The following is a 113,574-nucleotide window of genomic DNA, read 5'->3' on the forward strand; positions in this document are numbered from 1 at the left end:
ACCCAAAACCAGCCAATCTGGCCAAGCTCTGTCGGATTTCTTTAGAACGAAAGTCACCGTCGCCAGCAGCGCCGCCGCCCTCGTTCAGTGAGCGGTTTATAGATCCCACAACCCGACTAAGTCAACAGGCATTCCGAGGAAAATCGAGATTTTTATTATCCTTTTGATTTTATAAAAGAATTTCGATCACATCGACTGGTCGTCCTTTTGCGATGCACCATAGGGGTGGTGGGTGGATCGCGACAATTATTACGGATTGCAGAATGCCATCCGTTTGTCGAAAGCGAGATGATGCTGATGAGAGCCCGTGCTCCAAAACAGGCCGGCAAGGATCACGACGTGTGTTAAGAACGCCCGCAGGCACGCTGGGCCGTTGCTCCCGGAGCGAACGCCGCCCTCAGAAAATCACAATCGGATGGTCTTGCTGCACCTCGTCATGGGCAGTCCTACCGACTCGGTCCGGTCTTGATTTGACTCGCCGATGCCAAACATGCAGATATTTCAGGGCAATATACGAGTGAGACCTGAACAGTTGAAGAGACGGGCATAACGGCATGATGGCCGACAGGAACCTCGCAAAATCCCTGGGAAATGAGCCACCCATTCTTGCCGACGGTCGCCGTGCGCCCGATCGCCGCGAGATCTCGTTGCGTTGGCTGTCGGGGACCTTTCTGACCGGCATTACCTCGAGCATCCTGATGGGCGTTGCGCTGTTTGCAGCACTCGACGGTCGCCAGCAACTGGCCATTCCGGCCGAGGCCTTTGCCTCAGGCGACATCGATGGTCTCGACACCAGCCCGCAAGAGAACGCCAAGCGCGGCGGCCGGTTGATTGCCCCGGTGATCGCCGCCAAGCCGGCCGACCGGTCGATCATGGAAATCTCCACGGTGATCAAGGAAGGCGAGAAGGACGTCGTGCGCCGACAGCCCTTTGCGCATGTCCATATGATGCTGGCGGCCAATTATGCCACCCAGGATAGCTATCCCGCCTTCGACCCGCTAGCGATCTTCTCCGCCGACGAGAAGACCGGATCGGCCGCCGGCCGCACCGGCGCGATCTACGAATCCGACGTGGAATCGGAAGTGAGCCTGAAGACCGCTGCATTTCCGTCCGACAATGCCCCCTATCCCTATGCTGGCGTCATGACGCTCGACGAGATCGAGGAAAATGTCCGCTCGAACGGGTCGGTGTTGACCGACGGCAACAGCCAGGTCGCCTCGCTCTATTATATCGATCCGCAGCGTTTCTCCGCCGACGCGGACGGGCTGGACATCAACCCGGGCCTCTCGGCGCGGATCGTCGAGCAGAACATGACGGTCTCGACGCCCGAACCGTTCACCCCGGAGACCCCGGAATTCGCAGACGATATTATTCCGATCCACCAGCCGCAGTCGATCGTGGCGGCGCTGACGGGCGCCGGATATCCGAAGTCGAAGGCCGAGGACATGGCAAAATACCTGGCCCAGCATCTCGGTTCGACCGACATGGCGGCCGGCGATCTGCTGCGCATCGGCATCATCCAGCGCGGCGAAGAAGCCCGCATCGTTCGGTTCAGCGCCTATCGCGGCACGAGCCACGTCGTCACGCTGGCGGTTGACGACGACGATCGCCTGGTCGACGGGGAAGAGCCGCCGATGCTGGACGCCATCACCACGGCCTTCAATGACGATGCGACCGTACCCGTGCTGACCGGCCGGGACCTGCCGCGGGTGTATGACGGAATATACCGCGCCGCCCTCTCCTATGGCATGAGCAAGGAGATGACCGCATTGGTGATCAAGCTGCTCGCCAGCAATGTCGATTTCCAGGCCTCCCTCAAGCCGACGGATGCCCTGGAGGCATTTTTCTCGGTCGCCGACGAAAGCGGCCTGGCAACGGAAGCCTCGGAACTGCTTTATGTGCGGGCGCGGTTCGGCGAAAACATCACCAGCTTTTATCGCTATCAGGACCCGAGCGACAATTCGGTCGACTATTTCGACGAGAACGGCAAGAGCATACGGCAGTTCCTGCTGCGCAATCCGGTTCCAAACGGTACTTTCAAGTCGGGCTTTGGCATGCGCCGCCATCCGATCCTCGGTTTCTCGCGCATGCATACCGGCACCGACTGGGCAGCACCCCGCGGCACGCCGATCATCGCCGCCGGCAACGGCACGGTCGAGAAGGCCGGTTGGGATTCCGGCGGATATGGCAATCAGACCTTGATCCGTCATGCCAATGGCTATGTCACTTCCTACAATCACCAGAGCGGCATTGCCAAGGGCGTCAAGCCCGGCGCCACCATTCGCCAGGGGCAGGTGATCGGCTGGGTCGGCACGACAGGCCTGTCGACCGGACCGCATCTGCACTATGAACTGATCGTCAATGGCACGAAGGTCGATCCCCTGCGGGTCCGCCTGCCCGGCGGCAAATCGCTGGAGGGCGAGGCGCTTGCCCGGTTCGAAGCCGAGCGCCAGCGCATCGACACCCTGCTCGGCAATACCGACAAGGCCAAGCAAGTGGCCAGCCGCTGATCCCCTCGGCAGAACCTTGGACATGCAAATGGCGGCCGAAAGGCCGCCATTGTTTTAGTCGGGCTGGGTTGCGGAATCCAACAGTTCCGGATCAGGCCGCCTTGTCGATACCGGCTTCCGTTGCAAACAGCAGGCGGTCCGAGCCGGCGGAAACCGTAACGGCGGAACCGTCCGCAATGGTGCCGGCCAGGATCTGCTCGGCCAGCGGATCCTGAAGATACTTCTGGATCACCCGCTTCAACGGACGGGCGCCATAGACCGGATCATAGCCCTTGTCGGCAAGCCAGGCCCTGGCATCCTGCCCGAGATCGATGGTGATCTTGCGCTCGACCAGCAGTTCCATCAGACGCTTCAGCTGGATATCGACGATCGTGCCCATTTCCTCCCGCCGCAGACGATGGAAGAGGATGATCTCGTCGACACGATTGAGGAATTCCGGCCGGAACGACGCCTTGACCACATTCATCACCTGCTCGCGCACACTGTCGCTGTCCTCGTTTTCGCCGAGCGCCGTCAGATATTCGGCCCCCAGATTGGAGGTCATGATGATGATCGTGTTCTTGAAATCCACGGTCCGGCCCTGGCCGTCCGTCAGGCGGCCATCGTCAAGCACCTGCAGCAACACATTGAACACATCCGGATGGGCCTTCTCGATCTCGTCGAACAGCACCACCTGATACGGTTTGCGGCGAATGGACTCTGTCAGCGCGCCGCCTTCCTCGTAACCGACATAGCCCGGAGGCGCACCGATCAGACGGGCCACGGAATGCTTCTCCATGTATTCCGACATGTCCATGCGCTGGATCGCGGTTTCGTCGTCGAACAGGAAGCGGGCCAGCGACTTGGTCAGCTCCGTCTTGCCGACGCCCGTCGGCCCGAGGAAGATGAACGAGCCGATCGGCCGGTTCGGATCCTGCAGACCGGCCCGTGCCCGGCGAACCGCCCGGGACACCGCCTGCACCGCATCGCCCTGGCCGACAACTGTTTTGGCCAGTTCGTCTTCCATGCGCAGCAGTTTCTCGCGCTGGCCTTCCAGCATCTTGTCGACGGGAATACCCGTCCAGCGCGACACGATATGGGCGATGTTGTCCGGTGTGACCACTTCCTGAACCATGTTGTCGCGGCCGCTGCCATCCTGGGCTTCCGCCTCGGTCAGTTCCTTTTCGAGCTTCGGAATGACGCCATAGGCAAGCTCACCGGCGCGCTGGAATTCACCCTTGCGCTGGGCGATCGCCAATTCGTTGCGGGCTTCTTCGAGCTGCCCTTTCAGATCGGCGGCAAGGCCGAGCTTCTGCTTTTCGGCCTGCCAGCGCGCCGTCAGGGCATCGGCCTGTTCTTCAAGCGATGTGAGCTCCATCTCGAGACGCTTCAGCCGGTCAACCGACGACGCATCGGTTTCCTTTTTCAAGGCCTCGCGTTCGATCTTCAGCTGGATGATGCGGCGATCGAGTTCATCGAGCTCTTCCGGCTTGGAATCGACCTGCATCCGCAGCCGCGAAGCCGCTTCGTCCATCAGGTCAATGGCCTTGTCGGGCAGGAAGCGGTCGGTGATATAGCGGTTCGACAGGGTCGCCGCCGCCACGATCGCCGAATCCGAGATCCGCACCTTGTGGTGTTGCTCGTACTTTTCCTTGAGGCCGCGCAGAATGGAGATCGTATCCTCCACCGTCGGCTCGTTGACCATCACGGGCTGAAAGCGTCGGGCAAGCGCTGCATCCTTCTCGACATGCTTGCGATATTCATCAAGCGTGGTCGCGCCGACGCAATGCAACTCGCCGCGTGCAAGGGCCGGCTTCAGCAGATTGGAGGCATCCATCGCCCCATCCGCCTTTCCGGCTCCCACCAGCGTATGCATCTCGTCGATGAACAGGATGATGTCGCCATTCTCCGACTGAACTTCGCTCAGCACGGCCTTTAACCGTTCTTCGAATTCGCCGCGATATTTCGCGCCCGCGATCAGCGAGCCCATGTCGAGCGCCATCAGCTTCTTTTCCTTGAGGCTTTCCGGCACATCGCCATTGACGATCCTGAGCGCCAGACCTTCGGCGATCGCCGTCTTTCCGACGCCGGGTTCACCGATCAGCACCGGATTGTTCTTGGTGCGGCGCGACAGGACCTGGATGGTGCGGCGGATTTCATCGTCCCGGCCGATCACCGGATCAAGCTTGCCCTCGCGCGCTTCGGCGGTCAGGTCGCGTGCATATTTCTTCAGGGCGTCAAATCCCTGTTCGGCATTGGCGCTGTCAGCGGTGCGACCCTTGCGAATGTCATTGATGACCTGGTTGAGGCCATTGGCGGTCACGCCGGCCTTTTTCAGTGTCGCAGACGTCGAGGCAGAGGTTTCGATCGCCAGAGCCAGCAGAAGCCGCTCGACGGTGACGAAACTGTCACCGGCTTTCTTCGATGCGTCCTCCGCCGTCGAAAAGACCTTGGCCAGCGGTTGCGACAGATAGACCTGGCCATTGCCGCCCGACACTTTCGGCAGTTTCGCCAAGGCCGCGTCATTGGCGATCCGGGCGCTCTTCGGATCGCCCCCGGCACGCGAAATCAACGACGACGCCATGCCCTGGTCATCGTCCAGAAGCACTTTCAACACATGTTCAGGCGTGAACTGCTGATGGCCCTCGGACAGGGCATGGGTCTGAGCCGACTGCAGGAAGCCGCGCACCCGTTCGGAATATTTCTCGATGTTCATAAGCCACTCTCCACTGGCCGCACTGCCCGTCTCGGCGCAATACGGCGGTTAAGACAAGGGCCCCCTTAAAGGCGAGCCTCGGGAAGAACAGGCACATCGGCCGGGTCCTTCCCCTTGAACGAGATATGGTGAGGAATTTTTTGTGTTTAAAGAGGCGTTTGCCGGAAAATGCCGCGTCTTGCAAATCCGACCTGGCGCGCTTTGTCGCAGCTTCGATACCCAGGCATTTATGCCGGCTTTCGCGGCCCTCGATGGGCACAAGCACTGCCATCCGAGTGGCAATCGACGCGAAGGGCGGCCAAGAGGCCGGCCCTTCGTCATTTCGGAGAGACTTATTCGGAGGCCGTTACCAGCGCTGGCGGTTCGCCAGCCTCGGAGCCGGCTTCAGCAGACGGTGCTTCGCCGCCTTCAGCCTGCTCGTCCGATCCGGCGCCACGACGCGTACGCCGGGGACGATTGGATGCCGCACGGCGACGCGACGGTCCGCGTTCTGCGCCATCGGGCGCTTCTGCCGGAGTTTCTGTGGCGGCAACCACTTCGGCCGGCACTTCCGGGATCACCGGCTGCGGGCCGGTTCCGGCGATTTCGACAGGCTGCGGGTTGTAACCGCGATCATCCATCTCGAAATCGTCGCCATCGCGATCCATGTCGCGGTCCTGGGACTCGCCACGATCATCGCGCTGGACACGTTCCTGCATCTGAGCCTGGGCCGTTGCAATGATGCGATTGTAGTGCTCGGCGTGCTGAAGATAATTTTCAGCCATGACCCGGTCGCCGGAACTATGGGCGTCGCGTGCGAGCTGGGTATATTTCTCGGCGACGTTCTGGGCAGTGCCCCTGATCTTTACGTCCGGCCCGGAACTGTCATAGGTCCGCGTCAGCGGATTGGAGCCCTTGCGGTTGTAGTTGTTATTGTTGTTATTATTATTGTTATTGCTGCCACCACCACCACTGCTACGCCCGCGACTACGCTTGTTCTGCTGTCCTGGCCTCATCGAATACTCACCTGAATTTTCTGTTTTGCTGATATGAGGGCAACGCTGCTGGATCCGGTCACACCGGAACCGAGGCTCTGCGCGCCGAGAGCATACTGCGCCATTGCAGCATACTGCCGCTGGTGAAAGTTAAATTTACTGATCCACCCACCTGAATGCATTCGCCTCGGGAACTCCTCAAAGAAGAGTTGCTTTCGAGAGCGACCCAGACCCGAACGAATCTCAATTCATTCCCCGCTGCCCGGTGGTTGTGCGGGCAACCTATCCCGCTTCAATTGGAAAACCAAGCCTTTTCTTCGTTTTTGCAAATTAACCTGAGCATGTGCAGCAAACAATCGGCTGAACAAAACCTAGCGAAACAGCAGGACCCGATCATTGCCGCCATAGTCGCGCGCCGCTTCGAGCAACGAGAAACCGCAGGCCTGGAAGATCTTGGCGACATCGGTTTTCTGATCGAAGCCGATCTCCAAAGCAACCAGCCCGTCGTCGTCCAGATGATCCTTGGCACCAGCGGCAATCGCCCTGTAGGCGTCGAGCCCGTCTGGACCTCCGTCCAGTGCGGCAGGCGGATCGAAATCCCTCACATCTGGCGCCAGCGCCTTGATGACATCGGTTCTTATATAGGGTGGATTTGACACAATGATGTCGAAACGACCGTCAATCTCAACAAACCAATGGCTTTGAACAGTTGAAAACCGGTCGGAGAGACCATTTAGATGGGCATTCTGCTGCGCGGTGACAAGAGCCTCTGGCGCAATATCCGTGCCGGTCGCCACTGCTTCGGGACATTGCTTCAACAGGGAAAGCGCGATCGCACCCGTCCCCGTGCCAAGATCCAGGACCTGCGCATTGCCCTTGTTTGCGATGATTGTCTTCAGATAGGGCAGGATATGGTCGACCAGAATTTCCGTATCGGGCCTTGGCTCCAGCGTCGCCGGCGACAGCCGGAGGTCGAGATCGTGGAAGCTTCTGTGGCCGAGAATGCGGTGAACCGGCTCATGCCGAAGCCGCCGTTCGATCGCAGCCCGGACCCTTTGTGCGTCCCCTGCGGCCACCGCGGCATCGTGGCCTGCGACAATTTGCCCGTGGGACAGCCTGAGAAGACCGCCGACCAGCAGCCGGGCATCGGCAGCAGGATTGGCAAGACCTGCCTGCCCGAAGGATCGCCGGGCAAGCTCCACCAGACCCATCACGCTATCCGGCCGATCCGTCATGCCGGATCGCCAAGCATCGCCAGCTGCCCCGCCTGATAATCGGCCAGCAGGGCATCGACCACTTCGTCGATTTCGCCCATCATCATGCGGTCGATCTTGTAGAGCGTCAGATTGATGCGGTGATCGGTGACCCGCCCCTGCGGAAAATTATAGGTGCGGATGCGCTCGGAGCGATCGCCCGAGCCGACCTGGCTCTTGCGCGACGCAGAACGTTCGCTGTCGGCCCTCTGCCGTTCCATGTCGTAGAGCCTGGAGCGCAGCACCTGCATGGCCTTGGCGCGGTTCTGATGCTGCGACTTTTCCGAGGATGTCACGACGATGCCCGACGGCATATGGGTAATGCGCACCGCCGAGTCCGTGGTGTTGACGTGCTGGCCGCCGGCACCCGATGAACGCATGGTATCGATGCGGATGTCTTCGTTGCGGATTTCGATGTCGATGTCTTCGGCTTCCGGCAGAACGGCAACCGTGGCCGCCGAGGTATGGATCCGCCCCTGCGTTTCCGTATCCGGCACCCGCTGGACGCGGTGCACACCGGATTCGAATTTCAGCTTGGAAAACACCCCGCGGCCGGTCACCGTCGCGATGATTTCCTTGAACCCGCCGGCATCGCCTTCGCTGGCCGACAGCACTTCCACCTTCCAGCCCTTGTCGGCGGCATAGCGCTCGTACATGCGGAACAGATCGCCGGCAAAGAGCGCGGCTTCCGAACCGCCGGTGCCGGCCCGGATTTCCAGAATGGCGCTCTTCTCGTCGGCGGCATCCTTCGGCAGCAGCAGGATCTGGATATCCTTCTCCAGCCCTTCGATCCGTGTTTCAAGCTCCGGCAGTTCCATCTCGGCCAGATCCCGCATGTCGCGATCCGTGCTCTTGTCGCCGAGCATGGCCTTGAGGTCGTCGCGTTCTTTCTCAGCCTGCTGGAAATCGCGGATCTTGCGAACCACCGGCTCCAGCTCGGAATATTCCGAGGCCAGCTTGACATAGACATCCGACGCCGGACCGGCCGCCATGCGCGCCTCGATCTCGCCGAAGCGGCGCTCAAGCTCGCGCATTTTATCGACAGGAAGCTTCGCCACCCATTACTCCGAACATTGCATGTTAAAGGGGAATACCGTTTTCTTCGGCAAAGCGGACCAGGAAAGCCCGCACGCTTTCGGTCGAGCCGGAATCGTCGAGAATGGCGGTCATTCCAGCATTCAGCTTGTCGACATCGAGCGCCAACAGCATGGCCTTGACCGGGCCGATGGCCGTCGGCGACATCGAGATTGACCGATAGCCTAGACCCAGAAGCGCCATCGCCGACAAGGCCTTGCCCGCCATTTCGCCACACAGCGTCACCGGCGTCTGATGACGGTCCCCGGCCCGAACGATATCGCGCAGGATTTTCAGGAAGGGACGGCCGAGATTATCGAAGCGATCGGACACGCGCGCATTGCCGCGGTCGACGGCCATTGAGAACTGGAACAGGTCGTTGGAACCGACGGAGACGAAATCTACCTCCGCCATCAACTCATCGAGCTGCCACATCAGCGCCGGCACTTCCAGCATCGCGCCGAACTGCAGCTTCTTCGGCAATTGATGGCCGAATTTGGAGATGTGCTGCACCTCCTTCTGCATCAGCTCGCGCACCGCCAGGATCTCCGAAACCTCGGTGATCATCGGCAGCATCATCTTGAGCTCCGCGCCGGCCGCCGCTTTCAGCAGTGCCCGCAGCTGCGTGCGCAGCAGGCCGGGCCGATCGAGCGAAAGCCGGATCGCCCGCCAGCCGAGCGCCGGGTTTTCTTCCTCGTGGCCGCGGAAATAGGACACGACCTTGTCGCCGCCGATGTCCAGCGTGCGGAAGGTGACCGGCCGCGTTCCCGCCTGCTTCAGGACGCTGCGGTAGAAACTCTCCTGCTCCTCGCCCTTCGGCATGGTGGAGGCGATCATGAACTGCAGTTCCGTGCGGAACAGGCCTATGCCTTCGGCTCCCGATTCCGCAAGCTGCGGCAGATCGACCAGCAGGCCGGCATTCATCTGCAGCTTGATGCGTTTGCCATCCTTGGTCACCGGCTCGACGTCGCGCAGGGCGCGGAACTGCTCCTGACGCTTGGCCCTGAGCTTGACTTTTTCCTCATAGGCCTTCTGCAGATCCGTCACCGGCCGCAGATGTACCTTGCCGTCGTCGCCATCGATGATGGCCGCATCGCCGTTTTCCGCAAATGCCACCGCACCCGCGGCCTGGCCAACCACGGCAATACCCATGGCCCGTGCGACGATGACCACATGGCTGGTCACCGCCCCCTCTTCGAGCACCAGGCCACGAATGTTGGCGCGCGGATAATCCAGCAGCTCGGCAGCACCCATGGCGCGGGCGAAAATGACCGCATCGGCCGGAAAGCCATCGGCGCCAGAGCTCGCCGAAAATCCGGTCAACTGCCTGAGCAGCCGATTGGCCAGGTCGTCAAAATCGTGCATCCGCTCGCGCAGATAAGGGTCCGTCAGCCGGATCATCCGGGCCTTGGTATCGCTCTGGACCTTCTCGACCGCAGCCTCGGCCGTCAGGCCGTTGTGGATCGCCTCTTCCATGCGCCGCACCCAGCCCTGGTCATGGGCGAACATGCGATAGGTTTCGAGCACTTCGCGATGCTCGCCTTCCATCGAAATCTCGCGCCGCGACAGCATGTCGTCGATCGAGAGCCGCAGCGATCCGAGCGCTTCGCCCAGCCGCCTTATTTCCGCATCGGCATCCTCGTTGAGCAAATTGGTGACGACGATGCGCGGTTCGTGCAGCACCACGTAACCGAGACCGATGCCCTCGCTATAGCCGTCGCCGTCGATGGTCACGGCACGCGTCAGGTCAAGCTCAAGCCCCGGCCGGGTGATCTTTTTCAGCTCACCGGTCGCGATCATTTCCGCCAGCACCATGGCCGTGGTCTCGAGCGCTTCAAGTTCGTCTTCCCGGTAATTGCGTTGCGCCTTGTTCTGCACGACCAGCACGCCCAAACTGCGGCCGGCCCTCAAAATGGGAACACCAAGGAAGGAATGGTAGATTTCTTCGCCGGTCTCCGGCAGGTAGCGGAAGGCCGGATGAGCCTGGGCATCGGAGAGATTGAGAGACTGGGCACTGGCCGCGATCGTGCCGACCAGGCCCTGCCCCATCTTCAACTGGGCCAGATGCACCGCGTCCGGGTTCAAACCCTCGGTTGCGTAAAGTTCCAGAACACCATCGGATCGCAGCACGTAGACGGAGCACACCTCCGCGACCATATTGCTCGCGATCTGGCGAACGATGCGGTCAAGACGCTCCTGCGGCTCAAGCGGTTCCGCCATCAGTTCGCGTAACCGTTTGAGGAGGACGCGTGGACCCGCGGATAGGTCTCTCATCCCGTCTGTGCTCCCAAAAACCAAAACCCCGCCAGCGGAACAAGGTCCGCGGCACCGGTTGTCAAGGGTGGCGAATTACCACCCGAGTATCAACTCTTATCGAGGCCGTAACAGGAATGCAAAGTCCTGACCGCCAATTCGGCATAGGGACCATCAATCAGGATTGAAATCTTGATTTCGGACGTGGTGATCGCCTTGATATTGATCCCTTTTTCCGCAAGTGCGCGGAACGCCGTGGCAGCCACGCCAGCATGGCTGCGCATGCCGATACCAATGACCGAGACCTTGACCAGGCCTGATTCGCTCTGCACCACGTCGTAACCGATCTGGCCCTTGCTGTCGGACAGCACTTTGAGTGCCTTGTCGACGTCACCGGAGGGGACCGTAAACGTCATGTCGGTGCGCGTTCCGTCTTCGGAGATATTCTGCACGATCATGTCGACATTGATATGGGATTCAGCGAGCGGTCCGAAGATCGCCGCGGAAACGCCCGGCCGGTCCGCCAGCCGCCTCAGCGAGATCTGCGCTTCGTCCTTGGCATAGGCAATGCCGGTCACAACTTCCTGTTCCACGATCTCATCCTCATCGCAAATCAACGTACCGGGCGGGTTCAACAGATCGCCCATGCCCGGCGCATCGGGGTCTACAAAGCTCGATCGCACGAAGGTCCGCACCTTGTGCACCATCGCAAGCTCGACGGAACGCACCTGCAGCACCTTGGCGCCGAGCGACGCCATTTCCAGCATTTCCTCGAACGCGACTTTCTTCAGGCGGCGCGCTTTCGGTTCGATCCGCGGATCGGTCGTATAGACGCCGTCAACGTCGGTATAGATATCGCAGCGATCGGCCTTGACGGCCGCAGCGATCGCCACCGCCGACGTGTCCGAGCCGCCCCGTCCGAGCGTTGCCAGCCGGTTGTCGGGACCGATGCCCTGGAATCCGGCAACGACCGCCACCTGACCCTCGCCCATGCGGCGGATGATGTCGCTGCCGTCGATGTCCATGATGCGCGCCGCACCATGGGCACTGTCTGTTTTAATGGGGATCTGCCAGCCCTGCCAGGACCGGGCATTGATACCAAGCGACTGCAGCGCAATCGCCAACAGGCCCGATGTCACCTGCTCGCCGGACGCAACCACGGCATCGTATTCGCGGGCATCATAAAAAGGCGAAGCGGCACCCGCCACCTTTGGCATCGTCTGGACCCAGTCGACCAGCTCGTTGGTCTTGCCCGACATCGCCGAAACCACCACCGCAACTTCGTGGCCGGCATCGACCTCGCGTTTCACATGTCGGGCCACGTTATGAATGCGGTCAAGATTGGCGACGGACGTGCCGCCGAATTTCATCACAATGCGAGCCATGGCCTTACCGATGCAAACCGCTGTGGCGCCTTGCCGGCGCCGAAAGAAACACACTTCCGCAAAAACCGGAAGCAAGGTTGCGGTCTCTTATCGAAAACCCCGGACAAGTTCAATGGCCGCGCGTTGCTGAACGGCGTGAGGTCATTTGATTTTCAAGAAGCTGTCGCACGAAGACGATGGCACTGCCGGACAAAAAAAGGGGCCGCAAATGGCGGCCCCTGCTCAAGTGGATTTATGGACGCGGACGAACACATCGCTGGTCACCGGGCGGGCATGCGCGCCCGTTGTCCTGGTTATCGAGGCGTTCCTTATTTGTGTTTCGCACATTGCGTTCCGAACGGGCGGGACGATCATTGCTATCCGCTCTGGGCGGACGGCGGTTATCACTGTCAGCTCTGGGCGGACGGCGATTATCACTGTCAGCCCTCGGCGGACGACGATTGTCGTTGCTATCTGCCCTGGGCGGACGCTGATTCACGACCGGACGGTTATCCTCGCGGTCGGCCTGCGACGGACGAGGGCGTGGATCCGGCCTGTCATTGCGATTATCGACACGTGGCGGCCGACGGTTGTCATCTCTTTCAACGCGATCCGGCTGGACGTAAATTCGGCGATCCCGATCTCGTCCCGCCGGCTCGCGCCAGCGATCACGATCGCGATAGAAGTCACGGCTGCGATAGTGGCGATCCCAATAGCTATCGATGCTGAAGGTCACGGTCGGAATGCCCAAGGGCTCATAATATTGTGGTCCGACATAGATCCGCTGCTGCGAATAGGTGGTCTGAAGATAGCTGCCCGAGATCCAGCCGCGGTAGCTGCCATAGGCAACGTCGCACCAGTTCGCGGCAGACAGGCAGCCGTAGATTTCAATAGGGCTGCTGGCCGGCACAACCAGAATAGGCGGATATTCTGTGCTGGGTCCCGATCGCATGTTGACGTTCGCGGTGGCATAAGCGGTTGCGGCACTCGCAACCGCTGGCGCTGCAATCGCCGCCAGGGCAATTGCAGCCGATAGATATAGCTTCCTCATCAGTGTCTCTCCAAAAACGTCCCTGTCCGTGGGCTTTTTTGCCCTTATCGTTTTAACGTTTGAAAACCCACGTTGTTCCGCAATTGCGGCAGCGGCACGGCAACGGTCAATTTCCTGAAGCAGCCCTGCCGTGACAGTGTGTCGCTTCTCCGGCCAAGCCTTGACTTTGCAGGCCGATCGTCCGACTTGAAAGCGACATCCCTTTCCCGGAGGCCGGACCATGAGCGAACAAGTGCGCAGCACGATCGACCAGAGCGAAGTCGATCGCTTTTCCGCAATGGCGGCGGAATGGTGGGATCCGACCGGTAAATTCCGTCCGCTGCACAAGATCAATCCGGTTCGTCTGGCCTATATTCGCGACAAGGCGGCCGAGAATTTCGCACGCGATGCCAAAGTGCACAGGCCGCTTGAGGGCTTGCGCATTCTCGACATCGGCTGCGGCGGCGGGCTGCTGTCCGAACCCATCGCCAAAATGGGCGCGAACGTGCTCGGCGCCGATGCCTCCGAGCGCAATATCGGAATTGCCCGAACCCATGCTGAGCAGACCGGCGTGACGGTCGACTACCGCGCCGTCACCGCCGAGGCCCTGGCTGCCGCCGGTGAGACCTTTGACATTGTCCTCAACATGGAAGTCGTCGAACATGTCGCCGACGTGGAGTTCTTCATCTCGACCTGCGCGTCGATGGTCCGCCCTGGCGGCATGATGCTGATTTCCACCATCAACCGCACCTTCAAGGCGGCCGCCCTGGCCATCGTCGGTGCCGAATACCTGCTGCGCTGGCTGCCGCGCGGCACCCATCAATATGAAAAACTGGTGCGGCCGGAAGAGTTGGAAGCGCCGGTCACGAAAAGCGGCATGGAAGTGGTCGAGCGTATCGGCGTGTTCTTCAATCCGCTGCAGAACCAGTGGAACCTGTCGCCCGATACCGACGTCAATTACATGATGCTGACCCGCAGGCCAGCGGCAACAGGGCAAACGGCATGACCGCTCCTGCCGACATCATCGCGTTCTGGCTGCGGCACGGTCCGAAGAAATGGTTCGGCAAGGACGACGCTTTTGATACGGAGATCGCCGCTCTGTTTGCGGTCGATCACCTCGCAGCCTCCCGCGGCGATTACGCCGTCTGGGAGACGACGGCGCAAGGAAGTCTGGCGCTGCTTTTGCTGCTCGATCAGTTTCCGCGCAATCTTTACCGCGGCAGCGCTCATTCCTATGCAACGGACGGCCTGGCCCGGTTCATTGCCGCAAAATCTTTGGAAGCCGGATTCGACGGCGCCGTGGAGCCCGCCCTGCGTCCGTTTTTCTACCTGCCCTTCGAGCATTCGGAGACATTGGCCGACCAGGAACGCTGCATGGCGCTGTGCAAGGCCCATTGCGAAGCGACGGGTGACACCGAAAGCCTGCGCTGGGCTGAGGAACATCACGAGATCATCGCCCGTTTCGGCCGCTTCCCGCACCGTAACAAGGCGCTTGGCCGGCAGACCACGCCTGAGGAACAGGCTTTTCTCGATAATGGCGGTTTCAAAGGCTGACGACCAAGGTCTGGTCGGACGCCAAGCTTCAGGGTCAGTGAACGTCGTCCGGCAGAACCGGAATGGGTGCGATATCGATGCCTTCGTCGACAAGCGCCTTGACCTCGCTGGGTGACGCCTGGCCGATGATGCCGCGCGCATCAGCCTCGCCATAGTGGATCTTGCGCGCCTCTTCCGGAAACCGTTCGCCCACATCTTCGCTATTGGCCTTGATCGAAGCGATCGCTTGTTTCATTTTAGCGATGGCATTTTTCTGGGCCTGTTCGATGGCAAGCGCGTGAATCACATCCTTCTGGCGCCCGGTTGCCACAGAAGGCGCCATCAGCGATTTTCCGACATCAACAGAGCCACAGCTCGGACAGGTCAGAAAGCCCATCGCCTTCTGACTATCGAAATCGTCGCTCTTGGCAAACCAACCCTCGAAAGCATGCCCATTGTCGCAGGTCAGCGCATAACGGATCAAACTGTCACACCTCCCTTTGCAAGGACCGGCAGAACGTCCAGAGTGAAATCACGGGCGTTTTTGAGGTTCGGCACCTTGTCGCGCGCCGCCTTGACGGCCGCCAAATCAAGCTCTGCCAAAACGACGGCCTCGCCGGTCCCGCCGGCCGAAGCCAGTATCTTGCCCCAGGGGTCGATGATCATCGAATGGCCGAACGTCTCGCGCCCGTCCTCATGCTGGCCGGCCTGCGCTGCGGCAATCAGGAATGCGCCGTTCTCGATGGCACGCGCCCGCAACAGAATTTCCCAATGGGCCTCGCCGGTCTGGCGGGTAAACGCTGCCGGAACCGTCAGGATTTGCACGCCAGCCACGGCCTCGGCGCGAAACAGCGCCGGGAACCGGACGTCGTAGCAGATGGCAAACCCGAGTTTGGCAAACGGCAGATCAACCACCCTTGCCTCAGCGCCCGGCCGGTAGACCGAACTTTCGCGCCAGCTCTCGCCATTGTCGAGATCCACGTCGAACATGTGGATCTTGTCGTAACTGCAGATCTTCTCGCCGGAAGGGCCGAACAGAAAGCCGCGATTGGCAATCTTGCCGTCATCAAGCGCGATGGCGGTCGAGCCGACATGAAGATGGATCTTCAGCTCCCCAGCAAGCTCGCTCGCCGCCTTGACGATGACGTCATTCTGTTCGTCGCGCAGAATGGCCATCAGGCCTTTTCGATCCTTCTGGATCGCGCCGGTCATTTCCGGCGTCTGCACATAGATCGCACCCTGACCGGCAGCGTCGCGCACCAGGCGCGCCATGCTGGCCGCATTTTTGTCCGGGTCCACGCCCGAACACATCTGAACGGCTGCGACCTTGATTGCCATCCCGGTCCTCCTCACTCCGCTGCGAGCATTGCGTCCAGCTTGCCGGCGCGCTCCAGCGCGTGCAGATCGTCGCACCCGCCGACATGGGTTGCGCCAATGAAGATCTGCGGAAAGGTCGACTGGCCGCCCGCCTTGGCGATCATTTCCTGGCGCAGGTCCGCATTGCCGGTCGCATCGTGCTCGACATAGTCCACACCCTTGCCTTGCAGAAGCTGCTTGGCGCGGGCGCAATATCCGCAGAACTGCCGTGTATAGATGGTCACCGGCACCATGGTCATCTCCGTCGTGGTCTCATTTCGCAACCGCGAAACGCCTTGATATCTCTATCGTTATATAGGGCCGGCAATGGCCCTTGCAAAGGTCAAAACCGTGACATCGGCCGCCCCCGCCCGCTTCAGCGCCCTGGTCGCTGCCGTCACGGTGGCGCCGGTCGTGTAGACATCGTCGACCAGCACCAGCCGCCTGCCGAAGACATCGGACTGCCGCCGCTCGGCGACGCGGAAGGCGCCCCGCACATTGTCCTCGCGGGCGTTGGCACTGAGACCGACCTGCTGGGCGGTTCGCTTGACGCGCAGAAGCGTCGCCGGCAGAAACGGCTTGCCGGCTTGGCGTGCCAGATGGCGACCGAGTTCGGCCGACTGGTTGAACTTGCGCTGGATGAGACGCAACGGATGCAGCGGCACCGCAAGGATGGCATCGCATGCCGCAATGTCCGCCTGACCGGCCCGCAGCATCCAGCCTGCCATCATTGGCGCAAGGTCGGTTCGATCGCTGTATTTGAGGCTATGGACAAGGTCGCGCGCCACACCGTCATGCACCGCCACAGAGCGTAGCCGGTCAAACACCGGCGGATGGGCGATCGCCTCGGCGCAGAGCATTCCCGGCCCCGGATCGTAGGAGAACGGCAGGCCCAGCACCTCGCAGTAAGGCCGGTCGATGAAACGGACCGAGCACCAGCATGTCACACACAGACCACCTTGGCGCGCGGTCCTCATACCACATCCAGAGCATGCCGGCGGATAGACGATGTCGCGCAAAAGCCCGGCCAGCCGGATCATCCCCAGCAGCTTTGATGGGCCGTTGCCGGCCTTGCTTTCTGCGTCTTCAAGCGCCATGTGGTTGACATTAGCCCCATACCGGCGCCTTTGCGATCCAAACTTTCAGTCGGAGCCCTTCCATGGAACCCCTCTTCGATCAGGACCTGATTGCCCGCAATCGGCGCCGCGCCCTGGCAAGAGCCGATGCGCAGGCCGCCTTCCTGCTCGATATCGTCGGGCGCGAGATGGCCGACCGGCTTGCCGTCGTCGACCGTCGGTTCGAAACGGCCGTGGAACTGCATGGCGCAACGGGAAGTGCGGCTCGGCAGTGCCTGGCAACCGGCAAGATCGATGCCCTGACGCGCGTCGAGATGAGTACCGATTTTGCTGATGCTGCCTTTCCCTTCATCGAGGCACAGCTGGAAGTCCTGCCGCTTGCCGAACAATCGACAAACCTGATCCTGTCGCCTCTTGCGCTGCATGTCACCAATGACGCGACCGGCGCCCTCATCCAGATGCGCCGGGCCTTGAAACCGGACGGCCTTCTGTTTGCCGCCGTCCCAGGCGCCGGCACCCTGGGAGAACTGCGGGACGTTCTCCTCTCGACCGAGATCGAACTGACCGGGGGTGCAAGTCCGCGCGTCATCCCCTTCGCCGATGTCCGGGACATCGGCGGGCTGCTGCAGCGGGCAGGCTTTGCCCTGCCGGTGGTCGATGTCGAGGATTATTCGGTGCGATATGATTCGCTGTTTCCCCTGATGCGGGACCTCAGGGCCATGGGCATGGCCAATCCGTTGGTGGGACGCAGCCGCAAGCCGGTCAACCGCCGCTTCTTTCTGCGGGCAGCCGAACTCTATGCGCAACGCTACAGCGATCCGGATGGCCGGATCCGAGCGACATTCTCGATCATCTATGTTTCGGGATGGGCACCGCACGAAAGCCAGCAAAAGCCGCTCAAGCCGGGTTCGGCAAAAATGCGGCTCGCCGACGCGCTTCGCGACGCGGGCCAGCAACAGGGATGAGTAACGGTCGTCTGCCCCTCAGGGCTCGATCTCGTTGCTCACAGTGTCGAACACGTTCACAAGCGCGCCGGTGAAGGCACCATATCCTGAAATCAGGGCAACGGACATGATCGCCGCGATCAGTCCGTATTCGATTGCGGTCGCGCCCCTCAAATCGGCGACAAAGGATCTCAGCAGGCGCATACTTCATCTCCGGTGAGAATGGGCGGCTGAAGACCAGCCCAAAACAATAGAATTCAATCCTTAGCAGCCGCTCCCGACGCCGTAGCCATCCACGATACAGACAGAGCCCGGCATGTCCTGCAGCACGCTGCGGCGGATCGTGTAACGTTTGCCGCCCTCCGCGGGTGCGATTGAGCCGGTCGTCAACATGTCGAGTTGGTCAGGGCTAAACGCCAGCCGCTTCTTGTCCGGGTTGCCGGCCAGCATGGGCGTCAGAACAAGCGTCAGCGCGATGACCGCAGTGCCGAACAGCAGCGCGATATTCAGTACACCCGTTTTTCCGGATTTGTTGGAAGCGCTGTCCCGCAGCCGAACTGCCTTCCAGAAATCTTCGTCCGCCATCACAATCCTCATACCATGCCTACACGCATGAGCTTTGATGATCTTTGACTGATGGTGATTAACGTACTGTTAATATGACGGTATAAACAAATAGAGCTAAAGAAGATCCTGCAGAAATGGGATCAACGGCTCATCGGCCGGCGGCATCGGATATTGTCGCAGTGCCTGCGGCTTGACCCATTTCAGCGCCTGGCCCTCGCGACCGTGCGGAATGCCCTCAAAGCGACGGCAGACGAACAGCGGCATCAGCAGGTGAAAAGTCTCGTAGGTGTGGCTGGCAAAGGTCAGCGGCGCCAGGCACGGCACCTGGGTGACGATCCCCAACTCCTCTTCAAGTTCGCGCACCAGCGTCTCCTCCGGTGTTTCGCCCGGCTCGACCTTGCCACCAGGGAATTCCCAGAGCCCGGCCAAAGACTTGCCTTCCGGTCTCTGCGCCAGAAGAATGCGCCCGTCCGTGTCGATAAGCGCACAAGCTGCGACCAGCAGGATCGGGCGGACCTGTTCGCTCACGGCTTCGGCTCCTTGCGCCAGTAACAATAGCGATAGGCTTCCTGGAAGCCGAGCTTGTCGTAGAGCGCCAGGGCGGCCGTATTGTCGGCGACCACCTGCAGCCAGGCTGTGCGGGCGCCGCGCATGCGGGCCCATCGCAAGGCCGATGACAGGATTTCCAGGCCAATGCCCCGTCCTCGGCATTCCTCGGCAACCGCCAGCAGCATGATGCCGGCAAGATCGTTGTCCTGGACGCACAAGGTTGCCGCAACCGGCCCGTCATTCGGCTCCTCCATCAGGAAGAGACCGGTCGGCGGCTTGATCGCCGTCAGGATCTCGGCCAGGGCCGGCTTCATCACCGGATCGTCGCTCTCCAGCCGCAGGCAGGCATCGACGAACCGGCCGACATCGTGGCTCGGCAGATGGTCGAGCGTATCCGGCAGCTCAAGCTGTGAAAGGTCGAGCGTCTTGACGATGACCTCCTCGAAGCGTTCCCAGCCCTCCGCCGCAAGCATCTCGACCAGCGGCCGCGGCGCCAGCGGCGTCTCCCGAAAAATCACCGGACGGCCATAGGATTCGAATTTGCGGGCCGCTTTTTCCACGCGAATGGCAATGTCACGCGAATCCGAAGGATCGAGCGCGACCAGGCAATTGAGCCGTTTTGAAGGATGGCCACCCGTCAGCCGGATCTGCCAGCTGCCGTCATACTGCACCGACGCGGCCGGCCAGGCGCGAAATCCGACGGCCTCCAGCCGGCGGACAAGCGGCAGGTTCTGGGTTGGCAGAATGCTCTGCATTGCGAGGCTCAACTCCGATAATCGCCATTGATGGCGACATATTCCTTGGTCAGGTCGCAGGTCCAGACCGTAGCGGTCCCTTGCCCAAGTCCGATATCGACCTTCACGGCGATATCCTGTTCCTTCATAACGGCAGTGGTTGCCGCCTCGGAATAATCCGGATCGCGCTCGCCATTGACGGCGACTCGCACATCTCCGAACCAGATCGCCAGCAGGTCGCGATCGGCCATTTCGCCGGACTTTCCGACCGCCATGACGACACGGCCCCAATTGGCGTCTTCGCCGGCAACAGCCGTCTTGACCAGCGGCGAATTGGCGATCGACAGGGCGATCCGCTTGGCGGCAACGTCGCTTTCAGCGCCGGTCACGGTGACCGCCACCATCTTGCGCGCCCCCTCGCCGTCGCGCACCACCTGCAGCGCCAGATCCTTCAAAACGGCATTGAGCGCCGTCTTGAACCCGGCAAGCCTGGGATCGTCCGCATGCTCGACCTTGACCTGGCCATCGGCTGCAGCAGCGCCGGTGGCAAACAGCATCAGCGTGTCGGAGGTCGACGTATCGCTATCGACCGTCACCGAATTGAATGTCGGGCCGACGCCCTCCGACAGCAGGGCCTGCAGGGCCGGAGCCGCAATATCCGCATCGGTTGCAACGAAAGACAGCATCGTTGCCATGTCGGGCGCAATCATGCCGGCGCCCTTGGCAATGCCGTTGATCGTCACCTTGACGCCGTCGATATCGGCGCTGCGGGTTGCGACCTTCGGATAGGTGTCCGTGGTCATGATCGCCTTGGCGGCTTCCAGCCAGAAATCGCCGGTCGCATCCGTCGCCATGGTGCCGAGTACGCCGGCAAATTTGCTGGCATCCAGCGGCTCGCCAATCACGCCGGTCGAAGCGAGGTAGATTTCCTGCTCGCTGCAGCCAAGCGCCTCAGCCGCGGATTTCGCCGTCAGCTCGGTCGCCGCCCTGCCCTTGAGGCCGGTAAACGCATTGGCATTGCCCGAATTGACCACGACGCCGCGCGCCACGCCATGGCTGAGATTGCTGCGGCAGAAATCGACCGGAGCCGACGGGCATTTGGAACGGGTGAACACGCCGGCGACGCTGGCGGGCGTGTCGAAGGCCATCAACAGCACATCGGTGCGGTTCTTGTATTTGATGCCGGCCGCAGCCGTCGCCATCCGCAAACCGCGGATAACCGGCATTTCGGCATAGGATTTCGGAGCAAGCGGAGAAACGGTTGCGGACATGGTGACTGCCTGAAGTGGAAGGGCTCGCGACATGCGCGAGCCCGGGACCGATTAGGGTTGCTTGTTGATCTGCTCGTAGCCCTGCTTCAGGGTCGGATCGAGAATGTCGATCTTGGCCTTCGCCTTGGCTGCTTCGATCAGCTCCAGATACTTGTCGCGCATCACCAACTGGCGAACCTGCTGGCCGACTTCCTCGAAAGCCGGTGCCGGCGCGACGCGCTTATCCTCGACCTTGATGACGTGGAAGCCGAACTGCGTGGCAACCGGTACCTTGGAATAGGTGCCGACATCCATGGCAAGGGCGGCCGCTTCGAACTCGGGCACCATGCGGCCCTTGCTGAAATAGCCGAGGTCGCCGCCTTCCGACTTGTTCGGGTCGGTCGACTTTTCCTTGGCCAGTTCGATGAAGTCCTTGCCGGCGTCCAGTTCGGCAATGATCGCCTTGGCCTCTTCCTCGGTCTTCACCAGGATATGGCGGGCCCGCACTTCCTCTTCCTTGGGAAGGGATGCGATTTCCTTGTCGTAGCGTGCCTTGACATCGGCATCGCTGACCGCGTCGACGACATGCTTCTTGAAGAAGGCATTGTGAAGCTCGCGATCGGCAATGAACTGCATGCGCTGCTGATAGGCCGGATCGTCCTTCATGCCTTCGCTGATGGCGTTACCGGCCAAAAGCTTGACGTCGATGGCGCCGGACAGTGCGGCGACCTTCTTCTGCTCGTCCGGCATCTGGGCAAACTGCGGGTCGAGATTGCTCAGCGCAAGATCGAGTTCGGACTGGCGGATCTCGAGATCGCCGACCTTGGCAACCACGGCGTCTTCGGCAAATGCCGGCGTGCCGAGCGCGACGAGAGCCACACAGGCGGCCAGGACAAGTTTATGATAGCGCAACATGAAAGAACCTTTCGGATGGAATGCCGATGGAAACCCAAGAAATCGGGCGAAAATCTTCATAAGCACCGGATTGTGGCGCTTGTGCATCGACCTGTCCCGTTGACATAATTCGACCCCCCTCTTATCTGTCACGCAACCTCGCGTCCAGAGTAGTTTCCGGACGCGACACGCCATTTTGACGAAACGGATCGTCAAAACCGGCGTGGACTTTGTGTCATGGATTTCAGAAAGGACCATTGAAATGGTCAGTCTTGGTGGTATCGCCCGCAAGTTGTTCGGCTCGTCGAACGATCGCCGCATTCGGTCTCACCAACCGAAAGTCGCCGCGATCAAGGCGCTCGAAGACAGCATGCAGGCTCTGGACGACGCGGCGCTCGCCGCCAAGACCATTGAGTTCCGGCAACAGGTTGCCGACGGCAAGTCGCTGGATGACCTCCTGGTGCCGGCCTTTGCGGTCGCCCGCGAGGCAGCCCGCCGCACGCTGGGCCTCAGGCCCTTCGATGTGCAGCTCGTCGGCGCTATGATCCTGCATGAGAATGCCATCGCCGAAATGAAGACCGGCGAAGGCAAGACACTGGTCGCAACGCTGGCAGTGTACCTGAACGCCCTGTCGGGCAAGGGTGTGCACGTCGTCACCGTCAACGACTACCTCGCCAAGCGCGACTCCTCGACCATGGCCAAGCTCTACAACTTCCTCGGGCTGACGACCGGTGTCATCGTGCACGGCATGTCCGACGAGGAACGCCGCGCCGCCTATGCCTGCGACATCACCTATGCGACCAACAACGAGCTCGGCTTCGATTATCTGCGCGACAACATGAAGTATGAGCGCGGCCAGATGGTCCAGCGCGGCCACAACTACGCGATCGTCGACGAAGTGGACTCGATCCTGGTTGACGAGGCGCGTACGCCGCTGATCATTTCCGGTCCGCTGGATGACCGTTCCGACCTCTACACAACCATCGACGCCTACATTCCGCTGCTGACGGCGGATGACTACGAGATCGACGAGAAGCAGCGCTCCGCCAACTTTTCCGAAGTCGGCACGGAAAAGCTCGAAAACCTGCTGCGCGAGGCCAACCTGCTCAAGGGCGTCTCGCTTTACGACGTGGAAAACGTCGCCATCGTTCACCACATCAACAACGCCCTGAAGGCCCACAAGCTGTTTTCGCGCGACAAGGATTACATCGTCCGCAACGACGAGATCGTCATCATCGACGAATTCACCGGGCGCATGATGCCGGGCCGTCGTTACTCCGAAGGCCAGCATCAGGCGCTCGAAGCCAAGGAACAGGTAACGATCCAGCCGGAAAATCAGACGCTGGCCTCGATCACCTTCCAGAACTATTTCCGCATGTACGGCAAGCTTGCCGGCATGACCGGCACCGCCTCGACAGAAGCGGAAGAATTCTCCAACATTTACGGCCTCGATGTCATCGAAGTGCCGACCAACCTGCCGATCCAGCGTATCGACGAGGATGACGAGGTCTACCGGACCTTCGAGGAAAAGTTCAAGGCGATCATCGCCGAGATCAAGGATGCCCATTCCCGCAGCCAGCCCGTACTGGTGGGCACCACATCGATCGAAAAGTCCGAACTTCTTGCCACCATGCTCAAGCAATCCGGCTTCGGCGAGTTCCAGGTGCTGAACGCCCGCTACCACGAACAGGAAGCCTATATCGTCAGCCAGGCCGGCGTGCCGGGCTCCGTCACCATCGCCACCAACATGGCCGGTCGCGGTACCGACATCCAGTTGGGCGGCAACCTCGAGATGCGCATCGAGCGCGAGCTCGGCGAGTTGGAGGCCGGTCCAGAGCGCGACGCCAAGGAAGCGGCCATCAAGGTCGAGGTCCAGCGTCTGAAGCAGGTGGCGCTCGACGCCGGCGGACTCTATGTGATCGCCAGCGAACGCCATGAAAGCCGCCGCATCGACAACCAGCTGCGCGGCCGTTCCGGCCGTCAGGGCGACCCGGGCCGCTCGAAATTCTATCTGTCGCTGCAGGACGACCTGATGCGGATCTTCGGCTCCGACCGCATGGACGGGATGTTGAAGAAGCTCGGCCTCAAGGAGAACGAAGCGATCGTTCATCCCTGGATCAACAAGGCGCTGGAGCGGGCCCAGAAGAAGGTCGAGGCTAGAAACTTCGATATCCGCAAAAACCTGCTGAAATACGATGACGTTCTCAACGATCAGCGCAAGGTGATCTTCGAGCAGCGCATCGAACTGATGGATATGACCGATATTGGCGATACCGTCGCCGATATGCGCGACGAAGTCATCGACACGATGGTCCGTACCCATATTCCCGAACGCGCCTATGCCGAACAGTGGGACGTCAAGGGCCTGAAGATCGCTCTTGCCAACACGCTAAACCTCGATCTGCCGGTCGAGGAATGGGCCCTGGAAGAGGGCATCGCCGAAGGCGATTTCCTGGCGCGCATCAAGACCGCCGCCGACAATGTCGTCGCCGACAAGGCAGAGCGTTTCGGCCCCGAGATCATGACCTATGTCGAACGTTCGGTCGTGCTGCAGACCATCGACAACCTGTGGCGCGAACATATCGTCAATCTCGATCATCTGCGCTCCGTCGTTGGTTTCCGCGGCTATGCCCAGCGCGACCCGTTGCAGGAATACAAATCCGAGGCCTTCGAGCTGTTCCAGGCGCTTCTGGCCAACCTGCGCGAAGCCGTAACCGCCCAGATGATGCGCGTAGAACTGGTGCGCGAGGCCTCGCCACCACCAAGCCTGCCTGAGATGGAGGCCCATCACGTCGATGCGACCACCGGCGAGGACGAGTTCGCCGCGGACGCCGACCAGCCGACCGCCTATGTCCCGCCGGAAAACCGCGATCCCAACGACATATCGACCTGGGGCAAGGTCGGCCGCAACGAGGTCTGCCCCTGCGGATCCGGCAAGAGGTTCAAGCACTGCCACGGCGCCTATTGATGACGGGCGGGGCCACAACTCGGCCCCGCAACCCGCCCTCGCCGATCGACCGGCGCCGGGCCAGACATTAAACTGCACCTAGCCAGGGGAACCGTTTCTTAACCCTGATCTGACAAGACTGCGCCTTGTGTTCTTGCGTCATCAGTGAGCTGTGCGTGTCGATAATGGCGGTTGTCCAGACAGCGGAGAGAATCCTGCCACCCGGCCTGCATCCCGCAATTCGCAGGCTGGCCGAAACGCTGGCACGACAGGACGAGGTCTCCCGCGCCCAGCGCATGGCCCTGATTGCCTTTGCCATCCGCGTCATCAGCGCCGCCATCGCCTTCTTTTCCCAGATCATCCAGGCCCGCATTATGGGCGAGTTCGAATACGGGATCTTCGTCTTCGTCTGGGTTCTGGTCGTTCTGTTCGGCAATCTCTCTTGCCTCGGCTTTCATTCGACGGTCATTCGTTTCCTGCCGCAATATCACGCCCGCAACGAGCCGGACGAGATCCGCGGCCTGACCGCGACCGCGCGCATCTTCGCCATGACATCCGCGAGCCTGCTGGCGGGCATCGGTCTTTTGAGCCTGCATTTTTTCGGCGACCGGATCGAGGGCTACTATCTCATTCCCCTGTTTCTGGGCCTGGTCGCCCTGCCGATGATTGCGCTGGGCGACGTGCTGGACGGCACGGCGCGAGCCAATAGCTGGCCGATCGCGGCCTTGAGCCCCACCTATCTGGTGCGCCCGACGCTGATCCTCGGCTTCATGCTGATCGCCGTCGCCTTTGGCGCGCCGCATACGGCGACCACCGCCATGCAGGCCGCCCTGCTCGCCACCTATGTGACGACGCTGGCCCAATTCGCGACGGTCAGCTGGCGCATGAACGGGCGCTATGAGCCGGGCCCCCGCAAGATCGACTTCTTCGCCTGGTTCCGGGTGGCCATTCCGATCTTCCTGATCGAGGGGTTCGGCTTCCTGCTGACCAATTCGGATGTGGTGGTCGTCGGCTTCTATCTGGAGCCGGATCAGGTGGCGATCTACTTCGCCGCAGCCAAGACCATGGCACTGGTGCAATTCGTTTATTTCGCCGTCAAGGCCGCGGCCGCGCCGCGCTTTTCGGCCATGATGGACGAGAGAGACCTGCGGCCGCTGGCCGCCTTTGCCGGCCAGACCGCCCGCTGGAGCTTCTGGCCATCGCTTCTGGTCGGCCTGTCGGTCCTGGCGGCCGGCAACCTGCTGCTCTCGCTCTTCGGCCCGACATTTACCGCCGGCTACAGCATTATGGCGATCCTGTTTGCCGGCAGCCTTTCAAAAGCTCTGGTCGGCCCCGGCGAAGTGCTGCTGACCATGGCCGGGAAGCAGCAGCTCTGCGTCCTGCTTTATGTCGGGGCGCTGACCGCCAATATCGGTCTCAACATTACCCTGATTCCGCTTTACGGTCTTCAGGGCGCCGCTCTTGCCACAGCCGTGGCAATGATGGTGGAGGCACTGCTGCTGCATGTTGCAGTCCGTTGGTCGCTTGGCATCGTGCTGTTTGCCTTCGCCGATCCACTGTCCATCCTCGACAAGAAGAAGGCTGGCTGACAATGGCCCAACCGCCCATCTATAACGAAAGCATGAACAGCAATGCCAACCGGATGGTGGACGCCCTGGCGACCGCCCGCCATGGGCGGCCCGTTGCCGACGTGCAGATCGCCATCGGCCGGCCCGGGCGACATCTCAGCCTCTATCCTCGCGACGCCGGCTATGATCTGGAACAGGAACTCGATTTCCTCACCAATCGGGCGATGGAATCCAATGTCTTCTTCTCAAGCCGGTTTCTGACCCCCGCCATACCGCGCCTCGACGAGCGGCAGGTCCGCATAGCGCTGATCCGCGACGACCGCGGCGACAAGAGCCGCATCCGCCTGCTGATGCCGTTTTCGATCGAAAAACCCGGCTTCTCCGTCGGCCCGTCGATCATCAGGGTCTGGTCCAATCCCTTCGGACCGCTGGGCACGCCTCTGGTCGATGCGGAGGATGCCGCCGAGACGATCGACAACCTGCTAGAAGGCCTTTCGCTGCGCGATGCCAAGCTGCCCGGCGTGCTGGTTCTGCCGGACCTGCGGCTGAACGGCCCTTTCGCCCAGTTGCTCCGCGCCCTTGCCATCGGCCGCGATCTGCCGCTGACCGTCACCAACAGCTTTGCCCGGCCGATGCTGGAAAGCCATGAGGATGGCGAGACCTATCTTCGGGCCTCAGTCTCGAAATCCCATTTGCGCGAGATGCGCCGGCAATCGCGCAATCTCGGCGAAGTCGGGACACTGACCTATAACGTCGCCCGCCAGCCGGACGATATCCGCACCAGAACCGAAGAATTCCTGGCGCTGGAAGCAAGCGGCTGGAAGGGACGCAAGCGGACCGCCATGGTGATGGACCGCTATCGGGCCGCCTTCGCCCGCGAAGCCATCACCAATCTTGCCGAAGCCGATGCGGTACGCATCCACACGCTCGACCTCGACGGTCGCGCCATCGCATCGATGATCGTCTTTGTCATGGGGGGCGAGGCCTATACCTGGAAGACGGCCTATGATGAACGCTATTCCAAATTCTCGCCCGGCAAGCTGCTGACCGCCCGGCTGACCGAATGGCATCTCGACGACGCCAATATCGTCCGCACCGATTCCTGCGGCGTTCCGGATCATCCGATCATGAGCCGGCTGTGGCGGGAAAGGGAAGAAATGGGCACTCTGGTCATCGGACTGACGCGCAACTCGGACCGCGACGTTCGCCAGGCTGCAGCCCAGCTGCACATGTACCGCAACACCCGCAATATCGCCCGCATCCTGCGCGACAAGATCCTGTCAAAGCGGGTTCACGACGGCTGAAATCCCGGGGTTGGGCGAAGCCTGGCTCACGCAGCGGCTGCGGCCGCGATCTCCCGGTCTCTGAGAATGCGTCGGATCACCTTGCCGCTGGTCGTCAGCGGCATATCGTCGATGAAGGCGACCTCCCGCGGATATTCGTGCATGGAGAGCCGCTGCTTGACCCAGTCGCTGATCTCGGCCGCAAGGGCAGCACTTGCCGAAAATCCGTCCGCCAGCACGACATAGGCCTTGACGATTTCGGTGCGCAGGGGATCCGGCTTGCCGATCGCTGCCGCAAGCCGAACCGCGGGATGGCCGCTCAGGCAATCCTCGATTTCCGCCGGGCCGATGCGATAGCCCGACGACGTGATCACGTCGTCGTCGCGTCCGAAGAATTCGACATAACCCTCGCGATCCTGTCGGCCAAGATCGCCGGTCAGCATCCAGTCGCCGACGAACTTGGCAGCGGTGGCGATTGGGTCCTGCCAATATTCCAGGAACATCACCGGATCCGGCCGGGCGATCGCCACCTGGCCGATCGTTCCGGGCGGCAGGCACTCGCCCTTGTCGTTGATGATCGCCACCCGATGCCCGGGCACCGCCTTGCCGATCGCGCCTGCCTTTGTCACACCGAGCCTTGCGGCCGAGGACAGAACGAAATTGCACTCCGTCTGGCCGTAGAATTCGTTGGGCACGATGCCAAGCGCCGATTTCACCCATTCGTAGGTTTCGCGTCCAAGGGATTCCCCTGCCGAGCCTATGCTGCGCAGGACGAGGTCGTAAGCGTCGCGCGGCCGCTCCACGGCCTTCAGCAGCCTGAGCGCAGTTGGCGGAATGAAGGCATTGCGCACCTTCATTTCTGCCATGATGCGGAACGCCATCTGCGGATCGAATTTCTGCGCCGGCGACGAGACCACGGGCACGCCCAGCAGCAGCGCCGGCAACAGGGCATTCAGCAATCCGCCGGCCCAGGCCCAGTCCGACGGCGTCCAGATCTTGTCGCCGGCCTGCGGCAGGAAATCATGGGCGAGTTGAAAGCCCGGAATATGGCCGGCCAGCACCCGGTGTCCGTGCAAGGCGCCTTTCGGCGCGCCTGTTGTCCCGGAGGTGAAGATCATCAGCGCCGGATCGTCCGGGCCTGTATCGGCGCCGACAAAAGCAGCCGCATCGCCTTCAGCCAGATCATGGAAGGACAGGACGGCGCCTTCGGCCCTGTCGATCGAAATGATGTGGTGCAGAGACGGCAGCTTTTCCCGGATCTCCAGAATGCGCGACAGGCCGAAATCATTGGTGACGATGGCCGTGGCCTGGGCGACACCCAGCCTATACTGCAGCGCTTCCACCCCGAACAGCAGGGCCATCGGCAGAGCCACGGCGCCAAGCTTGTAGATCGCCAGATGAGCGATCACCGTCTCGAAACACTGGGGCAGCAGCAAGGCCACCCGATCGCCGCGCCCGATACCCAGACGCTGCAGGCTGGCCGCAAAGGCTGACGACCGCGTGGCCAGTTCGCCATAGGTCATCGTCTGATGCTGACCGTCAGGGCTGAAGTGCTCAAGGCAGACCCGCTCCGGCTCCCGCTGCGCCCAGGCGTCGCTGACGGCACGCCCGATATTGAAGCGTTCAGGGATAGACCAGGTAAAATCGCGATAAAGAGCCTCGTAAGGAGCCCGCGCTGGCAAGAACATTCCCGGATTTTCCATTGTGACCGGTGTTTTTGCTATCATTCATCTCGCAACTGCACAATGAGAAACAACATTGCTGTTAGCAGCACAGCGCCAATCCATAATCGGTCGGCCCTGCTGTTTTATGGAACATTCGCCCCAGCCGGCAGTTAGTTTTGTGAGGATGATGCGCTGGTCTTCAGCCCTGTCCGTGTGTGAAATGTGACAAAGGTCGAGGAGCCATGACAGAGAAGACGTTCCATTACGATGCCGCAGGCGCAATCCGCAAAGATGCCGAAGGCCAGTTCGTCCGCTCGAAGAAAGGCGCCGATAACGACGGCGTCATCAGCGCCAAGCCGACGGTCATCACCGGTTCGCAGGACGCCACCATCAACAAATGGCCGCCCGGCACGAAAAATCCGCCCAAGGATTGGGACCTGAACTACGACGGGCAAGACCACAGCAAGTAACGGCGCAATACGGCGACGGCGGTCGCCATGCCGCGGCGTGTTGCAACATACTCTTCTGATATCAAAGCCTGAAAACTATTGTGGTCTGGCAGAGAGGCGAAGCCTCGAACCGCGCCCGCGCGCAGGGTTGGTATGGCGGCGGCGCGCAAACAAAAGTGGTGCCCCTTGCCGGAATCGAACCAGCACTCCTCTCGGAACCTGATTTTGAGTCAGGCGCGTCTACCAATTCCGCCAAAGGGGCCAGAGGCTTTTTAAGAAAGCCTAGCTTTGGCCGAACTACACGAAGCGGCAGCCGGCGGTCAACCGGGATTTTTCATTTTCATCATTTTCACGAAAAGTTTGATGGTGCGCGCAAAGGTCCGACGCGCCGAGCATTTACATGACAGGCCGGTCCGCCTAAAAGCATGTGCGCCGCAGCAAACAAGAGAGACCCTGGCATGTTACGACGCCTGTACGATTGGACCATGTCGCTTGCCGCCCGCAAATCCGCCGAAAAGTGGCTGGCGGTCATTGCCTTCATCGAGAGTTCGGTCTTCCTGGTGCCGGCAGATGTGCTTTTCCTGCCTATGGCCCTGGCCAAACCGGAGAAAGCCTGGCGCTATGCCTTGATCGCCACCGTCGCTTCGGTTCTGGGCGGCATTGCCGGTTGGTTTCTCGGCTACTATGCCTATGAGACGATCGCCCGGCCGGTTCTTGAGTTTTACGGCAAGCTGGAAGCCTTCGACGCCTTGCGCGCCTCGGTCGATTACCAGACCGTCGTGCTGCTTCTGATAACCTCGGGCCTTGCCCATCTGCCGCCGATCAAGATCGTCACGATCCTGTCGGGCGTCGCCCACATCAACATCTGGCTGTTCATCATCTCGGCGATTGTCGCCCGTGGCGCCCGCTTCATGCTGCTCGCCTGGTTGCTGCAGCGCTATGGCGAACCAATCCGCGAATTCATCGAAAAGCGGCTGGGACTGCTCGCCGCTCTGGGTGCAGGCGTGCTGATCCTGCTCTATATTGCCTATCGTTATATCGCCCACTGAAAGCCTGACCATGACCATGACTGCGATCACCACACGCCCCGGACTGGGCTATGCCCTGCTGCTGACCGCCGGAATGGCTGTGGTCGTCGGTTCGGCGCTGGGCTTCGAGCATATCGGCGGCTACATCCCCTGTGCGCTCTGCCTGCTGCAGCGCAATCCCTATTACATCGGCGTCGGGGTCGGGGCGCTGGCCATACTCGCGTCGATCGCCAAACTCCCCGATCGTGTCGTCCAGGCACTGCTGCTCCTGATCGCCATCATCATGGTGGTCAGTGCCGGCCTCGGCGTCTATCACGCCGGTGTCGAATGGAAATTCTGGGAAGGCCCGACGAGTTGCTCAGTCGGCGGCGCAGCCGGCATGTCAGGTGCCGGCAACATCCTGGATCAGCTGAACAGCGTCAAAGGACCGTCCTGCACGGAAGCCACCTTGCGCGTCCTCGGCCTGTCCTTTGCAGGATGGAACGTGCTCACCAGCATCGCCCTGGCAGGGCTTGCCTTCCTCGGTGCCTCGAAAGCCAAGCGGCGCTGAGCAGACTTACGGCTGCAGTTCGGAATCCCAGTAGAGATAGTCGACCCAGCTTTCATGCAGATAGTTCGGCGGAAACAGCCGGCCATTGTTGTGCAGGTCCTGCACGGTCGGCCGATAGGGTTTCTGGGCCGGAAACATGTTGGCCTGGCGCGGCAGCTTGCTGCCCTTGCGCAGATTGCAGGGCGAGCAGGCAGCAACGACATTTTCCCAGGTCGTCTCGCCGCCATGAGCGCGCGGGATTACGTGGTCGAAGGTCAGGTCGTCCGTCGAGTGGCAATACTGGCAGGAAAAGCGGTCGCGCAGAAAGACGTTGAACCGGGTAAATGCCGGATTGCGGGTCGGCTGAACATAGCTCTTCAGGCTCACCACGCTCGGCAGGCGCATGGAAAAGCTCGGCGAACAGACCGAGTGATCGTATTCGGCGATGATGTTGACACGGTCAAGAAAGACGGCCTTGATCGCGTCCTGCCAGGACCACAGCGACAAGGGATAATAACTCAACGGCCTGTAGTCGGCGTTCAGGACGAGCGCCGGCAAGGACTGGGGTGAAACTGCAATCGTCAAGGGCGTCTCCTGATCGATTCGTCGTCTTCCCTTCTATATTAGGACCGTTGTTACAGGATTGTGAAGCCTTATCTCTTGCCGTGCTGAATCGGTCGCAGCGAGAGCCCGACCGGCGCCGCCTCGCGGCCGCTGGTGGCGGCATAATAGGCCCAGAAAAGCCGGGCCGCGACCGATCGCCACGGGCTCCAGATTTCCGCCATCTGCCCGACGGACCGGATGTCCGGCCTCTCTTCCAATCCGAAAGCCCGGCCGATGGCGATGCGCAGCGCGACGTCGCCGGCCGGAAAGACATCCGGATGCCCGCCGCAGAACATCAGATAGACTTCCGCGGTCCAGGGCCCGATGCCGCGAATATCCGTCAACCGGGTAATCGCGTCTTTACCGTCCTCGCGAACGATCGCCTGCAGATCGAGTTGCCCCTCCTGCACCGCTTCGGCCACCAGCCGCAGGGTGTGTGCCTTGGCCCGCGACAGGCCGAGACCGGCAAGGCTTGCCTCGTCGAGCGCCAGATAGGCCTCGGCGGTCGGTCTGCCCACGCCCGTGGCCGCGACGATGCGCCGCCAGATGGCTTCGGCGCTGGCTTTTGAGACCATCTGCGACACCACGATGAAGGCGAGCCCGGCAAAACCCGGCTCTGCCAACCTGAGCGGCAAGGGACCGGCAACCGTCGCCACGGCGTGAAGCCGCGGATCGAGACGCAAGAGCGCATCCAGACCCAGGGCCACGTCACTGTCCGCGCCAATGATCTTCATGCCTTACGCTCTCCTCAGACCGTCTTTGCGGCAGGCCGATTTCGTGGCAGAAGAAATCATGATCGCCGCTGACAGTCAAAAACCGGTGTTCCGCTTCGCGCCCAGCCCGAACGGCCCGCTTCATCTGGGCCATGCCCTTTCCGCCATGCTCAACCACGATGCGGCCCGAGCGACAGGCGGCCGTTTTCTGCTGCGCATGGAAGATATCGACATTGCCCGCTGCACGCCGGAATTCGAGGCGGTAATCTATGAGGATCTGGCCTGGCTCGGCCTTGGTTGGGAAATCCCGGTGCGCCGTCAGTCGGAGCATGTTGATGCCTATCGTGCCGTGCTGGACCGGTTGCGGCAGCGCGGCATGCTCTATCCGGCCTTTCTCACCCGTGGAGAGGTGAAGGCCTATGCCCTTGCCGAAGAAGCCAGGGGCACACCCTGGCCCCGCGATCCGGATGGCGCCTATCTCTATCCGCCGACCGACCGCGACCGCAGCGAGACGGAGCGCACGCGGCTTTTGCAGAGCGGCGCGAAACATGCCTGGCGGCTCGATATGCGGCGCGCACTGAAGAGCATTGCCGGCCCCTTGCATTGGATCGAAAGGGGGGATGGCGGCACCGTCGAAGTCAAGGCGGACCCGGCGGCCTGGGGCGATGTGGTGCTTTGGCGCTCGGACGCGCCGTCGAGTTATCATCTGTCGGTGGTGGTCGATGATGCGCTCCAGGGCATTACTGAGGTCATCCGTGGTCGCGACCTTTTCCAGGCAACCGCCGTCCACCGCCTGCTTCAGACGCTGCTCGACCTGCCGGCACCGACCTACCGTCATCACCGGCTCATCCTGGATGGCGACGGCCGCAAGCTTTCCAAGAGCGCCGGCGACACCGGTCTCTCGGCGCTTCGGGCCGACGGTCTGTCACCCCTGGATATCCGCCGGCTTGTCGGCCTTTGACACCTCGACCGGCGTCTTGACGCTGTGCATGCCGCCCAGTACCTCGAACTTTAAGAGCGCCGCATTGAACTCCGCGCCGATAATGAAGATCGCGCCGATCATATAGAGGAACACCAGAACCACCATGACGGAGGCAAGGCCGGCATAGGTCGCGGCATAATTGGCGAAGGTCGCGAGATAGGAGGCGAAGATCAGGGCGCCGATCAGCCAGAGCAGCAGCGTTAGGATGACCCCTGGAATGACGTCCATGATACGCCGGCGTCCGGCCGGAAGGCTGAGATGGGAGGCGATCAGCCCGATGGCCAGCAAACCGAGCGTGCCGTAGATGCGCCAGTTGGAGATCGTCGCAAGGGCATCCTTCAGCAGGGGAAACCACAATTCGGCAAAGTTCAGGGCCAGCGGCACGGCGACCAGCAGGGCGCTGATGACGGCGAACACGACGACCGCCCCGAGCACGAACCCGAGGCTCAGCAGTCGCGTCAGATACCAGGGTCGGGTCTCGCTGACCCGATAGGCACGGTTGAGCGAGATGCGCAGGGCCTCCACCCCATTCGAGGCGAAATAGGCGGCCGCCAGCACCGAAACGGTCAGCAGTCCGCCGCGCGGAATGGTCAGGACCTGCACCACCTGCTCGGCCAGCGGCTTGGCAATCGCCTCCGGCCAGGTGTCGAAGATCAGGTGGATCGCCGTTTCGGCAAACTGGTCAGCCCCAAGGAAGTTGGCAAGCGTGGTGCCGAAGATCAGGAAGGGGAAGATGGCCAACAGCGCCGAAAGCGCCACATGGCTTGCCATCGCCCATCCGTCGTCTTCGGTGAAATGCCACAGGGCATCCCAGGTCACCTTGTAGATCATCCGCAGGAAAGCCCGCATTCCGTCTCCTTGGCTTTGATGCGCCGATTGTCACCCGAGTGCGAATATGGGAAACCCATGCCGATTTGTACAGGAACCATTCCATGCGCGACCGCCCCACCATCATCGTCACCGGCTGCTCGTCCGGCATCGGCGCCTATTGCGCACGGGCTTTGCAGGCGGATGGATGGCACGTTTTTGCCACGGTGCGCAAACCCGCAGACCTGGCCTTGCTGCAAAACGACGGGATTGACGCCCTGCTGATGGATTACACGGAGGCCGACAGCATCTCCGCCCTGGTCGCGACGGTATCCGAGCAGACCGGCCAACGCATCGATGCCCTGTTCAACAATGGCGCCTATGGCCAGCCGGGCGCCGTCGAGGACCTGACGACCGACGTGCTGCGCCAGCAGTTCGAGACCAATGTGTTCGGCTGGCACGAGTTGACCCGACAGGTCATTCCCCTGATGCGCGAACGCGGCCAGGGCCGCATCGTGCAATGCTCGTCAATCCTCGGCCTGATGCCCTATCGCTGGCGCGGCGCCTATACCGCCTCGAAATATGCGCTGGAAGGTTTGAGCGTGACGCTTCGCATGGAGCTCGACGGCAGCGGCATTCATGTCAGCCTGATCGAGCCCGGACCGATCGACAGCCGCTTCACGGCCAATGCGCTGGCCCAGATCGAAAAGAACATCGACGTGCAAAATTCCGTCCATGCGGTCGAGTACCGGCGGCAACTGGCCCGGCTGAGCGGCAGCGGCCCGATCAACCGCAACAAACTCGGCCCGGAGGCGGTTTACAAAGTGCTGAAACACGCCTTGACCGCCAAGCGGCCACGACCACATTATCTCGTGACCAAACCGGCAAAACAGGGCGCCTTTCTCAAAAGGCTGTTGCCCGCCGACCTCTTCTACAGATTGATGCGGTCTCTGGACTGAGACCCGCGGACCACGCAGACCCAATCACCTAGAACAAAGCACGCAGACAAGGAACCCATGTCCAGCTTCACAACCATTCTGACCCTGATCGTCATGGGTCTCGTCGTCATCGTGCTGATCCGCGGACTGTTCAATATGATGAAGGGCGGCGACGGCAATCTTTCCAACAAGCTGATGCGCATGCGCATCGTGCTGCAGGCCGTTGCCATCGCGCTGATCATGCTGACCCTGTGGCTGACCGGCGGCGGGAGATAAGCATCCATGGTAAAGCTCAACAAGATCTATACCCGCACCGGCGACGACGGCACCACGGCTCTGGTCTCCGGTCCGCGCCGCCTGAAACACGATGCCCGCGTCGAGGCCTATGGCACCGTGGACGAGACCAATAGCTGCATCGGCATGGCAAGGCTTTATACCGGCGACCACGCCGAACTGGATGCCATGCTGATGCGCATCCAGAACGATCTGTTCGATCTCGGCGCCGATCTGGCCACGCCCGATACCGGCGAAGTGCCGGCCTATGAGCCCCTGCGTGTGGTGCAGAGCCAGGTTGATCGCATCGAGACCGAGATCGACCGGCTGAACGCCGATCTCGATCCGCTGCGCTCCTTCATCCTGCCCGGCGGTTCGCCGGCCGCCGCCCATCTGCATCTGGCTCGAACGATCGCCCGGCGCGCCGAGCGGATCATGGTCGATCTGTCCCATAGCCCGGACGAGAGGATCGGTGCTCCGGCGCTCAAATACATCAACCGCCTGTCGGACTTCCTGTTCGTGGCGGCGCGCTTTGCCAATGACGGCGGCAAGGCGGACGTCCTCTGGGCGCCGGGCCACAATCGCTGACGTTAGAGACCGACGCCTAGAGGGACGCCATGTTCATTCCCCTGCATGACCGAAACGCTCTCAAGCATATCGACCGGCAATATGTCACGCTGGCACTGATCTCCATCAATGTTTTTGTCTGGATTGCGACAGGCCTGCTGGCGACCGACGAGTTCGCCCAGGCGACGGTGGTCGGCCTGGGTTTCATTCCGGCGGTCGCCTTCGAATATGCGACCCTTGATCCGGCCCTCGTTTTCGTCCCCGAGGATGCCACCGCCATCACCTATGCTTTCCTGCACGGCGACTTCCTGCATCTCGCCTCCAACATGGTGTTTCTCTGGGTGTTCGGCGACAATGTCGAAGATGCGCTCGGGCACATCAAATACCTGATCTTCTATCTGGTCTGCGCCGTGGCCGCCGCCCTCTTCCATGGCCTCGTCGTGCCGACCTCGGAAAGCCCGCTGATCGGCGCCTCCGGCGCCGTGGCCGGCATCGTTGCCGCCTATATCATTCTACATCCGAAGGTCCGCGTCTGGGTGCTGGTGCTATTCCGCTTCCCAATTCCCCTGCCGGCCTTCATTCCGCTCGCTTTCTGGATCGGCCAGCAATTCTGGATGCTGGCCTCCGATCACGGCAGCAATGTCTCCTGGGGCGCCCATGTCGGCGGCATTCTGGCCGGCGCCCTGCTGGTCGTGCCGCTGCGCCGCCGTGGCGTGCCGCTGTTCGACCGGACCATCGTCACCCCCAAGGCGATCGAGCACCTTGAGACGACACCCCCTGCCGTCCAGCCGTCACCGGCCGCGTCCCGCAAGACCATCCATTGGGGTCGATAAACCACACTGAGTGGGCAAGTTTATTGACGTGAACGTAAACGTCACTTAATGGTGTAACAAAATCGCTCGTCGACATGACAGAACGTTGTGTTTGAGGAAAAAATGCGTATCGATGTCGCCAATCGAACATCGAAGCACCGCATTATGGCGCATTTTCGAGCCGACCAGTGAAGGAAGGAACCCATGAAGATTGTTGTACCCGTGAAGCGCGTCGTCGACTACAACGTCAAGATCCGCGTGAAGCCGGACGGCTCGGGCGTCGAGCTTGCCAATGTCAAGATGTCGATGAATCCCTTCGACGAAATCTCCGTTGAAGAGGCGCTGCGTCTGAAGGAAGCCGGCAAGGCCTCCGAAGTCGTCGTGGTCTCCATCGGCCCGGCCAAGGCGGAAGAAACGCTGCGCACCGGACTTGCCATGGGTGCCGACCGCGCCATTCTGGTCGAGACCGACGACATCGTCGAGCCGCTCGCCGTCGCCAAGATCCTCAAGGGCATTGTCGAAGCTGAAGCACCGGGCCTGGTGATCGTCGGCAAGCAGGCGATCGATGACGACGCCAACCAGACCGGCCAGATGCTGTCCGCCCTTCTCGGCTGGGCGCAGGGCACCTTCGCCTCCAAGATCGAAATCGGCGATGGCAAGGCGTCCGTCACCCGCGAGGTCGATGGTGGTCTGCAGACCATCGAAATCAAGCTTCCGGCTGTCGTCACCACCGATCTTCGCCTCAACGAGCCGCGTTACGCCTCGCTGCCGAACATCATGAAGGCCAAGAAGAAGCCGCTGGACAAGAAGACCCCGGCCGATTTCGGCGTCGACACCACCGCACGCCTCAAGGTCCTGAAGACCGAGGAGCCGAGCGGCCGCAAGGCTGGCGTCAAGGTCAAGAGCGTCGCCGAGCTGGTCGACAAGCTCAAGAACGAAGCCGGCGTGCTTTAATCGGAACGGGATAGGAGAACAAACACAATGGCCATTCTTCTTCTGGCAGAACACGATAACGCAACCCTGTCCGACCAGACCGCCAAGGCCCTGACGGCAGCCACCCAGATTGGTGGCGACGTGACGGTGCTGGTCGCCGGCTCTAGCGCCAAGGCTGCCGCCGACGAGGCTGCAAAGCTTGCCGGCGTCTCCAAGGTGCTGCTCGCCGACAGCGGCGATCTTGCCAACAACCTGGCCGAACCGCTGGCCGCCCTGATCGTCTCGCTGGCGCCCGCCTATGACACGATCATCGCTGCCGCGACCTCCGTCGGCAAGAACGTCATGCCGCGCGTCGCCGCCCTGCTCGACGTCATGCAGATCTCGGAAATTACCGACGTGGTCTCGGCCGACACTTTCAAGCGCCCGATCTATGCCGGCAACGCCATCCAGACGGTACAGTCGACGGATGCCAAGAAGGTCATCACCGTGCGCACCGCCTCGTTTGCCGCAGCGGCAAGCGGTGGTTCCGCTTCGGTCGAGACCATATCGGCCGCGGCCAATCCGGGTCTGTCGACCTTCGTAACCGACGCCCTGTCGTCCTCGGATCGTCCGGAACTGACCTCCGCCAAGATCATCATTTCTGGCGGCCGTGCGCTGGGTTCTTCGGACAAGTTCAAGGAAGTGATCCTGCCGGTTGCCGACAAGCTCGGTGCCGCCGTCGGCGCCAGCCGCGCTGCCGTCGATGCCGGCTACGCGCCGAACGACTGGCAGGTCGGCCAGACCGGCAAGGTGGTTGCCCCGCAGCTCTATATTGCGGTCGGCATTTCCGGTGCCATCCAGCATCTCGCCGGCATGAAGGATAGCAAGGTCATCGTCGCCATCAACAAGGATGAAGAGGCTCCGATCTTCCAGGTCGCCGACTATGGGCTGGTTGGAGATCTGTTTGAGCTTCTGCCGGAGCTGGAAAAGGCTCTGTAAGCCGGCGATTTCGCACAGGCGAAAAGACTGGAAAAACCGGCGCTGCCGGTCTATCAATTTGCCGGGCCCGCCAGAAGGTGGGTCCGGCATTTCACTGATATGGGCAAGGCAATCCGCCGGATTGCCGTGAAGGAGTGGCGCGATGGGTATGGAAATCACCAATATCGGCGTTATCGGCGCCGGCCAGATGGGCTGCGGCATCGCTCATGTCAGCGCGCTTTCCGGATACAAGGTCACGATCTACGATCTGGCCAAGGACCGCATTGAGGCAGGTCTCGCCACCATCAACGGCAACCTGGCCCGCCAGGTCTCCAACGGCAAGATGACCGACGAGGAGCGCAAGGCGACCCTGTCGCGCATCTCCGGCACTTCCGATATCAATGACATGGCGCCGATGGATCTGGTCATAGAGGCGGCGACCGAAGACGAAACCGTCAAGCGCAAGATTTTCGCCCAGCTCTGCCCGGTCCTGAAGCCGGAGGCGCTGCTGGCCACCAACACGTCCTCCCTGTCGATCACCCGTCTGGCTTCGGCCACCGACCGCCCCGAACGTTTCATGGGCATCCACTTTATGAACCCGGTGCCGGTGATGAAGCTGGTCGAACTGGTGCGCGGCATCGCCACCGGCGAAAAGACCTTTGAAACCGCCAAGACTTTCGTCCGCTCGCTCGACAAGACCATTACGGTTGCCGAAGACTTCCCGGCCTTCATCGTCAACCGCATCCTGCTGCCGATGATCAATGAAGCGATCTATACGCTTTATGAAGGCGTCGGCTCGGTCGAGGCCATCGATACCGCCATGCGGCTGGGCGCCAACCATCCGATGGGACCGCTGCAGCTCGCCGATTTCATCGGCCTCGACACCTGCCTGTCGATCATGCAGGTCCTGCATGACGGGCTGTCCGACAGCAAATACCGCCCCTGTCCACTGCTGGTGAAATATGTCGAAGCCGGCTGGCTCGGCCGCAAGGCAGGCCGCGGCTTCTACGATTATCGCGGCGACGTACCGGTCCCGACCCGGTAACCACGGCCGGCTCGAAAGCCAGCCGCCGCTTGAACCGCCGCACCGATCCGGATCAATGCCCGAGCGGCGCGTCCAGCAGGTCAGGTTTCTGATGGGTGCCCAGCCGGTCGACGATCGTCTGGCTGGCCGCATTGAAGCCGATCAGTTCCACATCGGCCCCGCCGCGCCTGAATTTCAGCACGACCATGTCGAGTGCCGCCACGCTGGAGATATCCCAGATATGGGCGCGGCTGAGGTCGATGACGATCTTTTCCGGCGCCATGGCATAGTCGAAAGCTGCGTTGAAATCCTCGACGGAGGCAAAGAACAGCTGGCCCGTCACCCGGTAGGTGCCAGTGCGCCCATCGGCCGAGCGTTCTGACGTCACCTCGAAGATCTGCGCAATCTTCCAGGCAAAGAAGATGCCCGACAGCAGCACGCCGACCAGAACACCGATCGCCAGGTTGTGGGTTGTCACCACGGTGATCACCGTTGCCAGCATGACGATCGACGACGACTGCGGGTGATACTTCAGGTTGACGATCGATTTCCAGCTGAATGTGCCCACCGACACCATGATCATGATCGCCACCAGCGCCGGCATCGGAATGAGGCTGACCCAGTCGCCGAGCACCACGCAGAGGATCAGCAGGAAGATACCGGCGCAGAACGTCGAGAGCCGGCCGCGGCCGCCGGTCTTCACGTTGATCATCGACTGGCCGATCATCGCGCAACCCGCCATGCCGCCGATGAACCCGGTTGCCGTATTGGCAATACCCTGTCCGATGCACTCCTGATGGCGGCTGCTCGGCGTATCGGTCAGTTCATCGACCAGTTGCGCCGTCATCAGTGATTCCAGCAGGCCGACGATCGCAACCGCCACCGAATAGGGCAGCACGATCCACAGCGTCTCCAGCGTCAGCGGCACCATCGGCAGATGGAAGGTCGGAAAGGTGGACGGCAGTTCGCCCATGTCGCCGACCGTGCGCACATCGAACCCGAAATAGAGCGACACGGCCGTCAGCACGACGATGCCCACCAGCGGCGATGGCACCGCCTTGGTGATCAGCGGCAGCAGGTAGATGATGCCAAGCGCCGCAGCGACCAGGACATAGGTAACCGGGGTCACGCCGGTCAGTTCCGGCAGTTGCGCCATGAAGATCAGGATGGCGAGCGCATTGACGAAACCGGTCATCACCGATTTCGAGACGAAGCGCATCACCATCCCGAGCTTCAGGAAACCGGCACAGATCTGCAACAGACCGGCCAGAACGGTTGCCGCCAGCAGATATTCCAGCCCATGATCCTTGACCAGCGGCGTCATCAGCACGGCGGTGGCAGCCGTTGCCGCCGAAATCATGCCGGCACGCCCACCGACAAAGGCGATGATCACGGCGATCGAGAAGGAGGCAAACAGGCCGACCTTCGGATCGACGCCGGCGATGATCGAGAAGGCGATCGCTTCCGGGATAAGGGCCAGGGCGACGAGAAGGCCTGACAACAGGTCGGAACGGACATTGCCGAACCATTCCTGGCGATACCGGGTGAGGTTGAACGTCGAAATTGTCATGAAATATCCCGCAATACGGAAGAGGCCGGCCGAAACGGTACCGGACATCTGTCTTCGTGAAATGAGGGTTGTCCGGCGGATCGGCGGCCGGAAGAGCCACCCGGATTTTCACCGGGTCCTTGTGGATGCCCTGTCTCTTAGCCTTGGTTTTGCCTTATGGCAAGTTGCACGCCGCACAAAGGCCCATTCGGCGTGCGGTAGGTTCAAGGGGCAATTGCCGCGGTGATCAGCGCCTTGGCCTCCGGGCTGTCCCAGGCCGCCGGCCCGTTCATCGCCCCCAGCAGACAGCCTTTTTCGTCGACCAGCAGCGTTGCCGGCAGGCCGAAGGCCAGGCCCTGCTTCTTCATCGTGTTGAAGACGCCCATGCTGGCGTCGCGATAATAGCCCAGTTTATCCACCCCGGTCTCGCTGAGGAACGCCTTCGGCTTCTCGTCGTCGCCGGTGTCGATATTGACGGCCACCACCTCGAATTTGTCGCTGCCAAGCGCTGCCTGCAGAGCGTTCAGCGCCGGCATTTCCTCGCGGCACGGCACGCACCAGGTGGCCCAGAGATTGAGCAGCACGGTCCGGCCGGCAAAGCTGTCGATGGTCTGGTCGATGCCACCGGCATTCTTGAAGGACAGACCGTCCAGTTTGCGTGGCGTTTGCGCTGCCACCATCGCCGCCACGTGCCCCTTCATCAGCGGGTTCAGGCTCGCCTGACGCGCCGTTGCACCCTCGCATTGGGCAGCATCGGCCGTGGCGACGCCATTGCCAGACCCGGTCTCCCTGACGTATACCGCCACCGCGCCGGCAAGGATGCCGGCCATCGCCGCAATTACAATCAGCTTGACGGAAGGCAGCCCGAGGGGTTTCTTTTCTGTCATGTCAGTCTCCAGGATAGGCATCGCATGGCCGAGAACACGAAGGACCAGGACACCTCCAATAAGATGTGGGGCGGCCGTTTCGCGTCCGGTCCCGCGGCCATCATGGAGGAGATAAATGCCTCGATCGGTTTCGACAAGAAGCTTTACGCCCAGGACATCCGCGGCTCTTTGGCCCATGCAGCCATGTTGGCTCATCAAGGCATTATTTCGGCGGAAGACAAAGACAAAATCGCGGGCGGCCTGAACACGATTCTGTCAGAGATCGAAGCCGGCACGTTCCAGTTTTCCCGGCAGCTCGAAGACATCCATATGAACATCGAGGCGCGGCTGGCGACCCTGATCGGTCCCGCCGCCGGACGCCTGCACACGGCCCGTTCGCGCAACGACCAGGTGGCGCTCGACTTCCGCCTCTGGGTCAAGGAAGAGCTGCAGCGCACGGAAACCGCTCTGAGCGGCCTGATCGCCGCCTTCCTCGACCGCGCCGAAGAACATGCCGACAGCGTCATGCCGGGCTTCACCCATCTGCAGACCGCCCAGCCCGTCACCTTCGGCCACCATTGCATGGCCTATGTCGAAATGTTCGGCCGCGACCGTCAGCGCGTGCGCCATGCCATCGAACACATGGACGAGTCGCCGATCGGCGCGGCAGCACTGGCCGGCACCGGTTTCCCGATCGATCGCCACATGACGGCCAAGGCGCTCGGCTTCCGCGAGCCGACCCGCAATTCGATCGACACGGTCTCGGATCGGGATTTCGCGCTGGAATTCCTGTCGATCGCCTCGATTGCCGCCGTCCACCTGTCGCGGCTCGCCGAAGAGATCGTCATCTGGTCGACGCCGCAATTCGGCTTCATCCGTCTGTCGGACGCCTTTTCGACCGGCTCGTCGATCATGCCGCAGAAGAAGAACCCGGATGCGGCCGAACTGGTGCGCGCCAAGACCGGCCGCATCAACGGCTCGCTGATCGCCCTTCTGACCGTAATGAAGGGCCTGCCGCTCGCCTACTCCAAGGACATGCAGGAAGACAAGGAACAGGTCTTCGACGCTGCCGAAAGCCTGGAACTGGCTGTTGCCGCCATGACCGGCATGGTGCGCGACATGGTGATCCGCACCGACCGCATGAAGGCCGCCGCCGGCTCCGGCTATTCGACCGCGACGGATCTCGCCGACTGGCTGGTGCGCGAAGCGGGTCTTCCGTTCCGCGATGCCCATCATGCCACCGGCAAGGCAGTCGCATTGGCCGAAGAAAAGGGTTGCGAACTGGCTGAACTGTCGCTGTCCGACCTGCAGGCCATCAACCCAGCGATTACCGACGAAATCTTCGGCGTGTTGACAGTCGAGGCCTCGGTTGCCAGCCGCAAGAGCTATGGCGGCACGGCGCCGGCCGAGGTCCGCAAGCAGATCGCCTGGTGGCGCTCGCGCAACTGATAACACCAGGCTTGCCATCCATCACAAGAATGAGGGTGCACAAGGCTTCGGTTTTTCGCTACAGGCTTAGAACAACGGTTTTCAAGTGGACGCCATGATGCAGACATCGCTTCGACGCATGACAATTGCCGCCGCCATTCTGGCCGCCGCTTCCATCGCGCTGACCGGCTGCGGCCGCAAGGGGGACCTCGATCCGCCGAGCACGCCCGTCGACAAACAGAACAAGCTGAACAGCAAGACACCGCCGGTGCCCGAAAAGCCGTTCCTACTCGACCCACTCCTGTAACAGGCCTTTTCCGTGAACCACTTCGATTTCCGTGACGGCGTGCTGCATGCCGAGAACGTGTCCATTCCTGAGATCGCCCGGGCGGTCGGAACACCGTTCTACTGCTATTCGACCGCCACGCTTGAGCGCCATTTCAAGGTTTTCTCCAAGGCCTTCGATGGCATCGACGCCATGGTCTGCTATGCCATGAAGGCCAATTCCAACCAGGCGGTCCTGAAGACCCTGGCTCGCCTCGGCGCCGGCGTCGACGTTGTCTCCGAAGGCGAATTGCGCCGGGCTCTGGCCGCCGGCATTCCGGCAAGCCGCATCATGTTTTCCGGCGTCGGCAAGACCGTGCAGGAAATGGATCTGGCGCTGGAGGTCGGCATCTACTGCTTCAACGTCGAATCCGAGCCGGAACTGGAAGTGCTGAACCAGCGGGCGCTGAAGGCCGGCAAGGTCGCCCATGTCTCGTTCCGCGTCAATCCGGACGTCGATGCCAAGACCCATGCCAAGATCTCGACCGGCAAGAAGGAAAACAAGTTCGGCATTTCCTTCGAGCGTGCCCGCCCGACCTATGCCCGCGCCGCGACGCTGGACGGCATCCAGGTCACCGGCATCGACATGCATATCGGCAGCCAGATCACCGAGTTGCAGCCCTTCCAGGACGCGTTCAAGCTGCTGCGCGAACTGGTCTCGACCCTGCGCGCCGACGGCCACACTATCGATCACGTCGATGTCGGCGGTGGCCTTGGCATTCCCTACAAGGACGACAACAACCCGCCGCCGGAACCGGACGCCTATGCGGCCATCGTCAAGAACGAGTTGAGCGCGCTGAACTGCAAGATCATCACCGAGCCGGGCCGCCTGATCGTCGGCAATGCCGGCATCCTGGTCACCGAAGTGATCTACGTGAAGGATGGCGGCGACAAGACCTTCGTCATCGTCGATGCGGCGATGAACGACCTCATTCGTCCGACCCTCTACGAGGCCTTCCATGAAGTGCGGCCGGTGACGCTGTCGGCGTCGAGCGCGCCGCGTATCCGCGCCGATGTCGTCGGCCCGGTCTGCGAGACGGGCGACTATCTGGCGCTCGACCGGGAAATGGTCATGCCGAGAGCCGGCGACCTGCTGGCGGTCGGCTCGGCCGGTGCCTATGGCGCCGTGCAGGCCGGAACCTACAACAGCCGGCGGCTGATCCCGGAAGTGCTGGTCAAGGACGATGAATTCCACGTCATCCGGCCCCGGCCGAGCTATGAGGATCTCATCGCGCTCGATTCCGTGCCGGCCTGGCTGGACTGATTGCCGTTCACAATTTGGCGAACTGGGTCGAAAAATGGTGACAAGGGGCTGAGTGCCCTCGTCTTCGCCACAAACAGTGTTATCCTTTGTCGATCGCTGTGCTTCGTTATCATCATTGGTGATTGTCGCGCCTGCCATGAACGGGAGACCTGACGAATGAATGCTCCTGACCAGGGAAGCAGGAAGGGCGCCTTCCGAACCGATCCAAAGCTGGCCCGGCGCGTCGCGGTGAAGCGTTTTCTGGCCCGGCTCGTGCTGTTCGCCGAGCGGCTGACGCCGCTGTTCCTGCCACCCTTGTCGATTGCCGCCGTCTTCGTCTCCCTCGCCTGGTTCGGCGTCTTCCGCCAATTGCCCGATCTGGTGCGCTGGGCGCTGGTCTTCGCCCTCACCTTCGGCTTCATCGCCTCCTTCCTGCCGTTCCTGCGACTGCGCTGGCCGGCGCCGGCCGAGGCCGACCGACTGCTTGAGGCGCGCAATCATCTGCCCCATCAGCCGGTTGCCGTGCAGGAAGACGAACCGGCCTTCGACACGCCCTTTGCCCGTGCCCTCTGGCAGGAGCATCAAAGGCGCATGGCGGAAAAGATCGCCGCGCTGGATGCCGGCCTGCCGCGGCCGGATATCGCCCGGTTCGACCGCCATGGTCTGCGCGCCCTGCCCGCTCTTCTTCTGGTGACGGCCTTTGCATTCTCCGGCTCGAACGGCGCCGGAGATCTTGCCGATGCCTTCCGCAGCAAGGCGCTGACCAGCACCGGCCCGGACCTGCGCATCGATGCCTGGATCACGCCGCCGCCCTATACCGGCCGCGCCCCTGTTTTCCTGACCGGCCGCAATGCCGACGCCGCCGCAGCCGTCAGTGTGCCGCAGTTTTCCGCAATGACCATCCGCATGACCGGCGGCAATGGCGACGAACCGGCGCTGTTTCGCAAGGCCGAGAGTGATGCGGTGGAAGAGGTTGCCGTTGCGGCGCCGGCGCAACCGGTCGGCACCAAAGCCGCGACGGACACGGCTGCACCCACAGCGACTGATCCGCTCAAGGCGCGCACCCATGAAATGAAGCTGGCCGAAAGCGGCGCCCTGTCGATCGGCAGCCAGGTGTGGCAAATCGACGTGATTGCCGACAAGGCGCCGGAAATTTCCTTCGATGGCACGCCGAAGCGCAGTGCCAATGGTGCGCTGGAAATCGGCTTTGCCGCCAAGGACGATTACGGCCTGCAGGAGGCGCGCGCCGAGATCGAACCGCTCGACATGCCCGCAGATGCCACGCCGCTCTATCCGCTGCCGGAATACAAGCTCGACCTGCCGCGCCACAATGCCCGCGAAATCAAGGGTGTCTCGAGCCGCAACCTGACGGAACACCCGCTGTCCGGCAAGAAGGTCCGCATCACGCTGGTGGCCCGCGACGGGGCGGGCCAGGAGGGGCGAAGCCAGCCCCATGAGATGGTCCTGCCGGCGCGCGGCTTCGTCGAACCGCTGGCCGCGGCCCTGGCCGAAGAGCGGCAGGTGTTCACGCTGGATACCCGCGCCATGGGACGCGCGGTGGCGCTCAACGAGGCCCTGACCTTGCGGGCCGACGAGACCATCCCCAATCTGACCCATTACATCATGATCGAATCGGCGCTGGCCCGCATGAAGCTCGCTCGCACCACCGACGAACTCAAGGACACGTCCAATCATCTCTGGGAGATTGCCCTTGGCATCGACGATGGCGATGTGTCGCTGGCCGAGCGCAAGCTGCGGGATGCCCAGCAGCGCCTGGCCGATGCGCTGGAACGCAATGCACCGGACGAGGAAATCAAGAAGCTGATGGACGAGCTGCGGGCCGCCATGCAGGAGTTCATGCAGGCCATGGCCGAGCGCCAGCAGCAGAATGGCGCCCAGCCGCAGCAGAACGAGACGGCGCAGAACACCCTGCGCCAGCAGGATCTGGAGAACATGATGGACCAGATCGAGAATCTGGCCCGCTCCGGCAACAAGGATGCCGCGCGCGAAATGCTCTCCGAGCTGCAGCGCATGATGAACAACCTGCAGGCCGGCCGGCCCCAGCGCGGCAACCAGCAGGAAAACAGCCAGATGCGTCAGCAGGTCGACAAGCTCGGCGAGCTGATGCAGGAGCAGCAGAAGCTGATGGAGGAGACCTTCAAGCTCGACCAGGCGCTGAAGGACCGCATGCAGCGCGGCGATCCGGGCGACGGCGAAGATGGCGAGTTTCTCGACCGCCCGCCGCAGGCCGATGGTCAGCAGCCATCGCCCACCGACCAGATGACCGCCGAGCAGCTGCGCGAAGCGCTGAAGCAATTGCGCGAGCAGCAGCAGGGCCTCGGCCAGAAACTGCAGGACCTGCAGAAAGGTCTGGCCGAGCTTGGCATCAAGCCGGGCGATAATTTCGGGAAGGCAGAGCAGGAGATGCAAGGCGCCGGCGAAGCGCTCGGCAAGGGCCAGGGAAGCCGCGCCGTGGAGGGCCAGGGCAAGGCGCTGGAAGCCTTGCGCCAGGGTGCGCGCGACATGATGGGCCAGATGATGCAGGCCATGCAGGGCCAGCAGGGGCAGGGTCAAGGACAGGGCATGTCGCAGGGCAACCAGACCGGCCGCGATCCGCTCGGTCGGCCGCGGTCTTCGTCAGGTCCGGATTTCGGCGAAAGGGTCAAGGTGCCCGACGAGATCGACGTGCAGCGGGCCCGCGAAATCCTCGAAGCCATCCGCGAGAAGCTCGGCGACAATGCCGGCCCGGAACTGGAGCGGCGTTATCTGGAACGCCTGCTCGATATCAGGTGATAGTCGGGAGAAACCCGCTCAGGAGGCGAGCGCCAGCGCCACGGCCTTGCGGATATCCGGCAGGGCAAAGGGCTTCGACACCACGTCGATGACCTTTTCCATCAGGTCGTCGGCCCGCTCGCGCTGTTCCGCATAGCCGGTCATCAGCAGGATCTTCAGTTCGGGAAAATTTGACGAGGCCCTGTGTGCCAGTTCGATACCATCCATCACAGGCATGCGAATATCGGACAGCAGCAGGTCGAAGGTTTCGGCCGAGAGCATTTCCAGGCCCTCGGCACCGTCCGCAGCCTCATGGGTCTCGTGCCCGTCAAGACGCAGGGCGCGGGCAACGAAGGAACGCAGGGAATCCTCGTCCTCGGTGATCAGAATTTTGGCCATGGCATGCTCCAGTTCTTCAGTCGTGCCCCGATCGCAAATCATCAGAGTTTTCTTTGCGATCGGTAAACAGACTGAGGGAGAGCCGCCGGATGGTTAACAAGTCATCTTGAAAGGCGCCGTTCAGGCATCGTTGAGGGCATCGCCGGTGACCACGCCGACAAAGGGCAGCTCGCGGAACGCATAGGCGACGTCCATGCCATAGCCGACCACGAAATAGTCGGGACATTCGAAACCGACATGGTCCGCTTCGAGCTCTTCCTTGCGCTTGACCTTCTTGTCGAGCAGAACGGCAATGCTGACATGGCGGGCGCCACGCTCGAACAGCAGCTCCTTGGCGAATTTCAGCGTCCGCCCGGATTCCAGGATATCGTCGATCAACAGCACGTCGCGGCCATGCACATCGCTGTCGATGTCTTTGACGATCCGCACGCCCTGCGACACGGTCCCGGTGCCATAGCTCGACAGAGTGATGAACTCGACCTCGGGTGCCAAGCCCGTATCGTGCAGGGCGCGGATCAGGTCAGCCGCGAAAATAAACGAGCCCTTGAGAATGGCGATAACCAGCAGATCGTTGGTCGGGCCGCTTGCAATCTGCAGCGCCAGCGCCTTGTTGCGCACGGCGATCTGCTCGGCGGTATAGAGCGGCTCGATGATTTTTCCGCGGACGACAGGCATCTTTCACTCCAGTTCAGGTGCGCCATCGCGCGCGAAGGGAGTTTGCGATAGCACAGTCAGGAGCGCGAGGCATCCGCCTCGGCAAAGGAAAGCTTCAATTGCGGGATTTTTCCACCGGGATGGCGCAGCTTTGCAGAAATGCCGCGGCTGTGCCCGGCCTCGATCTCGCCGACCGGAACGGCAATCAGCGTCGATGCGATCAACAGGCCGTCGGCAAACAGGTCAGCGCGCACCTGCGGCACCGGATGGCGGCTGCCGCTGCGGTTTTCGACGATCGCGTTGATCAGCAGCACCTGCATGCCGTTTGCATCCTGCGGCGTCAGGCTCACATGGGTAATGTCCAGGGCCCTGGGCTCTGGAACCGGCGCCGATCGGCCATTGACCACCGTGATCCCGCCCGCCAGCACGAAAGCCGTCACCGACAGCAGGGCCACCAGCGATGTGAACGATCGCTCCGAGAGCCGCCCCAACAGGCGCTCGAACGCCGCCAGCATCCGGATCACCATCCGGTCCGGAAGAGGTCCGGCCTTGGCCGCTGTCGTGAAGGCGGAAGGTTTCCGGCGATTGTCGTTGGAGCGTTCGGCACCGAAATCCCGTCGCGGCAAATCGCGAACCGTGATAAAGTCGGCATCTGTCACGTCGCTTGCAACAGGAAATCCGTTGCGCGGCAATGGCTTGTAGTGCCGTTCCGGCGGCAGAAGATCCAAATCCGGCGGTGCCGGCTGCTGCCGGAAACGGAATGCGTTCATGGGACCCCCCATCTGCTCGCAAGGATTGCGCGGTTTGAGCCAGCAAAAACTGGCCATTGAAACGAATCCTTCACAGTCGTAAATTCAAAGGGTTAATGCTTCGCAAAGATTTGCCGGAACGGGCCGGCTGTGTGGTAAAATTTACCGGCTGTTAACCCTTGTCGTTAACAAGTCCCCTGCTCTCAAGACGCGTCAAACTGGGCTTATCCGTTGATCCACTTCGAAAATGTCGGCCTGCGATACGGAATGGGGCCGGAAATCCTCCGCGACCTGACATTCGATATTCCGAAGCGGTCCTTTCAGTTCCTGACCGGCCCCTCGGGCGCCGGCAAGACGACGCTGTTGCGCCTGCTATTCATGTCGCTGAAGCCGACCCGTGGCCTTATTCGCAGCTTCGGCCGCGACATCACCCAGATCCCGCGCGGCGAACTGCCTATGCTGCGCCGTCGCGTCGGCATCGTTTTTCAGGATTTCCAGCTGCTCGATCACCTCACCACCTACGAGAATGTCGCCCTGCCCTTGCGGGTTCGCGGCAAGGACGAGAGCGCCTACAAGCAGGACGTGCTCGAACTCCTGAAATGGGTGGGCCTTGGCGAGCGCATCAATGTCCTGCCACCGGTGCTGTCAGGAGGCGAAAAGCAGCGCGTCGCCATTGCCCGCGCCCTGATTGATCGGCCGGAGGTGCTGCTGGCCGACGAACCGACCGGAAATGTCGATCCGCCGATGGCCCGCCGGCTGCTCAGCCTGTTCCTGGAGCTCAATCGGCTGGGAACCGCCGTCGTGATCGCCACCCATGACCTCGGCCTCATGGACCAGGTGGAAGCGCGCCGCATGATCCTGACCGACGGGCGGCTCGATATCTATGATTGAACAAGACAGCCCGCCGCGCAAAGCCGGCAACGCCAAGACAGCCCGCCGCGCTGAAATGCAGGTGCGCCCGACGGCCCCCATTCTGCCACCGTCCAATATTCAGGGCAATGCGCTGATGGTGGTCATCGCCATCATGGCATTTCTCGCCTGCCTGACGCTCGGCGCCGTCAGCATGGTGCAAACCACCGCGGCCGGTTGGCAGAGCCAGATCTCCCGCGAGATCACAATCCAGATCAAGCCCGACGAAAACCTCGACATGAACAAGGCGCTGGTGCGTGCCAAGGATCTGGCGCTGACCTTCGTCGGCACCCGCGACGGCCAGATCATGGATGAAGACGCCACGGCACGCCTGCTGGAGCCCTGGCTCGGCACCGGCCTGGACCTGAAGGACCTGCCGGTGCCGCGGCTGGTCATCATCACCATCGACGAAACCAATCCGCCGGATTTCGCCGCCATGCGCGACCTGCTGAAATCCGAAGTTCCCCAGGCCTTCCTGGACGACCATCGCACCTGGGTGGATCGTCTCGTATCTATGGCGCGCACGACGGTGCTGATCGGCTTTGGTATCCTTGTCTTGGTCTTCAGCGCCATGGTGCTGACCGTCGTCTTCGCCACCCGCGGCGCGCTGTCCGGCAACCGCCGCATCATCGAAGTGCTGCATTTCGTCGGCGCCGAGGGGTCCTTCGTCGCGCAGGAATTCCAGAAGCATTTTCTGAAGATCAGCCTCAAGGGAGCGGCCACCGGTGGGCTGCTGGCCGCCGCCGTCTTCGCCCTTGCCGGTCTCTGGCAGAACAAGATGCTGGCCACGCCGCAAAGCGACCAGGCCTCGGCTCTGTTCGGCACGTTCCAGATCGGCTTCATGGGCTATCTCGGCATCTTCGCAACGATGATCGTCATTGCCCTTCTGACCACCCTGACGGCCCGTCTGACGGTCATGCGGGCGATCTACGAAATCGATCTGATCCGCTCCGATCCGACCCGCACCGAAGGCCTGCCGAATGATTGATCCGACCTGTTGATCCGCCACAAAGCCGCCCGCTCGATCCGGTAGGCAGTGGACCCAGGGATTCGGTCCAACAGAAGTGATTCCATTTGAGCTGCCAGTGCTCTAAAAGGTCGCTATTCACGAGACATCACGATGGGTCAGACCGACAACAACACCTCCGCTCCGCAGCAAGCGCCAATCAGCCCGTTCGCCCGTAACGGCCGGCTGCGCCGCGTGCTGCGCTTTGCCGGGATGACGCTCATCCTCGCGGTCGCGTTGTTTTTCGCCGGCTTTCTGCATTTCGCCGATTCGGTCAGCGTGCTGATGCCGCCGACCAACCCGAAAGCCGATGCCATTGTTGTCTTGACCGGGGGTTACCAGCGCATCGATCAGGCCGTGGAACTGCTGCGCCGTGGCTCGGGCCGCCGGCTGCTGATTTCAGGCGCCCATCCCGACACCTCGCCGGCCCAGATCCGCAAGATGACCCAGAGCACGTCGGACCTTTTTGCCTGCTGCGTGGATATCGGCTACCAGGCACTGGACACGATCGGCAATGCCAACGAGATCGCCCATTGGATCCATGATCGCGGCTATCAATCGGTGCTGGTCGTCACCAACAACTACCATATGCAGCGAAGCCTTCTCGAACTGCGGCGCATCGACCGGTCGACCCGTTTCATTGCCTATCCGGTCGTCAATTCCGACCTGAAGGCGATGGAATGGTATGCCGATCCCAATGTGCTGCGCACCCTTCTGTCCGAGTATGGCAAGACATTGTACGCCATCGCCCGCGATTTCGTCGGCTGGGGCGCCAGCGATGGATTGCGGCGCGGCGCGGCGGTGATCAACGCCCAGAACTGAGCGCCGACAAAAGCCGTGTGCCGGCTTTCTCTCTCGCCGGATTTCGTATAGGCAAATGGCGACTTGTCGCCGGAAACTCCCTATGCTCACAATCCGTTCCGTTCTGTTCAACGCGGCCTTTTACGCCAATCTGATTCTTCGGATGATCGTACTGTCGCCCTATTATTTCCTCTCGCCGCGCAAGACGGCTTTTTCCGTTCCGAAGAACTGGGCCTCGTCGTCCCACTGGCTGATGGAAAAGATCGTCGGCACGACGTTCACAATCGAGGGCCTCGAGAACATTCCGGAGGGCGGCTACATTCTGGCCCCCAAGCATCAGTCCTTCTGGGACACCTATGCCCTGCTGCCCTGGCTCAATGATCCGGTCTACATCCTGAAGCGCGAACTGATGTGGATCCCGGTCTTCGGCTGGTATGTCATGAAGCAGCGCATGATCCCCGTCGATCGCGGCGCCCGCGGCAAGGTCATGGCCGCCGTCATGGAGCGGACCGCGATGGAAATGCGCAACGGCCGGCAGTTGATCATCTATCCCGAAGGCACCCGCCGCCCACCGGGCGCGGAGCCGCACTACAAATATGGCATCGCCCGCATCTATCGCGACCTGCAGGTCCCGGTCGTGCCCGTCGCCATGCATCCGGGCCTGTTCTGGCCGCGGCGCAAATTCATGCGCTATCCCGGCCATTTCAAGGTGCGCATCCTGCCACCGATCGAACCGGGCCTGGATCCCGATGCCTTCTTCGAACGGCTAATCTCGGTCTTGGAAAAGGCGAGCGACGACCTGTTGCTGGAAACCGCAAGGGACAATCCGCATTTGCCGCTGCCACCAAGCGCCAGGGCCCGCATCGCCGAGCTTCAGGCATTGTCAGCCGCCGGCCGCGTTGAGACGAGCAATCTCTGAGGCAACCTGCTCCAGCCAGTGATCCCGGATGCCCATGTCCTGGAGATGGGCAATCGTATTGGCCACATAATCCTGGTTGGCACCGGATTGCCCGACGGCGCCGCTGACCACGGCGGCTGCCTCGTCGACCGTCACCGCTCCGGCATATTGGCGATGGCTCCGATCGATCACATAGGTGAGCGCGCGAACGGCCCGCCCATCATCAAGCACAACAGGCACGGAACGCTCTTGGTAGACATGCGTTACCAGTTCGCGCGCCCGCAGATAGTCGACCGTCTCCTGCCAGTCTCCAGGCGCCACCTTGAAAGCCACCCCTCGGCAGGAGCCACCGCGATCAAGTCCGAGCACCAGACCGGGTCTCTGCTCGGTTCCCCGGTGCACCCAGGAGCGGACACACAGCGAGCGCCGATAGCCGAAAGCCTTTGCCTGCATCCGGACCTCGTAGGGGAAACCGGGATTCCACATCAGCGAGCCGTAGCCAAACACCCAAAATTCGTCCATATCGCCCATCAAACCTGATCGTTCCAAAGCGACATACCATTGGAGAAGCGCATGGCAACGTCAAGCCGAACCGGCAAAACCTCGATCAGCACCAAGGTGCTGCGGCTCGGCGTCGTGGTTTTCCTGCTGACCGCCGCCTATTGTGCCGCCTGGTATTATGCCGCTGGTCTGATCACCGCGCGCGTGGAAAGACTGCTTGACGGCGACAACCGCTTTGCAGCGGTCGTCGACTGCCAGAACCGCGATCTGCGCGGCTTTCCGTTCCGCTTTGGCCTGTTCTGCTCCTCCGTGGAGATTGACGATGTCAGCCGCGGCATCTCCGGCTCTTTCGGGGAATTGCGAACCGCGGCCCTCGTCTACCAGCCCGGCAAGATCCTCTGGGAACTGGAGGGGCCGGGCATGATCCGCTCGGCGGATGGACTGACCATCGCCTCGCAATGGTCCAGGCTGCGCTCCAGCCTGCATACCGGCTTCAGCGGCATGTCCAGCGGCTCCACGGTGATCGATGATCTGAAGACCAGCATCACCATGTCCTTTGCCGGACAGACGCTGGACATTACAGTGCCGCATGGCGAGGTTCATACGCGCCGCGCCGGCGACGATCTGGATGGGGCACTGCTGATCAAGGATACGCAGTTTTCCCTGCGTGACGTCGCCCAGACCCTGCCCCCCGTTTCGGCCAGCATCGACTTTACCGTGGCAGACCGCGCCATGGTTCTCGATTACGGTCGGAAAAGCCCCGTCGGCTTTCGCGGCACCAAAGGCGAAATCCGCAGTCTTGTCGTCGATCTCGGCCAGGGCCGGGTGCTGACGGTGGCAGGCCCCGTTTCGATTGCCGAGGACGGCTTGCTGTCGGGCACCCTGCGCCTCGAGATCGAAGGCATCGATGGCTGGCGCGATCAGGTCCGCGCTGCCTTCCCGGAGATCGAGGATATGGCAAACCTTGCCGCCAAGGTGCTCAAGGCGATGTCCGGCGGTGATGACAAGGGCAATGTCACCCTGACCGTCACCGATGGCGACATGACCCTCGGCTTCATCCCGATCGGCCGCCTGCCGCCGGTGTGATGATCAGGGCTTCTTGTCCAGCGAGTGGCGACCGAAGTCCGGCGTGTCGACATCCTGGCCGGCCTGAATGATCGAGCGCCGGACGTCCCGCGTGCGCGCGAACAGATCGAACAGCTTGTCGCCCTCGCCCCAGCGGATCGCCCGCTGCAGGTAGGCCAGGTCTTCGGAGAAGCGTGCCAGCATTTCAAGGATCGCATCCTTGTTGTGCAGGCACACGTCGCGCCACATGGTCGGGTCGGACGCCGCCAGGCGGGTAAAGTCGCGGAAACCCGAGGCGGAATATTTGATGACTTCCGATTCTGTCACCGTCTCGAGATCGTCGGCGGTCCCGACGATATTGTAGGCGATGATATGCGGCAGGTGGGAGACGATCGCCAGCACCTTGTCGTGGTGCTCCGGGTCCATCTCATCGACCCGCGACCCCAGCGCCTCCCAGAAGGCCTTCAGTCGCGATAGCGCCTCGCCATCCGTATCGGCAAGCGGCGTGAAAATGCACCAGCGCCCCTTGAAAAGACCGGTGAACCCGGCATCAGGCCCTGATTTTTCGGTGCCGGCCAGCGGATGGCCCGGAATAAAATGTACGCCCGGCGGCATATGCGGCGCCATCTGCGCGATGACCGACGCCTTGGTCGATCCGACATCGGTGACGATGGCGCCCGGCTTCAGATGCGCCGCGATCTGTTCGGCGACCGTTCCAGACGCCCCGACAGGGACCGATACGATGACGAGGTCGGCCCCCTCGACCGCGTCGGCAGCCGAGGTCGTATAGCGGCTGCCGAGCTGCAACTCCTCTGCCCGCTTCAACGTCTCGGGACTGCGCGTCGAGATGACGATCTCATTGGCCAGACCGAGCGCCTTGATGTCGCGCGCGATCGACGAGCCGATCAGGCCGATGCCGATCAGGGCGACCCTGTCGAAATGCACGTCCGCCATTACTTGCGTCCCATGAACTCGCCGAGCGTCTCGACGACGCCGCGATTGGCCTCTTCCGTCCCGATCGACATGCGCAGCGAATTGGCAAAGCCGTAACCGCCCACCGTCCGCAGGATATAGCCGCGGCTCGTCAGGAAGTCGTCGGCCTGAGCGGCCCGCTTGCCGTCGACATCGGGGAAGTGGATCAGCAGGAAGTTGGTCACCGACGGCGTCACCGCAAGACCGATTGCCGTGAAGGCATGGGTCAGCTTGTCGATCCACATCAGATTGTAGTCGACCGCCTTGTCGGTAAAGGCGCGGTCGCGAATGGCCGCGGCGCCTGCGGCAATCGCCGGCGCATTCATGTTGAACGGTCCGCGCACCCGGTTCAGCGCATCGATGATGGCGGCAGGGGCATACATCCAGCCGATCCGAAGGGCGGCCAGGCCATAGATCTTCGAAAACGTTCGGGTCATCACGACATTGCGGTTTTCCGAGACGATCTCGATACCGGCCTCGAAATCATTGCGACGGACATATTCCGCATAGGCGGCATCCAGCACCAGGATGACATGCTTCGGCAGGCCGGCCTGCAGGCGGCGGATCTCGGCGCCCGACACATAGGTGCCGGTCGGATTGCCGGGATTGGCGATGAACACGATCTTGGTCTTGTCCGTCACTGCCGCCAGGATCGCATCGACATCGACGCGGCACTCGGTTTCCTTGACCACCACCGGCGTGGCACCGGCACCCATGATCTGGATCTTGTAGACCAGAAAGCCGTGTTCGGTGATGATGCCCTCGTCGCCGGGTCCCAGATAGACATGGCAGAGCAGGCCGAGCAATTCGTCCGAACCGTTGCCACACAGGATATTGGCGGGATTGAGCCCATGCACATCGGCAATCGCCTCGCGCAATGCCCTTGCCTGGCCGTCGGGATAAAGTTCCAGATGCGCGGCCCCCGCCTTGAAAGCGTCGATCGCGGCCGGGCTTGCGCCGAGCGGCGTCTCGTTGGAGGACAGCTTGAAGACGCGCGCCACACCCGGCGCATGTTCCTTGCCCGGCACATAAGCGGCAATGTCAAGGATTCCAGGGCGCGGCATGGGCTGGTTCAAGGGGCTGGTCATCAAGGCGGCTTTCTTGGCTCTCTCATCCGGGACAGGCCGGACATCAATGGTCTGACGGAATTAAAACGGAAAGATTACTTTGTCGAGTGCGGCATGGCGCGTCACGCCGGTTTGGCCCCATCCCGTGTCGTCGGAATACCCTGCGGCGCAAGGGCCGGCGCAAAGACCCGACGCGATGCCCGGGCGGCCACCGGCAGGCCCTGGTAGAGCCGCTTCTGCGCTTCGACGACAATGACGCCGGAAAAGGCAGGCCATAAAAGCCGGCCGATCCGCTCGAAATTGCTGCGTAGCTTCAGGATCGTGCGGATTTTCGACGGCGGAAAGAACAGCGCCTCGGCCGAGGCCCCCGGCGTGAAATTCGTTTCGCGCAGCAAGGCCGTCAATTGCCCGCGCGAATAGGGCCTGCCGGAACCGAACGGCGTATGGTCCATCCGCGCCCACACGCCGCGACGGTTGGGAACGACGATCACCAGCCGCCCGCCCGGCGCCAGTACCCGCCAGATCTCCTTGAGAGTTTCCCGCGGGTTCTCGGCATATTCGAGCGAATGCACCATCAGCACCCGATCGACAGAGGAATCCGGCAGCGGCAGTTCCTCGTCGAACACCAGCGCGGTCGCCGACAATTCGCCGACCGGCCAGTTCACCGCACCCTGGCCTGCCGGCATGAAGGCAAACGTCCGCTCGGTATCGCTGCGAAAGCGGTCGAGATAGGGAACGGCATAGCCCAAGCCCACCAGCCTCTCCTGCGGCAGGCGCTGCCAGAGGGAGCTAAGCGCCATGGCAATCGACTGTTCGGCGACGTGGCCGAGCATGGAATGATAGAACTGGCGGAGATCGACGATATCAGCGTGCATGCGCGATTGTTATCAGGCAGCCGTTGGACATCAAGATCGAAGACGCTACATTTACCGGAAATAGCCACGGATTGGATATCGGATCGATGAATGCACTTGAGCTTGAAATCTTCATGTGTCGCAGCGACAACTATGGCGTCCTTCTGCATGATCCCGACAGCGGCCTGACCGCGTCCATAGACGCGCCGGAACTTGAGCCTATCCTGGCAGCGGCCGACCGCCGCGGCTGGACGATCAGCCATGTCTTCACGACCCATCATCATGGCGACCATGTCGAGGCCAATCTGGCCCTGAAGGAGAAGTTCGGCTGCCAGATCATCGGCCCGCTGAACGAGGCGATTGCCATTCCCGGCCTCGACCAGGCCGTGACGGACGACGATATCTTCCAATTCGGCGCCCATGCTGTCCATATGATCGAGACACCCGGCCACACCGCCGGCCATGTCTGCTACCATTTACCCGACAGCAAGCTGCTGTTTTCCGCCGACACGCTGTTCGCGCTCGGCTGCGGGCGCCTGTTCGAGCGGCCCGCCGCCGACATGTGGCGGTCGTTGCAGAAGCTCGCCGTCCTGCCCGATGAGACAGCCGTCTATTTCGGCCACGAATATACCCTGTCCAATGCCCGCTTCGCGCTGACCATCGATCCGGACAACCAGCGTCTCAAGGACCGGGCCGACGAGATTGAAGCCATGCGGGCAGAAGGCCGCTTTACCATACCCACCACCATCGGCCTCGAGAAGGAAACCAACCCCTTCCTGCGCGCCGCCGACCCGGCCATCCGCCGGCATCTGCGGATGGAGACCCGCACCAACGAAGAGGTGTTTGCCGAGATCCGCAAGCGCAAGGACAATTTCTGATGACGGCCGGCGAGATCATAGAGGCGCTGGCCATGCAACCCCACCCGGAAGGCGGCTGGTACACGGAAACCTTCCGCGATCCGGCGGGCGGCGCCAGGGGACATTCCACGGCCATTTACTACCTGCTGGAAAGCGGCCAGCGGTCCCACTGGCACCGGGTGCGCGATGCCGCCGAGATCTGGCACTACTATGCCGGCGCCCCGCTGGCGCTCTACCTCTCGCCGGATGGCGAAACGGTGGAGACCATTGTTCTCGGCACGGACCTTGGACGCGGCGAGCGCCCCCAGGCCGTCGTTACCGCCAATGCCTGGCAGGCGGCAGAAAGCCTTGGCGACTTCACCCTCGTCGGCTGCACCGTCGCCCCGGGCTTTGCCTTCTCGAGCTTCGAGATGGCGGCGCCGGGTTGGTCTCCCGGCCAAGACTTAGCCGGCAAACGAGACCAGTGACACCGTCAGCAGGAACTGGGCGGCAAAGTAAGTAGTCCAGACGCCGAGCGACAAGGGCCGTCGCCAGCGCGAACCTTTGGCCACGAGAAAGGTCTGCAGCGAGAGCAGCATGTCAGAGCCGAGGAACAGCGCGGCGCCGATGAAGGGGATCGTAAGGCCCGTAGAGAGCGCCAGCAGCGCCATGGAGACGATCGTCGCCCCATAGAGCGCCACGGCCGGCGCCAGCTTGCCGGCCGGCCGCCAGAGCACGATGACCAGTGCGGTGGTCGCGGCAACCAGGAACAAGGCCACGGCCAGGCGCCACGGCTCGCCGGATATCAGGCTGCTGTCGGCAGGGGCGAAAAACAGCAGGCAATAGGCGACATGCGCCATGAGGAAGGAGACGAGACCGGACAGGAATGCCGCCTCGCCCTCATAGGCGAGACAAGCATCGCCAAGGGCACTCAGCGCCAGTGCTGCCAGCAGCCAGGCCGGCCCGCCAGCGAGGAGCGCATAAAGCAGCAGAAGAGCGATCGGCAGCACCTTGAACAGCGTCCGCCGTGGACCGGGCGGATCGCCCGTCAGCCGCAGATAGGAAATTCCCAGCAGCAGGGCCAGGCCAAGAACCGCCCATTCCACGATCTGCATGACATCCTCCCTCTAAGACGTGCCGGCTCAGGCGCCCCGCACGCGCCCCTTGCCGCGGAACATCTCGCTGGCCGCCAGCAGCGCCCCGCCGGTGATCAGCACGCAGGCCAGCGCAATCCGCAGACTGGGTTCGCCGAAGCCGGTGAGCAGCAGGATCAGCGTCGACAGCAGCGGTGCTGCATAGCTAGCGGCTCCGAGAATCTGGATATCGCCGTTCTTGACCCCATGATCCCAGGCATAGAAAGCCGCCCCGACCGGAAACAGTCCGAGCCCGGCCACCGCCAGCCATTCGCCAGTGCTGACCGGCCAGACGGTCTCCTCCAGCCCGAGGTGGCAGACCAGCGACAATAGCGAGGTCGCAAGGCAAAAGCCGGTCACCACATCCGTCGAGACGGCATCAAACCGGCGGGTCAGCAGCGAATAGCCCGACCAGGTGAAGGCGCAGAGAAGGGCAGCGCCATAACCGAAGGCAAAGGCCGGATCGAAGGCGATGCCGTTCTTGCCGATAATCAGGATCGTGCCGGCAAGACCGGCAAAGGCGCCGACGACATGATACCAGCGCAGGCGCTCGCCCGGCAGAAGCGCCGAACCGACGACGATCAGCAGCGGCCAGAGATAGGCGATGAGGCCCGCCTCGACGGCCGGCGCGTTGCGCAAAGCTGTGAAATACAGGAAATGATAGCCGAACAGCCCGGCGATCCCGACGATCCACACCTTGGCCGGCTGCTTGAGCAGTGCGAGACGTTCGGGCCGCAGGGCGAAGGTGACGATCCCGGGCAGACTGCCGATCGCAAAGGCCACCGCGGACAGCTGGAACGGCGGCATCTTGCCGGATGCCGCGGTGAACAGGGCCAGAAACGACCACATGACAATGGCCGTGAAGCCGATCAACGTTGCCTGAAGCTTCAACTCATGCCCCCTCGCGGGCATCGAGTTCCCGCACCCGTCAGCCGCCGAAATTGACGGCCGTAATGTAAAGCGGCCCCATTCGCGTCGGAACGCGGGCATAGACCGGAGCATATACCTTCATGACCTCGGTCTTGGCAAACCAGATTTCCATGTCGGACGCCTTGCGCAGATACTCGATATCGCTGCGTCCCTTGGCAAAACCGGATTTCGGCACATAACGAATGCCGCAGACAATCGCCTCGCCGGAAAAATCTCCTGCCGTGAATGTCCGTGTTCCCTTGGATGAGAGAACCAGGTCCATCCGGCTCTCGCCGTCATAGATCGGCAGGGTCTTCGGGCAGATCTTGTCGCCCTCGGCAAAGATCAATCCGCTGATCGGGTCCAGCACCGATTTCAGATCTCGCTCGGCAACCGGCACCCAGTTCTTGGCACGCGATCTCCGGCTCGGCTTCATGGTGGTCGAGGTTACGTCGCCATTGGCAAAACGGACATCATAGGTCCGGGTCCGCTCATCGCTCTTGTAGACCAGCGAATAGCGCTTTGCCTGCAGACGATTGCTGCCCTGCACCGTCCCCGAAACGGTGGTCTGCGCGGTGATTTTGGTAATCAGGTCGACGATGCCCGACGAGCGGACCGAGCCCGAGATCGTATAGGTCCGGCTGTCCAACTGGGTGACGAAGGACGCGTTGGCGATCGGCAGGCCCGCCAGCGTGATCCGGTAATCGGTCTTGTAGCGCTGGTCAGCCGCGGCCGAGAACGAGGCGGATGCCAGAATTGTCGTGGCGACGATGACAAACGGTGCCATTCGGCGCTTTGAAAACCACGGTGAGCTCAGGCGCATTTTTAATTCTTTGATCCGATTGACGGGAATGACATCTATGGTCGAGACTGTGGCAACAAAATAGCCTCTTTTCATCGGCTATGCCGGAAAACTGAAGGATTGGCTTGACGCGGCCCGCCAGGCTGATTATAGAACCGCAACTTTCCAATCATGCTCAGTTGGATTGCGAGCCGGGTTTTGCCTGGAACGCTTTTCCAATGGCCAAGAAGAAATAGGTGTACCATGTCCCGCAGTTGCGAATTGACCGGCAAGGGCGTCCAGTCGGGCAACAATGTGAGCCACGCAAACAACAAGACTCGTCGCAAGTTCCTTCCGAACCTGTGCGACGTGACGCTGATCTCCGATGCACTCGGCCAGCGTTATCGTCTGCGCGTTTCGGCAGCTGCCCTGCGCACTGTTGAACATCGTGGCGGCCTCGATGCTTTCCTGCTGAAGGCGAACGAGACCGAACTGAGCATGCGCGCGCGCCTGCTGCGTCGCCAGATCGTCAAGAAGACCGTTGCTGCTGCCGCCTAAGGCATCACGACATCCTGAAGATTGAGCAAGGCTTGAGCGGACATCTGTTCGCGCAAGCCTTTTGCGTTGATCCAATATCCCTCCAACTGGTGGCATCACCCAGGATAAAAAAATGCTGACGCTACGCTATATCCTTATTTACAGCCTGCTGATGACCGCCGTGGTCGTCGCGTCGAACGTCCTCGTTCAATACCCCTTGTCCGGCGAACTGGCCGGAATTCAGCTGGGCGACCTGCTGACCTATGGGGCCTTCACCTATCCGGTCGCTTTCCTGATCACCGACCTCACCAATCGCCAGTTCGGCCCATCCATGGCCCGCAAGGTGGTGTTTCTCGGCTTCGTCGTCGGCATCGCCCTGTCGTTCTGGACCTCCATGCCGCGCATCGCCGTGGCTTCCGGCACGGCCTACCTGATCGGCCAGCTCCTGGATATCTCGGTGTTCAACCGCCTGCGCCGCCAGAGCTGGTGGCAGGCGCCACTGGCCGGCTCTATGGCGGGTTCGATGCTCGACACCGCCCTGTTCTTCTCGCTGGCCTTTGCCGCGAGCTTTGCCTTCATCGGGCCCAACGATGCCTTCGCAATCGAAAGCGCCCCAATCCTCGGTATTTTTGCCGTGGAAGCGCCGCGCTGGATCTCCTGGGCAATCGGCGATCTCTGCGTGAAGATCCTGGTGGGTCTGGTCTTGCTGCTGCCCTATGGCGCCCTGATGAACACGCTGAAGCCGATGGGTCCGGCAACCCAGGCACGCTGAGGCAGCAAGAGCCGCGCCGGCATAAAGGCCGGTTCCGGCCGGCTTAGTCGATAACGCGGAATTCCAGCATCACATTGCGCTGCAGGATCGAATGGTTGTCGTCGGAGACGACGATGACCCTGACCTCGCCGCCGTCCAGCGTCACGACGTCGAGCCCTTCCATATTGTCGATCTGGTCGCTGTAACCGGCTTCGAACACGATCTTGCCATCTACCACCGCACCGGGCTTCAACACTTTGGCGTCGATCCGGCGAATGCGCATGCCGATCCCTGTTGCGAGGCCAAAACGCCGCTCGAGCAGCAGGAGATCGCCATTGGGAAGAAAGGCGCCATCCGTCACGTCGAACTCGTCATGACGGGCGACCTTGAAGGCGCCCTTCAGCGGACCATCGAGAATGCCGGCGTAAAGATCGCCCTTTGCGTCGACGCTGCGCTCGGAAACCGTGACCAGGCCGCCGGCAAGCGGGCTCGACACCGGAGAGGCCGCCAGCGTCTCCAGCCCGCCATTGCCGCGCAGCCGGCCCACGGGGAAGGGAAGCGACAAGGTCCGCAGCGGACGGCCGGTTTCCATCACCGGCAGGGCATAGACATCCACCCGGTGGCGTTGTTCGAAGCCGACGATCGCCTGGCCGTCGCGGATGGCGAGGCTCTCGGCATCCATGGAGGCCTTTCCCTGGTCGAGCCGACCTCTGGCATCGCTCATCGGCACAATCGCCACATCGGCAAGCCCCGCCAGTCGCCCACCGGCATCCCGTTCGATCCGGCCGGTCATCCAGTGGCCGGTATCCAGGACGCCGATGAAATCACGGCCGCCCGGAAGAATGCGCACCGAGGACCAGGCCCCGAACAGGGCGGTCGAGGACGAAATCTCGATGCCGCCCAGATATTCGAAGGAGCCGAAGACGGCACTTTCCGATCCAGGCCTGAAGACCGGTATTTGCCGGCTGCTGGTCTGAACCGGTTCGGCCATGGCCGCAGCTGCGCAAAGGCTGGTCCCAAGGGCCAGTCCAAGCGCCAGAATAGAGATGGTATGCCTCATCGCGCTCTTTTGGCCTGACGCCCGCCGCCGCGCGTCTTGTCCTCGAACAGCGCCGCCAGCTGTTCGGTCATGGCGCCTGCCAACTCGTCCGCGTCGACGATCGTCACGGCCTTGCGATAATAGCGCGTCACGTCATGGCCAATGCCGATCGCCAGCAGTTCGACCGGCGAACGCGTCTCGATCTGGTCGATGACAGCGCGCAGGTGCCGCTCGAGATAATTGCCCGGATTGACCGACAGCGTCGAATCGTCGACCGGCGCACCGTCGGAAATCATCATCAGGATCTTGCGCTGCTCGCGCCGCGCGATCAGGCGGTTATGCGCCCACATCAGCGCTTCGCCGTCGATGTTTTCCTTGAGCAGGCCTTCGCGCATCATCAGCCCGAGATTGCGCCGCGACCGGCGCCAGGGTGCATCGGCCGACTTGTAGATGATATGGCGCAGGTCGTTGAGCCGGCCCGGCGTCGGCTGCTTGCCGCCCGCCAGCCATTTTTCTCGGCTCTGGCCGCCCTTCCAGGCTTTTGTGGTGAAGCCGAGGATCTCGACCTTGACGCCGCAGCGTTCCAGCGTGCGGGCCAGGATATCGGCGCAGGTCGCGGCAACCGTGATCGGCCGGCCACGCATCGAGCCGGAATTGTCGATCACCAGCGTCACGACCGTGTCGCGGAACTGGGTGTCGCGTTCCATCTTGAACGACAGCGGCTGCATGGGATCGATCACCATACGCACCAGCCGCGCCGAATCGAGATAACCCTCTTCGAGGTCGAAATCCCAGGAGCGGTTCTGCTGCGCCATCAGGCGGCGCTGCAGCCGGTTGGCCAGCCGTCCGACCGCACCCTGCAGATGCGACAGCTGCTTGTCCAGGAAGGCCCGCAGACGGTCCAGTTCGGCATCGTCGCAAAGCTCTTCGGCCGTCACCTCTTCGTCGAATTCCTGGGTGAAGATCTTGTAGTCGACCTTCTCGTTGAAATCGTCGAAGGGACTGGCAGGACGGCGCATCTCGCCGGGCGTCTCGGAATCCTCGTCGCCCTCCTCGGTCATGTCGTCGTCGGAAATCTCCGCGCCGTCCATCTCGCCGTCGTCCATCTGCTCCTGCGAGGCTTCGCTATCCTCGGCAGGCGCACTGTCGGAACCGGCTTCCTCTTCGGCGCTCTCCTGGTCTTCCTCGTTGCTGCGAGGCTGATCCTCGTCCGAGCTGTCCTCGTCCTGGCTGTCGTCAGCCTCATCATCGCCGACATCATCGGCCATTTCCATGGCGCTCAGCATATGGCGGATGACCCGCGCGAAAGCCTGCTGGTCCTCGATCGTCGCCGACAGGTTGGCCAGTTCGCCGCCGGTCTTTTCCTGCAGATAGGGACGCCAGAAATCCAGAACCTTGCCCGCGCTTTCCGGCGGCTTTTCCCCGGTCAGCGTCTCGCGCACCAGCATGGCAACGGCTTCCGCAAGCGGCGCGTCTTCCTGCTTGGCAATGCCGGCAAAATTTGCCTTGGCATATTTCTCCGCATTCATCGACTGCAGATTGGCAGCCATGCCGCCCATCCGCAGCGCGCCGATCGACTCGACACGGGCCTGTTCGACCGCATCGAACACCGTGCGGGCGTCAGGCCCCTGAGGCGCCAGCGAGGCATGGATCTTCTGGTCGTGGCAGGCGATCCTCAGCGCCATGCTGTCGCCGAGCCCGCGGGTCACGGCAAGCTCCTGCGCCGTCGGCCGCTTGGAAATTTCCGGCAGCCTGACACGCTCGCCGACCAGCCCCGGCCGCTCGTTGGCAAAGGCCACCTCGACATTCGGACTGCCGGCAACTGCGCGCACGCAACCGGTGATCGCCCGGCGCAACGGTTCGGTATCGACCGCCGTGCCGGGTTTCGCTTTGGAATTGTCGCCGCGACCTGCCATCTGCTGTTATGCCTTTCTCAGGCGCCAAGCACGATGTTGGCCGCACTTTCCTTCAGCTCGACGCCGAAGGCGCGCTGATACTGTTCCGCCACCAGGGTGCGCTCCAGTTCGTCGCACTTGTTGAGGAAGGTGACGCGGAACGAGAAAGCGACATCGCCGAAGATCTCGGCATTTTCCGCCCAGGTGATGACGGTACGCGGGCTCATGACGGTCGACAGGTCGCCATTGACGAAAGCCGCACGGGTCAGGTCCGCCAGACGCACCATCTTGCCGACGGTTTCGCGGCCGGCTTCCGTCTTGCGGAAGCTCTTGACCTTGGCCAGCACGATGTCGACTTCCTTGTCATGCGGCAGATAGTTGAGCGTCGTGACGATCGACCAGCGGTCCATCTGCGCCTGGTTGATCTGCTGCGTGCCGTGATAGAGGCCGGTCGTATCGCCAAGGCCGACCGTGTTGGCCGTTGCAAACAGGCGGAAGGCCGGATGCGGCCGGATAACCCGGCTCTGGTCGAGCAGCGTCAGGCGACCGGAGGATTCCAGCACGCGCTGGATGACGAACATCACGTCCGGACGGCCGGCATCGTATTCGTCGAACACCAGCGCCACATTGTGCTGATAGGCCCAGGGCAGGATGCCGTCCTTGAACTCGGTGATCTGCTTGCCGTCTTTGAGGACGATGGCGTCCTTGCCGACCAGATCGATACGGCTGACATGGCTGTCGAGGTTGACGCGCACGCAGGGCCAGTTGAGCCGGGCTGCGACCTGCTCGATATGGGTCGACTTGCCGGTGCCGTGAAAGCCGGACACCATGACGCGGCGATTGTGCGCGAATCCGGCCAGAATGGCGAGCGTCGTCTCGCGGTCGAACAGATAATCCGGATCGAAATCCGGCACGTAAGCGTCGCCCTTGCTATAGGCCGGAACGCGGATATCGCTGTCAATTCCGAAGACTTCCCGAACCGAAACGGTAATGTCGGGAAGATTGGAAATATCAATGTCAATTTTGCTCATCGTGTCTCCATGCCGGACGGCGCCGACCGGCTGCGTATGTCAGGCCTATTTCGTAGCGTTTTCGATTAACAGAAACCAGCCTGCTTTAACAATTGATACGCCTGAATAACAGCGCGAAAACGCTCTTCCGAGCCGCGGTCTCCGCCATTTGCGTCAGGATGATGTTTTTTTACAAGCTCCTTGTAGCGGCTCTTGATCTCGGCAGCGGTGGAATTGCCCGGCAGACCGAGCGCATCGAAGGCTTTTGCCTCGAGCGTCTTCAGTTTTCGCGCCTGGGTGTCGAATCGCGACCCATTGCCGCGCCCTTGCCCGACGAAGCCGAACGGGTCCTTCATACGGGCCTGGGCACCCGCCGAGCCAGAGCGCACCGTCGAATGCAGCGGACTGCCTTTGGCCGCCTTGTTCACGCCCACCGTCCAGGTCGGACGATGACCGGTTATCGCTTCCTTTTGGTATCGCGCGATCTCGGTGTCGGACAGGCCGGAAAAATAGTTATAGCCCTTGTTGTATTCTTTCACGTGCTCGAAACAGAACATAAAAAACTGGCCTTCGGCATTGCGGCCGACCGGCGCCCGGTGAACGCCCGTTTTTTCGCAGCCGTCCCACTGACAGGTGGGAGTGGTGTTCTCCGGCTCCTGTTTCTTCCGGCGCGTCCGGATCTTGTCGAAATATTTTGAATCAAGCTTCATCACGTAAGTATGGGACCTCTGCCCGGACACAACAAGAATTGACAAATCAGATTGTTATTGCCTTTGTGGGGCTTTTTCCAAAGGCTCAAGACGGGAGCACCCGAATGACGCTTCGAAAGACGATAGAACAAAAACTCGAGGAAGCCTTCCAGCCTGAACGTTTGGTCGTTCTGGACGAAAGCGCCCAGCATGCAGGCCATCAGCCAGACATCACAGGCACCGGCGAAACCCACATGCGGGTGCGGATCGTTTCAGCTCAGTTTGCGGGCCTGCCGCGACTGGCCCGCCACAGGGCCGTCACCGACCTGCTGAAGCCGGAACTGGACGCAGGCCTGCATGCGCTGGCCATCGAACCCGCAGCCCCTGGCGAACCAACCCGTTGGTAGGCTTGGTTTTCAGTCGAGCTTGATCGCTTCGTCGGCCGGGCGGATCCTGAGCTTCGTGATGCGGTTCTTTTCCCGCTTCATCACGATGAAACGCTTGCCATAAAAAGTGAAGGCCTGGCGTTCCTCGGGGATCGATTTCGACTCGTGTATCACCAGCCCGGCAATGGTGGTCGCCTCCTCGTCGGGCAAATGCCAGTCGAGCGCCCGGTTGATATCGCGGATCGGCACCGTTCCATCCACCACGATCGATCCATCCGCTTCCTGGCGCACGCCCTGGATATCGATGTCATGCTCGTCGGAAATGTCGCCGACGATCTCTTCCAGAATGTCCTCGAGGGTGACGATGCCCTGCACCTCGCCATATTCGTCGACAACCACGGCAAAATGCACCTTGCGGCGCAGGAAGGCATTCAACTGGTCCTTCAGGTTGGTGGTGTCCGGAACGAACCAGGGTTTCTGGGCAATCTTGCCGATATCCAGATTGGATGGCTCGACATTCGGCTCGGCCAGCGCCCGCAGCAGATCCTTGGCATGCACGACGCCGACGATGTTGTCGGTCGATCCGCGCCAGAGCGGCATACGCGTATAGGGGCTTTCCAGCACGGCACGCACCGCGACTTCCGGCGCATCATCGGCATTGACCCCGCGCATCGACGTGCGGTGGATCATGATATCCGACACTTCCAGCTCGCCCAGATCCAAAACGCCGCCCAGCCGGTCCCGGTCGGCCTTGACCACCGAGCCCTCGCGGTGCAGCAGATCGACCGCGCCGCGCAACTCATCATGGGCCGACAGCATCGACGTTTCCTTCGACAGGGTCAGGCCGAACAGGCCCAGCAGCCCGCGGACGATGAAATTCACGCCGCTCGACACCGGGCCGACCACCGCCACGAACAGCCGCACGGCCGGCGCCACCCGCAAGGCGAAACGATCCGGATTGGAGATCGCCCAGCTTTTCGGCAGGACTTCGGAAAAAATCACCAGCAGCGCCGTCATCACCAGGGTTGCATAGACCACGCCGGTATCGCCGAACAGCGCGAGGAACAGGCTGGTCGTCAGCGACGAGGCCAGGATATTGACGAGATTGTTGCCGATCAGCAGCGCGCCGATCAGCCGGTCACGCCGCTCGATCAGGGTGTTGACCAGCTTCGCCCGGATGTCGCCATTGTTCTCCATCGTATGCATGCGGGCCCGCGACGCCGCGGTGAGCGCCGTCTCGGAACCGGAAAAGAAGGCAGACGCGATGATCAGGCCGAGAATGGCGACGATCAGCGGCCAGTATTCCGACAGATTGGCCAGAAAGATTTCGATGGTCATGCCTCCAGCTTTTCAGTGAGGAACCGCAGGACCTCCGACGACGGAACATCGTCTGCCACGAAGGACTGTCCGATGCCGCGGGTGAGGATGAAGGTCAGCTTGCCGCCCTTGACCTTCTTGTCCTGGGCGATGGCGTCCATCAGTATATCGGGTGTCGGCCTGTCGCCTTCAATATCGTTGATCGACGTCGGCAGGCCGACGGCCTTCAAATGTGCCTCGACGCGGGCCGCATCGTCAGGGCTGGCGAGGTTCAGGCGAGCTGAGAACTGATGCGCCAGCACCATGCCGATCGCAACGCCTTCGCCATGAACCAGTCGCCGGCTGTCATATTGCGTCGCCACTTCCAGGGCATGGCCGAAGGTATGGCCGAGATTGAGCAGCGCCCGCCGGCCGTTTTCCCGCTCGTCGGCGACAACCACATCGGCTTTGGCCTGGCAGCTCGCGGCAATCGCCTCGATGCGCGCCGCGCCGCCGGAGAAGATCTCCTGCCAGTTGCCTTCAAGCCAGGCAAAGAAATCCGGCTGGTCGATCAGGCCGTATTTGGCGACCTCAGCATAACCGGCCCGAAACTCGCGGGCGCTCAGCGAATTCAGCACGCCCGTATCCGCCAGCACCAGATCCGGCTGGTTGAAGATGCCGACCAGGTTCTTGCCCTGCCGGGCATTGATGCCGGTCTTACCGCCAACCGACGAATCGACCTGCGACAGCAGCGAGGTCGGCATCTGCACGAAGCGCACGCCGCGCCGGACGATGCCCGCGGCAAAGCCGGTGAGGTCGCCGATGACGCCGCCGCCGAGCGCAATCACCGCGTCGTTGCGCTCGATGCGTGCCTCCAGCAGCACATCGCAGACCTTCATCAGATGCTCGAAGCTCTTGGTCTTCTCCCCGGCCGGCAGTGACAGGGACACGGCTTCGATCCCGTCCGCCTCCAGGCTGTCCATCAATTCCTCGAGATAGAGCGCGCCGACATTCTCGTCGGTCACGATGGCCGCCTTGCGCGCCCTGATCCGCGTCGAAATCTCGCCGCCGGCCCGTCCGATCATGCCGGGGCCGATCAGGATATCGTAGGCGCGCTCGCCAAGCGGCACATGCACAAGGCGCTCGGTGGAATTGCTATCATTCATCGATCTTGCTTTCGCTGGAACTGGAAAGGGAGGCGATCGCCGCCAGGACCTCGTTGACGATGACTTCCTTGCGCACATCGCGGGAGATGATTGTCAGGTCCGCAGCCGCATAGACCGGGTAACGCTCGTTCATCAGCTTCTCGAGCGTCTGCCGGGGGTTTTCGGTCTTGAGCAGGGGCCTGTGGTCGCGCTTGTTGACGCGCTCCCATAAGACATCGATATCTGCCTTCAGCCAAAGCGATACACCGCCCCGCTCGATCTGCCGGCGCGTCCGCTCGTTGATGAAGGCGCCGCCGCCCGTCGAGATGACCCTTGGACCGCCCCGCAGCAGCCGCTTGATCACCCGGGTTTCGAGCGCCCGGAACTCTTCCTCGCCATAGGCGGCAAACAGTTCGCTGATCGTCATGCGCGACACGCGCTCGATCTCGACATCCGTATCGACGAAGGGAAGCCCCAGTTGCAGGGCCGTCATTCGGCCGACCGCCGACTTGCCGGCTCCCATCAATCCCACGAAAACAAGATTGCGACGTCCAAGCGCCGCGCGGGCGCGCTCGCTGAGGGTCGGGGCTACTGATAGGGACAAATCCGTCATCGGCCTGTTCGCAAGTGTTTTGCAACGGTATTGACAAATGAGCGCGCAGCGTCAAGCCGTGGAGGCCGAAAGACCGGCACGAACTGGCGTCTTGCCCTGATTGCGCGCTTCATCATACACATCGACCATCAATACGCCGGGGATGACATCATGCCGACATTGTTCCGCTTTCTGTTCCTATGCGCCACCGTCGCGGCAATGATCTATGGAAGCATGTGGGCTCTGGTCATCTTCGTCGAACCAAAGCCGCGCGACGTCATTGTCAAAATTCCCGCAGAACGATTGAACCCGCCTGCACCATCGCAATGAACTTATCTCCCAAGGATCCGCCTTGTCCGATCTGAGCTACGCCCGCATCGAGGCCTTTCTGGAAATGATGAGCGCCGAACGCGGCGCGGCAGGCAACACGCTGCTGTCCTATGAGCGCGACCTCGATGACCTGCGCGGTTTTCTCACGGCGCGGTCGGTCAGTATCGTTGACGCCGCATCCGCCGACCTGTCGGTCTATCTCGGCGACCTGGCAAAGCGCGGCTTCGAGCCGTCGTCCCAGGCGCGCCGCCTGTCGGCCATGCGCCAGTTCTACAAGTTCCTCTATGCCGAGGGTATTCGCGGTGACGACCCGACGGCCATTCTCGACGCTCCGAAGAAAAACCGCAGCCTGCCCAAGACAATGACGGTCGCCGATGTCGGCCGCCTGCTGTCGCTGGCCGAAGAAGAAGCCGCGATCGCGGACAAGCACCAGCTTCTGCGCGTCCGCATGCTGGTTCTGCTTGAGCTCCTCTATGCAACGGGCATGCGGGTCAGCGAACTCGTCTCGCTGCCGGCCAACACGCTTGGCCGCGAAGGGCGCTTTCTGGTCATCCGCGGCAAGGGCAACAAGGAACGCCTGGTGCCGCTGTCGAAAACGGCGGTGGCAGCCCTTGCTCGCTACGGCGCCTTGCTGGCCCAGCAGGACAACGGCAAGGCGCCGCCCAGCCCCTGGCTCTTTCCCTCGTCGGCCAAGGAGGGTTATCTGCCCCGACAGGTCTTTGCCCGCGACCTGAAGGACCTGGCAATCCGCGCCGGCCTCGACGCCGCCATGATTTCGCCCCATGTGCTGCGCCATGCCTTTGCCAGCCACCTCCTGGAAAACGGCGCGGACCTGCGCGTCGTGCAGGAATTGCTGGGACATACGGACATTTCGACGACGCAAATCTACACCCATGTCCTGGAGGAAAGGCTGCAGCGACTGGTTCAAACGCATCACCCCCTTGCCAAACAGGCTAAAAAACAGGATTAGGACCGGCAGCACCCGGAGACAGGCGCCCCAATATCTGTGGGCACAACGATCGGAACGGATCTCATGCTTAACTATCTCGATTTCGAAAAGCCCATTTCGGACCTCGAAGGCAAGATTCATGAATTGAAGAAAATCGCCGCCGAGGACGAGAGTATCGACACTTCGGAAGAAATCGGCCGGCTGGAAGTTCGCGTTCGCGAGTCCATGGAAGACATTTACTCCAAGCTCAATGCCTGGCAGAAGACGCAGGTTGCACGTCACCCGTCGCGACCGCATTTCGTCGACTATTCGGCTCGGCTGTTTACCGATTTCACGCCGCTGGCCGGCGACCGCAAATTTGCCGAGGATGCCGCCATCCAGGCCGGCCTTGCCCGTTTTCAGGGCCAGCCCGTCGCCGTGATCGGCCAGGAAAAGGGCAATGACACCAAGTCTCGCCTGAAGCACAATTTCGGCAGCCCGCGTCCGGAAGGCTATCGCAAGGCGATCCGCGTCATGGAAATGGCCGGCCGCTTCGGCCTGCCGCTGATCACGCTGATCGATACGGCCGGCGCCTATCCCGGCATCGGCGCCGAGGAACGCGGCCAGGCCGAAGCGATCGCCCGCTCGACCGAAATGTGCCTCAACCTCAAGGTTCCGATCATCTCCGTCGTCATCGGCGAAGGCGGTTCGGGCGGTGCCATTGCCATTGCCACCGGCAACCGCGTCTACATGCTGGAGCATGCGATCTACTCGGTGATTTCGCCGGAAGGGGCTGCTTCCATTCTCTGGCGCGATTCCACCCGCGCCAAGGAAGCCGCCACCAACATGAAGATCACCGCCGAGGACCTGAAATCCCTGGGCGTCATCGACGGCATCATTCCCGAGCCGATCGGCGGCGCACACCGCGGCGCGGAAACGGTCATCGACCGCACCGGCGAGACGATTGCCCGGGCGCTGGCCGACATGGCCGGTCAGGACGGCGACCAGTTGCGCGCTTCCCGCCGACAGAAATTCCTGAATATCGGTCGCAATCTGTAGGGCGTGACCGGCCACGGCCGGTCACAATGCTGCTACTTTGCCCATATATCCCATTGGCGCGAGTGCCGTTGAAGTATATGAGATTCATCTTTTGTGAAGCATGTCGCGTTAACAATGCCGAAACCCTCCCGAACGGGAGCTTTCTGATCCTGCCAAATGAGCTTCCGGAATGCGTTTGAAATCGACCGCACTTGTTCTGATCGCCGTCGCAGCCCTTTCCGGCTGCAACGACACGTTGGATAGTGTCGATACACCCGTGAACGTCAGCAACAAGGTCGAACAGCCCCTGCCCTCGCGCATTCTCAACGAAATGAGCGCCAAGGGCATGGAGCGCACCTCGCCGATTGCCATCCGCATCTTCAAGGAAGAAGGCGTTCTGGAAATCTGGAAGGCCAAGACCAACAACCGGTTTGAGAAGATCGCGGAATATACGATCTGCGCCTGGTCAGGCCGGCTCGGTCCCAAGGTCAAGGAAGGCGACCGCCAGGCGCCGGAAGGCTTCTACTCGCTGTCGCCGCACCATCTCAACCCGAATTCCAAATACTATCTGGCGATCAACACCGGCTATCCGAACCGTTTCGACCAGGCCAACGGCCGCAATGGCACGAACCTGATGATCCATGGCGCCTGCTCGTCGTCCGGCTGCTACTCGATGACCGATGCGCAGATCCTGGAGATCTATGCCTTTGCTCGCGACGCCTTCAAGGGCGGCCAGCAGACGATCCAGCTTCAGGCTTTCCCCTTTCGCCTGACGGCCGAAAACATGGCGCGCCACCGCTACAGCCCGCATTATGCCTTCTGGCAGAACCTCAAGGTCGGCTATGACAATTTCGAGGTGACCAAGCGGCCGCCCGAGGTCAATTTCTGCGACAAGAAATATGTCTTCAACCAGCAGATCGAGGGCAGCGGGTCCTTCAACGCCGCCGCCGCCTGCCCGACCTTGACGACACCGGCACCTCTGCAGGCCGCGCTGTCATCCTACCAGACGGCCTATGCGCGCGACTTCGACAAGGCGATGAAGAAATACGACGACAAGGTCTGGTACGATCCGACCGAAGCCGAGCGCAAGGCCTTGGTGGCCGATCTGCGCAAGGGCCGCGATCTGGCCTATGCCCCGACCGGCTCGGCGCTCAAAGCCGGCAAGCTGCTCAAGCTGAAGGAAGTGCAGGATCCCTCCGCGCCGACGCTCAACCTGCGCAAGGCCGTCGCCGACCCCTCCGTGCCGCCGCTATTTACCGCCGCGCCGTCCAAGCCTGCGCCTGCCGCGCAACCGACAGCACCTGCACCAGGACCGACGATCGCCGCAGCAGCGGCTGCCAATGCCGCTGTAGCGACCCAGCCGCAAATCCCGGCAGCACCGGCAGCTCCCCAGGAAACGGCAAAAATCCCCGTGCCAGCCCCCAACCCGAATGCTGTAGCGGTGGCGCCCGTGATGTCTGCAAACGAGACCCCCCCGTTGGCGGACGAGAAAAAACCGTTCTGGAAGTTCTGGGCCGCCAAGTGACCGACGGTGCGCCGCCGGTCTACGACCTCAGGGGCCTGAAATGCCCGCTGCCCGTGTTGAAGACGCGCAAGCGGCTGGCCGACATGGCCAAGGGTGCGGAACTGGTCGTCGAGACCACCGATCCGCTCGCCGTCATCGATATCCCGCATTTCTGTAACGAGAACGGCCACCACCTGGTCGCGTCGGAAAAAACCGACGCCGGCCATCGCTTTTCCATTCGTCGCGGCTGATCAGAGCCGCATCCCCGGAATGGCCAGCGGATTGTTGGTGAGCGCCTCGCGGTCCGGCCGGTCGATCCGTATCTTTCCGACAAAGGTATCGAACAGGTCCCGGACATAGGCTTCCGGCAGATCCTTGGTGATCAGCACCATGCGCGTGCGCCGATCCACCGGATCGGGCCAGGACTTCAGGCGCACCGGCGGATGGAACACCGCCTGGACGCCATGCAGCACGATCGGACGGTCCGGATTGTCGCTGAGCCCCACCACCGCCTTCATCCGCAGCAACCGTTCGCCATGGGCCGAGCGCAACAGATCGACGAACATCTCAAGCGCCATCGGATCGATCAGCCCGTCATGGATGATCGAATAGGAGCGGATTGAATCTCCGTGCCGCGTCACATCATGGTGATGGTGATGGTGGTCTGCGTGGCCGTGATGATGCCCGTCCTGGTGGTCATGGTCGTGATGATCCTCATGACCATGGTCGTCGGCCGCCGCCTCGTCATTCAGCCAACGCGCGACATCGGCCACCTTGCTCGACGCATCGTAAAGACCGTTGTCGAGAATGCCCGCACGACCGGCAGCATCGGTGTCGCCATCGATCACCACCGCACGCGGGTTGAGTTCGAAAAGCCTCGCCTTGAGCTGGGCCAGCGATGCCGCATCGGACATCGTCGATTTCGAGATGATCAGCCGGTCGGCGACCGCCACTTGCTTGGCCGCCTCCTCGAATTGGTCAAGCGTCGACAGGCCGTTGACCGCATCGACGACCGTGATGACGCCCTCCAGATCGAAGCAATCCGCCAGGACCGGATTGCCGATCACCGACTGCATCACCGGCGCCGGATCGGCAAGTCCCGTGGTCTCGATGACGATGCGGCTGAGCCTGGCGATCTTGCCGGTCTGCAGCCGGTCCATCAGCATGGCCAGCGTATCGATCAACTCGCCGCGCACCGTGCAGCACAGGCAGCCGTCCGACAGTTCCACGACCGCATCGTTCGAGGCCTCCACCAGCAGGTGATCAATGCCCACTTCGCCGAATTCGTTGATGATGACGGCCGCGTCCTTCATGCCCGGATCGCGCAGCAGGCGGTTCAACAGGGTTGATTTTCCGGCACCGAGAAAGCCGGTAAGGATCGACACGGGGATCCGCGCGCTGGCATGGGTCATGACGACACCCTTTATGAATTAGAAGGTCGGACGCGGAATGGGGATCGGCACATTGGCGATCTCGTTTGCCGCTGTGGGTTTGCCCGCAGGCGTTTCGGTGCCGGGGATAAGACCCGCGAACACCGTGCGCGGCGGACGCGGCATCTGCTGGATATAAGGCGAATGCACCTTCATCCGGCCTTCCTCGTCGCGGCCTTCGCTGCGCACCTGCCGGGCCTTGGGATTGCAGATCTCGCCGCTGATATCGGCAACCGAATCCCGGCCCGCGCCATAGGGCTTAAGCGTGTCCAGACGGTCGCCGGTCGCCGTGCGCGTCGTCAGGGCCTTCTGCAGCAGATCGGCCGACATGTCGGCCCGCCCGCCAAGGCTGTCGGCCCCCAATACCACCGAGACGACCGTGCGGCCATTGCGGGTCGCCGAAGACACCTGGTTGAAGCCGGAGGCGCAGATATAGCCGGTCTTCATGCCGTCCGCCCCGTCGAAACGGCCGATCAGCATATTGTAGTTCGGATATTCGTGCTTGCCGGTATTGATGCCCTCCAGCGCGAAATAGCCGGCATATTCCGGAAACTCGCGTCGGATCGCCACGGCAAGCACGGCAAGGTCCCGCGCCGTCGTATATTGCCCCTGGCCCGGCAGGCCGTTCGGGTTGATGAACCGCGACGAGGACATGCCAAGACGTGCCGCCTCGTTGTTCATCCGCGCCATGAAATTGTCGAGCGAGCCGCCCACCGATTCGGCGATCGCCACCGCCACGTCATTGGCCGACTTGACGAGCAGGATCTTCAGCGCGCTGTCGAGCGTCATCTGCGAGCCGGGCTTGAAATACATCTTGCTGGCCGGCTGGGCCGCTGCCTTCTGGCTCATCGTTACGACGCTGTCGAGCCGGACCTCGCCGGCCTTCAGCGCCCTGAACACCGTATAGGCCGTCATCATCTTGGTCAGCGATGCCGGATACCATTTGCGGAAGGCATCCTCATGCTCGATCACCCGGCCGGTCGCCACATCCACGACGATTTTCGGATTGGCCGTCGCCATCGCCGGCACCAGAGCGGCAAGGGCCGCCGACAGCGCGAAAATCCGTCCAAGTCGGTGCAGAATGGCAGACAACGACATCTCCTTCATCGGCCAGAACGGTCCGCCGCCTGCCGAATGTCTCTCGCAACCCGCGGATAACTACCTTATATGACTAAGCAATGGCAAAGCCCGTTGATTCCGTCAATTGCCACGCGGCCACTGCCGCGCTTAAACTGCCCAGAGATTCAGAAGCAGGGCCAGGAAAATGACATGCCGATTTTGAACCGAGCCGCCGAATTGCAGGACGAAGTGCAGGAATGGCGCCGTCATCTCCACAGCAACCCTGAGATTCTCTACGATGTCGAGCAGACGGCCGCCTTCGTGGCGGCCCGCCTTGCGGAATTCGGCGTTGACGAAATCGTGACCGGCATCGGCCGCACCGGCGTGGTCGGCGTCATCCGCGGCCGCGGCGAAAGCGGGCGCGCCATCGGCCTTCGCGCCGACATGGACGCCCTGCCGCTGACCGAGATCACCGCCAAGCCCTGGGCCTCCACTGTCGACGGCAAAATGCACGCCTGCGGCCATGACGGCCACACCGCCATGCTGCTGGGAGCCGCCAAATACCTGGCCGAGACCCGCAATTTCAACGGCAATCTCGTCGTCATCTTCCAGCCGGCCGAAGAGGGCGGCGCCGGCGCGCTCGCCATGGTCAAGGACGGCCTGATGGAGCGGTTCGGCATCCAGGAAGTTTACGGCATGCACAACATGCCCGGCATGCCGGTCGGCACGTTTGCGATCCGCAAGGGCGGCATCATGGCAGCCCCCGACAAGTTTTCGATCACCGTCAAGGGCCGCGGCGGCCATGCCGCCGAGCCGCATCATACCCTGGATCCGATCGCCATCGGCGCGCAGATCGTCGGCGCGCTGCAGCTGATCGCCTCGCGCAATGCCAATCCGCTGCGCTCGGTCGTCGTCTCGGTCACCAAGTTCTTCGCCGGCACCACCCACAACATCATTCCGGAAGAAGCCCTTTTGGCCGGCACCGTGCGCAGCCTGGATGAGACCGTCCGAGACCTGGCCGAAAGCCGCATTCGCCAGATCGCCGCCGGCATCGCCGCCGCCAATGGTGCCGAGGCCGTCGTCGATTACGAGCGGGCCTGCCCGGTCACCGTCAACCATGCCGCCGAGACCCTGCACGCCGCCCGCGCCGCCATCGAGGTCGCCGGTCCCGACAATGTCAACACCGAGGTCGATCCCTCGATGGCCGGCGAAGACTTCGCCTTCATGCTGCAAACCCGCCCCGGCGCCTATATCATGATCGGCAACGGCCAGACCGCAGGCCTGCACAATCCCGCCTACGACTTCAACGACGACGCCATCGCCCACGGCATTTCCTATTGGGTAAAACTCGCCGAGCAGCGGCTGACGGACTGAGACATGGGGACGGCCGGCCATCGACCGCCAGCCACCGCCAAACCGAGCCCAGCTCTCGAAAAAAGCTTGGCTTCGCTCCAAGCCTTTTGTATGGATGCCTTTAAGTGGTTCCGTAGCTCAGCAGGATAGAGCACCAGATTCCTAATCTGGGGGTCACGCGTTCGAATCGCGTCGGGATCACCATGATTTTCGATGGGCCAGACCCTCTCCGAATTGCCCGATAGTATAGTACCGACTACAGGTGACTTCACTTGAAGCCGCTGTTTCCGACAAATCTGTAAAACAGGGAATGCAACATACTAGCGAAAGGCATGACTTGAACAACGACCCCACGGAGCGACAGAAAGCGCTACTTTTAGCGGAGGATTGGCGGTTTCATGCGATCGACTACGTCGGCACAGGGTTGGGCATGCTGGCATCCACGGAGAAAGCATCTTTCGCCAAAGACCGCATCGTGTCTTTCGGGCTTCCATCGGCGCCCGCATTGTTCTTAAATCTGGCGATCGCATCATATCGGCATCGAGCGACAATCAATCTTGACGACGCATTTATTCAGCACCCTCCACCACAAGGCACATGGCCGGAAGAGCACGGCAATCTTTTCGACTATTTCCAGAGCACTATGGCAGAGATTGTTATGGCGTTTTCGGCTATCGAGGCCTTCGCGAACGAGTCAATACCTTCCGGGTATACCTACTTATTTACCCAACAGGATGGTAAGGTCGTGCCGCTCACCGGTTTAGAACTTGAGAGGCGAGTATCTCTTGATGAAAAGCTCAGTTCCTTGCTACCAGCCGTCCACAGCATCAACAGCCCAAAGGGCCGAAAGCCTTGGGAGCGATATCGTAAGCTGAAGGCTCTTCGAGATCGTTTGACTCACCTAAAATCCGTTGACCGCAAGGCTTCGGGTCCCGAGGATCAGACGATATGGGGCTCGTTGCTCGAGGCCAGGAACGAAAATTTCGCCTTAAGCGCCTTTACAATTATCGGCGCTTTTCCAGAATTGGTCCAACAGCGGCGGTGGTACATCCTGGCGGGACACTTGCTTAAACGGACATAAACCTGGGAACGGAACTTCCTTGTCCGGCAGTCACCGATTGCCCAGAGTGAGCATGGCCCGGCTCATGCCATCCGACTTGGCCGAAATGATTTGAACCGGTTTATATCGTCCATGGTCACCGGTCGCCCTTCCTTTCTTCCCCGCCCTTGTCCGTTGGAATTTTCAACGCCCTGAGCGCGTTGAGGATGACGGCAACGTCGATCGCCTCCTGCAGCAGCGCGCCTTGCACCGGCGAAAGATAGCCCATTGCGGCAAAGCCCATGGCGAGGAAGGACAGGCCAAGGCCGACCGCAACGCTCTGGCGGGCGATCGCCAGTGTGTTCTGGGCAACCACCAGCGCCTGGGCCAGGCGGCGCAGATCATCGACCAGCAGCACGATATCCGCAGCCTCCGAGGAGGCGGCCGCACCGCGCGCGCCCATCGCCACGCCGACATCGGCCGCGGCCAGGGCCGGCGCATCGTTGACCCCGTCGCCGATCATCATCACAGGTGCCGAGGCACGCTCCTTGATGACGATCTCGACCTTTTCGGCCGGTTGCAGATCGCCGCGCATGTCGTCGATCTGCAAGCTGCGGCCGATCGCGGTTACCACATCGGAGCGGTCGCCGGACGCCATGACGAAACGGCTGACCCCTGCCTTGCGAAATCGGTCGAGCGTGGCGCGGGCGTCGTCGCGCACCAGGTCCGCGAGCAGGATGATGCCGGCGACAGCGCCATCGAGGCCAACCGCCACCACCGCCATTCCCGGCGGCAGGTCGCCGCCAAGCTCGAAGGGATCACCAGTTGTGCTGCGGTCGCGCACGAAGCTGCTGCCGCCGACCACCACCCGGCACCCGTCGACCAGCCCTTCCAGGCCTGAGCCTGGCACCTCCCGCACATCCGTCGGGTTTGATAGCACCATGCCCTTGTGATGGGCGGCCTGCACCAGGGCGGCCGCACTGACATGGTTGGAGGCCTGATCGAGCGAGGCCGCCAGACGCAGCAGCATGTCCCCCTCAAAGCCCGGCGCCGCACGGATATCGACCACACCGGCCGTGCCCGTCGTCACCGTTCCCGTCTTGTCGAGTACAACGGTGCGCACCCGCGCCAAGGCCTCCAGTGCGCCGCCGTTCTTGATCAGCACGCCAAGCGCTGCGGCCCGCGATATGCCGGAAATGATCGCCACCGGGACGGCAAGGATCAGGGGACAGGGCGTCGCCACCACCAGCACGGCCAGCGCCCGCAGCCGGTCGCCACTGATCCACCAGGCGCCGCCGGCAATCAGCACGGTTGCCAGCAGAAACCAGATGGCATAGCGATCCGCCAGGCGCACCAAAGGCGCCTTGCTCTGCTGCGCCCCTTCAACGAGCCGGACAATGCCGGCATAGGTGCTGTCGGCGGCGGTTCGGCTGACCTTGAGATCGAAGGCGCCACCGATCGACAGGCAGCCGCTGGCGACCTCCTGGCCTTGTCTCAGTTGAACCGGCAGGGCTTCGCCGGTCAGCGCCGACATGTCCAGGTCGGCCCGTGCATCGAGCAGCACGCCATCGTTCGGCACCACCTCGCCGCGCCGGATCAGGATCCGGTCGCCCGGCACCAGGCACTCGATCTCCACCTCTTCCAGGACCTCTCCGGCATAGCGCATGGCCGTGCGCGCCACCCGTCCGAGCAGGGCGGTCATCTCCCGCCGCGCCCGGCCTTCCGCATAGTTTTCCAGCTGCTGCCCGCCGGCATACATCAGGGCGACGATATTGGCGGCCAGCGGTTCGTCGAAGGCCAAGGCTGCCGACATCGACAGCCCGGCAATCACGTCGATGCCGAAGTGGCCGCGCCACAAGGACACGGCGATTTCCGCGGCAAGCACCGCCAGCACGAGGCCGGCCCCGGACGACCAGCCGATGGCGGCAAGGTCTGCCCGGCCGAGCGAGATCGCCAATCCGCCGCCGCACAGCGTCAGCAGGGCGAACAGCGCCAGGAAAGGACGGGCATAGGTGCGTGAGAAGGCCAGCGCTTCGACCATTGCAGTTCCCTATCATCTCGTGGCGCGACCGCGCATTCGGGATCAAATGCTTGCTGCCCACCCATTTCCCTTGTAGACGCATGGGAAAATGAAGCAATCTGCGGATATGCGAATGAACCCCGTCACCGAAGTGCCGCGTCGCTTGACCATACTCGGTTCCACCGGCTCGATCGGAACCAATACGCTCGACGTCATAGCACAGCTTGGCGGCCGGGATTCCTTCGAAATCCTGGCGCTGACCGGCAACGGCAACATTGACCTTCTGGCTGCGCAGGCCCGCGCTACCGGCGCCCGGCTTGCGGTCACCGCCGACGAGAGCCAGTATATCGCCCTGAAGGATGCGCTTTCGGGAAGCGGCGTGGATGTGGCCGCCGGCCGGACCGGGCTTGATGAAGCAGCCAGGCTCGAGGCGGAGTGGGTGATGGCGGCCATCGTCGGCACGGCGGGCCTTGCCCCGACGCTGGCCGCTGCCGCCCGCGGCGCCGATATTGCGCTGGCCAACAAGGAATGCCTTGTCTCGGCCGGCGATCTCTTCGTTGAAGCCGTGCGCCGGGGCGGCGGCCGGCTGATCCCCGTCGACAGCGAACACAGCGCCATTTTCCAGTGCCTCGACAATGACCAGCGCCATGCCCTTGAGCGTATCGTGCTGACCGCCTCGGGCGGACCGTTCCGCACCTTCACCCGCGAACAGATGGCAGGCGTGACGGCGCATACCGCCCGCACCCATCCCAACTGGTCGATGGGCCTGAAGATCTCCATCGGCAGCGCCTCGATGTTCAACAAGGCGCTGGAAATGATCGAGGCGAAGCATCTCTTCGATCTTCGCCCGGATCAGATCGAGGTGATCGTCCATCCTCAGTCGATCGTCCATTCCATGGTCGGTTATGCCGACGGCTCAGTGATCGCCCAACTCGGCAGCCCCGATATGCGCACCGCCATCGGCTATGCACTGACCTATCCCAAGCGCCCGAGCCTTAATGTCGAGCGGCTGGATTTCGCAAAGCTGGCACGGCTCGATTTCGAGGCGCCGGACGAGGCGCGGTTCCCGGCGCTGCGGCTGGCCCGCACGGCCCTTTCCCGCGGCGGTCTGCAGGGTGCCGTGATGAATGCCGCCGAAGAAACCGCCTTCACGGCCTTTGTCGAGGAACGCATCGGCTTCCTTGATATGGCCGACATCGTCGAGACGGTGATGGACGGCCTGTGCGACATCGGTGCCGCAACGACCATCGGCGACGTCTTTACAGCCGACGAAGAGGCTCGCCGAAAGGCACTGGCGGCGATCGCCGCCCGACGGCCCGCCTGACGGAAGCTGGGCGTTGCCGCTTCAGTCCGTCGCCTGGCGCCGGCCATAGACCGCCCGCCGCAGCAGTTCGGGATAAAAGCCCATGCAGCCTTCGAGCGCGGTATTGGTCAGGCTGACGACGGTCAGCCGCTCCGCCGGATCCATGAACCAGGTGTTTCCGTAGACCCCGCCCCATTGCAGCGTGCCTTTCGGCAGGGCCGTTGCCGCCGCGTCGGGATCGACGATCACCGCGCCGATGAACCCGAACCGCATGCCCGGCTCGCCGTCGATATCACCAATCTGGTTGGAGATCGCGGCGTGGGCCGTCTCCGGCTTCAGACCCGGCTGACCGCCGGCCCGCACCGTTTCCAGCAGTGTCAGCATGTTATCGGCCGTTCCCGCCATGCCGGCCCCACCCGACTGGAAAGCCTTGGGATTGAAGATGCGCGACGGCGAGAATGCCGCCCGCCATCCGGCCTCGCCGGCCGCAATCCACGGATCCGGCATGCGCTCCGGCCGTGTTTGACCATCCGCATAGGCGACGGCCAACCGATCCTTGTCGGTGACATGGAACCGCGCATCGGTCATCCCCAGCGGCCCGGCCACATGGTGGACAACGGCCGCCTCCAGCGTATCGCCATGCACGGCCGCGATCACGGCGCCGAGAATGTCCGTCGCAAAGGAATAGGCCCATCGACTGCCCGGTGCAAAGGCCAGCGGAATGGCATTATGCCGTTCGAAATTGGACTTGAGGTCGAGATCCGTATCGACCAGGCCCATCGTCACCGCGCGGTCCGATGACAGCAGTTCCAGGGCCGGATCGTAGACGAGGCCCGACGTATGGGTCAGCAGATGACGGATGGTGATCGGTGCCTCCCGCCCATCGGCGGTCTTCGGGCGAAACCACGGCAGAATGTCGACGACCGGGACGTCGAGGCCGAACAGGCCGGCATCGATCATCGCCAAAGCCGTGACTGCCACCACCGGCTTGGTCAGGGACGCATAGCGAAAAATCGTGTCGAGGGTCACCGGCCGCAGCGCTTCGCGATCGGCATATCCGGCGGCGCGGCGCAAAAGCGGCTCGCCATCACGATAGACCAGCACCACCGCTCCGGTGATGCGCTCCTGCTCGATCGCCTGGTCGAGCATCCGGTTGACACGGTCCGCAATGGTCATGGCTCAAAATCTCCCCATAAAAAACGGGCCGCATTGCCGCGACCCGCATGCTTATAGGAAATAGTGCGGATCGATCAAGCGACCGCGCGCGACAGGGCGCAACGCGACCAGAGCTGATGCAGCGCGCCGACCAGATGTTCGAGATCGCCATCCGAATGCAGCGGCGTCGGGGTAATCCGCAGACGCTCGGTCTTCTTCGGCACCGTCGGGTAGTTGATCGGCTGAACATAGATGCCGAAATTGTCGAGCAGCAGATCCGAGATCCACTTGCACTTGGCCGCATCGCCGACCAGCACCGGCACGATATGGCTCGGATTGGGCATATGGGGAATACCGCGGGCATCGAGCATGGAGCGCAGGCGGCGAACCCGCTCCTGATGGGCAAAACGTTCGATCTGGCTGGTCTTCAGATGGCGGATCGAGGCGACAGCACCGGCCGCCAGCGACGGCGGCAGGGCGGTGGTGAAGATGAAGCCCGACGAAAAGGAGCGAATGAAATCGCAAAGGGCAGCGGAGGCCGCGATATAGCCGCCCATCACGCCAAAAGCCTTGCCAAGCGTGCCCTCGATCACATCAAGCCGATGCATCAGGCCTTCGCGCTCGGCAATGCCGCCGCCATGGGCGCCATACATGCCGACAGCATGCACTTCGTCCAGATAGGTCATGGCGCCGTATTTGTCGGCCAGATCGCAGATCTCCTTGATCGGCGCGATATCGCCGTCCATCGAGTAGACCGATTCGAAGGCGATCATCTTCGGCGCCTTGGGGTCGGCCGCGGCCAGCTTGGCTTCAAGATCCTTCAGATCATTGTGCTTCCAGATGACGCGCTCGCATTTCGCATAGCGAATGCCCTCGATCATCGAGGCATGGTTGAGCGCATCCGAGAAAATGATCAGGCCGGGGATCTTCTGGCCCAGCGTGCCGAGCGAAGCCCAGTTGGAAATATAACCTGACGTGAAGATCAGCGCCGATTCCTTGCCATGCAGATCTGCGAGCTCGCGCTCCAGCAGCACATGGTAATGGTTGGTGCCAGAAATATTCCGGGTGCCTCCAGCACCCGCGCCACAGTGGTCGATGGCACTCTTCATCGCTTCCACGACAGCGGGGTTCTGGCCCATGCCGAGATAGTCGTTGGAACACCAGACGGTGACGTCCTGCTGACCTTCAGTCGTGTGGCGCGTCGCACGGGGGAAATTGCCGCGCTGCCGCTCGATATCGGCAAAAACGCGATACCGGCCTTCCTCGTGAAGATTTTCCAATTCGCTTTTGAAAAAAGCTTCGAAATCCATTGCCAAGCTCCAGTCTTTGACACCCTTTTGGGTCCGTCCACGCGAGCGGTCAAGCCCGGTACTGTCAATTCGTTCTAAACTGCGACAAAAGGCGCGAGTCTGAATCTTTCCAGAAAATTACTAATCGATCCCTACATCTTAGAATTGATCTACGTCAAACCCAGAGAAAAAGGACAGCCAAGGCCGTCCTTTTCCCTTTTTCGCAGCAGAATCGGGCTCAAGCGGCCAGGACAGCGCGTTTGGCCATGACTTTCACGAGATTCGCCCGGTATTGCGAGCTGCAATGCATGTCCGACATCAGCCCGTCCTCGGCAACCGCAACATTGGCCAGTGCCTCCGCCGACCAGTTGGCAGCAAGAGCCGCCTCCATCGCAGTGTGTCGGAATACGCCGCTGGCCCCGGCACCGGTCACGGCCACCCGCACGCCACCGCTCCCCTTGGCGACGAACACCCCGGCCATGGCATAGCGCGAGGCCGGATTGGGGAATTTGGCATAACCAGCGGTCTGCGGTGCGGCAAAGGATATGGCCGTGATCAACTCGCCGTCTTCAAGCGCCGTCTCGAACAGTCCGGCGAAGAAGTCGTCGGCCGGAACCTGCCGCCGATCGGTGATGATCGTCGCGGCCAGCGCCAGCATGGCGGCGGGATAGTCGGCCGCCGGGTCGTTGTTGGCGATCGAGCCGCCAATCGTGCCCATATGCCGCACATGCGGATCGCCGATCATCCCAGCCAGCGCCGAGATCGCCGGACAGACGGCCTTGATCGCCGCGGATGACGCAACCTCGGCATGGGTGACCGCCGCACCGATGCGAACGGTGCCGCCATCGACGACGATCCCCTTCATTCCATCGACATGGCGCAGGTCGATCAGATCGCTGGGGCTGGCCAGTCGCTGCTTCATCGTGGCGATCAGGGTCTGGCCGCCCGCCACATATTTCCCGTCTTCCGCCGAACCAAGCAGGCGGGCCGCATCTTCAACGGACGATGCGCGGTGATAATTGGTTGCATACATGGACCTGTCTCCCCTTCACTGCGCGGCCTGAATGGCATTCCACACCGCAAGCGGCGTGGCCGGCATATTCAGGTTGTTGTTGCCGATGGCATCGGTGATCGCATTGATCAGCGCCGGCGGCGAACCGATGGCGCCCGCCTCGCCGCAGCCCTTGATCCCCAGCGGATTGCCGGGGCACGGCGTGCATTGATGCGAGATGCTGAAGGACGGCAGGTCGTCGGCGCGCGGCATGGCATAGTCCATGTAGCTTGCCGTCAGCAGCTGGCCGGTTACCGGATCGTAATTCACCCCTTCGAGCAGGGCCTGGCCGATGCCCTGCGCAATCCCGCCATGCACCTGCCCCTCGACGATCATCGGATTGATGATATTGCCGAAATCGTCGGCCGCGACGAACTGGATGATCTCGGTCTTGCCGGTTTCCGGATCCACTTCGACCTCGCAGATATAGCAGCCGGCCGGGAAGGTGAAGTTGGACGGATCGTAGAACGCCCCTTCCTTCAGTCCCGGCTCCATGCCCGCCGGCAGATTGTGGGCGGTATAGGCCGCCAGCGCCACCTGGAACCACGGCAGGACCTTGTCGGTGCCGGCGACTTTCAGCTCGCCGTTCTCGATGACGATATCGCTTTCATCGGCTTCCATCAGATGGGCGGCGATCTTCTTGGCCTTGGCCTCGACCTTGTCGAGCGCCTTGACGATCGCCGACATGCCGACCGCTCCAGAGCGCGAGCCATAGGTGCCCATGCCCATCTGCACCTTGTCGGTGTCGCCATGCACGATCGAGACATTGTCGATCGGTACGCCGAGCCGCTGGTTGACGAGCTGGGCAAAGGTCGTCTCATGCCCCTGGCCATGGCTGTGCGAACCGGTCAGCACTTCGACGGTGCCGACCGCGTTGACCCGCACTTCCGCCGATTCCCAAAGGCCGACACCGGCGCCTAGCGAGCCGACCGCCGCCGACGGCGCGATGCCGCAGGCCTCGATATAGCAGCTCATGCCGATGCCACGTTTCTTGCCGCGCGATGCAGCGTCCGTCTTCCGGCCGGCAAAGCCGTTCCAGTCGGCTGCCGACATGGCCGCATTCAGCGACGCCTCGAAGTCCCCGGCATCATAGGCCATGATCACAGGCGTCTGGTGCGGGAAGGTGCGGATGAAATTGGTGCGGCGAAGCTCGGCCGGCGAGATGCCCAGTTCCCGGGCCGCCGTTTCCATGGTCCGTTCCATCACGAAGGTCGCTTCCGGACGCCCGGCGCCGCGATAGGCATCGACCGGCACCGTATTGGTATAGACCGTGCGCACATTGGCATGGATCGCCGGAATATTGTACTGGCCCGACAACAGCGTCGCATAGAGATAGGTTGGCACGGACGACGAGAACAGCGACATATAGGCGCCGAGATTGGCGATCGTATCGACCTTCAGCCCGGTGATGCGATTGTCCTTGTCGAAGGCCATCTTGACCGTCGAGACATGATCGCGGCCATGGGCATCGGTGAGGAAGGCTTCCGTGCGGTCCGACGTCCACTTGACCGGAACGCCGGTTTTCTTGGAGGCCCACAGACAGATGATTTCCTCCGGATAGATATAGATCTTCGAGCCGAAGCCGCCACCGACATCCGGCGCGATAACGCGCAGCTTGTGTTCCGGCGCGACATTGTAGAAGGCGCTCATGACGAGCCGCGCCACATGCGGGTTCTGGCTGGTGGTGTAGCAGGTATAATGATCTTCCGCGCTGTCGTAGATGCCGAGCGTGGCGCGCGGCTCCATCGGATTGGGCGACAGGCGGTTGTTGTGGATCTTGATTTCCGTGACATGGGCCGCCTCGGCAATCGCCTTGTCGACAGCGGAGCTATCGCCGATCTCCCAGTCGAAGATCAGGTTGCCGGGCGCTTCCGGGTGAAGCTGCGGTGCGCCGCCTTCAAGGGCGGCCACGGCCGTGGTCACCACCGGCAGTTCTTCATAGTCGATCTCGACCACTTCGGCGGCGTCGCGCGCCTCGCCATAGGTATCAGCCACAACGATCAGAACGGCATCACCGACATAGCGCACGGTATCGACCGCCAGCGGGCGCCAGGCGCCCATCTTCATCGGCGTGCCGTCTTTCGAATGGATCATCCAGCCGCAGATGATGTTGCCGATCCCGTCGGCCAGCAATTGCTTGCCGTCCAGCACGTCGATTACCCCCGGCATGGCCTTGGCCGCCGAAACATCGATGCGCTTGATCCTGGCATGCGCATAAGGCGAGCGCACGAAATAGGCGAATTTCATTCCCGGCACGACCATGTCGTCCGTATACCGGCCCTTGCCGGTCAGGAAGCGCTTGTCTTCCTTGCGCGTCACCCGCGCACCCACACCTTCAATACCCATGATATCCTCCGATGGCGTTTCCAGCCCGGATATCCGCACGCAAGACCTTGATCGGCAGCGGCGGCCGGCCGGCGTCTCGATCTATGCTTACTCGGCGGCCTGGCGGCCGGCATGCATCTCGGTATTGGCGGCCAGAACCGCCTGGACGATATTGTGATAGCCGGTGCACCGACAGATATTGCCTTCAAGCTCGTGGCGGACGGTTTTCTCGTCGAGCGTGCCGCCATGACGGGCGATCATGTCGACCGCGGTCATCACCATGCCGGGCGTGCAGAAGCCGCATTGCAGGCCATGATGTTCCTTGAAGGCCGCCTGGACGGGATGCAGCTCGCCATTGCCGGCCAGGCCTTCGATGGTCGTGACCGTCGAGCCCGATGCCTGCACGGCGAGGATGGAACAGCTCTTCACGGACTTGCCGTCCATATGGACCACGCAGGCGCCGCATTGGGATGTGTCGCAGCCGACATGGGTGCCGGTCAGCCCAAGATTTTCGCGAATAAAATGCACAAGCAGCGTCCGCTCTTCGCAGTTGCCGCTCACTGTACGGCCGTTCACCGTCAGCGTTACCTTAGCCATATTGCTCCTCCTCGTGTCTCTCCCTGACACCCGGCCATCATTTGTCTTTTTCCGGACCGGATCAACCAGTACTTTGGAAAAGGGAACTTTTTTGTATGCCGCACTGCAGCAACGTCGCCTGATTATTGTGACGGCCGGCACATTGCGGCCGGTGCGACTCTAAAAACCTCCGGCTACCCGTAGACTTTCACAGTTTCGGCGGTATTTTCGCGGAACAGTCGTCATTTAGTGGACGGTGGGTGAAGGCTGGAGCGGATAGGCATGACGGATCGAACCGGAATACGGCAACGATCCCCAATTGGAGAGACATCATGAAGAAGGCTATTGTACTTGTGCTGGTGGGCCTGTCGCTTGCCGGCTGCACCCAGACCGAAAAGGGTGCCAGCATCGGCGCCGTCTCGGGCGCCATCATCGGCGGCGCGGTCACCGGTGACGTGCGTGGTGCCGCGGTCGGTGCAGCCATTGGCGGCGTATCCGGTGCCGTGATCGGCAGCGTCGCCGATCAGCCGGGCCAGTGCTACTACCGCGACCGCTACGGCCGTCGTTATGTTGATAGCTGCCCGCGCGGCTATTGATTGTCATCGACACAGAGGTCCGGGCCGACGCCCGGACCTCATCCCGACACAGTTTTCGCGACAGGCGTGCCAAAACGATATGCAGATCTGGCTTTTTGCTATTAAAGTGGAACCTAAGCTAAGCGGAAACCCTTCTCCGCCATGATGGCCGGATGAACAAAAAAAGTTGCGTATGCCGAGTAGATCGACATCACCGAAGGTTAGTATCGCGTTTCGGAAGGCATGCACCGGACTGGCGGTCGCAACGACTCTGTCCCTATGTCCGCTTGCAGCGAGCGAAGCCTATGCTTTCAAACTGTTCGGGATAACGATTTTCGGCGAGCCGGAAACAGCCAACGATGTCATCGACCCCGTTACCTACAAGGCCGATCTGAGCACCTCCACAACCGATAAGGATCTGCGCGAGGTGCTGGAAAACAGCTCGCGGCTGGTCCAGGAAGCCGACAAACCTGTCTCCGGCGATCTCGGGCTGGTCATCAAGGCGCGCGATGATCGCGATCGCCTGCTGGCAGCCCTTTATGAAAATGCCCGCTATGGCGGCGTGGTGACCGTCGAAATCGACGGCCTAAGCATCGATGCCCTGCCGCCCAATCCCGTCTTCGATCACGCCGCTCCCGTTCCGGTCACCATCAAGGTGGAGCCCGGTCCGGTCTTCACTCTCGGTCGCGTCTCCCTCACAGGCGATGCTGCCGAACTGGAGGCGGAAAAATACGATCTCGTGCCGGGCGGCAGTGCCGGCTCCCTGCTGATCCTGAAAGCGGCCGACAAGATCGTCGGGGACTTGAAAGCCGGAAGCAGGCCTCTGGCCCGGCTGACCGCCCGAGAGGTCGTTGCCGATCACCAGGCCCTGACCGTCGATGTCACCATCGGCGCCGATGGCGGCCCGGTGGCACCGCTTGGACCCGTGTCGGTTTCCGGCACGAAGACGGTCGATGCCAATTTTATCCGGCGCTATTCGCGTCTTAACGAAGGCAAGCCCTATTCGCCCGAGGATCTGCGCAAGGCCGGTGACCGGCTGCGCAAGCTCGGCGTGTTTTCCAGCGTTTCCATTCGCGAGGATGAGAAGCTTGCGGCCGATGGCTCAATCCCGCTGGGCATCACCGTGTCGGAAGGCAAGCATCGTTATTTCGGCGCCGGCACAACGATATCCACCATCGATGGGTTCGGGCTGGAGGGCTATTGGGGCCATCGCAACCTATTCGGTGAGGCGGAATCCCTACGGATAGAAGGCTCTGTTGGCGGCATCGGCGAAACGACCGATGCCACCGAGTTCAACTATTCCGCAGGCATCCTGTTTTCCAAGCCGGGAGCCTTCTTCCCTTCGGCAACCCTGAATGCCAGCATCAAGGCCGCCACGCTCAATACCGACTCCTACGATTCGGCCACGGTGACCGGTCTGGTTGGCCTGTCCTATGAGTTGACTGACTACGATACCGTCTCGGCCAGCACCTCGCTGGAATATGCCGATATCGATGATGCCTTCGGCAACAACCAGTATCTGACCTTTGCAATCCCGCTCGAATATGTGCGCGATGCCCGAGACAACAAGCTCAACCCGACCGAAGGCTATCGCGCCGCGATCGAGGTAACCCCCAGCTACGAGATTCTCGGCAGCACGGTTTTTTCGTCCTTCGAGGCAACAGCGTCCGCCTATCGGTCGGTCGGCGAGGATGACCGCGTGGTCTTTGCCGGCCAGGTCTCGCTTGGCACGCTGTTCGGCGGCGGCGGTCTGGCGGACATTCCGGCAACCCGGCGTTTTTACGCCGGCGGCGGCGGTTCGGTGCGCGGTTATGCCTTCCAGGAGATTTCGCCCTACAATGCCGACGACGAGGCAACTGGCGGGCGTTCCTATGCGCTTGCCTCCCTGGAAGCCCGCATCAAGATCACCGAGACCATCGGCCTTGTGCCTTTTCTCGATGCCGGCACCGTATCGACTGCGAATATTCCCGATTTCTCCGATATCCGCATGGGGGCCGGCATCGGCCTGCGCTATGCAACGCCCTTCGGTCCAATACGGTTTGACGTGGCAATGCCTCTTGAGGCTTATCCCGATGGCGCTAGTTACGGCATCTATGTCGGCATCGGCCAGAGCTTCTAGAAGCGCTTCTAGAGCAGAACGACACGGCCTCCGGGCATGAGAAGGTTGCGACGTGGCAATGACCCTATTGAGACGACTAACCGGTGCAACGCTGCGCCTTCTCGGCCTGCTGATGATCGTACTGGCGATTGTCGGCGTGACCGCGGTCGCAATTGCCGGCTTCACCACGCTCGGCGCGCGCTTCGTGACGGACATGATCGCCTCTGCCATCTCGACCCCCGACCGCACCATCGCGATCACCGACCCGCAGGGTCTGCTGAGCGGCCATCTGCGCGCCGAAACCGTCACCATTTCGGATACGCAAGGGATGTACGCCGAAATCCGTGATCTGTCGATCGACTGGTCACCGCTGGCGCTTCTGTCCCGGCGCTTCGAGGCTGAACGCATTTCGGCCGGCACGGTCACGATCGAACGGCAGCCGGTCGTTACGGAAGTTGCGACAAGCACCGGGGATGACGGTTTCTCGCTGCCGGTTGCCATCGATGTGAAAGCCGTTGACTTGCCGATCGTCAAGCTCGGCGAGGCCCTGATCGGTAATGCCGCCTCGCTGGCGCTGAAGGGCCATGTCATGGCCGACAATGACGCAATCGCATCCACGCTTGCCGTCAACCGGACCGCCGTTCCCGATGCCGCCCTGACGGCCAACCTCGTCTATGCGCCGGCGAGCAATAGCCTGACCCTTGAAGCCCGGCTGACCGAGCCGGAACAGGGTATTCTGGCCACACTCCTGCGGCTGCCGGGCGCGCCGGCGATCGACCTCGCTCTGTCGGGCGACGGCGCTCTGTCGCAATGGCAGGGCAAGCTGACGGCCGCCGTGGCCGGCCAGCCGCGATTAAATGTCGATGCGACCCACACGCTCGCCGCCGACAACCTGCGCCAGATCACGGTCAAGGGCAGCGGCCAGTTCGACACCTTCCTGCCGCCGGCCCTGCGGCCGCTGTTTGCCGGCGATACGCAGATTGATCTGGCAGCCGCCTTCGGCGCCGGCGGATCGATCGACATCGAGACCGGCACGATCGCCACCGGCAGCATGCGGCTCTCTGCGTCGGGCAGGCTGGACACCAAGGGCGACAATGATCTGAAAGCCAATCTGATCGGCATCGGTGGACCGGTCGATTTCCGCTGGCCGAGCGGCAATGATGAAATCCGCGCCATGATCAACGGCGTCGATGTCTCGGTGACCGGTTCGGCGACCTCCGCCCGGGTGAACTTGGCCGCCGCCCTCGAATCCCTCTCCCTGCCGCAGGGCCAGTTGAACGTCCTGCAACTGACCGCCAAAAGCGACGGCTTCGATCTCGCCGGACGCAAGGGCGTGCTCGATACCACCCTCTCGGTCTCCTCAAGCCAATTTGTCGACGAAACGATCAACCGCGCCGTCCGGGCGCCGCTCACCATCAAGGCGCCGGTGACCCTGTCGGCGGACACCCTCTCGGTCGAGGGACTGACCTTGGAGAGCGCCAGCATCGGCGGCACGGTCAATGGCGCCTACACGTTGAGCGATTCCGCCCTATCGGGTGACTTCCGGCTGTTTGCCCTGCCGGGCGTTCTGCCGGAAAGTCTTGCTGGCAAATTCACCGACACGATCGGCCTTGCCGGCGCATTGTCCTATTCGGCTGAAAAGACGCTCTCCGTCACCGACATCCAGCTGACCTCCAATGCTCTTGAAGCATCCGGCAGCGTAGCCCTGGCCAATAGCCAGCTAACGGCCGATCTCCAGGGCAGCCTGCCCCAGATCGGCACCTTCCTGGACAATGCCGATGGATCCGCGACATTCACGCTCAAAGCGCAAGGGCCGCTGGATGCCATCGCCGCCGATGCGACGATCTCGGCTGCAAGCGCCACGCTTGCCGGCCGCACCCTGCAATCCCTCGACATCGCCCTCAGCGGCACGGCGGACCCGAAACAGCCGCAGGCAACCATCACCGCCAATGGCAGCCTCGATGGGCAGGCGATCCAGCTGGATGCGCAACTGCTCTCGCGCGACGGCAGAGCCAGCATTCCTGACCTCACCGTCCGCGTCGGCGACAACAATCTCAAGGGTGCCCTCGACTTCAGCCCGCAATTCCTTCCCTCCGGCACCTTGGATTTCGACTTTCCCGATATCGGCCTTCTGGCGGCGCTCGGTGGCCAGACCGCCAGCGGCGACCTGAAAGGCAGCGTTAAGATCGCCGAAAGCGACAATCGTATCTCGATGAATATTCTGGCCACCGGCCGCGAAATCAAGCGTGACACGGTGACCGTGACAGCGCCGAACATTGATCTTGCCATCAGCGATATCCAGGCTCTGGCCGTCCAGGGCAAGATGTCCGCCGGCGCGGTTACGGCAGGAGCCAACCGCATCGAAGCACCAGTTCTGTCCTTCTCCCGGCAGGGCAGCGCCACCGATTTCGATCTGTCTGCCCGCTATGATGGCGCACCGCTCACCTCGAAGGGCACGCTGACCCAGGAAGGCTCAGGCCTGCGGGTCGCGTTGCAGACCTTTGCCGCAGCACCCCGCTCGATCCCGCTGAAACTCAGCCAGCCCGCCGCCATTCGCATTGCCGATGGCCGCGCCACGATCGAAACGCTGACGATTGCCGCCGGCAGCGGCACCGTCACCATCAGCGGCACGGCCGGCGAGACGCTGGATATCTCGGCCGCGATCCGCAATCTGCCGGCCGCCCTGGCCAATCCCTTCGTGGCCGGCCTTGACGCCGCCGGCGACATTTCCGGCGACGTGAAGGCAACCGGTTCCACCGCATCGCCCAATGTCACCTATGCGCTGACCTGGAACAATGCCGTTGTCGCGCAAACCCGTTCCGTCGCCCTGCCACCGCTGACCATCACCGCTTCGGGCACCTATGCTGGCGACCGCCTGTCGGTCGATACCAAGGTCAGCGGCCAGGGCGGGCTGACCCTGAACGGCGGCGGCTCGCTGCAGCTGTCGGGCGCCAAGCCGATCTCGATGAAATTTGCCGGCAAGCTGCCCTTCGCCCTGCTGTCGGGCCTGATTGCCAACCAGGGCTTCGTGCTTGAGGGGTCGGCCGACGCCGATATCACCGTCTCCGGCACGACGGCATCGCCGATCATCAATGGCACGGTGCGCACAAGCGGCGCCCGCTTCGTCGACGTCAAACGCAATCTCGCCATCGAGCAATTGACGGCCGATGTGGCGCTGAGCGGCAATCGCGCCACCATCTCGGGCCTGAGCGGACGCCTGACCGGCGGCGGGTCGCTGTCCGGGGGTGGCACGATCGACATCGCATCACCCGGCCTGCCGGCCGACATCCAGATCAAGCTCGATAAAGCCGCCTATGTCGACGGCTCGATGTTCACCACCTCGGCAAGCGGAACCCTGTCGCTGACCGGACAGCTTCTCGCCTCGCCCATTCTGTCCGGCAAGATCGCCATGGCGAAGACCTCGATTACCGTGCCGGAACGCCTGCCAACCTCGCTGTCCGAACTCAATATTGCCCACAAGAACGCGTCCGCCGATGTCCGCCGGCAGATGGCCGAGGTGATGACCAAGGAGGAAAACGGCAGTTCCTCGTCCATTAATCTCGATTTGCAGGTCTCGGCGCCCTCGCAGATCTTCGTCCGCGGCCGCGGCATCGATGCGGAATTGGGCGGCGACCTGACGATCCGCGGCACCAGCGCGTCACCGCAAGTGTCTGGCGCGTTTACGCTGCGGCGCGGGCGGCTGAGCATCATGACCAAGCGGCTCGACTTCACCGAGGGCACCATCACCTTCGGCGGCGCGCTGATCCCGATCATCAATCTGGAAGCGACCAGCACCTCCAACAGCACGACGATCACCGTGACCGTGTCAGGCCTCGCCAATGATCCCGAGGTCAGCTTCTCTTCGGCCCCCGCCCTGCCGCAGGACGAAATCCTCGCCCAGTTGATCTTCGGCCAGTCCATGGCAAAATTGTCGCCGCTGCAGATCGCCCAGCTGGCGGACGCCGTCGGCCAATTGGCCGGAGGACGCTCCACGTCGCTTTTCAACACATTGCGCAACACCATCGGTGTCGACGATCTCGACATCTCCACCGATGACAAGGGCAATGCCAATGTCAGTGCAGGCCGCTATCTTAACGATCGGACCTATCTGGAGCTTCAGGCCGGCGACGGCGGCGGCAAGGCGGTCATCAATCTCGACGTCGGCCGCGGTGTGAAACTGCGGGGCGAAGCCGGTGGCGATGGATCCGGCGCCGCCGGCATATTCTACGAAAAGGAATATTGAGTCAGTATCCGCAGGACGTTCGAATCGGTATTGGAAACACCCGTAGAGACTCAAGCTTTATTTTAGCATCTGATGGCAAGTAAATACTATCTTAACTCGGCATCCTTAAAATCAAGGGTGATTGCAGACATGACGACTCCTCAACAACAGAGCCTTCGGTTGAGTTTGCACTGCAGCGAATGAATCGCTGCGTAGATGCTCATGTCAGATACATCCATCGAAAATCACAAAAGGTGCCGTAAATGTCACTTCTTCCAGGCTTTAGCTCGGACGCGGCAAATATTCTGGGCGCGTTGAACAAATCCCAAGCGATCATCGAATTTAACCTTGATGGAACAATTCTGTCAGCCAATGAGATTTTCTGCAATTTGCTTGGCTATCAACTGTCCGAGATCAAGGGAAAGCACCATAGCCTGTTCTGCGATCCCGCCTATGTGGCAACGCCGGACTACAAGGAATTCTGGGCCATGCTCGGCCGCGGCCAGTTCGAGACGCGGGAATATAAGCGCATCACTAAGACCGGCAAGGAGGTCTGGATCCAGGCATCCTACAATCCGGTCTTCAGGGGCGGAAAGCCCTATAAAGTTATCAAGGTGGCCACCGATATCACCGAAGCGAAGCTGAAAACGGCGGAAGATTCCGGCAAGGTCGCGGCCATCAGCCGGGCCCAGGCGGTCATCGAATTTACCCCGAAGGGTGATATCATTCGCGCCAACGGCAATTTCCTCGAGGCCCTCGGCTACACCGAATCCGAGATACAGGGCAAACATCACTCGCTGTTCTGCGAGCCAAGCTATGTCAACAGCCCAGCCTATGCGGCGTTCTGGCAGAAACTCGCCGCCGGGGAATATGTCGCTGAAGAGTTCAAGCGCATCGGCAAGGCCGGGCGGATCGTCTGGATCCAGGCCTCCTACAATCCGATTTTCGACATGAACGGCAAGGTGTTCAAGGTCATCAAATTTGCGACGGACATCACGGAGCGGGTGCGCGCCGTCGACGAGATTGCCGCCGGTCTGACGGCCCTTGCCGAGGGCGACCTGACGGCCACCATTGTTAAGCCATTCATTCCGACGCTCGAAAAGGTCCGTGTCGACTTCAACAGTTCTATTGCCAAGCTTCAGGAAGCAATGCGGACCGTGGCCGAAAATGCATCGGCCATCGCAGCAGGCTCGAAGCAGATCCAGAGTGCATCCGATGAACTCGCAAAGCGTACGGAGCAGCAGGCCGCAGCCGTCGAGCAGACCGCCGCCGCCCTCGAAGAAATAACCCAAACCGTTACAGACAGCTCCCAGCGGGCAGACGATGCAGGGCAACTGGTCGCCAAGACCAAGACGACAGCCGAGAAATCCGGCGAGATCGTTAAAAGCGCCATCAATGCCATGGGTCAGATCGAATCCTCGTCGCGCGAAATCAGCAATATCATCGGGGTGATCGACGACATCGCCTTCCAGACCAATCTGCTGGCGCTCAACGCCGGCGTTGAAGCGGCCCGCGCCGGCGATGCCGGCAAGGGTTTTGCCGTCGTCGCCCAGGAAGTGCGCGAACTTGCCCAACGGTCCGCTACCGCCGCCAAAGAGATCAAGGCGCTCATCACCGCCTCGTCCAACCACGTCAAGAACGGCGTGTCTCTGGTCGGCGATACCGGTCAGGCACTGATCGAAATCGTCTCGGAAGTGCAGGATATCGACAGAAACGTCGTGGCGATTGTTGGTGCCTCCAAGGAACAATCCACCGGCCTTCGAGAAATCAACAAGGCCGTCAACGCCATGGACCAGAATACCCAGCAGAACGCCGCAATGGTCGAAGAATCGACCGCAGCAAGTCATAGCCTTGCGCGGGAAGCAGACACACTTCGAAAGCTTCTTGAGCAGTTTAGATTTGAGAAACACTCTTCTGTTAATCTCAGTTCAGTGAGAACCGATGCCCCTGCAGTCCACCGTCCTGCACCATCGCCCGCACGTAAACTCATGGCTCAAGTCGCCCGCGCTACATCTGGCAGAGCGGCAACGGCCCAGGCTCAGGAAAGTTGGGAAGAATTCTAATGGCCACACCAATCGCTCCCACCAGCTTCGGCGGTGAAACCCTCGAAATCATTGCCTTCCGGCTCCATGATCAGGAATTCTGCGTGAAGACCACGACCATCCGCGAAATCCGCGGCTGGGCGCCCTGCACACCGATCCCGCATGCTCCGGCCGACGTCATCGGCGTGATGAACCTTCGCGGCTCGGTCATCCCGATCATCGATCTGGCCTATAAGCTGGGCATGAAGAGCACGGTTGCCAACGAGCGCTCCGCCATCGTCGTGGCCGAAGTCCACAACATGGTCATCGGCATGCTCGTCGACCGCGTCTCCGACATCCTGACGATCCCGAGCATTCAGGTCCAGCCGGTTCCGGAAATCTCCGCATCCTTCGACAAGTCCTTCTCCGAAGGCATCATTGCCAACGAAAACGGCATGATCTGCTTCCTGAACCTCGCCAAGATGTTCAAGGGCAGCGAAATCGAAGAGCTGGCTGCCTGAGTTAACAGCCGGTCCGACAGAAACATCAGAATACAAAAGAAGCGGCCGTCTCGGCCGCTTCTCTGTTTTCAGGGGCGATCCGAACAACACGAAGGCTTTCCTCGGGTGGCTCCCCTCGTTCAGCATCGGTCATGGATAACAGCGGCTGAGTGAGACGCCAAAGTGATCCGGGTGTCGTGCCTGGCACTAGGCCGCAACCGGTCGCTTGATGTTCTGCGCGGCTTCCATGACCAGAGGCAACAGTCCCTCGCCGCCCTTGTCGACATGGTCGAAGAACTGGCGGCGCATGCGCGCCTCCCAGAACTTGTTGATGTGGTTCGCCACCCCATCGACACGCACCGCTTCCGGCTGCGACAGGAAGAAGGTGGCAATCTGGTTCGCCATGCGGATCAGCTTCTCGGTGGTCTGGTCATGCGACATCGGATACGGCTCCGGCCTGGATGCGTTCGGGTTTGGTGAAGATTTCGAAATCCTCGCCGCGGGCAATCGCGACGAGGGTCATGTTGGCGGCCTCGGCCGTGCGGATGGCCAGTGCGGTCGGCGCGGAAATGGCAATCAGCACGGGGCTGCCGAGCATGGCCGCCTTCTGCACCATCTCGACCGACAACCGGCTGGTGACCACTACCGCCCCATCGCTGCCCGCATGTCCGCCGCGCAGCACGGCACCGACAAGCTTGTCGAGCGCGTTGTGCCGACCGACATCCTCGCGCATCGCGACAAGGCCTATGCCTGGAACATAAAAACCGGCACCATGCACGGCACGCGTCTCGCGGTTCAAAACCTGCGCTTGTCCCAGGAGATGAAGCGCATCCACCACATCGGCGGGCGTCAGACGCAACCCCTGTTCCGGCAGTTCGCGCACCACCCGCACCGCCTGTTCGATCGATTCGATGCCGCAAAGCCCGCAGCCGACCGGCCCGGCCATCTGCCGACGGCGCGATGTCAGCGCCTCGGCGCTGGCATCGACAAGGCCGATCTGCACATCCACACCATCACCGGCCGCAACGACCTCGATGGAGTCGATCTCCTCGCGCGCGCCGATGATCCCCTCGGTCAGACAGAAGCCGACGGCAAAATCCTCGAATTCCGCCGGCGAGGCCATCATCACCGCATGGGTGCTGCCGCCGAAGGAAAAGGCGATCGGCACTTCTTCGGGGACGATCCGGCTGCCCGGCGTCAAGGTGCCATGGCGGAACTGCAACTCGCGAACGGATGTGGAGGTCTTCATGACGGGTGAGCCCTCATCCCCGGCACAACGTGTTGCGCCTGACCTGCCGGCACCTTCTCCCCGCAAGCGGGAGAAGAAAACATGCCGCAACGTCTCCGCCCCCTCTCCCCGCTTGCGGGGAGAGGATAGGGGTAAGGGGCAAGCAGCCGCAAGCCTGATCCATTTCCTATTCCGCTGCCTCCAGCTTGCCGGCGATCCGGCGGGACTGCTTGGACAGTTCCTCGTAGTCCTGTTGCCAAGCGGATGGACCGTTGGACGGGCTGACCTGAACGGCGGTTACCTTGTATTCCGGGCAATTGGTCGCCCAGTCCGAATAGTCCGTCGTGATGACATTCGCCTGCGTTTCCGGATGGTGGAAGGTGGTGTAGATCACACCCGGCGCCACACGGTCGGTGGTGAGCGCACGCAACGTCGTTTCGCCGGCGCGGCTCGCCAGCTTCACCCAGTCGCCATCCTTGATGCCACGCTGTTCGGCATCGTGCGGATGGATCTCCAGCCGGTCTTCCGCATGCCACACGACATTCTCTGTGCGCCGCGTCTGCGCCCCGACATTGTATTGCGACAGGATACGGCCGGTGGTGAGAAGCAGCGGGAAGCGCGGACCGGTGCGCTCGTCGGTCGCCACATATTCCGTGCGGATGAACTTGCCCCGGCCGCGCACGAAGCCGTCGACATGCATGATCGGCGATCCCTCCGGATGGGCCTCATTGCACGGCCACTGCACGGAACCCATCTTGTCCAGATAGTCGTAGGAGACATTGGCAAAGCTTGGCGTCGTGGCGGCGATTTCATCCATGATTTCGGACGGATGCTGGTAATCCCAGTTCAGTCCCATGGCCTGGGCCAGCTTCTGGGTGACTTCCCAATCCGCATAGCCATTCTTCGGGCTCATCACCTTGCGGACGCGGTTGATGCGTCGCTCGGCATTGGTGAAGGTGCCGTCCTTTTCCAGGAAGGTGGAGCCCGGCAGGAAGACATGGGCGTAGTTCGCCGTCTCGTTGAGGAACAGGTCGTGCACGACGACGCATTCCATCGCGGCAAGGCCGGCCGATACATGTTTGGTATCGGGATCGGACTGCAGGATGTCCTCGCCCTGGATGTAGATGCCCTTGAACGAGCCGTCGACGGCCGCATCCAGCATATTGGGAATGCGCAGGCCAGGCTCGTTGCTGAGCGTCACGCCCCACAGCTTCTCGAAGGTCTCGCGGGTCGCATCGTCCGAGACGTGCCGATAGCCCGGAAACTCGTGCGGGAAGGATCCCATGTCGCAGGACCCCTGCACATTGTTCTGGCCACGCAGCGGGTTCACGCCGACGCCAGGCCGGCCGATATTGCCGGTGACCATGGCGAGATTGGCGATCGCCATGACGGTGGTCGAGCCCTGGCTGTGCTCCGTCACCCCCAGGCCATAATAGATCGCGCCATTGCCGCCGCGGGCAAACAGGCGGGCCGCACCGCGCAGCTCTTCCGCCGGCACGCCGGTGAATTTCTCCGTCTCTTCCGGGCTGTGCTGGGGCTCGGAGACGAACCCTGCCCAATCCTCGAATTCCGACCAGTCGCAGCGCTCGCGGATGAAGGCCTCGTTGAACAGGCCCTCGGTGACGATGACATGCGCCAGTGCGGTCATCACGGCGACATTGGTGCCGGGCTTCAGCGGCAGATGGAAGGCTGCCTCGATATGTGGGCTCTTGACCAGATCGGTGCGGCGCGGATCGATGACGATCAGCTTGGCGCCCTGGCGCAGCCGCTTCTTCAGCCGCGACCCGAACACCGGATGGCCATCCGTCGGGTTGGCACCGATCACGATCACCACGTCGGAATGCTCGATGCTGTCGAAATCCTGGGTGCCGGCCGAGGTGCCGAAGGCCTGGCCAAGACCGTAGCCGGTCGGCGAATGGCAGACGCGGGCGCAGGTATCGACATTGTTGTTGCCGAAGCCGGCGCGGATCAGCTTCTGCACCAGGAAGGTTTCCTCGTTGGTGCAGCGCGACGAGGTGATGCCGCCGATCGAGTCCCGGCCATATTGATATTGGATGCGACGGAACTCGGAGGCCACATGCGCATAGGCCTCCTCCCAGCTCACTTCACGCCACGGATCGGAGATCCTTTCGCGGATCATCGGGTTGAGAATGCGGTCCTTGTGGCTGGAATAGCCATAGGCGAAGCGGCCCTTGACGCAGGAATGGCCGCGATTGGCCTTGCCGTCCTTCCACGGCACCATGCGCACCAGTTCCTCGCCGCGCATTTCCGCCTTGAACGAGCAGCCGACGCCGCAATAGGCGCAGGTGGTGACGACCGAATGCTCCGGCTGGCCGATGGATATCACCGACTTTTCGGTCAGCGTCGCGGTCGGGCAGGCCTGCACGCAAGCGCCGCAGGAGACGCATTCAGAGGCCAGGAAACTCTCGTGCATGCCGGGAGAAACGCGGCTGTCGAAACCACGGCCCTCGATGGTCAGCGCAAACGTGCCTTGCACCTCTTCGCAGGCCCGCACGCACCGCGAACAGACGATGCATTTCGAAGGATCATAGGTAAAGTAAGGATTGCTCTCGTCCTTCGGCATCCACTTGGCATTGATGCCGCCCGTGTCGCGCGCCCTGACGTGGTTGTCGCCCTCATAGCCGTAGCGCACATCGCGCAGGCCGACGGCACCGGCCATGTCCTGCAGCTCGCAATCGCCATTAGCAGCACAGGTCAGACAATCCAGCGGATGGTCGGAGATATAGAGCTCCATCACGCCCTTGCGGATCTGCTTCAGGCGCTCGGTCTGGGTATGCACGACCATATTGGCCATGACAGGCGTCGTGCAGGAGGCCGGCGTACCGTTGCGACCCTCGACCTCCACCAGACAGAGCCGGCAGGAGCCGAAGGCATCCACCATATCGGTGGCACAGAGTTTCGGCACCTGGATGCCCGCCTCCATCGAGGCCCGCATCACCGACGTGCCTTCCGGCACGGTAATCTGGCGCCCGTCGATGGTCAGCGTTACCGTTTTTTCGGAGCGCGACACGGGCGTGCCGAAGTCGATTTCAGGAACGAGGGGCATGGATGGCCTCCAGTGTGATCGTTTGGAACGACAAAAATGTGAAGCGCAAGGGGTCACCCCCCTCTGGCCTGCCGGCCATCTCCCCCTCAAGGGGAGAGATCACCAGCGGTGAGGCCGTTGCTTCGACAGCAATAGTCCGCAGGGTGGGACGTGAACGTTCAAGAGAAGAACATGCTCCCAGCCGATCTCCCCCCTTGAGGGGGAGATGCCCGGCAGGGCAGAGGGGGGTACACGGCTGTGCAACACTCATTCCGCCGCCTCCACCATCGGAGCCGGGGCAAAATCTTCCGGGAAATGGGTCATGGCGCTCATGACAGGATAGGGCGTGAAGCCGCCCAGCGCGCAGAGCGAGCCGAATTTCATCGTCTGGCAGAGATCGGTCAGCAGCGCCTTGTTCTTGTCCACATCGATACCCTGGCCAATGCGGTCCACCACTTCGACGCCGCGCGTCGAGCCGATGCGGCAGGGCGTGCACTTGCCGCAGCTTTCGACGGCGCAGAATTCCATGGCGAAACGCGCCTGCTTCAGCATGTCGGCGCTGTCGTCGAACACCACGATGCCGGCATGGCCGATCAGGCCATCGCGCGCCGCAAAGGCCTCGTAGTCGAACACCGTGTCAAACAGCGAGGTCGGGAAATAGGCGCCGAGCGGCCCGCCGACCTGTACGGCCTTGACCGGCCGGCCCGACAGCGTGCCACCGCCGATGTCATCGATCAGCTCGCCGAGCGTCACGCCGAAGGCCGTCTCGTACAGGCCGCCGTGCTTGATATTGCCGGCCAGCTGGATCGGGATCGTGCCATGCGACCGGCCGACGCCGAAGTCGCGATAGAAGGCGGCACCGCGGTCCAGGATGACCGGAATGGAGGCGAGCGACATGACGTTGTTGACCACCGTCGGACAGCCGAACAGGCCCTGCAGCGCCGGCAGAGGCGGCTTGGCCCGCACCACGCCGCGCTTGCCTTCCAGGCTGTTGAGCAGCGAGGTTTCTTCGCCACAGACATAGGCGCCGGCGCCGGTGCGCACTTCCATGTCGAATGCCCGGCCGGATCCCAGCACCGACGGGCCGAGAATGCCGACGTCGCGGGCAATCAGGATGGCCGCTTCCATGGTCTCGATCGCATGCGGATATTCCGAGCGCGTATAGACATAACCCTTGGTGGCGCCGGTCGCGAGACCCGCAATCGCCATGCCCTCGATCAGCACGAAGGGATCGCCTTCCATGATCATCCGGTCGGCAAAGGTGCCGCTATCGCCCTCGTCGGCATTGCAGACGATGTATTTGCGGTCGCCGGGCGCCTCGGCCACCGTCTTCCACTTGATGCCGGTCGGGAAGCCCGCGCCGCCCCGTCCGCGCAGGCCGCTGTCCGTCACCTGCTTGACAATCTCGGCCGGTTCCATGGCAACCGCCCTGGCAAGGCCGGTCAGTCCCTGGTAGTGCCGGTAATCCTCAAGCGACAGAGGATCCGTCACGCCACAACGCGCGAAGGTCAGCCGCGTCTGGTTTTTCAGAAAGGGGATATCCTTGGTTTCGCCATGACAGAGCACATGGCCCGCACCTTGCAAAAATCCGGCATCGAAAAGGCCCGGGACGTCGGACGGCTTCACAGGCCCGTAGGCGACGCGACCGTGCTCGGTGCGCACTTCCACCAGGGTTTCGAGCCACAGCAGACCACGCGATCCGTTGCGCACCAGCGTTACGTCGAGGCCACGAACCTGCGCTTCGCGCGCAATGGCAGCGGCCACCTTGTCGGCACCAACGGCGAGCGCTGCGGCATCGCGCGGAACGAATACAGTCACGCTCATCGGCGCGCCTCCGCGATCAGCTCGCCAAGACAGTCCGCATCCAGCCGTCCATGCAGCTCATCGTCCAGCATCGCCGCCGGTGCACAGGCGCACAGACCGAGGCAATAGACCGGCTCCAGCGTCACCGCTCCGTCCGCCGTCGTGCCATGCCAGTCGATGCCGAGCTTGCTCTTGGCGGAGGCTGCCAATGCGTCGCCACCGACCGATTGGCAGGCCTCGGCCCGACAGAGCTTCAACACATGGCGGCCGGAGGGATGATCGCGGAAATCGTGATAGAAGGACACCACCCCATGCACTTCGGCCCGCGACAGGTTGAGAGCCTCGGCAATCACCGGCTTGGCGGCTTCCGGCACATAGCCGAATGTCTGCTGGATCTCGTGCAGGATCGGCAGCAGCGGGCCTTCGAGGTCTCGAAGATCCGCGATGATGGCCTGGGTGCGTGATAGGATATCGTCGGTCGACGATCGGATGTTCATGATCAGCCCTCCCAAACCGACACGAATGACACCAGCGGTGTGCCTGCAAGCTTAAGGGCCGTGTCGGAAACTTGTGTTAAATCACCCGCACAGACCGGACCTTTGCCAATCAGCCGCTGACATGATGCGAAGATGACCGAGAGCCGGGCACATGGTCAATAACGGCATTCCGTTACACGATAGAAATTACCTATCAGAACGCATGGATTTCGACGAGGCGGCGCGCCTCATGCAGCAGCGCCGAGACCAGCGGTGTAAACGGCTCGCGATGGGTTGCAACCAGCCCGACCAGATGCTCCGCCTCCGGCTCGACGATCGGGATCATCCGAATCTCGGCGGAAAAGCCAAAGGATTCAGCGACATTTCTGGGCATGATCGACGCCCAGCTGCCGGTTCGAATATGCGAGAACAGCACGATCATCGAATTGGATTCCAGCGTCGGTTTTGGTGCCACACCCGCTTCCGTCATGTGCTGGTTGATGATCCGACGATTTTGCATGTCCGCCGTCAATAGGCAAAGCCGAAGACCGGAGACCTCGCGCCAGGTCACCGATTGCCGATCGGCAAGCGGCGCCCCGATGGCGGTGATGAGATGATACCGCTCGGCATAGAGCGGCACCGATGTCACGCGGCCCAGCGGCTCATTGTCGAGATAGGTAATGCCGGCATCGATCTCGAGATTTTCCAGCAAGCTCAGCACCTGCAGCGAGGTGCGCGAACTGACCGAGAAGGTGACATCCGGATGCTTCTTCTGAAACGGCTCGGTCATGCGCGGCACCATGGAGAGCGCCGTCGGAATGACGGCGATGCGGATATGCCCCGCCAGGCCGCGTCTGGCGGCGCGCATCTCTTCGCGCATGGTCCTGGTATCGCCAACGATGCGCCGCGCCCATTCCAGCACCCGCTGACCTTCCGGGGTCAGACCCTGGTAGCGCGAACCACGCTGCACCAGCATCACGCCCAGATGATCTTCAAGCTGCCGGATGGCAGCCGAGAGCGTCGGCTGGGAGATCCCACACTCATCCGCGGCCCGGCCAAAATGCTGTTCCCGGGCAAGTGCAATGAAATATTCCAGCTTGTCGATCATCGCCGCTCCTCTGCCTTAGGTCTAGTGCAGTGGCGCGGTTCACGCAATCGCGGCCGGTCTAACGGCTCTCGGCCGTGACGCCGGTCGGTTCGCAATACATCTTGTAAAGCACCGACACCAGGTCGGTCAGGCCGGGATTGGCGATGCTGTAATAGATCTGCCGTCCGTCGCGACGGGTCTTCACCAGTTCATCCATGCGCAACCGCGCCAATTGCTGCGACACCACGGCCTGCTGCAGATTGAGGATCGCCTCGATCTCTCCGACCGTCTTTTCTCCACGGCTGAGAATGCACAGGATCAAGAGCCGGCTCTCGTGCGACAGGGCCTTCAGCAATTCGCTTGCCGCCCGAGCCTTGGTCATGAAGCTCTCAAGCTGGTCGTGGGTGATATCGGCTGTCAGGTGGGGCAGGGCCATAGGTATCCAATCAGTTCATAAATACGCAAAACACTATATTTCATAACGCAGCCGACGAAAAGTCCCGACGGGCACCCAGAGGCAACTTGCCGGTCGCAAGGATGCTCAGAGGGCGCATGTGCCTCAATGTCACAAGGGAACGGAGTCGGCACGCTCCTTCAGAAGCAGCGCGCTCCGGCGCAGATCCGCCGATTCGCTTTCGTCGAGATGGGGGAAAAGATCCTGCAGAACACCCTTCGCGCCAACCACCCGCGGCACCGAAAGGGCCACATCGCGGACGCCGGCCACGTCTGCCGTGACGATGGAGACCGACAGCACATCGCGCTGATCGCGGGCGATTGCCATGACGATGCGCGCCAGCCCCGCGCCGATGCCATAGTAGGTCGAGCCCTTGCCGTTGATGATCTTGTAGGCTGCGTTGCGCACGCCATCATCGATTTCGGCGCGGATCGCCTCCGTCAGGGGCTTGCCCACCTGTTCGGCAAAGGACAGCAGCGGCACGGAACCGGCCCGCGCATTGGACCAGGCCAGCACTTCGCTGTCGCCGTGCTCGCCCAGCACATAGGCGTGCACCGATTGCGGCGAGATCTCCAGATGCCGACCCAGCAGGCTGCGGAAGCGTGCCGAATCGAGGATGGTTCCCGATCCGATCACCCGCTGCGCCGGCAGGCCCGACAGCCGGGTCGCGACATAGGTCATGATATCGACCGGATTGGAGGCAATCAGCAGGATCGCGTCCGGCGCGACAGCCAGCACCTGGCCGACCACCTGGCGAAACACCTCCGCATTGCGGGTCAGCAATTCCAGCCGGGTTTCGCCGGGCTTCTGGCTGACACCGGCCGCCAGGATGACCACGCTGGCATCATCAAGGTCGGCATAGCCGCCAGCCCGCACGATCGTCGCCGAAACAAAGGGCACGGCATGGGAAATGTCCTCGGCCTGTGCAATGGCGAGCGCCGGGTTCATGTCGACCAGCACGATCTCGCTGACGATACCCTGCATGGTCAGCGCATAGGCCGCCGAACTTCCGACCATTCCCGCCCCGACGATCCCGACTTTCATGACTGTTTCTCCTGCTGAAGCCGGTTTTCATACCATGGGTACATTTCGAGGAGACGACGAACCACGCGCACCACCGTCTGGGCCAAGAATGCTTGCCACGGGCCATCGTGTCAATTCGGCGAGCAACCGGTGGCGCGCCATCAAGCCCAGGCATAAAACACGAAAGCGGCCAAAAGGCCGCTTCCAGGAAACACATGAATGGAGGATCGGATCAGACCGGAACGACAATGCCGTTCAGATGCGTCAGTTCCGCCAGATGCTGCTCGATCCGGTTCTTGTGCTCGTGCGTGTCGGCAGCGGCCAGTTCGGTCTTAGCAGTCTCGATTCGCTTCAGAAGCGTATCGCGATTGATCTCGCTCATCGGCACGGCCGATTCGGCCAGCAGCGTGCAGCCGGTCGGAACGATATCGGCAAAGCCGCCAAATACCACGTATTTGCTCGTCTGACCGGAGGCGAGCTTGACCGTCACCACACCGGGCTTGATCGTGGTCATGGTGGGCGCATGATGGGCCATCACGGTCATCTCGCCATCCGTTGCCGGAATGACCACTTCGCTGACCTGTTCGGACAGCAGAAGGCGCTCGGGCGAAACCAGTTCAAAATTGAAATTGTCGGCCATGACGGTTCACTTCTCTCACTACATCGGGAAAGGGGCGCGCGATGGATCGTCGCGCGCCGCCAAACCGTTATCAGGCAGCTTCGGCAGCCAGCTTCTTGGCCTTGGCAACGGCCTCTTCCATCGAGCCGACCATGTAGAAGGCGGCTTCCGGCAGGTGGTCGTATTCGCCGTTGACGAGACCCTTGAAGCCCTTGATCGTGTCTTCGAGGGCGACCAGCTTGCCCGGCGCGCCGGTGAACACTTCGGCCACGAAGAACGGCTGCGACAGGAAGCGTTCGATCTTGCGGGCACGGGCAACCGCGATGCGGTCGTCTTCGGACAGTTCGTCCATCCCGAGGATGGCGATGATGTCCTGCAGGGCCTTGTAGCGCTGCAGGGTCGACTGGACCTTACGGGCGATTTCATAGTGCTCTTCGCCGACGACCAGCGGATCGAGCATGCGCGAGGTGGAGTCGAGCGGGTCAACAGCCGGGTAGATACCCTTTTCGGCGATCGAGCGCGACAGAACGGTCGTTGCGTCCAAGTGGGCGAACGAGGTGGCCGGCGCCGGGTCGGTCAAGTCGTCGGCGGGAACGTAGATGGCCTGAACCGAGGTGATCGAGCCCTTGGTCGTGGTAGTGATGCGTTCCTGCATCTGACCCATGTCGGTCGCCAGCGTCGGCTGATAGCCCACGGCGGACGGAATGCGGCCGAGCAGAGCCGACACTTCCGAACCTGCCTGGGTAAAGCGGAAGATGTTGTCGACGAAGAACAGAACGTCCTGGCCCTTGTCGCGGAAGTCTTCGGCGATCGTCAGGCCGGTCAGGGCGACGCGGGCACGCGCACCCGGAGGCTCGTTCATCTGGCCGTAAACGAGAGCAGCCTTGGAGCCTTCGCCGCCGCCATGCTTGTTCACGCCCGATTCGATCATTTCGTGGTAAAGGTCGTTGCCTTCGCGGGTGCGTTCACCGACGCCGGCAAACACCGAGTAACCACCGTGCGCCTTGGCAACGTTGTTGATCAGTTCCATGATCAGAACGGTCTTGCCCACGCCGGCGCCGCCGAACAGGCCGATCTTGCCGCCCTTGGCGTAAGGCGCCAGCAGGTCGACGACCTTGATGCCGGTGACGAGGATCTGCGCGTCCGTGGACTGCTCGACATAGGCCGGAGCGTCCTGGTGGATGCCGCGCTTGTAAGGTGTGTTCAGCGGACCCGCTTCGTCAACCGGCTCGCCGATGACGTTCATGATGCGTCCGAGCGTTTCCGCGCCGACCGGAACCATGATCGGTGCGCCGGTGTCGCGGACCGGCTGACCGCGGACCAGACCTTCGGTCGAGTCCATGGCGATCGTGCGCACGACGCTTTCGCCAAGGTGCTGCGCCACTTCGAGAACAAGGCGGTTGCCCATGTTGTCGGTTTCAAGCGCGTTCAGGATCGGAGGCAGTTCGCCGTCGAATGCGACGTCGACCACGGCGCCGATGACCTGCGTCACCTTGCCGGCAGAACCGGTTGCAGCAGCATTTGCCGCGGGAGTTTTCTGGGTAGCTGCCTTAGCCATATTCTTACCCTCTTTCCTTAAACCTCAGAGCGCTTCGGCGCCCGAAATGATTTCAATGAGTTCCTTGGTGATCTGCGCCTGACGCTGCCGGTTGTAGGAGAGCGTCAACTTGTTGATCATCTCACCGGCATTACGCGTCGCATTGTCCATCGCGCTCATCTTCGCACCCATTTCACCGGCGACGTTCTCAAGAAGCGCCCGGAAAACCTGAACGGAAATGTTGCGCGGGATCAGATCGCTCAGGATCGCGCCCGCATCGGGTTCATATTCGTAGACTGCCGAGGCTGCGCTGGCCGTAGCTGCAGCCGACATGTCGACAGCGGCCGGAACCAGTTGCAGAGCGGTCGGAACCTGCGAAATGACCGACTTGAATTCAGAGTAGAACAGCGTTGCCACATCGAATTCGCCGCGCTCGAACATCGAGATGATCTTGCGTCCGATCGCATCGGCATTCTCAAAACCGACCCGCTTGATTTCCCGCAGATCGGTCCGCTCGACGATCATCGAGGCGAATTCGCGCCGCAGGCTGTCAAAACCCTTCTTGCCGACGCAGAAGATCTTGACGGTCTTACCTTCGGCCAGAAGCTTGCGGGCGTGATCGCGGGCAAAACGCGAGATCTGGCTGTTGAAGCCGCCGCACAGGCCGCGTTCGGCTGTGCAGACGATCAGCAGATGCACCTTGTCGTTGCCGGTCCCCGTCATCAGACGCGGAGCATCGTCGTCACCACCAACCGCCTGGGCGATGTTGGCAAGAACGGCGCCCATGCGCTGCGAATAGGGCCGGGCCGCCTCGGCAGCCTCCTGCGCGCGGCGCAGCTTCGCCGCGGCGACCATCTTCATCGCCTTGGTGATCTTCTGCGTCGCCTTGACAGAGGCGATCCGATTTTTCAGATCCTTTAGTGAAGGCATCCGTTTACAGTCCTTGGCTCAAGACCCAATCAGGCGAAAGACTTCGCGAAGCTATCGATGGCAGCCTTGAGCTTGCCCTTGATATCGTCGCTGATGGCTTTCTCTGTGCGGATCGCTTCGAGAATGTCCTTGCCTTCCGACCGGAGGTAGGAAAGCAGGCCCTGTTCGAACTTGCCGACCTGGGCAACCGTGATCTTGTCGAGGTAACCGTTTACACCGGCAAAGATCACAGCAACCTGTTCTTCGGTCTTCAGCGGCGAGAACTGCGGCTGCTTCAGAAGTTCGGTCAGGCGAGCACCACGGTTCAGCAGGCGCTGCGTCGCAGCGTCCAGGTCCGAACCGAACTGGGCGAAGGCGGCCATTTCACGATACTGGGCAAGTTCGCCCTTGATCGAGCCGGCAACCTGCTTCATCGCCTTGATCTGCGCGGCCGAGCCAACGCGGGATACCGACAGACCGACGTTCACAGCCGGACGGATACCCTGATAGAACAGATCGGTTTCAAGGAAAATCTGGCCGTCGGTGATCGAGATCACGTTGGTCGGAATGAAGGCCGAAACGTCGTTGCCCTGGGTTTCGATAACCGGCAGAGCGGTCAGCGAACCGGCGCCCATTTCGTCGGACAGCTTTGCAGCGCGTTCGAGAAGGCGGGAATGCAGGTAGAAAACGTCGCCCGGATAAGCTTCGCGGCCCGGCGGACGGCGCAGCAGCAGCGACATCTGACGATAGGCAACGGCCTGCTTGGAAAGGTCGTCATAGCCGATCAGGGCATGCATGCCGTTGTCGCGGAAATACTCGCCCATGGCAGCGCCGGCAAATGGTGCGAGATACTGCATCGGAGCCGGGTCGGAAGCGGTCGCCGCAACGATGATCGAATACTTGAGCGCGCCGCGCTCTTCCAGAACCTTCACGAACTGGGCAACCGTCGAACGCTTCTGGCCGATTGCGACGTAAACGCAATAGAGCTTTTCAGCGTCCGGGCCATTGTCGTGAATGGCCTTCTGGTTGAGGATCGTATCGAGAATGATGGCTGTCTTGCCGGTCTGACGGTCGCCGATCACGAGCTCGCGCTGGCCGCGGCCAACCGGGATCAGAGCATCGATAGCCTTGAGGCCGGTCGACATCGGCTCATGAACCGACTTGCGCGGGATAATGCCCGGAGCCTTGACGTCGACGCGTGAGCGGCGGGTCGAATTGATCGGGCCCCTGCCATCGATCGGATTGCCAAGCGCGTCGACGACGCGACCGAGCAGTTCCGGACCAACCGGCACGTCAACGATGGCGCCAGTGCGCTTGACGGTGTCGCCTTCCTTGATGGCGCGGTCCGAACCGAAGATAACGACGCCGACATTGTCGGCTTCGAGGTTCAGGGCCATGCCGCGGATGCCGCCCGGGAACTCGACCATTTCACCGGCCTGAACGTTGTCCAGACCGTAAACGCGAGCAATACCGTCACCGACGGAGAGCACCTGGCCGACTTCGGAAACCTCGGCTTCCTGGCCAAAGTTTTTGATTTGATCTTTTAGAATTGCGGAAATTTCCGCGGCGCGGATATCCATCAGCCAACCTCTTTCAGTGCAAGCTTAAGGGTGGAAAGTTTGGTGCGAAGAGACGTATCGATCTGGCGGGATCCGACCTTGACGATCAGTCCACCCAGAAGGGAGGGGTCGAGCGAGACGTTAACCGTCACGTCCTGGCCGGTAACGCTCTTCAGCGCCGCTTTCAGTTCGTTTTCCTGCGCTGCATCAAGCGCATGAGCCGAAGTCACTTCGGCAGTAATCTCACCGCGTTCACGCGCGGCGATCTGGTGGAATGCAGCGATCATTCCGGTAACGGCGAACAGGCGGCGATTGCCGGCCACGACCTTGAGGAAGTTGCCGACCAGTCCGCCAATGCCAGCCTTCTGGCAAAGCGCGACGATGGCCTTTTCCTGGTCTTCAGACGAAAACACCGGGCTCGAAAGCAGGCGCTTGAGATCGGCGCTTTCATCGACCATGGCCTGGAAGCGCGCAAGATCGGCGCCGACGGCGTCAATGCTTCCCGCTTCGAGCGCAAGCTCGAACAGCGATGATGCATAGCGCTCGGCCACACCGGAAATGAGCTGGGATGTGTCTGCCACGGGCAAAAATTTCCCTGATTGTGATTTAAGCTGACGGGCCTCGGCGGACGCCGAAATTACCAACTTGAAATCGTTACGTTTTCCCCCAGAAACACAAGCTTGCTCGCTTGCGTTTTCCGAATTTCGCGGTCCGTCTAGCATAGGAACTCTGGACTCGCAACACGGGTAATAACGGATTACGCCTTTAGCACAAGGCGGCATGGGCAAATTTCTGACGATCTGCGGCAATTTACCGGATTATCCTTGG

106 protein-coding genes, 2 tRNA genes and 1 other annotated feature are annotated in these 113,574 nt (G+C 61.9%); of the genes, 46 read left to right on the top strand and 62 right to left on the bottom strand.

Annotated features, from left to right (window positions below; genetic code table 11):
- The first annotated feature begins 554 nt into the window (after positions 1-554).
- Positions 555-2,510, top strand: a complete 1,956-nt coding sequence (locus HGO38_RS16900) for a M23 family metallopeptidase (RefSeq protein WP_250957080.1) — start codon at positions 555-557, stop codon at positions 2,508-2,510.
- A gap of 91 nt (positions 2,511-2,601) precedes the next feature.
- Here the strand turns inward: HGO38_RS16900 and clpB are convergent, their stop codons facing one another.
- From clpB to HGO38_RS16935, 7 genes are all read right to left on the bottom strand, one after another.
- Positions 2,602-5,205, bottom strand: coding sequence for an ATP-dependent chaperone ClpB (clpB, locus tag HGO38_RS16905; protein WP_250957081.1), 2,604 nt, complete (start codon positions 5,203-5,205; stop codon positions 2,602-2,604).
- A gap of 332 nt (positions 5,206-5,537) precedes the next feature.
- Positions 5,538-6,200 carry a DUF4167 domain-containing protein gene (locus HGO38_RS16910; protein WP_250957082.1) on the bottom strand — a complete coding sequence of 221 codons (663 nt, stop codon included), beginning with the start codon at positions 6,198-6,200 and terminating at the stop codon, positions 5,538-5,540.
- A 350-nt stretch (positions 6,201-6,550) separates the two neighbouring features.
- Positions 6,551-7,414: a peptide chain release factor N(5)-glutamine methyltransferase gene (gene prmC / locus HGO38_RS16915; protein WP_250957083.1), complete on the bottom strand. Its 864-nt coding sequence runs from the start codon at positions 7,412-7,414 to the stop codon at positions 6,551-6,553.
- Positions 7,411-8,490 carry a peptide chain release factor 1 gene (gene prfA / locus HGO38_RS16920; protein ID WP_250957084.1) on the bottom strand — a complete coding sequence of 360 codons (1,080 nt, stop codon included), beginning with the start codon at positions 8,488-8,490 and terminating at the stop codon, positions 7,411-7,413. Before prfA ends, prmC begins: the two co-directional genes overlap by 4 nt.
- 22 nt (positions 8,491-8,512) lie before the next feature.
- Positions 8,513-10,780 (bottom strand): phosphoenolpyruvate--protein phosphotransferase, encoded by a 2,268-nt coding sequence (gene ptsP, locus HGO38_RS16925; RefSeq protein WP_250957085.1) that lies wholly within the window; start codon positions 10,778-10,780, stop codon positions 8,513-8,515.
- Positions 10,781-10,869: 89 nt separating this feature from the next.
- Positions 10,870-12,144, bottom strand: a complete 1,275-nt coding sequence (locus HGO38_RS16930; RefSeq protein ID WP_250957086.1) for an aspartate kinase — start codon at positions 12,142-12,144, stop codon at positions 10,870-10,872.
- 232 nt (positions 12,145-12,376) lie between these two features.
- Positions 12,377-13,174, bottom strand: coding sequence for an SH3 domain-containing protein (locus HGO38_RS16935; RefSeq protein WP_250957087.1), 798 nt, complete (start codon positions 13,172-13,174; stop codon positions 12,377-12,379).
- 220 nt (positions 13,175-13,394) lie between these two features.
- Here HGO38_RS16935 and ubiG point away from each other — a divergent pair, with 220 nt between their 5' ends.
- The gene (ubiG, locus tag HGO38_RS16940; protein ID WP_250957088.1) at positions 13,395-14,159 is read left to right on the top strand and encodes a bifunctional 2-polyprenyl-6-hydroxyphenol methylase/3-demethylubiquinol 3-O-methyltransferase UbiG; all 765 of its coding nucleotides are present in this window, start codon (positions 13,395-13,397) and stop codon (positions 14,157-14,159) included.
- On the top strand, positions 14,156-14,707 hold the full coding sequence (locus HGO38_RS16945; protein ID WP_250957089.1) for a DUF924 family protein: 552 nt from the start codon (positions 14,156-14,158) through the stop codon (positions 14,705-14,707). The genes ubiG and HGO38_RS16945 overlap by 4 nt, the downstream gene beginning before the upstream one ends.
- Positions 14,708-14,741: 34 nt before the next feature.
- Here the strand turns inward: HGO38_RS16945 and HGO38_RS16950 are convergent, their stop codons facing one another.
- The 4 genes from HGO38_RS16950 to HGO38_RS16965 are packed head-to-tail and all read right to left on the bottom strand — an operon-like array spanning position 14,742 to position 17,082.
- Complete coding sequence (locus tag HGO38_RS16950; protein ID WP_250957090.1) at positions 14,742-15,170, bottom strand: DUF1178 family protein; 429 nt, start codon at positions 15,168-15,170, stop codon at positions 14,742-14,744.
- Positions 15,167-16,024, bottom strand: a complete 858-nt coding sequence (locus tag HGO38_RS16955) for a carbon-nitrogen hydrolase family protein (RefSeq protein ID WP_250957091.1) — start codon at positions 16,022-16,024, stop codon at positions 15,167-15,169. Before HGO38_RS16955 ends, HGO38_RS16950 begins: the two co-directional genes overlap by 4 nt.
- Before the next feature lie 11 nt (positions 16,025-16,035).
- Positions 16,036-16,296 carry a glutaredoxin 3 gene (gene grxC, locus HGO38_RS16960; RefSeq protein WP_250957092.1) on the bottom strand — a complete coding sequence of 87 codons (261 nt, stop codon included), beginning with the start codon at positions 16,294-16,296 and terminating at the stop codon, positions 16,036-16,038.
- Between the two features lie 57 nt (positions 16,297-16,353).
- Complete coding sequence (locus HGO38_RS16965) at positions 16,354-17,082, bottom strand: ComF family protein (protein ID WP_250957284.1); 729 nt, start codon at positions 17,080-17,082, stop codon at positions 16,354-16,356.
- Positions 17,083-17,201: 119 nt separating this feature from the next.
- Here HGO38_RS16965 and HGO38_RS16970 point away from each other — a divergent pair, with 119 nt between their 5' ends.
- A complete protein-coding gene (locus HGO38_RS16970; RefSeq protein WP_250957093.1) occupies positions 17,202-18,083 on the top strand; it encodes a methyltransferase domain-containing protein in 882 nt (293 codons plus the stop codon).
- A gap of 18 nt (positions 18,084-18,101) precedes the next feature.
- Here the strand turns inward: HGO38_RS16970 and HGO38_RS16975 are convergent, their stop codons facing one another.
- The 6 genes from HGO38_RS16975 to HGO38_RS17000 all read right to left on the bottom strand — a co-directional run bounded on the left by HGO38_RS16975 (position 18,102) and on the right by HGO38_RS17000 (position 22,077).
- Positions 18,102-18,266 (bottom strand): Flp family type IVb pilin, encoded by a 165-nt coding sequence (locus HGO38_RS16975; protein WP_250957094.1) that lies wholly within the window; start codon positions 18,264-18,266, stop codon positions 18,102-18,104.
- A gap of 60 nt (positions 18,267-18,326) precedes the next feature.
- Positions 18,327-18,647 (bottom strand): hypothetical protein, encoded by a 321-nt coding sequence (locus HGO38_RS16980; protein ID WP_250957095.1) that lies wholly within the window; start codon positions 18,645-18,647, stop codon positions 18,327-18,329.
- A 96-nt stretch (positions 18,648-18,743) separates the two neighbouring features.
- A complete protein-coding gene (mutT, locus tag HGO38_RS16985; protein ID WP_250957096.1) occupies positions 18,744-19,157 on the bottom strand; it encodes an 8-oxo-dGTP diphosphatase MutT in 414 nt (137 codons plus the stop codon).
- Positions 19,154-19,933 (bottom strand): GNAT family N-acetyltransferase, encoded by a 780-nt coding sequence (locus tag HGO38_RS16990; RefSeq protein WP_250957097.1) that lies wholly within the window; start codon positions 19,931-19,933, stop codon positions 19,154-19,156. Before HGO38_RS16990 ends, mutT begins: the two co-directional genes overlap by 4 nt.
- 8 nt (positions 19,934-19,941) lie before the next feature.
- Positions 19,942-21,183 carry a bifunctional glutamate N-acetyltransferase/amino-acid acetyltransferase ArgJ gene (argJ, locus tag HGO38_RS16995; RefSeq protein ID WP_250957098.1) on the bottom strand — a complete coding sequence of 414 codons (1,242 nt, stop codon included), beginning with the start codon at positions 21,181-21,183 and terminating at the stop codon, positions 19,942-19,944.
- A gap of 51 nt (positions 21,184-21,234) precedes the next feature.
- On the bottom strand, positions 21,235-22,077 hold the full coding sequence (locus tag HGO38_RS17000) for a peptidylprolyl isomerase (RefSeq protein ID WP_250957099.1): 843 nt from the start codon (positions 22,075-22,077) through the stop codon (positions 21,235-21,237).
- A gap of 241 nt (positions 22,078-22,318) precedes the next feature.
- Between HGO38_RS17000 and secA the strand changes: the two genes are divergently transcribed.
- The 3 genes from secA to HGO38_RS17015 all read left to right on the top strand — a co-directional run bounded on the left by secA (position 22,319) and on the right by HGO38_RS17015 (position 27,875).
- Positions 22,319-25,024 carry a preprotein translocase subunit SecA gene (secA, locus tag HGO38_RS17005; RefSeq protein WP_250957100.1) on the top strand — a complete coding sequence of 902 codons (2,706 nt, stop codon included), beginning with the start codon at positions 22,319-22,321 and terminating at the stop codon, positions 25,022-25,024.
- Between the two features lie 164 nt (positions 25,025-25,188).
- Positions 25,189-26,592: a lipopolysaccharide biosynthesis protein gene (locus tag HGO38_RS17010; RefSeq protein WP_250957285.1), complete on the top strand. Its 1,404-nt coding sequence runs from the start codon at positions 25,189-25,191 to the stop codon at positions 26,590-26,592.
- Between the two features lie 2 nt (positions 26,593-26,594).
- Positions 26,595-27,875 carry a GNAT family N-acetyltransferase gene (locus HGO38_RS17015; protein ID WP_250957101.1) on the top strand — a complete coding sequence of 427 codons (1,281 nt, stop codon included), beginning with the start codon at positions 26,595-26,597 and terminating at the stop codon, positions 27,873-27,875.
- A gap of 26 nt (positions 27,876-27,901) precedes the next feature.
- Here HGO38_RS17015 and HGO38_RS17020 read toward each other — a convergent pair whose 3' ends face one another.
- Positions 27,902-29,542, bottom strand: coding sequence for an AMP-binding protein (locus tag HGO38_RS17020; protein WP_250957102.1), 1,641 nt, complete (start codon positions 29,540-29,542; stop codon positions 27,902-27,904).
- 218 nt (positions 29,543-29,760) lie between these two features.
- Between HGO38_RS17020 and HGO38_RS17025 the strand changes: the two genes are divergently transcribed.
- Positions 29,761-29,988: a hypothetical protein gene (locus tag HGO38_RS17025; RefSeq protein ID WP_250957103.1), complete on the top strand. Its 228-nt coding sequence runs from the start codon at positions 29,761-29,763 to the stop codon at positions 29,986-29,988.
- 156 nt (positions 29,989-30,144) lie between these two features.
- On the opposite strand, the gene HGO38_RS17030 is transcribed toward HGO38_RS17025, so the two are convergent.
- A tRNA-Leu gene (locus HGO38_RS17030) sits at positions 30,145-30,229 on the bottom strand.
- 196 nt (positions 30,230-30,425) lie between these two features.
- Here HGO38_RS17030 and HGO38_RS17035 point away from each other — a divergent pair.
- Both HGO38_RS17035 and HGO38_RS17040 read left to right on the top strand, forming a co-directional pair.
- On the top strand, positions 30,426-31,016 hold the full coding sequence (locus HGO38_RS17035; RefSeq protein WP_250957104.1) for a YqaA family protein: 591 nt from the start codon (positions 30,426-30,428) through the stop codon (positions 31,014-31,016).
- Positions 31,017-31,026: 10 nt separating this feature from the next.
- Positions 31,027-31,545: a disulfide bond formation protein B gene (locus HGO38_RS17040; protein ID WP_250957105.1), complete on the top strand. Its 519-nt coding sequence runs from the start codon at positions 31,027-31,029 to the stop codon at positions 31,543-31,545.
- Between the two features lie 6 nt (positions 31,546-31,551).
- Here HGO38_RS17040 and HGO38_RS17045 read toward each other — a convergent pair whose 3' ends face one another.
- Both HGO38_RS17045 and HGO38_RS17050 read right to left on the bottom strand, forming a co-directional pair.
- Positions 31,552-32,109, bottom strand: coding sequence for an HNH endonuclease (locus HGO38_RS17045; RefSeq protein WP_168473477.1), 558 nt, complete (start codon positions 32,107-32,109; stop codon positions 31,552-31,554).
- 68 nt (positions 32,110-32,177) lie between these two features.
- A complete protein-coding gene (locus tag HGO38_RS17050) occupies positions 32,178-32,861 on the bottom strand; it encodes a DNA-3-methyladenine glycosylase family protein (protein ID WP_250957106.1) in 684 nt (227 codons plus the stop codon).
- 58 nt (positions 32,862-32,919) lie between these two features.
- On the opposite strand from HGO38_RS17050, the gene gluQRS reads away from it, so the two are divergent.
- Complete coding sequence (gene gluQRS / locus HGO38_RS17055; RefSeq protein WP_250957107.1) at positions 32,920-33,801, top strand: tRNA glutamyl-Q(34) synthetase GluQRS; 882 nt, start codon at positions 32,920-32,922, stop codon at positions 33,799-33,801.
- Here the strand turns inward: gluQRS and HGO38_RS17060 are convergent.
- Complete coding sequence (locus tag HGO38_RS17060; protein WP_250957108.1) at positions 33,766-34,671, bottom strand: YihY/virulence factor BrkB family protein; 906 nt, start codon at positions 34,669-34,671, stop codon at positions 33,766-33,768. The two genes, gluQRS and HGO38_RS17060, sit on opposite strands and share 36 nt — an antisense overlap.
- An 83-nt stretch (positions 34,672-34,754) precedes the next feature.
- Between HGO38_RS17060 and HGO38_RS17065 the strand changes: the two genes are divergently transcribed.
- The 7 genes from HGO38_RS17065 to HGO38_RS17095 all read left to right on the top strand — a co-directional run bounded on the left by HGO38_RS17065 (position 34,755) and on the right by HGO38_RS17095 (position 40,154).
- Positions 34,755-35,588, top strand: coding sequence for an SDR family oxidoreductase (locus HGO38_RS17065; RefSeq protein WP_250957109.1), 834 nt, complete (start codon positions 34,755-34,757; stop codon positions 35,586-35,588).
- A 57-nt stretch (positions 35,589-35,645) separates the two neighbouring features.
- Positions 35,646-35,843: a twin transmembrane helix small protein gene (locus HGO38_RS17070; RefSeq protein WP_250957110.1), complete on the top strand. Its 198-nt coding sequence runs from the start codon at positions 35,646-35,648 to the stop codon at positions 35,841-35,843.
- Between the two features lie 6 nt (positions 35,844-35,849).
- The gene (locus HGO38_RS17075; RefSeq protein ID WP_250957111.1) at positions 35,850-36,428 is read left to right on the top strand and encodes a cob(I)yrinic acid a,c-diamide adenosyltransferase; all 579 of its coding nucleotides are present in this window, start codon (positions 35,850-35,852) and stop codon (positions 36,426-36,428) included.
- 29 nt (positions 36,429-36,457) lie between these two features.
- The gene (locus HGO38_RS17080; RefSeq protein ID WP_250957112.1) at positions 36,458-37,240 is read left to right on the top strand and encodes a rhomboid family intramembrane serine protease; all 783 of its coding nucleotides are present in this window, start codon (positions 36,458-36,460) and stop codon (positions 37,238-37,240) included.
- A 183-nt stretch (positions 37,241-37,423) separates the two neighbouring features.
- On the top strand, positions 37,424-38,173 hold the full coding sequence (locus HGO38_RS17085) for an electron transfer flavoprotein subunit beta/FixA family protein (protein ID WP_250957113.1): 750 nt from the start codon (positions 37,424-37,426) through the stop codon (positions 38,171-38,173).
- Positions 38,174-38,200: 27 nt separating this feature from the next.
- Positions 38,201-39,130, top strand: a complete 930-nt coding sequence (locus tag HGO38_RS17090; protein WP_250957114.1) for an electron transfer flavoprotein subunit alpha/FixB family protein — start codon at positions 38,201-38,203, stop codon at positions 39,128-39,130.
- A gap of 142 nt (positions 39,131-39,272) precedes the next feature.
- Complete coding sequence (locus HGO38_RS17095) at positions 39,273-40,154, top strand: 3-hydroxybutyryl-CoA dehydrogenase (protein ID WP_250957115.1); 882 nt, start codon at positions 39,273-39,275, stop codon at positions 40,152-40,154.
- 52 nt (positions 40,155-40,206) lie between these two features.
- Here the strand turns inward: HGO38_RS17095 and HGO38_RS17100 are convergent, their stop codons facing one another.
- Together HGO38_RS17100 and tlpA are read right to left on the bottom strand one after the other, a co-directional pair.
- On the bottom strand, positions 40,207-41,703 hold the full coding sequence (locus tag HGO38_RS17100; protein ID WP_250957116.1) for a SulP family inorganic anion transporter: 1,497 nt from the start codon (positions 41,701-41,703) through the stop codon (positions 40,207-40,209).
- Positions 41,704-41,769: 66 nt separating this feature from the next.
- Positions 41,770-41,825: a sequence feature (sul1 is cis-regulatory element that is thought to sense ions involved in sulfur or methionine metabolism; They are found in Alphaproteobacteria), on the bottom strand.
- An 81-nt stretch (positions 41,826-41,906) separates the two neighbouring features.
- Positions 41,907-42,569 carry a thiol:disulfide interchange protein TlpA gene (gene tlpA / locus HGO38_RS17105; RefSeq protein WP_250957117.1) on the bottom strand — a complete coding sequence of 221 codons (663 nt, stop codon included), beginning with the start codon at positions 42,567-42,569 and terminating at the stop codon, positions 41,907-41,909.
- A gap of 24 nt (positions 42,570-42,593) precedes the next feature.
- Between tlpA and argH the strand changes: the two genes are divergently transcribed.
- The 4 genes from argH to HGO38_RS17125 all read left to right on the top strand — a co-directional run bounded on the left by argH (position 42,594) and on the right by HGO38_RS17125 (position 48,336).
- Positions 42,594-43,997: an argininosuccinate lyase gene (argH, locus tag HGO38_RS17110; RefSeq protein WP_250957118.1), complete on the top strand. Its 1,404-nt coding sequence runs from the start codon at positions 42,594-42,596 to the stop codon at positions 43,995-43,997.
- A gap of 97 nt (positions 43,998-44,094) precedes the next feature.
- A complete protein-coding gene (gene lptM, locus HGO38_RS17115; RefSeq protein ID WP_250957119.1) occupies positions 44,095-44,283 on the top strand; it encodes an LPS translocon maturation chaperone LptM in 189 nt (62 codons plus the stop codon).
- Positions 44,284-44,295: 12 nt separating this feature from the next.
- A complete protein-coding gene (gene lysA, locus HGO38_RS17120; RefSeq protein WP_250957120.1) occupies positions 44,296-45,564 on the top strand; it encodes a diaminopimelate decarboxylase in 1,269 nt (422 codons plus the stop codon).
- Positions 45,565-45,720: 156 nt separating this feature from the next.
- Positions 45,721-48,336, top strand: coding sequence for a TIGR02302 family protein (locus HGO38_RS17125; protein ID WP_250957121.1), 2,616 nt, complete (start codon positions 45,721-45,723; stop codon positions 48,334-48,336).
- A gap of 18 nt (positions 48,337-48,354) precedes the next feature.
- On the opposite strand, the gene HGO38_RS17130 is transcribed toward HGO38_RS17125, so the two are convergent.
- From HGO38_RS17130 to HGO38_RS17140, 3 genes are all read right to left on the bottom strand, one after another.
- Positions 48,355-48,714 (bottom strand): response regulator, encoded by a 360-nt coding sequence (locus HGO38_RS17130; protein ID WP_250957122.1) that lies wholly within the window; start codon positions 48,712-48,714, stop codon positions 48,355-48,357.
- A 120-nt stretch (positions 48,715-48,834) separates the two neighbouring features.
- Complete coding sequence (hpt, locus tag HGO38_RS17135) at positions 48,835-49,389, bottom strand: hypoxanthine phosphoribosyltransferase (protein WP_250957123.1); 555 nt, start codon at positions 49,387-49,389, stop codon at positions 48,835-48,837.
- Positions 49,390-49,445: 56 nt separating this feature from the next.
- The gene (locus HGO38_RS17140; RefSeq protein WP_250957124.1) at positions 49,446-50,138 is read right to left on the bottom strand and encodes a hypothetical protein; all 693 of its coding nucleotides are present in this window, start codon (positions 50,136-50,138) and stop codon (positions 49,446-49,448) included.
- A gap of 210 nt (positions 50,139-50,348) precedes the next feature.
- Between HGO38_RS17140 and ftsE the strand changes: the two genes are divergently transcribed.
- The 4 genes from ftsE (at position 50,349) to HGO38_RS17160 (ending at position 53,752) form a co-directional block, all read left to right on the top strand.
- Positions 50,349-51,008: a cell division ATP-binding protein FtsE gene (gene ftsE / locus HGO38_RS17145; protein WP_250957125.1), complete on the top strand. Its 660-nt coding sequence runs from the start codon at positions 50,349-50,351 to the stop codon at positions 51,006-51,008.
- Positions 51,001-52,014, top strand: a complete 1,014-nt coding sequence (locus tag HGO38_RS17150; protein WP_502941585.1) for a cell division protein FtsX — start codon at positions 51,001-51,003, stop codon at positions 52,012-52,014. Before ftsE ends, HGO38_RS17150 begins: the two co-directional genes overlap by 8 nt.
- Positions 52,015-52,140: 126 nt before the next feature.
- Positions 52,141-52,854, top strand: coding sequence for a YdcF family protein (locus tag HGO38_RS17155; RefSeq protein WP_502941591.1), 714 nt, complete (start codon positions 52,141-52,143; stop codon positions 52,852-52,854).
- 82 nt (positions 52,855-52,936) lie between these two features.
- Positions 52,937-53,752, top strand: a complete 816-nt coding sequence (locus HGO38_RS17160) for a lysophospholipid acyltransferase family protein (RefSeq protein ID WP_250957127.1) — start codon at positions 52,937-52,939, stop codon at positions 53,750-53,752.
- On the opposite strand, the gene HGO38_RS17165 is transcribed toward HGO38_RS17160, so the two are convergent.
- A complete protein-coding gene (locus HGO38_RS17165; protein ID WP_250957128.1) occupies positions 53,717-54,265 on the bottom strand; it encodes a gamma-glutamylcyclotransferase in 549 nt (182 codons plus the stop codon). The genes HGO38_RS17160 and HGO38_RS17165 overlap by 36 nt on opposite strands.
- A gap of 39 nt (positions 54,266-54,304) precedes the next feature.
- Here HGO38_RS17165 and HGO38_RS17170 point away from each other — a divergent pair, with 39 nt between their 5' ends.
- Positions 54,305-55,318 (top strand): DUF2125 domain-containing protein, encoded by a 1,014-nt coding sequence (locus HGO38_RS17170; protein ID WP_250957129.1) that lies wholly within the window; start codon positions 54,305-54,307, stop codon positions 55,316-55,318.
- 3 nt (positions 55,319-55,321) lie between these two features.
- Here HGO38_RS17170 and HGO38_RS17175 read toward each other — a convergent pair whose 3' ends face one another.
- From HGO38_RS17175 to HGO38_RS17185, 3 genes are all read right to left on the bottom strand, one after another.
- A complete protein-coding gene (locus HGO38_RS17175; protein ID WP_250957130.1) occupies positions 55,322-56,251 on the bottom strand; it encodes a prephenate/arogenate dehydrogenase family protein in 930 nt (309 codons plus the stop codon).
- Positions 56,251-57,357 carry a histidinol-phosphate transaminase gene (gene hisC / locus HGO38_RS17180; RefSeq protein WP_250957131.1) on the bottom strand — a complete coding sequence of 369 codons (1,107 nt, stop codon included), beginning with the start codon at positions 57,355-57,357 and terminating at the stop codon, positions 56,251-56,253. The genes HGO38_RS17175 and hisC overlap by 1 nt, the downstream gene beginning before the upstream one ends.
- 101 nt (positions 57,358-57,458) lie before the next feature.
- On the bottom strand, positions 57,459-58,211 hold the full coding sequence (locus HGO38_RS17185) for a class I SAM-dependent methyltransferase (RefSeq protein WP_250957132.1): 753 nt from the start codon (positions 58,209-58,211) through the stop codon (positions 57,459-57,461).
- A gap of 86 nt (positions 58,212-58,297) precedes the next feature.
- Here HGO38_RS17185 and gloB point away from each other — a divergent pair, with 86 nt between their 5' ends.
- Positions 58,298-59,068, top strand: coding sequence for a hydroxyacylglutathione hydrolase (gene gloB / locus HGO38_RS17190; RefSeq protein ID WP_250957133.1), 771 nt, complete (start codon positions 58,298-58,300; stop codon positions 59,066-59,068).
- Positions 59,068-59,514 (top strand): cupin domain-containing protein, encoded by a 447-nt coding sequence (locus HGO38_RS17195; RefSeq protein WP_250957134.1) that lies wholly within the window; start codon positions 59,068-59,070, stop codon positions 59,512-59,514. Before gloB ends, HGO38_RS17195 begins: the two co-directional genes overlap by 1 nt.
- Here the strand turns inward: HGO38_RS17195 and HGO38_RS17200 are convergent.
- From HGO38_RS17200 to HGO38_RS17210, 3 genes are read right to left on the bottom strand one after another with little or no spacing between them, the layout of a single operon-like run.
- Positions 59,491-60,141 (bottom strand): lysoplasmalogenase, encoded by a 651-nt coding sequence (locus HGO38_RS17200; protein WP_250957135.1) that lies wholly within the window; start codon positions 60,139-60,141, stop codon positions 59,491-59,493. The genes HGO38_RS17195 and HGO38_RS17200 overlap by 24 nt on opposite strands.
- 27 nt (positions 60,142-60,168) lie before the next feature.
- Positions 60,169-61,050, bottom strand: a complete 882-nt coding sequence (gene yddG, locus HGO38_RS17205) for an aromatic amino acid exporter YddG (RefSeq protein WP_250957136.1) — start codon at positions 61,048-61,050, stop codon at positions 60,169-60,171.
- A 37-nt stretch (positions 61,051-61,087) separates the two neighbouring features.
- A complete protein-coding gene (locus HGO38_RS17210) occupies positions 61,088-61,855 on the bottom strand; it encodes a DUF3108 domain-containing protein (protein ID WP_250957137.1) in 768 nt (255 codons plus the stop codon).
- A gap of 258 nt (positions 61,856-62,113) precedes the next feature.
- On the opposite strand from HGO38_RS17210, the gene rpmB reads away from it, so the two are divergent.
- Both rpmB and HGO38_RS17220 read left to right on the top strand, forming a co-directional pair.
- The gene (gene rpmB / locus HGO38_RS17215) at positions 62,114-62,407 is read left to right on the top strand and encodes a 50S ribosomal protein L28 (protein WP_250957138.1); all 294 of its coding nucleotides are present in this window, start codon (positions 62,114-62,116) and stop codon (positions 62,405-62,407) included.
- 112 nt (positions 62,408-62,519) lie between these two features.
- The gene (locus HGO38_RS17220; RefSeq protein ID WP_250957139.1) at positions 62,520-63,158 is read left to right on the top strand and encodes a queuosine precursor transporter; all 639 of its coding nucleotides are present in this window, start codon (positions 62,520-62,522) and stop codon (positions 63,156-63,158) included.
- 43 nt (positions 63,159-63,201) lie between these two features.
- Here HGO38_RS17220 and HGO38_RS17225 read toward each other — a convergent pair whose 3' ends face one another.
- The 4 genes from HGO38_RS17225 to HGO38_RS17240 all read right to left on the bottom strand — a co-directional run bounded on the left by HGO38_RS17225 (position 63,202) and on the right by HGO38_RS17240 (position 67,791).
- Entirely contained in the window at positions 63,202-64,197 is a 996-nt protein-coding gene (locus HGO38_RS17225) for an esterase-like activity of phytase family protein (RefSeq protein ID WP_250957140.1), read from the bottom strand.
- Entirely contained in the window at positions 64,194-66,092 is a 1,899-nt protein-coding gene (cobT, locus tag HGO38_RS17230; RefSeq protein ID WP_250957141.1) for a cobaltochelatase subunit CobT, read from the bottom strand. Before cobT ends, HGO38_RS17225 begins: the two co-directional genes overlap by 4 nt.
- A gap of 17 nt (positions 66,093-66,109) precedes the next feature.
- On the bottom strand, positions 66,110-67,102 hold the full coding sequence (cobS, locus tag HGO38_RS17235; protein ID WP_250957142.1) for a cobaltochelatase subunit CobS: 993 nt from the start codon (positions 67,100-67,102) through the stop codon (positions 66,110-66,112).
- Between the two features lie 65 nt (positions 67,103-67,167).
- Positions 67,168-67,791 carry a J domain-containing protein gene (locus HGO38_RS17240; RefSeq protein ID WP_250957287.1) on the bottom strand — a complete coding sequence of 208 codons (624 nt, stop codon included), beginning with the start codon at positions 67,789-67,791 and terminating at the stop codon, positions 67,168-67,170.
- A gap of 104 nt (positions 67,792-67,895) precedes the next feature.
- Here HGO38_RS17240 and HGO38_RS17245 point away from each other — a divergent pair, with 104 nt between their 5' ends.
- The gene (locus HGO38_RS17245) at positions 67,896-68,177 is read left to right on the top strand and encodes a BolA family protein (RefSeq protein WP_250957143.1); all 282 of its coding nucleotides are present in this window, start codon (positions 67,896-67,898) and stop codon (positions 68,175-68,177) included.
- Between the two features lie 9 nt (positions 68,178-68,186).
- Here HGO38_RS17245 and HGO38_RS17250 read toward each other — a convergent pair whose 3' ends face one another.
- From HGO38_RS17250 to HGO38_RS17260, 3 genes are read right to left on the bottom strand one after another with little or no spacing between them, the layout of a single operon-like run.
- Entirely contained in the window at positions 68,187-69,494 is a 1,308-nt protein-coding gene (locus HGO38_RS17250) for an HlyC/CorC family transporter (RefSeq protein ID WP_250957144.1), read from the bottom strand.
- Positions 69,491-70,618, bottom strand: coding sequence for a 3-dehydroquinate synthase (gene aroB / locus HGO38_RS17255; RefSeq protein ID WP_250957145.1), 1,128 nt, complete (start codon positions 70,616-70,618; stop codon positions 69,491-69,493). Before aroB ends, HGO38_RS17250 begins: the two co-directional genes overlap by 4 nt.
- On the bottom strand, positions 70,611-71,210 hold the full coding sequence (locus tag HGO38_RS17260; protein WP_250957146.1) for a shikimate kinase: 600 nt from the start codon (positions 71,208-71,210) through the stop codon (positions 70,611-70,613). Before HGO38_RS17260 ends, aroB begins: the two co-directional genes overlap by 8 nt.
- Positions 71,211-71,360: 150 nt before the next feature.
- Here HGO38_RS17260 and HGO38_RS17265 point away from each other — a divergent pair, with 150 nt between their 5' ends.
- The 5 genes from HGO38_RS17265 (at position 71,361) to HGO38_RS17285 (ending at position 75,240) form a co-directional block, all read left to right on the top strand.
- Positions 71,361-71,519, top strand: coding sequence for a hypothetical protein (locus HGO38_RS17265; protein WP_250957147.1), 159 nt, complete (start codon positions 71,361-71,363; stop codon positions 71,517-71,519).
- 64 nt (positions 71,520-71,583) lie between these two features.
- Positions 71,584-72,489 carry a site-specific tyrosine recombinase XerD gene (locus HGO38_RS17270; protein ID WP_250957288.1) on the top strand — a complete coding sequence of 302 codons (906 nt, stop codon included), beginning with the start codon at positions 71,584-71,586 and terminating at the stop codon, positions 72,487-72,489.
- Positions 72,490-72,552: 63 nt separating this feature from the next.
- Positions 72,553-73,506, top strand: a complete 954-nt coding sequence (locus HGO38_RS17275) for an acetyl-CoA carboxylase carboxyltransferase subunit alpha (RefSeq protein WP_250957148.1) — start codon at positions 72,553-72,555, stop codon at positions 73,504-73,506.
- Positions 73,507-73,675: 169 nt separating this feature from the next.
- Positions 73,676-75,010, top strand: coding sequence for a L,D-transpeptidase family protein (locus HGO38_RS17280; RefSeq protein ID WP_250957149.1), 1,335 nt, complete (start codon positions 73,676-73,678; stop codon positions 75,008-75,010).
- Positions 75,007-75,240 carry a sulfurtransferase TusA family protein gene (locus HGO38_RS17285; protein WP_250957150.1) on the top strand — a complete coding sequence of 78 codons (234 nt, stop codon included), beginning with the start codon at positions 75,007-75,009 and terminating at the stop codon, positions 75,238-75,240. The genes HGO38_RS17280 and HGO38_RS17285 overlap by 4 nt, the downstream gene beginning before the upstream one ends.
- On the opposite strand, the gene HGO38_RS17290 is transcribed toward HGO38_RS17285, so the two are convergent.
- On the bottom strand, positions 75,241-76,401 hold the full coding sequence (locus HGO38_RS17290; protein WP_250957151.1) for a CobW family GTP-binding protein: 1,161 nt from the start codon (positions 76,399-76,401) through the stop codon (positions 75,241-75,243). It lies immediately after the preceding gene.
- 18 nt (positions 76,402-76,419) lie between these two features.
- Positions 76,420-77,517: a D-alanyl-D-alanine carboxypeptidase family protein gene (locus HGO38_RS17295; protein WP_502941593.1), complete on the bottom strand. Its 1,098-nt coding sequence runs from the start codon at positions 77,515-77,517 to the stop codon at positions 76,420-76,422.
- A gap of 171 nt (positions 77,518-77,688) precedes the next feature.
- Between HGO38_RS17295 and HGO38_RS17300 the strand changes: the two genes are divergently transcribed.
- The 3 genes from HGO38_RS17300 (at position 77,689) to HGO38_RS17310 (ending at position 79,912) form a co-directional block, all read left to right on the top strand.
- Positions 77,689-78,852: a M20 aminoacylase family protein gene (locus HGO38_RS17300; protein WP_250957152.1), complete on the top strand. Its 1,164-nt coding sequence runs from the start codon at positions 77,689-77,691 to the stop codon at positions 78,850-78,852.
- Positions 78,853-78,958: 106 nt separating this feature from the next.
- A tRNA-Arg gene (locus HGO38_RS17305) sits at positions 78,959-79,035 on the top strand.
- Between the two features lie 133 nt (positions 79,036-79,168).
- The gene (locus HGO38_RS17310) at positions 79,169-79,912 is read left to right on the top strand and encodes a hypothetical protein (protein WP_250957153.1); all 744 of its coding nucleotides are present in this window, start codon (positions 79,169-79,171) and stop codon (positions 79,910-79,912) included.
- Positions 79,913-80,027: 115 nt separating this feature from the next.
- Here HGO38_RS17310 and HGO38_RS17315 read toward each other — a convergent pair whose 3' ends face one another.
- A complete protein-coding gene (locus HGO38_RS17315) occupies positions 80,028-81,911 on the bottom strand; it encodes a heavy metal translocating P-type ATPase (protein ID WP_250957154.1) in 1,884 nt (627 codons plus the stop codon).
- 112 nt (positions 81,912-82,023) lie between these two features.
- Between HGO38_RS17315 and dxr the strand changes: the two genes are divergently transcribed.
- Positions 82,024-83,214 carry a 1-deoxy-D-xylulose-5-phosphate reductoisomerase gene (dxr, locus tag HGO38_RS17320; RefSeq protein WP_250957155.1) on the top strand — a complete coding sequence of 397 codons (1,191 nt, stop codon included), beginning with the start codon at positions 82,024-82,026 and terminating at the stop codon, positions 83,212-83,214.
- Positions 83,215-83,235: 21 nt separating this feature from the next.
- Here the strand turns inward: dxr and HGO38_RS17325 are convergent, their stop codons facing one another.
- The 5 genes from HGO38_RS17325 to HGO38_RS17345 form a co-directional block, all read right to left on the bottom strand.
- Positions 83,236-84,369 carry a serine hydrolase domain-containing protein gene (locus HGO38_RS17325; RefSeq protein WP_250957156.1) on the bottom strand — a complete coding sequence of 378 codons (1,134 nt, stop codon included), beginning with the start codon at positions 84,367-84,369 and terminating at the stop codon, positions 83,236-83,238.
- 74 nt (positions 84,370-84,443) lie between these two features.
- Positions 84,444-85,658, bottom strand: a complete 1,215-nt coding sequence (gene hemA, locus HGO38_RS17330) for a 5-aminolevulinate synthase (RefSeq protein WP_250957157.1) — start codon at positions 85,656-85,658, stop codon at positions 84,444-84,446.
- A 217-nt stretch (positions 85,659-85,875) separates the two neighbouring features.
- On the bottom strand, positions 85,876-86,670 hold the full coding sequence (locus HGO38_RS17335; RefSeq protein WP_250957158.1) for an FAD binding domain-containing protein: 795 nt from the start codon (positions 86,668-86,670) through the stop codon (positions 85,876-85,878).
- 15 nt (positions 86,671-86,685) lie between these two features.
- Positions 86,686-89,034 (bottom strand): xanthine dehydrogenase family protein molybdopterin-binding subunit, encoded by a 2,349-nt coding sequence (locus tag HGO38_RS17340; RefSeq protein WP_250957159.1) that lies wholly within the window; start codon positions 89,032-89,034, stop codon positions 86,686-86,688.
- An 87-nt stretch (positions 89,035-89,121) separates the two neighbouring features.
- On the bottom strand, positions 89,122-89,610 hold the full coding sequence (locus HGO38_RS17345; RefSeq protein ID WP_250957160.1) for a (2Fe-2S)-binding protein: 489 nt from the start codon (positions 89,608-89,610) through the stop codon (positions 89,122-89,124).
- 311 nt (positions 89,611-89,921) lie between these two features.
- Between HGO38_RS17345 and HGO38_RS17350 the strand changes: the two genes are divergently transcribed.
- The 5 genes from HGO38_RS17350 (at position 89,922) to HGO38_RS17370 (ending at position 99,026) form a co-directional block, all read left to right on the top strand.
- Complete coding sequence (locus tag HGO38_RS17350; RefSeq protein ID WP_250957161.1) at positions 89,922-90,185, top strand: YMGG-like glycine zipper-containing protein; 264 nt, start codon at positions 89,922-89,924, stop codon at positions 90,183-90,185.
- A 172-nt stretch (positions 90,186-90,357) separates the two neighbouring features.
- Positions 90,358-92,283 carry an autotransporter assembly complex protein TamA gene (locus tag HGO38_RS17355; protein ID WP_250957162.1) on the top strand — a complete coding sequence of 642 codons (1,926 nt, stop codon included), beginning with the start codon at positions 90,358-90,360 and terminating at the stop codon, positions 92,281-92,283.
- 58 nt (positions 92,284-92,341) lie between these two features.
- Positions 92,342-96,505, top strand: coding sequence for a translocation/assembly module TamB domain-containing protein (locus HGO38_RS17360; protein ID WP_250957290.1), 4,164 nt, complete (start codon positions 92,342-92,344; stop codon positions 96,503-96,505).
- 242 nt (positions 96,506-96,747) lie between these two features.
- Complete coding sequence (locus HGO38_RS17365) at positions 96,748-98,547, top strand: methyl-accepting chemotaxis protein (protein WP_250957163.1); 1,800 nt, start codon at positions 96,748-96,750, stop codon at positions 98,545-98,547.
- The gene (locus HGO38_RS17370; protein ID WP_250957164.1) at positions 98,547-99,026 is read left to right on the top strand and encodes a chemotaxis protein CheW; all 480 of its coding nucleotides are present in this window, start codon (positions 98,547-98,549) and stop codon (positions 99,024-99,026) included. The genes HGO38_RS17365 and HGO38_RS17370 overlap by 1 nt, the downstream gene beginning before the upstream one ends.
- A 186-nt stretch (positions 99,027-99,212) precedes the next feature.
- On the opposite strand, the gene HGO38_RS17375 is transcribed toward HGO38_RS17370, so the two are convergent.
- From HGO38_RS17375 to HGO38_RS17435, 13 genes are all read right to left on the bottom strand, one after another.
- Positions 99,213-99,446: a formate dehydrogenase subunit delta gene (locus tag HGO38_RS17375; protein ID WP_250957165.1), complete on the bottom strand. Its 234-nt coding sequence runs from the start codon at positions 99,444-99,446 to the stop codon at positions 99,213-99,215.
- On the bottom strand, positions 99,436-100,254 hold the full coding sequence (fdhD, locus tag HGO38_RS17380; RefSeq protein ID WP_250957166.1) for a formate dehydrogenase accessory sulfurtransferase FdhD: 819 nt from the start codon (positions 100,252-100,254) through the stop codon (positions 99,436-99,438). The genes HGO38_RS17375 and fdhD overlap by 11 nt, the downstream gene beginning before the upstream one ends.
- 166 nt (positions 100,255-100,420) lie before the next feature.
- The gene (gene fdhF, locus HGO38_RS17385) at positions 100,421-103,300 is read right to left on the bottom strand and encodes a formate dehydrogenase subunit alpha (RefSeq protein ID WP_250957167.1); all 2,880 of its coding nucleotides are present in this window, start codon (positions 103,298-103,300) and stop codon (positions 100,421-100,423) included.
- Positions 103,301-103,546: 246 nt separating this feature from the next.
- Positions 103,547-105,103 carry a formate dehydrogenase beta subunit gene (locus tag HGO38_RS17390; RefSeq protein WP_250957168.1) on the bottom strand — a complete coding sequence of 519 codons (1,557 nt, stop codon included), beginning with the start codon at positions 105,101-105,103 and terminating at the stop codon, positions 103,547-103,549.
- Positions 105,100-105,579 (bottom strand): formate dehydrogenase subunit gamma, encoded by a 480-nt coding sequence (locus HGO38_RS17395; protein ID WP_250957169.1) that lies wholly within the window; start codon positions 105,577-105,579, stop codon positions 105,100-105,102. Before HGO38_RS17395 ends, HGO38_RS17390 begins: the two co-directional genes overlap by 4 nt.
- 193 nt (positions 105,580-105,772) lie before the next feature.
- Entirely contained in the window at positions 105,773-106,666 is an 894-nt protein-coding gene (locus HGO38_RS17400; protein ID WP_250957170.1) for a LysR family transcriptional regulator, read from the bottom strand.
- A gap of 58 nt (positions 106,667-106,724) precedes the next feature.
- Complete coding sequence (locus HGO38_RS17405) at positions 106,725-107,081, bottom strand: ArsR/SmtB family transcription factor (protein WP_250957171.1); 357 nt, start codon at positions 107,079-107,081, stop codon at positions 106,725-106,727.
- Between the two features lie 129 nt (positions 107,082-107,210).
- Positions 107,211-108,143 (bottom strand): L-lactate dehydrogenase, encoded by a 933-nt coding sequence (locus HGO38_RS17410; RefSeq protein WP_250957172.1) that lies wholly within the window; start codon positions 108,141-108,143, stop codon positions 107,211-107,213.
- Between the two features lie 211 nt (positions 108,144-108,354).
- The gene (locus HGO38_RS17415; protein WP_250957173.1) at positions 108,355-108,762 is read right to left on the bottom strand and encodes a F0F1 ATP synthase subunit epsilon; all 408 of its coding nucleotides are present in this window, start codon (positions 108,760-108,762) and stop codon (positions 108,355-108,357) included.
- A gap of 70 nt (positions 108,763-108,832) precedes the next feature.
- On the bottom strand, positions 108,833-110,299 hold the full coding sequence (atpD, locus tag HGO38_RS17420) for a F0F1 ATP synthase subunit beta (RefSeq protein WP_250957174.1): 1,467 nt from the start codon (positions 110,297-110,299) through the stop codon (positions 108,833-108,835).
- A 24-nt stretch (positions 110,300-110,323) separates the two neighbouring features.
- Positions 110,324-111,208, bottom strand: a complete 885-nt coding sequence (locus HGO38_RS17425) for a F0F1 ATP synthase subunit gamma (protein ID WP_250957175.1) — start codon at positions 111,206-111,208, stop codon at positions 110,324-110,326.
- A 29-nt stretch (positions 111,209-111,237) separates the two neighbouring features.
- Positions 111,238-112,767 (bottom strand): F0F1 ATP synthase subunit alpha, encoded by a 1,530-nt coding sequence (gene atpA, locus HGO38_RS17430; RefSeq protein WP_250957176.1) that lies wholly within the window; start codon positions 112,765-112,767, stop codon positions 111,238-111,240.
- The gene (locus HGO38_RS17435; protein WP_250957291.1) at positions 112,767-113,333 is read right to left on the bottom strand and encodes a F0F1 ATP synthase subunit delta; all 567 of its coding nucleotides are present in this window, start codon (positions 113,331-113,333) and stop codon (positions 112,767-112,769) included. Before HGO38_RS17435 ends, atpA begins: the two co-directional genes overlap by 1 nt.
- Positions 113,334-113,574 lie beyond the last annotated feature (241 nt).

It is taken from the genome of Rhizobium sp. CG5, from assembly GCF_023701945.1.
Lineage (GTDB): Bacteria > Pseudomonadota > Alphaproteobacteria > Rhizobiales > Rhizobiaceae > Allorhizobium.

Excerpts from the sequence above, each read along its gene's own strand:
- HGO38_RS16930 (WP_250957086.1), bottom strand. The coding sequence starts at position 12,144 with ATGGCTCGCATTGTGATGAAATTCGGCGGCACGTCCGTCGCCAATCTT.
- HGO38_RS17040 (WP_250957105.1), top strand. The coding sequence starts at position 31,027 with ATGACCATGACTGCGATCACCACACGCCCCGGACTGGGCTATGCCCTG.
- HGO38_RS17200 (WP_250957135.1), bottom strand. The coding sequence starts at position 60,141 with ATGCAGATCGTGGAATGGGCGGTTCTTGGCCTGGCCCTGCTGCTGGGA.
- HGO38_RS17080 (WP_250957112.1), top strand. The coding sequence starts at position 36,458 with ATGTTCATTCCCCTGCATGACCGAAACGCTCTCAAGCATATCGACCGG.
- HGO38_RS16945 (WP_250957089.1), top strand. The coding sequence starts at position 14,156 with ATGACCGCTCCTGCCGACATCATCGCGTTCTGGCTGCGGCACGGTCCG.
- HGO38_RS17035 (WP_250957104.1), top strand. The coding sequence starts at position 30,426 with ATGTTACGACGCCTGTACGATTGGACCATGTCGCTTGCCGCCCGCAAA.
- HGO38_RS17355 (WP_250957162.1), top strand. The coding sequence starts at position 90,358 with ATGCCGAGTAGATCGACATCACCGAAGGTTAGTATCGCGTTTCGGAAG.
- cobT (WP_250957141.1), bottom strand. The coding sequence starts at position 66,092 with ATGGCAGGTCGCGGCGACAATTCCAAAGCGAAACCCGGCACGGCGGTC.
- HGO38_RS17265 (WP_250957147.1), top strand. The coding sequence starts at position 71,361 with ATGCCGACATTGTTCCGCTTTCTGTTCCTATGCGCCACCGTCGCGGCA.
- HGO38_RS17185 (WP_250957132.1), bottom strand. The coding sequence starts at position 58,211 with ATGCACGCTGATATCGTCGATCTCCGCCAGTTCTATCATTCCATGCTC.
- HGO38_RS17020 (WP_250957102.1), bottom strand. The coding sequence starts at position 29,542 with ATGTTCTTGCCAGCGCGGGCTCCTTACGAGGCTCTTTATCGCGATTTT.
- HGO38_RS17130 (WP_250957122.1), bottom strand. The coding sequence starts at position 48,714 with ATGGCCAAAATTCTGATCACCGAGGACGAGGATTCCCTGCGTTCCTTC.
- HGO38_RS17360 (WP_250957290.1), top strand. The coding sequence starts at position 92,342 with ATGACCCTATTGAGACGACTAACCGGTGCAACGCTGCGCCTTCTCGGC.
- prmC (WP_250957083.1), bottom strand. The coding sequence starts at position 7,414 with ATGACGGATCGGCCGGATAGCGTGATGGGTCTGGTGGAGCTTGCCCGG.
- HGO38_RS17270 (WP_250957288.1), top strand. The coding sequence starts at position 71,584 with ATGATGAGCGCCGAACGCGGCGCGGCAGGCAACACGCTGCTGTCCTAT.
- aroB (WP_250957145.1), bottom strand. The coding sequence starts at position 70,618 with ATGAATGATAGCAATTCCACCGAGCGCCTTGTGCATGTGCCGCTTGGC.
- argJ (WP_250957098.1), bottom strand. The coding sequence starts at position 21,183 with ATGTCCGCAACCGTTTCTCCGCTTGCTCCGAAATCCTATGCCGAAATG.
- HGO38_RS17390 (WP_250957168.1), bottom strand. The coding sequence starts at position 105,103 with ATGAGCGTGACTGTATTCGTTCCGCGCGATGCCGCAGCGCTCGCCGTT.
- HGO38_RS17210 (WP_250957137.1), bottom strand. The coding sequence starts at position 61,855 with ATGGCACCGTTTGTCATCGTCGCCACGACAATTCTGGCATCCGCCTCG.
- HGO38_RS17395 (WP_250957169.1), bottom strand. The coding sequence starts at position 105,579 with ATGAACATCCGATCGTCGACCGACGATATCCTATCACGCACCCAGGCC.
- gluQRS (WP_250957107.1), top strand. The coding sequence starts at position 32,920 with ATGATCGCCGCTGACAGTCAAAAACCGGTGTTCCGCTTCGCGCCCAGC.
- fdhF (WP_250957167.1), bottom strand. The coding sequence starts at position 103,300 with ATGCCCCTCGTTCCTGAAATCGACTTCGGCACGCCCGTGTCGCGCTCC.
- HGO38_RS16910 (WP_250957082.1), bottom strand. The coding sequence starts at position 6,200 with ATGAGGCCAGGACAGCAGAACAAGCGTAGTCGCGGGCGTAGCAGTGGT.
- HGO38_RS16970 (WP_250957093.1), top strand. The coding sequence starts at position 17,202 with ATGGAACCCCTCTTCGATCAGGACCTGATTGCCCGCAATCGGCGCCGC.
- HGO38_RS17070 (WP_250957110.1), top strand. The coding sequence starts at position 35,646 with ATGTCCAGCTTCACAACCATTCTGACCCTGATCGTCATGGGTCTCGTC.
- HGO38_RS17090 (WP_250957114.1), top strand. The coding sequence starts at position 38,201 with ATGGCCATTCTTCTTCTGGCAGAACACGATAACGCAACCCTGTCCGAC.
- HGO38_RS17245 (WP_250957143.1), top strand. The coding sequence starts at position 67,896 with ATGACGCTTCGAAAGACGATAGAACAAAAACTCGAGGAAGCCTTCCAG.
- HGO38_RS17350 (WP_250957161.1), top strand. The coding sequence starts at position 89,922 with ATGAAGAAGGCTATTGTACTTGTGCTGGTGGGCCTGTCGCTTGCCGGC.
- HGO38_RS17160 (WP_250957127.1), top strand. The coding sequence starts at position 52,937 with ATGCTCACAATCCGTTCCGTTCTGTTCAACGCGGCCTTTTACGCCAAT.
- HGO38_RS17300 (WP_250957152.1), top strand. The coding sequence starts at position 77,689 with ATGCCGATTTTGAACCGAGCCGCCGAATTGCAGGACGAAGTGCAGGAA.
- HGO38_RS17100 (WP_250957116.1), bottom strand. The coding sequence starts at position 41,703 with ATGACAATTTCGACGTTCAACCTCACCCGGTATCGCCAGGAATGGTTC.
- HGO38_RS17400 (WP_250957170.1), bottom strand. The coding sequence starts at position 106,666 with ATGATCGACAAGCTGGAATATTTCATTGCACTTGCCCGGGAACAGCAT.
- HGO38_RS17250 (WP_250957144.1), bottom strand. The coding sequence starts at position 69,494 with ATGACCATCGAAATCTTTCTGGCCAATCTGTCGGAATACTGGCCGCTG.
- HGO38_RS17365 (WP_250957163.1), top strand. The coding sequence starts at position 96,748 with ATGTCACTTCTTCCAGGCTTTAGCTCGGACGCGGCAAATATTCTGGGC.
- hemA (WP_250957157.1), bottom strand. The coding sequence starts at position 85,658 with ATGGATTTCGAAGCTTTTTTCAAAAGCGAATTGGAAAATCTTCACGAG.
- HGO38_RS16990 (WP_250957097.1), bottom strand. The coding sequence starts at position 19,933 with ATGCAGAGCATTCTGCCAACCCAGAACCTGCCGCTTGTCCGCCGGCTG.
- gloB (WP_250957133.1), top strand. The coding sequence starts at position 58,298 with ATGAATGCACTTGAGCTTGAAATCTTCATGTGTCGCAGCGACAACTAT.
- HGO38_RS17175 (WP_250957130.1), bottom strand. The coding sequence starts at position 56,251 with ATGGCGGACGTGCATTTCGACAGGGTCGCCCTGATCGGCATCGGCCTG.
- HGO38_RS17150 (WP_502941585.1), top strand. The coding sequence starts at position 51,001 with ATGATTGAACAAGACAGCCCGCCGCGCAAAGCCGGCAACGCCAAGACA.
- HGO38_RS17345 (WP_250957160.1), bottom strand. The coding sequence starts at position 89,610 with ATGGCTAAGGTAACGCTGACGGTGAACGGCCGTACAGTGAGCGGCAAC.
- HGO38_RS16980 (WP_250957095.1), bottom strand. The coding sequence starts at position 18,647 with ATGGCGGACGAAGATTTCTGGAAGGCAGTTCGGCTGCGGGACAGCGCT.
- HGO38_RS17225 (WP_250957140.1), bottom strand. The coding sequence starts at position 64,197 with ATGAGGCATACCATCTCTATTCTGGCGCTTGGACTGGCCCTTGGGACC.
- HGO38_RS17060 (WP_250957108.1), bottom strand. The coding sequence starts at position 34,671 with ATGCGGGCTTTCCTGCGGATGATCTACAAGGTGACCTGGGATGCCCTG.
- HGO38_RS16900 (WP_250957080.1), top strand. The coding sequence starts at position 555 with ATGATGGCCGACAGGAACCTCGCAAAATCCCTGGGAAATGAGCCACCC.
- HGO38_RS17015 (WP_250957101.1), top strand. The coding sequence starts at position 26,595 with ATGGCCCAACCGCCCATCTATAACGAAAGCATGAACAGCAATGCCAAC.
- HGO38_RS17375 (WP_250957165.1), bottom strand. The coding sequence starts at position 99,446 with ATGTCGCATGACCAGACCACCGAGAAGCTGATCCGCATGGCGAACCAG.
- HGO38_RS17290 (WP_250957151.1), bottom strand. The coding sequence starts at position 76,401 with ATGACCCATGCCAGCGCGCGGATCCCCGTGTCGATCCTTACCGGCTTT.
- HGO38_RS17010 (WP_250957285.1), top strand. The coding sequence starts at position 25,189 with ATGGCGGTTGTCCAGACAGCGGAGAGAATCCTGCCACCCGGCCTGCAT.
- HGO38_RS17085 (WP_250957113.1), top strand. The coding sequence starts at position 37,424 with ATGAAGATTGTTGTACCCGTGAAGCGCGTCGTCGACTACAACGTCAAG.
- HGO38_RS17025 (WP_250957103.1), top strand. The coding sequence starts at position 29,761 with ATGACAGAGAAGACGTTCCATTACGATGCCGCAGGCGCAATCCGCAAA.
- HGO38_RS17280 (WP_250957149.1), top strand. The coding sequence starts at position 73,676 with ATGCGTTTGAAATCGACCGCACTTGTTCTGATCGCCGTCGCAGCCCTT.
- HGO38_RS17075 (WP_250957111.1), top strand. The coding sequence starts at position 35,850 with ATGGTAAAGCTCAACAAGATCTATACCCGCACCGGCGACGACGGCACC.
- HGO38_RS17170 (WP_250957129.1), top strand. The coding sequence starts at position 54,305 with ATGGCAACGTCAAGCCGAACCGGCAAAACCTCGATCAGCACCAAGGTG.
- HGO38_RS16965 (WP_250957284.1), bottom strand. The coding sequence starts at position 17,082 with ATGATCCGGCTGGCCGGGCTTTTGCGCGACATCGTCTATCCGCCGGCA.
- grxC (WP_250957092.1), bottom strand. The coding sequence starts at position 16,296 with ATGGTGCCGGTGACCATCTATACACGGCAGTTCTGCGGATATTGCGCC.
- HGO38_RS17095 (WP_250957115.1), top strand. The coding sequence starts at position 39,273 with ATGGGTATGGAAATCACCAATATCGGCGTTATCGGCGCCGGCCAGATG.
- HGO38_RS17065 (WP_250957109.1), top strand. The coding sequence starts at position 34,755 with ATGCGCGACCGCCCCACCATCATCGTCACCGGCTGCTCGTCCGGCATC.
- HGO38_RS17220 (WP_250957139.1), top strand. The coding sequence starts at position 62,520 with ATGCTGACGCTACGCTATATCCTTATTTACAGCCTGCTGATGACCGCC.
- clpB (WP_250957081.1), bottom strand. The coding sequence starts at position 5,205 with ATGAACATCGAGAAATATTCCGAACGGGTGCGCGGCTTCCTGCAGTCG.
- tlpA (WP_250957117.1), bottom strand. The coding sequence starts at position 42,569 with ATGACAGAAAAGAAACCCCTCGGGCTGCCTTCCGTCAAGCTGATTGTA.
- HGO38_RS17315 (WP_250957154.1), bottom strand. The coding sequence starts at position 81,911 with ATGGTCGAAGCGCTGGCCTTCTCACGCACCTATGCCCGTCCTTTCCTG.
- HGO38_RS16975 (WP_250957094.1), bottom strand. The coding sequence starts at position 18,266 with ATGCGCCTGCTGAGATCCTTTGTCGCCGATTTGAGGGGCGCGACCGCA.
- hisC (WP_250957131.1), bottom strand. The coding sequence starts at position 57,357 with ATGACCAGCCCCTTGAACCAGCCCATGCCGCGCCCTGGAATCCTTGAC.
- HGO38_RS17240 (WP_250957287.1), bottom strand. The coding sequence starts at position 67,791 with ATGAAGCTTGATTCAAAATATTTCGACAAGATCCGGACGCGCCGGAAG.
- HGO38_RS17275 (WP_250957148.1), top strand. The coding sequence starts at position 72,553 with ATGCTTAACTATCTCGATTTCGAAAAGCCCATTTCGGACCTCGAAGGC.
- fdhD (WP_250957166.1), bottom strand. The coding sequence starts at position 100,254 with ATGAAGACCTCCACATCCGTTCGCGAGTTGCAGTTCCGCCATGGCACC.
- argH (WP_250957118.1), top strand. The coding sequence starts at position 42,594 with ATGGCCGAGAACACGAAGGACCAGGACACCTCCAATAAGATGTGGGGC.
- HGO38_RS17195 (WP_250957134.1), top strand. The coding sequence starts at position 59,068 with ATGACGGCCGGCGAGATCATAGAGGCGCTGGCCATGCAACCCCACCCG.
- dxr (WP_250957155.1), top strand. The coding sequence starts at position 82,024 with ATGAACCCCGTCACCGAAGTGCCGCGTCGCTTGACCATACTCGGTTCC.
- HGO38_RS17050 (WP_250957106.1), bottom strand. The coding sequence starts at position 32,861 with ATGAAGATCATTGGCGCGGACAGTGACGTGGCCCTGGGTCTGGATGCG.
- HGO38_RS17000 (WP_250957099.1), bottom strand. The coding sequence starts at position 22,077 with ATGTTGCGCTATCATAAACTTGTCCTGGCCGCCTGTGTGGCTCTCGTC.
- rpmB (WP_250957138.1), top strand. The coding sequence starts at position 62,114 with ATGTCCCGCAGTTGCGAATTGACCGGCAAGGGCGTCCAGTCGGGCAAC.
- lptM (WP_250957119.1), top strand. The coding sequence starts at position 44,095 with ATGCAGACATCGCTTCGACGCATGACAATTGCCGCCGCCATTCTGGCC.
- HGO38_RS17335 (WP_250957158.1), bottom strand. The coding sequence starts at position 86,670 with ATGTATGCAACCAATTATCACCGCGCATCGTCCGTTGAAGATGCGGCC.
- atpA (WP_250957176.1), bottom strand. The coding sequence starts at position 112,767 with ATGGATATCCGCGCCGCGGAAATTTCCGCAATTCTAAAAGATCAAATC.
- HGO38_RS17410 (WP_250957172.1), bottom strand. The coding sequence starts at position 108,143 with ATGAAAGTCGGGATCGTCGGGGCGGGAATGGTCGGAAGTTCGGCGGCC.
- HGO38_RS17370 (WP_250957164.1), top strand. The coding sequence starts at position 98,547 with ATGGCCACACCAATCGCTCCCACCAGCTTCGGCGGTGAAACCCTCGAA.
- HGO38_RS17425 (WP_250957175.1), bottom strand. The coding sequence starts at position 111,208 with ATGCCTTCACTAAAGGATCTGAAAAATCGGATCGCCTCTGTCAAGGCG.
- HGO38_RS16935 (WP_250957087.1), bottom strand. The coding sequence starts at position 13,174 with ATGAGGAAGCTATATCTATCGGCTGCAATTGCCCTGGCGGCGATTGCA.
- HGO38_RS17260 (WP_250957146.1), bottom strand. The coding sequence starts at position 71,210 with ATGACGGATTTGTCCCTATCAGTAGCCCCGACCCTCAGCGAGCGCGCC.
- atpD (WP_250957174.1), bottom strand. The coding sequence starts at position 110,299 with ATGGCTAAGGCAGCTACCCAGAAAACTCCCGCGGCAAATGCTGCTGCA.
- HGO38_RS17125 (WP_250957121.1), top strand. The coding sequence starts at position 45,721 with ATGAATGCTCCTGACCAGGGAAGCAGGAAGGGCGCCTTCCGAACCGAT.
- HGO38_RS17415 (WP_250957173.1), bottom strand. The coding sequence starts at position 108,762 with ATGGCCGACAATTTCAATTTTGAACTGGTTTCGCCCGAGCGCCTTCTG.
- cobS (WP_250957142.1), bottom strand. The coding sequence starts at position 67,102 with ATGAGCAAAATTGACATTGATATTTCCAATCTTCCCGACATTACCGTT.
- ubiG (WP_250957088.1), top strand. The coding sequence starts at position 13,395 with ATGAGCGAACAAGTGCGCAGCACGATCGACCAGAGCGAAGTCGATCGC.
- HGO38_RS17325 (WP_250957156.1), bottom strand. The coding sequence starts at position 84,369 with ATGACCATTGCGGACCGTGTCAACCGGATGCTCGACCAGGCGATCGAG.
- HGO38_RS17295 (WP_502941593.1), bottom strand. The coding sequence starts at position 77,517 with ATGTCGTTGTCTGCCATTCTGCACCGACTTGGACGGATTTTCGCGCTG.
- HGO38_RS16955 (WP_250957091.1), bottom strand. The coding sequence starts at position 16,024 with ATGGCAATCAAGGTCGCAGCCGTTCAGATGTGTTCGGGCGTGGACCCG.
- hpt (WP_250957123.1), bottom strand. The coding sequence starts at position 49,389 with ATGCCTGTCGTCCGCGGAAAAATCATCGAGCCGCTCTATACCGCCGAG.
- secA (WP_250957100.1), top strand. The coding sequence starts at position 22,319 with ATGGTCAGTCTTGGTGGTATCGCCCGCAAGTTGTTCGGCTCGTCGAAC.
- HGO38_RS17340 (WP_250957159.1), bottom strand. The coding sequence starts at position 89,034 with ATGGGTATTGAAGGTGTGGGTGCGCGGGTGACGCGCAAGGAAGACAAG.
- HGO38_RS17140 (WP_250957124.1), bottom strand. The coding sequence starts at position 50,138 with ATGAACGCATTCCGTTTCCGGCAGCAGCCGGCACCGCCGGATTTGGAT.
- HGO38_RS17405 (WP_250957171.1), bottom strand. The coding sequence starts at position 107,081 with ATGGCCCTGCCCCACCTGACAGCCGATATCACCCACGACCAGCTTGAG.
- ptsP (WP_250957085.1), bottom strand. The coding sequence starts at position 10,780 with ATGAGAGACCTATCCGCGGGTCCACGCGTCCTCCTCAAACGGTTACGC.